Here is a 115,343-nt window from a genome sequence, read left to right on the forward strand (position 1 = left end):
TGACGATTTGATGTTCTGAAAACTTGCTCTTTTTCATAATATATAACAAACTAATTTAACACTTTTAATTTGTCTGAAAAACAGGTAAGTCTACCAAAATGGGAAGGCTTCAAAAATACTGTAGCCCTAGGGGAAATCTATTCAATCACTAAAAATATTAATTACTGATACAAGTGTCTTAATGTGCTTTCTACAAATTGACCGCTATTCATTATCTTCTCAAAATGAAGCATAAGATTTGATTACCTTTAATCTATGGAAACATCGATCATCGAACAAGCATTTGAGTAGATTTAATTTCAGATTGTCAAATTGACTAATAAATTTTCACACCTCTACACCCTACTTATCCGCCCGATGAACTACATTTGAGCTGATTTCTGGAAGTTTTGCGGATATAGATCCTTTAGATTTTTGTGGTTGATTGACGCTATGTTGATCAGGGTTTGTTTTAACCATTGGAATGGGTTTACCTCATGCTTTTTGCATATAGCGAAGAAATAGTATATCATTCCCGATCGCTGTGCTGCTTAATGGCTTCCGGCAAAGAGGTAGTTTTTCTGCCCAGTGCCACTGCTCTTATGGCATTTGTACTTCATATATAATTCATAGTGCCACACGATATATCACGCAGGATATTTCAATCAGACTGTCTGGGCACACTGCGGGCTTGCTTTTTGAAATAAGAAAGAATATAACCTTATCACTAACTATAGGCAACAAATTAAATTAGATCTCCAGTTTAGCGGACAGCAATGATTTTCTTAACTGACATTGATCTTAAAGTGACTTTCTTTATATTTTTGTGGTGAAAGTTGGTAGAATTTTTTAAAGACCCGACTAAAATAATTGAGTTCCCGGTAACCACAATGATAAGCGATTTCGGTGATGGGCATATCGCTTTCCAGCATAACTAAAGCTTTTCTTAGTCTATACTCGTTAAGCACTTCGCTGGCACTTTTATGGAGTATGGATTTAAGATTAAGGTGCAACGATGTGCGGCTAATACACATTTCAGCCGCAATCCCCTCAATAGATAGCCCTGGATCGGTGTAAAACTTCTCTAAAGTGGCGTTCAGCCTGATTAGAAAATCTTGGTTCTGATTATTGTTTGCTACATTGCTACTCACTAATGTCCCGAGCTCCACAATATGTTCTTTTAATTTAATTCGGGAATCTATCATATTGGAAACCAAAAATTCCAATTCCTTTAAATTGAACGGCTTGCCGATATACGCATCAGCTCCCACAACCAAGCCGTTGATTCGATAAATATCTTCATCAGTCTCAGACAAAAGAATAATTGGAATATGGTCAAACTTTGGATGTTGTTTTAATTTTAGGCACAATTCCAGACCATCAGTTTTAGGCATATTCACATCACTGATAATGACGTCAGGTGGCGTCTTGTTGATCTTGTCCCAAGCGGCGGCACCATCCGTTGCTTTTATAATACGATAAGTTTCCTGAAAATGTTCGGAAAGAAAATTCAGCAATTCTCTGTTGTCTTCGACGAGCAGCAATGTATATTTTTCAGAAGATATATTCACTCTGACAGGACTCGCTATTGGTATCTCTGAAACAGGGAGCTTAACTATTGCCTGATTGTTATTTCCTGTTTGCTGATCATCTATCGGGAGATGAACTGAAATCGTTGTTCCTTTCCCAGGCACACTGGAAGCATCAATCTTTCCATGAAGACTATTAACTAAACTAGCCACTAAAGCCATACCAATCCCTATGCCCTCAATGTCTTTATGTTCCGAAGATCTGTAGAAAGGATCAAAAATATGGTGTAAGTCAGTAGCAGACATTCCCGTCCCTGTGTCACTAACTGAAAAATCGATCGTCTTGTTATTATCCTGAATCGCCATCACCACTGCTATACTACCCTCATCCGTATGTTTTATAGCGTTGGACAGGATATTTGAAAGTATTTTTTCCAACTTATCTGCATCAAAGAAAACTTCTAAATGATCAACATTAGTCAAAAAAGTTATAGCTAAATTTTTACTCTGGGTTAAAATTTCGAATGAGTCGATGATTTGCTGAACAAATACAACCACATCCGCTCTACTAAAAGACACAGCGAAATTGTTGTCCTCGATTTTTCTGAATTCCGCTAGCTGATGAATAAGCCTGAATAACTTTGATGCGTTTCTTCTGATGCGCAACAAGTCAGATTGCTCGCTGTGATCGATCTCTTTTTCTGAGATGAACTTGTCAATGGACGCAAGAATAAGGGTTAAAGGTGTTTTGAACTCATGCGATATAAACGTGAAGAAATTAATCCGATATTGTGAAAGGGCCTCCGTTTTTTCCTTATCCATATGCGCGAGCCGAATTTCAGCCCGTTTTTGATGTAGAAAACGTACAAATCGAGTATATATCCAGATAATACCTACGAGCAAAAATGTATAAAAAATATAGGCAAGATTGCTTTTATAAAATGGAGGAGAAACCTTAATGCTAATTTTTGCCTCCATCTGCGAAAGTTCTCCCCCATCATCCAATGTCCTCACATGGAAAACATACTCACCCGGATCTAGATTCGTGTAGGTCGTACTGGTTTTGTTGCCTACATAGTTCCATTGATTTTCGAACCCTTCTAAATAATAGGCGTACTTTGTGCTTCCAGGCAGAACATAATCGATAGCGTGATAACTAATGGTGAATACATTTTGATTATATAATAAGTTTATCTCTTTAGCATAAACTATCTGTTCCTTTAAAACAGCACTGTTTTTATCAGGTTGTACGGTTTTATTAAGCAACTGAAAATCAGTAAAAACCAACGGCTGTATCGAGTTTCTTACGCGCGTTTTTAAAGGATCAAAATAGCTAAGACCATCGATGCTCCCGAAATAAAAAGTTCCGTCACTGGCCTTTAAAAAAGATTTAAAATTAAACTGATTGGAACTCAAGCCATGTTGCTTGTCGTAATTGATGATTTTGCCAGTTCTTGGGTCACATTTAGAGATGCCTAAATTGGTACTTAACCAGATCATACCCATTTTATCTTCCAAAATACCATATACGTTATTGTTTGCCAGTCCGTTTTCAGCAGTATAATGCTGAAATGCGTCTTTTTCGATGTTATAGACGCACGTACCACCATCTAAAGTTCCGAACCATAACTGCCTGTGTCGGTCCTCATACACACTCACTATCTGATTGCTTAATAATGGTGCATTCTTTCCTTGGTTTGTATAATGTTTGAAGGTTTTTGTTTTAGGGTTATACCTATAAATACCATGCTGTCGCGAGCAAAACCATAAATCACCGTTTTTATCCTCGATCAGATCATATATGAATTTATCGCTCAGAACTTTCGGTTCAAAAAGATTGAACCGATTTGTCTTGTAATCAAAACAATTTAATCCCTGCTGTGTACCAATCCATAGTATTCCCCGGCTATCACGATATACCGCATAAACTTGATTGTTTGACAACGAATGCGGATCCGATGGACTCTTTTTATAAATCGTAGTCGTTTTGTTCTTTATATTAAAACGATGCAATCCGCCTAAGAATGTACCTACCCAAATGTTTCCTTCACCATCATTATGGATGGTATGGACATTGTTGGAATTAAGAAAGAAAGGTTTAGACTCCTTGTTGATGTACTCGAACGATTCCGTTGCCGGATCATAAATCGAAATACCCCCATCTTCCGTAGCAATCCACACCCGATGTAAGTTATCCTCAATTAATTGGCTAACGGCTTTTCCTGATAAACCATTTTGGAGATCACTTGGAAGTATTTTCTTAAAACCACCTTCCTCTATCGTAGTATAGTTGATGCCTCCGAAATACGTGCCAAGCCATACTACTCCGTCTTTGCTGATAAAAGTAGAATAAATCGCTTGATCATTTAGCTTATTCGGCTCTCGATGAAATGATTGTTGATAATTGTACGTTAATCCGGTGAAGACATGGTGAACGTACAACCCATCTTCAGTACCAATGAACAATTGATCTTTCTGGTCACTGGTTATAGATCTTACCGTTCGATTCTCCATACTTTCATGGATAGCAAAGTTTAGTTTTGTAAGACGCTGATGACGATCGTCGTAACGATAGATACCGTATGAAGTGGCTAACCAAATGCGTCCTTTTGGATCCCGATGTATTTGATATATTATAAAATCATCTGCGGAAATTGGCGCAAAAACGCCCTTTCCAAATGAACGTTTTATCTGGCCATTATGATCGATAATAATTAATTTATTGTCCAATGCCAGCAGAAAACGATTGTCTGGAAGTACACACATGGCCCTTGCATGAACAGCGCCACTGATTCTTGACACTTGTTCCGAAATCCGAAACAAGCCACTATTTGTCCCTGCATAGATAACACCATTATCCTCTAACAAAAAGGTGATGTTCGGCATTCCGGGAAGTTCCAAAACGGTAAAGGAATCTTGGGTTTGATCATATACATAAAGCCCTTCTTTGGTGCCGACATATAACTGCGATCGAAAAAATTGCAAAGCATTTATATGATTGGTTGATTTGCCCAACTTGGACATGTTTATGTAATAACTTTTAATTTGATTACCATCAAACTGATTCAACCCCTCTCTTGTCCCAAACCACATAAACCCTGTATCGTCTTGCGCAATAGCAAATACGGCGTTATGGGAAAGTCCTTCTGCAGAAGTCAATTTCCGAAAATTCAGTCCTTGACCGAAAAGTAACATACAAAAAGAAGACAATAAGTAAGTGAAAATAGCTGATTTATTCATGTATAAACAATAATCCTAATAAATTAAACATTGCTGCTAATGCAGCGTCAGATATTGATTTAATTTTGACTACCAAATCTATAGATTTTATATTGGTAACAACAAATAATTTTCAAACCAAATAACAGTATGATTCGATCAATCACAACAGGGAATTTTATGGGCGGACTACTATTCCTTTATTTTCTACTTTTTCTACTCCCTCATAAACTCTTTGCCCAGACCGATATTAAAGGGCGAGTACTGGACGATAACGGAGAACCGATTTCCGGTGTAAGTATTTCGATTACAGGAACCGATATAGTAACTGCAACTAATGCTCAAGGTTTTTTTACGTTAAATTCTGTTCAGAAAGATGTCACTTTAAAATTTATATATATAGGTTATAAGACACAAGAATTGGCACTGAATGGTAAATCCGAATTAGAGATCATCATGGTTCCACAGCATGCTTCTCTAGATGAGGTTGTAGTCATAGGTTATGGTGCCGTCGCAAAAAGTGATCTAACAGGTTCCGTATCTTCTTTTAAAGCAGAAGATCTTACCAAGGGAGCGAATGTAAACGTACAACAAAGTTTAATAGGTAGAAGTCCCGGTGTGCAGATATACCAAAAAAGCGGCGAGCCCGGAGCTGCCATGAGTGTGCAAATAAGAGGAATTACCTCCATTACCGGAAACAATTCTCCGCTATATGTTATCGATGGTATGCCTGTGAATGATGCTGTTGCGATAGGCTCAGCTGGTGTAGCAGGAACGACTAACAACCCGAATAATCGCAACCCACTGAATGCACTGAATCCCGCAGACATTGCTTCTATTGAAATTTTGAAGGATGCATCGGCTACGGCTATTTATGGTTCACGTGGTGCGAACGGTGTCGTGCTGATTACCACAAAAAAAGGGAAAGAAGGAAAAACTATCGTCTCCTATGATGCAACTTTCGGGCAGCAGAATGTAGCTAAAACACAGCGTTATCTGTCTGCAGACGAATACAAATCCGCCATTAATGGAATAATTGAAGAGGGGAAATTGAACACGAGTGTATATCAACCGGTCGAAGCCTCAGCATATAATACCGATTGGCAAGATCTTTTGTTAACAAATGCACCGATTCAAAGTCATGATGTTTCATTTAGTGGTGGCGTTCAACAGACGAAGTATCATATTTCCCTTGGTTATTTTGATCAGGAAGGAGTCATGTTAAACTCTTCTACTACCCGTTATAATGCACGTATCAATATGGAAACGGGGGTGGCTTCAAAATATAACATTGGCATGGGTCTCTCTACGGCTTATATCAAAGACCATTACAACGCCAACGGAACAGGATTGAATGATAATGGTAGTGCACTTTATATGGCACAAAATTATGACCCCACCGCTCCACCCTATAATACGGATGAGACTTATTATCGCTCACCCTTGATGGCGCCCATGGATAACCCTTTGGCAATAATCAATGGCCAATATTCAGTAGGAGAAACCTATCGGACTTTTGGTAACATCTATGCGGAATATTTTATTCTTCCTTCGTTATCAGCACGGGGGAGGATCGGGACAGACATCAATATCTCCCAACGGAATTTTTGGATAGATCCCTCCACCATTACCGGGGCATCTTATAACGGATATGCGGATGCCCGTGATGGGAAGAGAACTTACTATCTATTGGAAGGTACATTGAATTATAACAAAACTTTCGGTAAGCACAAGCTATCAGCATTAATCGGATCTACCTACGAAAATTATACGTCTAGCTCGTTAATTGCCAACGCCCGGGATTTTGCATTGCCAGATCTCACGTACTACGGAATAGGATCAGGGAACGATGCTTTAAATGGTGTAAACTATGGAGCTCAGGAGAATAGATTGCTGTCTTACATAGGGCGGATAAACTATAGTTTCGCTGACAAATACCTATTCACCGGGTCCTTACGAGCGGATGGATCGGCACGATTCGGACCGGAGCAAAGATTTGGTTATTTCCCTTCAGGAGCTTTCGCTTGGAAGATCAAGCAAGAAGATTTTCTGAAAACACTAGATCAGATTGATGATCTGAAACTACGCGTAAGTTATGGGACAACCGGCAATCAGCCCAATAGCAATTATCTATATTTTTCTACCTATGCAGCCGGCAGATCCGCTGTATTTGATGGTGAGAAGGTAAGTACTATCGCGCCAACAAGAAGTTCAAATTCCTATCTACAATGGGAATCTGCTAATCAATTCGATATAGGTCTTGATTTTGTGATCTTAAATTCACGGATATCAGGAAGTATTGACTATTATAACCGCAAGACGACAAATCTCTTATATAACGTACCTCAACCATTAAGTTCAGGCTTTTCCAGTCGCACAGAGAATGTGGGAAGTATGCGTAATACCGGAATCGAGTTCAACCTTAACGGAGCTATCATAGATAACCGAGAGGTTAAATTGGATGCCAATTTTAATATCACGACGTTAAATAATAAAATTTTGAGCCTCGGTAGTGTGAGTCAATTCATCGGTTCTGGCCCTGGGAATATCGGAGAGTACAGTATACTTAAACCAGGTGAATCAATGGGTTCATTCTATGGATATATTGTAGACGGTGTTTGGCAAGAAGGAGATGATTTTTCTTTGGTGCAGGCCGGTGTACGACCTGGTGATCTAAAATATCGCGATCTCGACAATAATAACATAATTAATGCCAATGATCGGACTATTCTAGGAAGATCATTACCTGATTTTTATTACGGGTTCAATACCAATGTCCAGTATAGAAACCTAACACTATCTATCTTTATAGAAGGTTCTAAGGGCGCCAAAATGCTAAACAGCAGTTTAGTTGATTCCTATTATCCCGTTGATTTTCGCAGAAACAAATTAGCAGAACCCTATTTGAACAGATGGACGGCGGCCAATCCCAGTGAAAAATACCCTTCGTTTATTCCAGGTGACGTACAGGGCGCTCTAAATGTAACGAATAGAACTGTAGAGGATGCTTCCTATTTGCGTCTCCAATCCGTTCGTTTATCTTATAATGTTCCTTTACCGGAAAGCTTGTTTGTCCAAAGCGCGACCTTTTTCATTAATGGTCAGAACTTATATACGTTCACGAAATATTCCGGAGTAGATCCAGCTGTCAATGCTATTGGCGACGATATCCTAAGGGTAGATTATAATTCTTATCCGCTGACACGTACGTTCACAGCTGGTGTAAATGTTCAATTTTAATAGCAATGAAATATCAAAAAAGTATTCGAAATGAAAAAGATCTTTAATTATATCAACTTATTCATCGTTAGCGGATCCTTAATGGCATGTAGTGGCATTTTGGATGTAGTACCTAATTCTGAATTTTCTCCAGATAATGTGCTGACGACAGAAGAGGGCATAAAATCCCTCTTATTTTCGGCATATGCAGAACAGCAGACGCAGCAAAACTCTCGCTTTGTTATCAATGATTCCGAGGTGAGCACCGATATGGCTTTCAATTCAGCAGGGGCAGAGAATAGTCAACTTATACACCTCATAAACTTCACTTGGACGCCCACATTAAGTACTTTCCAAAGTGATATGTGGGGACCAAATTACCGTTCTATCCGTGATGCTAACGGCGTAATAGAAAATATTGAAGGAGTCAACACATCCGAAGAAACCAAGAATCTGCTATTAGCGGAGGCTAAAGTATTACGCGCACATGCCTATGCTAATTTGTACATTTTTTTTGGCCCTGTACCCCTTCGTCTTTCCACCGAACAGGTGGGTGATCTAGCACGTGCCACGGATGAAGAGATGAGAGATTTAATTGAATCCGAATTAGTCGAGGCTATTCCATATTTACCGGATCCCGGCGACGAAGAATCATTCGGTCGCTTCAACAAAGGAAATGCTACCGGTATTCTAGCTAAATTCTATCTAAATACAAAGCAATGGCAGAAAGCGGCAGACGCTGCTAAAACCGTAATCGACTTTGGTTATTACAGTACTACGCAATATAATTTTAAAGATTTATTCAAAGTTGAAAACGAAGGAAAAACAAATAGAGAAATGCTATTGGTGTTACCATGCCGGAATGAAGCCGATTATGGCAACTGGTTTATGGCCGGAGCATTGCCACCGGATTTCAAGAGCACTCCAGAGATACCGGAGTATGTTTATCAACCGACGATGTCCATTTTCGCTACGCAATACCGCCTGCGTACCGCATTTGTAAACAGCTTGTCACCGAATGACTTAAGACGTTCACTCATTTGTACAAGTTATATTAATAACAGTAATGTCACGGTTAACATTTTGGAGGCAGACAACGCCCGAAGTTTCAAATATTGGGATAATGCAATAATAGGGAATAACGGTGGCGCGGATGTCCCTGTTTTACGCTATGCTGATATTTTACTAACACGTGCTGAGGCGCTGAATGAACTATCCGGAACAACAGATGAAAGTTTTACCCTAATTAACCAAATCCGTAAAAGAGCGGGCCTCACCGACTTATCATCTGCAGATGTCGGGACAAAAGAACTGTTTCGCAATGCCCTATTTAAAGAACGAGGCTGGGAATTTATCTCAGAAGGAAAACGGCGTGAAGACCTGATAAGGCAAGGAACCTTTTTGTCTTCAGCAATTGAAAGGGGCATCTCGCCAAGCGTGGCAAACGCAGATAAGTTATTATTCCCCATTCCTCAGTCTGAAATCGATGCCAATAAGCTTTGTGAACAAAATCCCGGATATTAAGACTTGATCATGATGAACCAAATCGGATTAGGGAAGCTTATGCAACTTTTTATTGTGGTATTGTTTTCTTATAATTTTTCTTTAGCGCAAGACCACCGCTCCGGATTTAGCGACCCAACAGCTCCTGTAGGAGATTCTATCCTTACCGTCCCCGAAGTCGTCCAGCCAATACTGGATGTTTGGATGCGTGATACGTATGTTATGTTAGGGCCAGATGGAAATTACTATTTAACCGGTACCACGACAACTCCCGGACGGAAGTTCGCGAGGGAGGCGCACTGCTGGGATTACAACGATGGCTTATACCTATGGCGTTCGCCCGATCTAAAAACGTGGGAACCCATGGGTAGAATTTGGTCTTTTGACCAAGATGCTGCACGGTGGCAGAAAGAGGGAAAGACTATTAAAGAAGGAGCCAAGTCGATAAACGGCGATCCGCTCGATTCCATCTATCGGGCGGTGTGGGCTCCCGAATTACATTACATTAAAAGTAAAAAAAAGTGGCTTCTTGTCGCTTCCCTAAATGGAGAAAACCGTTCTTTCGTTTTAGAAAGCGTTTCGGGAAGTCCCCAAGGACCATATCGTAATATCAAAGGGAATCAAACTAAAGCTATTTTTAACAATATTGATCTTAGCATTTTCGAAGATAGCGAGGGCACAGTATATCTCCTTGGCCATAACCATTACATTGCACGCATGAAGGATGATTTGAGCGATATAGCGGAACCCTTTAAGCGCATTCAAGAGACACCGTATTTCGAAGAACCCTATATTGAAGGCGTATGGTTGACAAAATATCGCGGTAAGTACCAATTGTTGCAAACGGTGTGGTCTCTATCTGCGTCGAATCAAGCCTATACATATACGAGAGATGGAACATCAAATCAACGCGTATATAGTTACGATGTTGTAGTAGCCGAATCGGACAATATTTATGGCCCTTATGGGCCGCGCTATCCAGCTATTTTGGCCGGTGGTCATAATAACCTCTTTCAAGACAAACACCATAACTGGTGGTCTACGACATTCTTCAATCCACGTGGGGCTATGGCCGACAAGTTCCCGGTTACCTGTCGACCAGCACTTGTACCCGTGAAGTGGGAGCAAGGTCGGTTAAAACCAGATATAGAAGCTGCTAAAGAATTTTATTTATAATGAAGATGAAAAAGTTGATTACTGTTAGGATTATTTTATTTATATATATTACGTTTTTATTTGTCGACGTAACCTTGGCGCAATATAGTCCTACACCTAAATTTAAAGGGAAAATAGGAAAAACGATCGAAGAAACAGAAGAACGATACGCACAGGTTCATCCATTAGCACCCGAAAATGCACCCAATGTCGTATGGATACTCATTGACGATATTGGCTATGGTGCTACGACAGCTTTCGGGGGGCTTATTGAAACGCCCGCATTCGATCGGCTCGCCGACAATGGTCTACGATATACAAACTGGCATACGACGGCGTTCTGTGCACCTACTCGAGCGGCATTGCTTACTGGCCGTAATCCGCACTCCGTGCATTTTGGCTACTTTGCCAGTGAATCTTATGGTACACCAGGTTACGACGGTTACTTGCCTTTTGAAAAAGCGACCGTAGCGGAGATTTTGCGGGAGAACGGATACAGTACTTTTGCAGTAGGTAAATATCATGTCACATCCCCCTCTGACGTTACTGCAGCCGGTCCTTTTAACCGCTGGCCTACAGGCCGTGGATTTGATCATTATTATGGTTATAAACCCAGTGTTGGCGGTGCCCCACAATGGAATGCCGTTTTATATCGGGATACGCAATTGACACCTAAAGATCCTGAAGGACGTCATGTTACGGAGCTATTTGCCAATGAAGCCATACGTTATATAGACGAGTTGAAAAAAGTGGATCCGAGAAAACCATTTTTCCTTTACTTCGCTCCAGGTGGAACACATACTCCCCATCAAGTGGCGGTGGAATGGGTCGATAAGTATAAGGGGAAATTTGACAAAGGTTGGGACTGGTACCGCGAAACAGTTTTAGGGCGTCAGAAACAACTAGGACTTGTGCCGCAGAACGTAGAACTGCCACCTCAAAATCCAGATGTTCGCCCTTGGGATACTCTGTTGGATGACGAGAAGACAGTAGCAGCTCGCTTAATGGAGAATTATGCAGGGTTCGTATCGCATACCGATTATGAAATAGGACGTGTCATAGATTATCTCGAACAAACCGGCGAACTGGAAAATACGTTGATCGTTTTGATGATAGGAGACAATGGCACGATGGGGGCATCGCCAAGAGATAAACTTGTTAACTATACGGAGACGCTACCAGAAGTTCTCGCCCAACAATTGAAAAACCTCGATTCATTGGGTACTGCAAAATCATTTCCCAATTATCCAGGAGGGTGGGCCGCAGCAACCAATACGCCGTTCCGTTACTATAAAGAAAACCCCAGCTGGGAGGGAGGAACACATAATGCAATGGTCTTGTACTTTCCGAAGAGGATTCAGGGGAATGGCGAGGTGAGATCGCAATATTCGTACGTAACCGATATTATGCCCACCACACTCGAACTTACAAACGCTCAAGTTCCGAAGATCATTCATGGTTATCCCCAACACCCCATAGAAGGGATCAGTCTAGCATATTCTATTAATCATCCTGAAGCACCAGAACGTCATACGATTCAATATCACGAAACCACAGGCTCATATGCATTATATAAAGATGGTTGGAAAGTTGCCTTCCCCAATGGAATGAAAAGTCCGAACGGCGCGATCAGAGAACCCGACTCTAGTGGTGTATATTTATACAATATGAAGGAAGACTTTAACGAAATACATAATTTAGCAGATAAATACCCAAGAAAAGTGAAAGAACTTAAAAAAGCGTTTGAAAAAGAAGCATGGAAGTATAATGTCTACCCTCTCAAAAACAAGTGGAAAACGACGAATCCTTATACTATAAAGTATTATAAGGGCAATATGCCACGATTCTAGTGATCATTGAACGGCTATATAGAAAGAGCGACTATTTTAAATTAATTAAGCAGTTAAATCATGAATAAAACAAAATTATATCAAATTACCCTTATTATCCTGTGTAATACTATTTTCATTATACCTCCTTCCAGTGCGCAAATGAAGCAAGAAAAACCTAATGTTCTTTTCATCCTGATCGACGACTTGAAGCCCGCTATTCATGGTTTTGGGGATGTTACAGCCATTACACCGAATATCGATGCACTAATTAATCGAGGCGTACGGTTTGATCGGGCCTACAGTAATCAGGCCGTCTGCGTGGCATCGCGAAACAGCCTATTGCTAGGAAGTCGTCCAACCTCGACTGGACTCTACGATTTTGGCCGAGATATCCGGCAATATTATCCGGATGCGGTAACGCTTCCCGAAGCATTTAAAAACCAGGGATATTTCACACAGGCAATAGGCAAAGTATTCCATATAGGCCACAATACCTACAATGATCCCCAATCTTGGTCAGCACCTCACTTTCATGAGAAAATTATCGAGTATTTGACGATGGATAAGTCACAGTCCGAATTGACGATAGAAGAAGCTCTTTTTGAAAATCACTCTTGGGAGTATGCGTTGAAACAGATTAAAGGTATTCCTTGGGAATCACCCGATGTGCCAGATGAGGCCTACGGTGATGGTCGTGTAGCTAATAAAGCGGTTCAGGTATTAGATTCTTTGCAGGCTCAAAACCAGCCATTTTTCCTTGCTGTAGGTTTTGCACGTCCGCATCTCCCATTTTCCGTACCTAAGAAATATTGGCACTATTATGATGAAGCAAAGCTTCCCTTGCCCCTTACAGAGCAGTATCCTGAAGGAGCCCCGAAATTTGCGGTAAAACGGACCGGAGAGATTGAACAATATCAGAATATTCCCGACTATAAGGAGGGTGAACGTTATCCGGATTCACTGAAACGGAGGCTTATACACGGCTATTATGCCGGAGTTAGTTACGTAGACGCGCAGATCGGCAAAGTAATAGCGGAGTTAAGGCGGAGTGGGCTGGATAAAAACACGATCGTGGTACTATGGGGAGATCATGGTTATTTGTTAGGCGACATGGGGATGTGGACAAAACATGTGAACTACGAACTGGCAAACCGGGTGCCCCTTATTATTTCCGTGCCAAATGGTGCACTTTCGGGCTATGCGACGGCTTCTATAGTTGAAACGGTAGACATCTATCCCACATTGATCGAGCTGGCGGGACTAACTTTGCCAAAGGAAAACCCTTTGCTATTTGATGGAGAGAGCCTTGTACCACTCCTCACCCATAAAAAACACAAGATAGATTATGCTTACCACTGCTACCCGCGTGATGGCTGGATGGGGAGATCGATCCGCACTGATCAATACCGTCTCGTGGAATGGACAAATATCCAAAATAGGAATCTACCGGCTCAATACGAGTTTTATATATACGATAAGGATCTATTGGAACATAAAAATGAAGTGGATTTTAAGAATCCAGCATTTTTGGAGACTCTCGCTCTATTGAGACAGCAACCGGACTATCATGCACCTCTGCCGGCAAGCCCACAAAAAAAAATAATAATGGAATAATATATTTTTAAATAACTCTACATATTCTATGGTGTAGACTTATTTAAAAAATCCTACCATTGCAACCTCATTGTTTGAAAACGAAATCATCAGCCTGATAATCCTGTTCTATAATGGCAGTTAAGCAAGCTGAAGTCTTTTTAAGCGCATTATGCAAAACCATGTTTGCAGGATCTCTTCTCGGGTTTGTTAAAACGGCGCATGGAACTCCAGCCCCGCTGTGCCGTTGCTTTAATTTTATTCGTCAACACAGGGTGTTCGCGGGTGGACAGCGTGAAATTGGCTAATTTTATGGCTTCAAGCTCTACCTAATCATCAACAACAGCGGCGAGATCACGTCGTCTTAAATCACAAAGGGCAATGTGAACGAAAGGAACCTGAGGCACATGATGGATATGATATGACAAAAGACATCTTCAGCAAGCTATACAAAGAAAAGTGATATATCTCCAAGGCAATGGCCGATATCCTTTTGGGAAACGGTATACAGATGTTTACTAAACCAAGAAAGAACATGAAGGTGATCAACTTGAGTCAGGCCGACAGAATCATGCTCAGGAAGAGGACGATCATCGAATAATCAGATAATTAATTTAATTAGTGATGGATTAAAAATCTGCAAAAACTGATAGAAATTTGAATTTATGTGGAAGGTATTCTATGTTCACAAATGAGTTTGCTGCGATTTTCGCTTACCTTTCAAGATCGTAATATCTGGCATACGTGGGACAGTCGTAATCTCATTATAGAAATTATTTATTCTATATCCTCCGCTATGATGAGATTTCAAAAAATATTTATTCTTGACACTAACTTAATGCTTAGAAGATTCTAGACCTTGACTTTAGCGCGCAAAGACAATCCACATTTAAATTTGGAATCATAAAAACGGAATTTTCAAATTTCGACAAAGGCTATTCTTTATTTACGTTATATATTATGTCATTTGCATCTTATTCTTCAAATCAAGCATATCCTTACTAAGCTTTCCTTCGACTACCTTCGCATAAATCTGTGTAGTTCTAATGCTGGTATGCCCTAACATACTGCTAACTGATTCTATCGGAACGCCATTACTTAGTGTTATCGTAGTCGCAAATGTATGCCTAGCAAGATGGAAAGTCAAGTTCTTTTTAATCCCGCATATATCAGCAATCTCTTTTAGATAACCGTTCATACGTTGATTGGAAATCACTGGGAATAGACGCCGTTCATTGGAAGCTTTTGGGTGTGCTTGATATTTTTCGATTAGAGCTAAGGCATGTGGGAGAAGTGGAACCTTTACCACGGTATCGGTTTTTTGGCGTTGCGTGTTTAACCAATAACCGCCATCAATTCCCTTGATTACATTAGCCTCCGTGAGGTTCATCATATCAACATAGGCAAGACCAGTATAACAGCAAAATATGAACATATCCTTGACAGACTGCAAACGCTCAACATACAAGTCTTTGAGCTGTATTTTGTTTAGCTCTTCTTGCGTAAGATACCCCCGTTCTATTTTATCAAAGTGAAGTTTATACTTTGAAAATGGATCTTTATCGATCCAATCAAATCTCGCAGCCAAATTCACCATTTTACGCAATCGTTCCATATGCTTCATTACACCATTGTTAGCCATTTTTTTGTGATGATCGAGCGGTTCAAAGCGCTGTAAATAGCGTTCGAAATCGATAATGAATTTATAAGTTAGCTCGGAAAGTGCTATATCTCCGTTATAGCAGCTTTTGAGAAAGCTCTTAACATACCGCTGTGTTGTATAGTAGTTTTTCATTGTACCTTGGGCTAAATTGTCGGCACATTCGCTATTGTGGTATTCCATTAGGCTACACAGACTCATCAAACTGTCGTCCTTACCAGCAATGGAATTTTTGATAGCTTCAACTGAAACGACCTTACCTTTTTCAACCAAGGCATGATATGCTTCAGCTATCAATGTCCGCATACGATCAATCTGAATATTCAGCTTTACCACTTCTTCGCTCCTGCCCTTCGCTCGACCTTTTAAATCGCTCCACTGATCCGGAGATACTTTCCTCTTAAGGGATATCTCTGCACGTCGGCCATTGACTGATATCCTTGCATAAACTGATGCCAGTTTACTCTTCTGGCTTTTCGCACTTCGGATAATAAAGTGGATTCCGAAGGTGTTCACATTTTTAGTGTCCATATATATTCTGTTTTTAATGACAAAATCTATTGACGGTTCTTCGCAATGCAGAAAGCTAATCGTGGGAACAGAAAAAAGACAAAACTTCATAGCCTTAGTCCAAGCTTTGCATCGCGCGAGGTGAGTAAATTTCATACGCTAAAATTTACTCACCTAATTGCTCACATTTTTATTGATACTGTTTGCAGGATTCTACTTCGGAAAAAATAAAAAAACCCGCTTAATCGTGAGATTTGCGGGTTTTTGACCTTACTTATCGTAAGTGTTGTCGGGGTGGCAGGATTCGAACCTACGACCTCCACATCCCAAATGTGGCGCGATACCGGGCTACGCTACACCCCGAAAAGGTATCACCTTTGTTTTGTGTGGCACAAATATACGGCACTAAAAACATCTTTGCAAGACACAACAATAAATTTTAAGTAAACAATTGATAGCCTGTTATATATATTTAATAAGCACGCCCAATACTGCTCGAACAGACGATCTACACGCTGCTCTCTTTCCGCAGGGAGCATGCAGGATACGCTGCGCAATGAACTACATCTTGATTTCTATCATCCGCTACGTAGAATTTATTTTCATTTTTTTCTTGATCGCTATGGATTATACAGATTATCTTCTATATTTGTGATGTTATTTTTATTTAATCTAAATAATATAACACATTATCTCTTCTCAATATGTTGTCGCGAGCCCTCTACTCGTGACAACTTTTTTTTAGGCATAAAACAAATCCAGAAATAGCGCGTTATAATTTTACACTGGCATGAAGAAACATGCTTGGGTTTACGAGAGAGACTAGAATAAAAATTTTGACAGCACCTATTATTGGGAATACCCCTATTCGGAAATGCGAATTTCTTTCATCACGTTATCACAGTAACATATACATCAAGGAGGAGTTTCACAATCCCGGTATGTCTGCTAAAGACAGGCCGGCATATTACATGATACAAGATGCTATCAACCGGAATTGTATCTCGCCCGGCGGTACATTCGTTGAAGCAAGCAGCGGCAACACAGGTTTAGGCATTGCTATGTTTGCCAAACAATATGGCTACCGTTCCAAGATCTTTGTATCGAAAAGTTGTTCGCAAGAGAAGATTGCCATCCTGGAAGCAGCGGGAGCAGAAATCGAAATTTGTGATAACTCCAACGGACTGGGCGATTTTTATTCCACGCAATTTAAAGCACAATCTTACGCTGCGACACAGCCAAATGCATATTTCACCAATCAATATTATAATAGCCAAAACATTCGCGCACATTATAAAACGACGGGACCGGAAATCTGGAAACAAACTGATGGTCAGATCACCCACTTCTTGTGCGGTGTAGGGACAGGCGGAACGATTTCGGGTGTTGGTCGCTATCTAAAAGAACAGCGCCCAAACGTTAACATATGGGGCGTCGAACCAGCTGGGTCAATCTTGCAACATTACTTGGATGCGCGTAGCATTCCCGAGCAAATCGCACCATTTGAGTCGATCGAGGGCATAGGCCGGAATTTTGTTCCGGGCTCTTTTGACCCAACTCCTGTCGACCATATCTATCAAGTCACCCAAGAAGACACCAAAACTATGGCTAGGGCATACCGTACCGATACAGGCATACTATGTGGCTTCTCCAGTGCCGCCGTGCTCGCCTGTTTACAGCGATATGCCACAGGCATGCACCTGAAGCCCACCGATACCTTGGTGCTATTATTCCCAGATCATGGCAGTCGCTATATCAGTAAACTATATAGTGAAACCCCGAAAAGTGTGGCACACGCTTAATCTAAACCCTTCGTATGTATACTTTCGACGACATTGCAATTCCCATTTCTTGGCCAGACAAAACTGCCCGTGGCGATGAAAAATGGATGGCCTTACTCAAACGTATGGGTGTGGTAAAAAATTTGAATTTCCGTGTGGGCCATGCCGCCATTTTACTCATCGAGCGAAAAAGCGGTAAAATCGAGTATTTTGACTTCGGCCGATACATCGTTCCCCGTGGATATGGCCGTTCACGCTCCGCGCGCTTTGATCCTCGCCTGCGCATCCGGACAGAAGCAAAGTTTGATAGCGAAAACACCATGCAGAATCTTGACGCACTTCTTGCTGAGCTAGTCGCTAATGAAGAGGCGACACATGGCGGCGGTCGTACCCTTTTTTCCATCTGCCGAAATATTAGCTTCGCAAAAGGAGTGGAATATGCGGATCGACTCGTGGAAACAGGCCCTATTTTATATGGCGCTTTCGCTAAAAATAACAACAGCTGCTCACGCTTTGTGGCGCAGATACTGACCGCTGCGATGAGCAGTCAAGATCCACGTCGAAGAAAAATACTATACCCCGAATCTTTTAAAGCAAGCCCCACTAGTAATGTGGTCAACGCGGCCGAAGCGATGGAGGTGTTCTGCCATAGCCATGGAGAAACGACACTTCTTCCCATGGACCGAAAAGCATCCATGCGCTTTCAGTTTAATTTGTTGAAAGACAATTTCAGTAAAAGAGGTGCGCTATCATTAGGCTCGGATGATATTGCGGGCATGGTACAATATCGGGAGCGCCCCACGGAGGTTCCCGAGCATGCGCAGTGGCTGGGAGGCATCGGAGAGGGAGCTTGGTTTGCGCTGGAGCAAACGGACATACATACCTTTCTAATCCGGAAATACAAGGCCGATGGAACATTGGAATACTTTGTGAACGCAAAATGTGTTCAGAAATTTGACCCAAATAGTGCCTACGCCTTTACCTATCATTTTAGTTTTGAAAATCACAGTGTCGTGCAAAACGAACAATTTTTTCTATTCCGGTCGGTCCTAGAAAAAGAAGAAGAACTGCAACAACAACATAACAGACAAGCAATATCATAACAAACATGGAAGTAACTCTATTAAAAGCAAAAATTCACACCGTAAAAGTCACGGAGGCAAACGTTGCATACAACGGGTCAATCACGATCGATGCTGACTTATTGGACGCTGCCGGGATCAAGAAATATGAGCAGGTGTACATCAACAATGCCGTTAATGGCAGTCGCATTATGACCTATGTGCTACCCGGAAAGCGTGGAAGCGGTGAGGTGTGTATGAACGGCGGCGCCGCCCTACATGCGAAGGTGGGCGACACCGTGCATATCCTATCATTTATCAACCTATCACCCGAAGAGGCGGATGCATACCAACCTACCCTGGTATTTACCGAAGGCGAAAACCAGATCAAATCGGTGGAAAAATATTCGTATTAACTATAAAAGGTTGCATGGCATTGACCAATGTCGTGCAACCTTTATGTCTCCCATCATTTTTTTAGCGCATGCTGCGTGTATCTTTGTAAAAACGATAAAGGAAATGGATAAGCGCGATATACAGACACTGGAAGACATTAAGCTATTGGTCAACACTTTTTATAGTAAGGTACAAAACGACGAGCTTATCGGCCCTATTTTCAACGATGTTGTCCAAGACCGATGGGACGCACACCTGGAAAAGATGTACCGTTTCTGGCAGACTATTCTTTTGGACGAGCACAGCTACGGTGGGCGGCCTTTTCCGCCGCACGCACAATTACCTATTGAGAAAGTGCATTTCGACCGCTGGCTGAGCCTATTCCATGAAACGGTTAGCCAATTGTTCGATGGCCCAACCGCCACAGAGGCGATGTCCAGAGGTGAAAAAATGGCTGCACTTTTCCAGATTAAATTGGAGCACATCCGACAATCGCCATTCCGCCCTTTGCTCTAGCTTCTGTACCCGAGCGAAAATACGGGCATACGGCACTAACAGACCAAACATGTGCTAGCTCCCGCTGCTCATGATAACGGTGATAGCATAAATTTACTTGGCCATGCCGCTATTTTCCGATCTGATCCGACTGCTGGTCGACCAAATAGAGCAAAGATGCTAGCGCAGCGACGCCCGATTGTAATTCCCGACGATCTACTGCCTCAAAAACATCTTTCGCTGTGTGGTGGATATCGAAATAGCGATGCGGGTCTGGTCGAAAATTGAACATGACCGTATTGGGAAAATGTTCACCCCAAACACCGGAGTCTACGCCAGGACTGCCCTGCAAAAAACGGGACACCCAAAATTTCTGTTCAAAAAGTGGCTTCCAGTTTGCCTGAATCCAAGATACGGATGCCGCCGATGCTTTGATATCAAAACCCCGCGGAGCAAAGCCTCCAGCATCACTCTCTATGGCTGCTATGATCTTTTCTTGCTTTGCTTTGGCCATCTCTCCGTATTTCAACGATCCCTGCACGCCATTTTCTTCATTCATGTAAAACACCAACCGTATCGTATGCTTGGGTTTGTAGCCCAAGGACATTAATGTGCGTATTGCATCCAACGTTCCCATTGTCCCTGTGCCATTATCGTGTGCGCCCTCGCCCACATCCCAAGAATCAATGTGCCCACCAATCGTGATAATTTCATCAGGCTTTTCGCTGCCGCGCCATTCGGCAATCACGTTATGGCTTTTTACGATCCCTTTCCAGGCGGCACTATTTGTTAGGAAGACCTTTGTTTTAGGATCACCCTTCAACGCTGCGCTCAGCTTCTGCGCGCTTACTGCAGATATAGCGATAGCCGGAATACTGTCAATTCCTGCGACGTACCGCGTACCACCGGTATGCGGAAAGTCATCTGCTACCGATGAAGACAGCGAACGGAAAAGATAGGCCACTGCGCCGAGCTTTGCCGCCTCTGCCGGGCCACGACTGCGTTGGCTACTGTTTAATCCGTAAGCGACGCCCGTCTCCACGATGGATTCATCCCAAGGTTTATTGACAAAGACAATTTTCCCCCGCACTTCATCGCCGCGCTGCCGAAGTTCACTTAACAATTCCACCTCTACAACTTCCGCCGTCAAGCCCGATTTAGGTGTAGCCACCGAACCACCTAAGGCCAAAACCTGCAATTTTTCTTTTGAATCAACAATGTATGCCTCCTCTGTAAGGCCACGGTCCCAAAACGGCACATCCACGTCTTGAAGATAGACCTGATCAAACGCCATAGACTGCATTAAAGATTTTGACCAAGTGACGGCTTGCTCAGCTCTTTCTGAACCGGCAATACGGTTCCCAATTTGCTTCGTTAAATACCGTAAGTTTTCGTAGGCTTGCCCCTTTTCAAAAGATGTACTATATATCCTATCCAGCATAATCGAATCTTGTTGTGCATGCGCAAAGCTGAAATTACTGGCTAAGGTTAATAAGGCGACGATCGTTTTCTTCATCAATGTATGTTAATTTTTAGAATGCTAAACATAAGTATTATTTTTGAAAATGGCCAGAACGTTACCCAGACCCTCTAAAGAGGTGGATTTGCATGCACATGCTTTCTTAAAGCATACGGAGGATTATGATGCCGACGAACTGCTGGCGGCATCGGTGGATAGGCTGCGCGAAAGTCTGGACGCGGCTATTTACTGGGCATATCCCGAAATACGATTTATACATGGCAAGGGCAAAGGCGCACTACGGAGCGCCGTTTATGAAGAGCTTGCTCATTACAAAGACAGCGGTGCCATCACCCGATATTATCCTTCGTACCAAAACGAAGATGTTGTGGTGGTGCTTATTGGTGTGTAATCTTTATAGGTTTGCCTACGCTGGAGATTTTACTTTATTTTCACCCGATAAACTTCATAGGGGAAGGATGTTTTATCTTCTCCCCCATTCCACTGCGGAAGCCTGTTTACTTGCGCGCAGGAAAAATAAAGGTATCCATCGCTGCCTATCCCCAATGAATCAGGCCATATCAAACGACTATCCTGCACAATCGTCTCGATCTTTCCATCGGGCGACCAACGCTTAATGCTGTAGTCTAGGGATGATGTTAAGTAAATATTGCCACTTTCGTCGGCCAGCAAGCCATGCGTGATGCTGGTCGTCCCCATATCCTCCACCTTGGTCTCGAGTTCTCCCGCCGAAAGCGACGTATCAGCCAGATAACGTGTTTCTATCCGGTAAAGATGGATGTCATTGATGGGTTTAAAATAAAAATAGCGGTTATCTTTTGTCAGCGCAATACCGTTCACATTGGAACGGAAAGGATTTCCATCCTTATCACGCATTGCTCGCCCTTCATAGGCCAATACAATATCGGGCTTGGCTTTGGTAGCAGTCGCCCCGGATAAAACAAGCCGCGTCTTGCCCGACGATAAGTCCAAAATAACAATTCCGGCCTGCCCCGGATCAGATAAATAGGCTAACCCCTTATCATGATCGATACGGACATCATTAAGCCCTGACTTTGTTTTGTCTAAGTCTTCAAAATGATACTGCCGAACAACATGGTTACTGGCTAGATCTATTTGTACCAACTTAAACTGCCCTTCCTTCGCATCGCCTGCGGCTTTTCCAAATACGGAATTGCCCGATCCAGGTTTGGAATCCAAAACCCACAGCTGGTCTTTACTATCCACGTAGATGTCCTGCACATTAATAAAATGGTTGTCCGGATCCCCATTTTTTGCATTCCAGTCAGCACTGGGATAGGCCACGCGCTGCCCTTCGCTAATTTCTGTTAGTCCAAATACATAAGGCTCCCGACGGGGGAAGGATACAAAAACACGGTTCTTACTGGATACGCTAACCCCAATCGGTTGCGACTTCCCAAAAGAAGCCACCACTTCAAGACGGGGATCTTTTAAATCTTGTGCTTCCAACATCGTAGATAATCCTACTAAACTAAAAAATAATAGTATCTCTTTCATCTTCATCCTTTGTCTTTTAACCTGGTCAGACATTGCGTTCATGGGTGTCAATCGGGTTCCGGAATCAACAGGATAGGTATGCATTCCGAATGCGACCATTAGTCTAACGCACAACCCGAAAGTTCGGATTTTAACTTTATAAAAAAAAGGATGTTAATCTTCGTTGTTAACATCCTTTTCACTTTATTTCGCTGGGATAATCGTAATTTTTCTAAATTCTATCCCGGTATGATCACCTTGCAGGTAGATAGGTCCTGGTTCGCCCTCGTTGCTATCCAGCGCACCGCCGGTGATGCCTGGGATTTCCTGCTCGGAAATGATCGTTTTGCCATTGGCGACAATGGTTACTAAACGACCACGAAGCGTGATTTCATAGGTATTCCATTCACCTGGCCCCGCAGCAACCATGGCATTGGGAGATAAAAAGCCGTAAACGCCCCCAAAATACAAAGCACCAGGGTGCCGGTCTTTCGGTGAATCCTCAATTTGAACTTCATAACGCCCGCGCAAGTAAATTCCCGAGTTACCACCCTCGGCATAGCGGAACTCCGCAAGAAGTTTAAAATCTTCAAACTTTTCTTCCGTGATCAAATTAGCACCTGCCTTCTGGTTGATAAGAATGCCATCTTTCACGATCCATTGGTTGTCATCAGACGATGTTTTCCAACCTGCTAAATCCTTCCCGTTGAAAAGATCGATAGCAGTTCCCCACTGCGCGTCGCCCGTACGATTCAGATACGGTGCTTTCACACCGGTATAGGAAAATGTATTTCCTTTGTTTGTGGTCACCGAACCCTTCAATGTCTCACCACTGAGTTCACCTTGGATAGTGAAATCGCCCTCTCCACCTTCCCACTGTGGGGGGACGCTGAATGAGAATTTCCCATTTTCTAACCGTATGTGAGAGACCGGTCTACTGCTGCCACTGTCGCCGACATAATAGCCTACCAGTGTATTAAATCCCGACAGCTTGATCTCGATCCATGAAGGTACCTGTTTCCCATCTTTTTCTACCGTCAAATCCCAACGGCCAAGGAGGCCTTTGGCTTCCTCGGGGATGGTTTGCGAAGCTGGATTGTGCACCTCTTCTTCTTGTTTCTCACCTGTATTTGATGCGTTATCACAGGAAACGAAGGTAGCACTCACTAAACACAGCATCAGGCCATAGCCAACATATTTTTTCAACATATTCTTACGTGTTAAAGTTTAAAGAACTAATTTAAAAAAATAAATGGAAACCGAGCTGTTTTGCAGACGATCAGTCTACTCGGCTAGCCAATCTTCAGCACATTTAGAGCCGCAAACGCATAGACCAACTGGATCTCCATTACCGTTTACGCGGGAAAAGCACATCGCGGTTTCCATTGGAATGGCGTTTCTTTCCACCCTTTTTAGGGTGATGTTTAGGGCCATGGCGTTTTACATGGTGTACCTTTTTTGCGTGCCCAGGGGGACGATGTCTATGTGGATGTCCCGGCGCTGCACAGGAAAAGCAAACAAATGCCAGGATAACAATCAGGAATGTTCCAATAATTCTTCTCATAGCAAGTGTTTAAACAAATATTGCACCAATCTATCGCGCTGCAGATATGCATGTACCATTAAAGCAAATAATCGACGTCATTTTTCCGAAGCCATCGCAAAGTGACGATCGCGATCTCGACAATACCGAGTGATGTCCATCAGATTACCGTCGTGTGCTTATGGAATATCCGAATAAAATCAATATTTTTATCGATTTATAAACGGGGCAAACCATGAGTGAGGTTACTATTAAATCGATAGCAAAAGCGTTGAACTTATCGCCCGCGACAATATCGCGTGCATTGAACGACAGCCATGAAATAAAGCAGGCCACCAAAGATCGGGTGTTGGCCTATGCCAAAGCGCACAACTATCGCCCCAACCCTTTTGCTAAAAATCTAAAAACCGGTAAGACAAATCTTATTGGTGTGGTAATCCCATTTCTGTCCAGCCCTTTTTTCCTAGATTTTATTGAGGAACTGTATAAGGCCGTTATGCCCTTACACTACACGTTAATTCCGTTCCAAACCCAAAATCAGGAAACGCTAGAAAAGGAAGCCCTCCATTTCCTTACCCAGCAAAATGTTGCAGGCATCATCATTTCGCCCGCGCATGAAAACTCCAATGCAGCCTTTTTAGAACAAATACATAGCGACAACTGCCCTGTCATTCTATTTGACCGTATCCAACATGGATTGAAAACGCATAAAATTGGCATCCACAATAGCATGGAAACTTACAAAGCAACCGAAGACCTGATTAACAAGGGACGCAAAAAAATAGCCTTCTTATGTGGCAAGGATATCGGCAACACGAAAGACCGCATACGCGGCTACAAAAATGCATTGCTGAATAACAACATCCCGTTTCTACAAGACTATATCATTTATGCCGATTATCAAGATCCAAATCAAGATATTGATGAAGAATTAAGGGCAAAACTAGCTGGGCTACAAGACAAAGCTTTACTTCCAGATGCCATCGTCGGTGGAACCGATACGCTATCCATCAAAATACTAGGTATATTGGCCGATTTAAAACTTCGCATACCAGAGGATGTGGCCGTGATCGGGTTTACCAACACCAATCTCGCAGATTATCTGCAACCCGCCCTTTCGACCATACGGCAACCGACCCAGAAAATGGCTAACCTTGCCGTCGAACTACTGATGGATCTGATCGCCAAAGTGGGCAAACGCAATGGTATGGACTACCAAAACTTCCTTCTACCTTCCCAGACGTTTTATCGCAAATCGACCGAAATTTAAAGACGCATAATCTTTTGCCTAATACCTTGTGATCAGCTTGATGTTGTTACCATGTTCGTGCGCCCTGCTATCAGGATTTCGTTTCGAAATGAACCGCGATGACCGTTACAAACCGTGAAAGTCCCGACAAATGGAGCGGACTTTAGTTTCACCACTACACAACTGTCCTGCACTATCCTGTATCAACTTGATAGTCAATACGTAAACTCCAAAATTAAGCCCTAAACGCTCAAAATAAGCTATTTACGCATGCAAAACATACGCGCTATGAAATCGATTCCGGCAACGATTGCGTAGTTTTTTCCTTGAAAACACTAGGTTTCGATCATTCCTTTATCTTATTATTGTGCAGACGATAGGGCACAACTATTTCGAATAGGACGCGCAGCTATTGTCGTAACCAGAGTATATAAATCTAGTAACAAACAACATTTCAAAATCCGGAAAACGCACGCCGACCTAAGGGATAGGTCTCGCATGTTGCCATCCAAATTTTGGAGCTATAACCATTATCAAATCTAATATTTCACTTATGAAGGAAATTAACGCTTTACTTCTTTTGCTGCTATGTTGCCACCTCGCTTTTGCTCAGCAACGCACGATTACGGGGAAAGTTGAGGATAGCCAAAACCGTCCCGTGCATGATGTTACCGTGAAAGTTAAAGGAGCAGAGACGCAGACCAAGACCGACGAGAGTGGCAACTACCGCATTGTCGTTACGTCAACAAATGCTATCCTGATGTTTACTTCCGTAGGTTATGATCTGCAAGAGCAGCAGGTTCTGGGACGTAGCGTAGTCAACGTTACCCTGACCGATGGTAATTCGCAGTTGGACGAGGTTGTCGTTATCGGCTACGGCACTGTAAAACGAAAAGACCTTACCGGCGCGGTGTCATCTGTAGATGCCAAAACCATCTCGGCAGCCCCCGTATCTTCCGCATTGGAAGCCATACAAGGGCGAGTTCCGGGCCTCAACATTACTGCTACGGAAGGCTCGCCGGATGCGGAGCTGACGGTGCGCGTGCGCGGCGGCGGTTCTATCACACAAGATAACGCACCGCTGTATATCGTAGATGGATTTCCGGTAAGTTCCATAGCCGATGTAGCGCCACAGGACATCGAAACCATAGATATTCTTAAAGATGCGTCATCCACAGCGATCTACGGAGCCCGCGGCGCCAATGGTGTAATCCTTGTCACCACGAAAAGCGGAAAAACAGGAAAAACAAACATCAGCTTTAACGCTTTTAATTCGATTAAAAATATCGCGAATAAACTCGATGTATTATCGCCGATGGACTACGTAAAATGGCAATACGAGCAATCGTTGCTAGCCAATAAGCCCGAAAATTACACGCAATATTTTGGTAATTACCAAGACATGGATCTGTATGGAAATATCCCGGCGAATGACTGGCAAGATATCATATTCGGCCGCACCGGAAACACGTACAACCAAAACTTAAACATCAACGGTGGTAGCGAAAAAACGAAATACGCAGTGAGCCATAGTTTTATCGACGACAAAGCCATCATGCTGGATTCTGATTTCAAACGCCATAACATCAACCTGAAACTAAACCATAAACTCTATGACAAGCTGACGCTGGATCTAGGCTTTCGCTATTCGGACACGCGTGTAAACGGCGGTGGGATGAATGAACAAAATGAGAAATCATCAGCAGACTCGCGGTTGAAATATGCCATGCTTTATCCGCCATTTGCAGTCCCGGGATTAACAACCACTACCGAAACCGATGACGACTTCAATCTCTACAGTCCTATTGTGGCTATTGCTGACAACGACCAATACTTTCAGCGAAAAACCTACAACTTGAACGGTGCTGCCACCTACAAAATCATAGACAACCTGACCCTCCGATCGGATTTCGGCTATGAAGGCTTTCGCAATGATCAAGATCGCTTTTATGGCAATACAACCTATTATGTACGCAATGCGCCTACCAGTGGCAACCAAAATAAACCAGCACTGATACAAACCAATACAAATAGAAACAGCATCCGAAATTCCAATACGTTAAGTTATGATTTTGCCGATGTGATCGGTGCTGATCACAAACTGAACGCGATGGTCGGCCAAGAATTTATCATCACGACCAACAACATATTGGAAAACACCTTGCATGGCTTTCCTGAGACATTTGATTTCGAACGTGCACGGATGACAACCACGTTGGCAACACCATTCTCGATCAACAATTTCTTCGAACCAGATGATAAATTACTATCGTTTTTTGGCCGGGCCAACTACGATTACAAAGAGCGCTATCTACTGAGTGTTGCCTTCCGTGCGGATGGTTCTTCCAAGTTTGCCGCTGGCAACAACCGCTGGGGCTATTTCCCTTCCGTATCAGGAGCGTGGCGTGTGTCCGAAGAAAATTTCATGCAAAACACGAAAGCATGGCTTACCGACCTCAAGCTGCGCGCCAGTTATGGAGAAACTGGGAACAACCGCATTCCAAACGGACTTTTGGTGCAGCTGCTGAACAACTCGCCTACAGCTTGGGTCAACGGTAGCACGAACTATTGGGCGCCGTCCAAAACCATGGCCAATCCTGACTTGAAATGGGAAACCACCATCACGCGAAACCTAGGTTTGGATTTTACGCTGCTTGGCGGAAAACTGAATGGTACCATCGATGCCTATGTCAACAAAACCAAGGATCTTTTGCTGGCTTACAACGTAGCCGGATCGGGATACGACATCCAATATAGAAATATAGGAAGTACGCAAAACAAAGGTTTGGAGTTCTCCCTAAACTGGAATGTGGTAAGCAAGGAAAATTTTGATCTGACGTTTGCCGGCAACATAAGCTTTAACCGCAATAAAGTGTTAGACATAGGCGCTCTTGCCAACATCCCATCGGCATCGGGCTGGGCATCCACAGCAATCAATGCAGACTATATTGTCGAGGCAAATCACCCGCTAGGCCGCATGTATGGCTATGTCAATGATGGCCGCTACGAGGTATCAGATTTTGAGGGGTTCAATGCTGCTACAAACCGCTGGATCTTGAAAGAGGGCGTAGCGGATGCGTCGGATGTGGTAGGCAATGTTCGCCCCGGCTCGATGAAATTGAAGGACTTAGATGGCGATCTGAAACTGAGTGTTTCCGATAGAACATTTATTGGCGACGCCAACCCGCTCCACACCGGTGGATTTTCCATCAACTCTCGTATTTACAACTTCGACGTGGCGACATATTTCAACTGGAGTTATGGCAATGATGTGTACAACGCGAACAAGCTGGAGTACACGCAAACCAGTCAATATTTCTCGCGCAACATGATTGCGACGATGGTAGACGGTCAGCGATGGACCAACCTACGACCTGATGGAACCCTTAGCAACGATCCTGCTGAGTTGGAAGCGATGAATAGCAACACCAGCTTGTGGTCGCCCTATACGCGGCAGTTTGTCTTCAACGATTGGGCGGTTGAAGATGCGTCATTCCTTCGGCTAGCGACAGTAACCTTGGGCTACACGCTGCCTACCGCCATTTCGCAAAAATTAAGGATGAGAAGCCTGCGCGTATATGCATCCGGCTACAACCTCCTGCTGTTTACTAACTATACAGGCTTCGACCCGGAGGTATCTACCCGCCGGCAGACACCACTTACGCCAGGTGTGGATTATTCGGCTTATCCCAAGAGCAAATCATTCGTTTTTGGCTTAAATGTTAATTTTTAAAGACAACATGAAAGAGATGAAAAATTTAGTACATACAACCCTATTGCTCGCCGGTATACTGCTTGCCAGTAGTTGCAATGATTTTTTAGAAGCGCCCGCCAAGTCTTCCATGGAGGCCGAAGTGATCTTTTCTGATCCTACGCTAGCGGCAGGTGCCATTCCCGGCATCTTGCAATCCTTTGGAGAAACCAATTCCTATAGAGGTCGTTACCTCGTCTTCTACGGCACAAATACCGATGTAGAGGTCAACAGCTCCTTAAAAGCGATTGATGATGATAAAAGCCGATTAAGCAATTACAACACTACGCTTAATAACGGACAAATGAATACGGAGAACAATGCCTATGCTAAATTTTTCGAGGGTATTGAACGTGCTAATTTCGCTATTGTGTCGCTCCGCAGATATGGAAACATCGAAAACTCGCCCGAGATGGCACAGATATTAGGTGAAATTTTAACGCTTAGAGCGGTGCTGTACAGCGACCTGATCAAAGGATGGGGAGATGTTCCTGCGCGCTTCGAACCCATAACCAGCGCCACATTAACCCTGGAGCGTAGCGATAGAAACATTATTTACAAACAGCTGCTTGCCGACCTTGCTGAGGCCGCTGAACTACTCCCTTGGCCAAACCAAAGCGCAGCCACGAATTCTGTAGAGCGCGTGAGTAAAGCTTTCGCAAAGGGGCTTCGTGCACGCCTGGCACTGGCGGCAGGTGGCTACGCTTTACGGCAGGATGGCAACATCCGCCTAAGTGACGATCCAGATCTTTCCCGGGAGAAAATGTATAGCCTTGCAAAGCAAGAATGTCTAGATATTATCAATAGCAATACCCTGCGTCTGCTAGGTTTCGAGGAGACTTTCCGACGTTTTAATCAGGAAAATTTAGCGGCTGGTGGTGAATCCATGTGGGAAATACCTTTCGCGGAAGGGCGGGGCCGCGTGATATTTGACCTCGGTGTTCGCCACACGAAAACGAATAAATACACGGGGCAAAACCGGGGTGGCACCATAGGTCCAAACCCACTTATGCTATATGCCTTTGACAGGGATGATACACGACGTTTTGTTTCCGTGGTGCCCTACGAATGGGATCGCGCATCAGCCGATGCACCCGATGCAGGCGGCTTTCAGATCCCCTCATCGTTGGGCAGGCTGTTCTTCGGAAAATACCGCTATGAGTGGATGAGCCGACGGGTGACATCAACCAATGACGATGGCTTGAACTGGATGTATATGCGTTACGCTGATGTGATCCTTATGGCAGCGGAGACCATCAATGAGCTGGATGGTCCAACAGCAGCAGCGCCCTATCTTAAAATGATACTAGACAGGGCTTTTCCAAATAATCCGGCCAAAGTATCAACGCTTATCAGCGCCGCTACACCTTCGAAAGATGCGTTTTTCAATACAATTGTTGATCAACGAGCACTCGAATTTGTTGGCGAGATGTTGCGCAAGCAGGATCTTATCCGTTGGAACCTCTTAGACGTAAAACTATCGGAAGCCAAAACAAAACTGGAGCAACTGGAAAAACGGACCGGAATATACGCAAACCTGCCAAACAGAATATACTACAGAATGGCTGCTGATGGGGAGACGCTTGACATTTACGGCTTAAATTTTGGCGATACCGATGCACAAGGGGCTTCATTAGGCTATACCGCCAGTAAAACATGGACCATGGTTGCCAACAACGACCAAACAACATACTGGAATGCCTTGGTATATCCCGGAAAGACCGCCAATGCCCAGCCTTACTGGCCGATATGGCAGGTATTCTTAGACGCTTCAGAAGGAAAGCTGAATAACAAATTTTTGAACCTATAATATGAGCACCATGATCAATAGAAGAATATACTGGCTAATTGCACTGGCTATAAGTTACGGTTCAATAACCTCTTGTTCCAAGGATATGACGCAGGAAATTGCTGAGCTGAATCTCGACCGTGCCCTGTCTCCTACTGGAGTGCTTGCTCAAGTAGTAAACCGCACGTCGGTGCGTTTACAATGGAACAAGATGCACAATGCTGATCATTACGTTGTCGAGATATTTGACAACCCGTCATTCACTGGAGAAGCTGCCATGCGCTTGGACGATGTGCAATATACCCAACTTCCACTCACCGTTCCCGGCTTGAATGGCGAGACGGCTTATACTGTACGCATCCAGGCGATAGGCAGCACTGCTCCTTCGAAATGGAGCATGGCTACCTTCACGACAGATACGGAACAAATTCTGCAGACGATAGACCCAGACAAAGTGACGTCCTCTTCCGTGGTGCTGAATTGGCCTGCTACGGTGATGGCCACGAGCATCGTTATCACTCCCGGCAATATCGAAAGGCCTGTCAGCGCGGAAGAAGTGCGAGCCGGTGAGGCTTTGATAGCGGGTCTACAAAGTAACGTGACGTACACCGCTAGGCTTGTAAACGGCAACCGCACACGAGGAACGATCACCTTCACCACGCTATTGGGTGACAATGTCACGATGGTCGATCCAAGCCAAAACTTGGCCAGCATCATCGCTTCCGCCAAAGATGGCGATATACTTGCACTGCAACCGGGCACATATGCCATCGACAACGACTTGACCGTTGATAAAAGCATCACCATTCAAGGTCTTCGAACCGCTGATAGACCCATCTTACGAGGCGTCGCATTTAAGCTGAGTAAGAGCGTAGGCTTTACCTTGAAAGACCTCGTGCTAGACGGGACGGGTGGCAGCGGAAACCAAACCATCGTCTACACCGACGACGCTACCTATGAAGCATTCGTAATGGAAGGTTGTGACGTAAAAAATTATGTCAAAGGATTGTATCATATCAACAAAAAAACACGGATACGCTCCACGACCTTTAAAAACAATCTGATCCACGAGATTGAATGCAATGGCGGCGACTTGATCGACTACCGCACCGGCCTCTCTGACGTATTTATCTTTGAAGACAATACCGTTTACAATAGCGCCCTGGCACGCGATATATTCCGTATGGATGCAGGAGGTTCGACAGAATTTCCACAGGTTAAAAGTCTAATTACAATCACGAACAACACGTTCTATAACCTTGCGAATGGCAGTAAGCGATTACTCTATATCCGCCTAACAAATCATGAAATCTCATTCACGAAAAATATCATTGCAAATAGCCAATGCATCTACACCAATAATAACAGCCTGCAGGTGAAAGAATTTAGCCGCAACAACTACTTCAACACACCGAATATTACGGGTACCATGCCGGTAACGGAATCAGGCGCAACCACGTTAGATCCCCAATTTGCAGCCCCTGCATCCGGCAATTTCACGGTAAATAATTTAGACCTGAAGCTCAATGGAATAGGAGCTTCCAGATGGCGACAATAAACGCAATAGGCCGTATATATCACAACAATATATACGGCTATGGTAACACCGGTAGATGATGAACACATCGCATTTGTATCACAAACATACAATTCAGCCCCGCTAATGACACGAACAAAACAATCCCTTAAAAAGCCTGTAGCGGCAACGCGCAGTGCATTTACGATGTACAGCATCTGCCTAGCGGCATTTTTCTTAGCTCCTAGCCAAATCAGCTGTGCGAAACATACGACGAAACCTGTGCCCGCCCAGCGCGATACAACCGCGGAAAACATCGCCTTTCCCGGCGCTGAAGGTTACGGAAAAACCGCAACAGGCGGACGCGGCGGCAGGGTTATCAAAGTGACTAACCTGAAAGACGATGGTGCCGGAAGCTTACGACATGCCTTGATGCAAAAGGGGCCACGCATCGTGGTCTTCGAGGTTTCGGGTACTATCGATCTCCAGCGTCGCATCCAGATCAAAAATGGTGACCTGACCATCGCCGGTCAAACTGCTCCCGGCGACGGAATCTGTATCAAAAATTATGATGTGACGGTGGATGCCGACAACGTGGTTATTCGGTTCCTGCGTTTCAGGCTAGGGGATCTTACGCGGCAACAAACCGATGCCCTTTCAGGCCGCCACCAGCAGCATATCATGATCGACCATTGCTCGATGAGCTGGTCTATCGACGAGTGTGCCTCTTTCTACGCCAATAAAAACTTCACCATGCAATGGTGTATCATCTCGGAAAGCTTAAACCAATCTTTTCATGATAAAAATGACCACGGCTACGGCGCTATATGGGGCGGTCACCAGGCTACGTTTCACCATAACTTGCTAGCACACAACAACAGTCGAAACCCACGGTTTGATGGCGGTAACCGCCCTGGCACGGGGGGGCTGAGTCCGGTAGGTATTGATCAGGTAGATTTCCTGAACAACGTGATCTACAATTGGCATGGCAACAGCGTCTATGGTGGGGAAAATGGGGAGTACACGATGCGAAACAATTATTACAAACCCGGCCCCGCAACCCCAAAAAGCAACAACAGACGGATCATCCAGATTTACAAAGAGAAGAGCGCAACGTATGCTCCTGGCCATGGCACATTTTACATTCACGGAAACTACGTATTTGGAAATACGGCCGTTTCAGCCAACAACTGGCTGGGGGGTGTGGACTACGACACCGCGCTCGATCAAAACGCCGTACAGCGGAAGGACGCATTTCCATTTGAAAAGTTAAGCACGCAACACAGCGCCCAAGAAGCATTTGACGCCGTTTTGGCCAAAGCCGGCGCCAGCTACAGGCGCGATGTTGTAGACAGTCGCATAGTAAAAGAAGTACAAGATGGAACGGCCACTTTTAAAGGGTCGAAGACGCAGCTTCCCGGTATTATCGATTCGCAGGCTGACGTAGGGGGATGGCCCGCACTCGCACAACTGGAAGCCCCAAAAGATACCGATGGCGATGGTATGCCTGATGCATGGGAAATAGCCAACGGCTTGGATCCACATGTGTCCGATGCTAATGGCAACAAGCTGAGCAGGGTATATGATAATGTGGAGGTATACATCAACAGTTTGGTAAAAGACCTGTATTGATATCGCCGGAAGGATAACCGAATCAACTGAAGGCTGTACATCGCGGACAATAAAGTGGAAAGACAGGTCGAAACGCTTTATTTATTGAGAAATTCCCCTAAATCGCTTTCTGATGTATGTGATGAACGATTTTAAGCCGGCTAAAAATTGCGGGAGTTAGGCTTTTTTGTACCTTTACGATTCCTAAACCGACATCGATATGAAAAACAACTACAGCATCTGTATACCCGATTTGGGGTATATTTCTGGCGTAGCATACCATCTTACAGGGAGTACAGCTTCTATCCTGCCGCAGCTATGCTAATAGATAGAATCATCAAAAAATTTATGCATATCGACATCACGGAGGACGAGCTGCTGGAAGCGCGTAAAATTCTTCGTATCGAATATGGTAAGAGAAACAGCTTCTTTTTGAGAAAGGGCGAGCACAGCAGCCGCGTGGGTTTCCTTATCGAAGGCTTGCTATATGCCTACAGTATCGACAGCAATGGGGAGGAGCAGATTCACAACTTTTTCTATCCGTCGTTTCCGCACGATGTGCTGTTCAACTACGAAGCCCATATTCAGGTACAGTCCTCCCAGGTAGCTTACAAATTTTATCAGGATAGTACGATCGTTGTACTTGATACTGCCGGGCTTAAAAAGCTGTACGAAAAGTTCCCTCGGTTCTATTCATTAGAAATGCTGATCATGCAGCCTCAATTTTTGCAGGCCACTTATCAAAACAAACTGCTGCGGGCAGGTAAAGCACTCGAAAAGATCGCCATCTTAAAGCGGCAGTCACCCGAGATCTTTAAGCTGTTTCCCTCCGCCTACATCGCCTCCTATCTCGGAATTCACAGAAATACATTCAACAGAGCTATGCATAAACTATAGCAAAAATGCACCAAATGGTGCTTTTTTTTGACTAGGTTTGCAACTATTTTTGAACTGGTTACGTCACGTAGCCCTACTATGAAAATACGATCCATTTGCCCCTCTTGGCAAATAGTATCTGTGCAAATCATGTTGCGCTGAAGTTTATTATTGAGAACGAATTTATTAAGTGAAGTCTAGAATGACATTAGAGGATAATAGCAACAAGAAGATATGTATAGCATTTGCCGATGATTCCACGATCACGCAGTTACTCCTGAAGACGTTGATAGCCAAGGATCATCGCTTTAACCTGGTTTTGGATGCCGAACATGGCGAAATGTTGTTGGAAAAACTGAAAACAACGGAAACGCTTCCTACCGTTTGTATTTTAGACCTATACATGCAGCCCATGAACGGTATCGAGACAGCTTACGAAATTCAAAAACTTTACCCCGACATGCTGCTTTTTGGTTACTCAACAAGTACAGAACCGCACGATATAGAAAACATGCTTCAGGCGGGGGTGGTCAAGGTGTTCGACAAAAATGTCGTGAGCGTCCGCGAACTTCTGGCTGACATTTACCAGTACTTATCGCTTCCCAAATAACGGAAGGACACCACGTTTTTCGCTGCTTATACATGAAAGGCTTCATGCGAAAGGATGTAGCTTTGTCTACAGCGTTGAGGCGAGCAGCCGCAAGGGCCCAACGCTTCTTGCCGAGCAGCGCATGGAACGATGCAGCAAGCATGTGAAAAAAGATGCGCTAGGCCTTTCCGGGGAGAAATGTAGCTCTAGCAAGCATTTAAAACACCTCGCCTAATGACAGGTGTATGCCGCGGTGGTGCTTGCTTACCCCGTAATCGATGGCGATGTTGGTACCTGAGTTTTTATTGAATTTGAGCCGGAGGCCACCGCCAGCCCCCACGTTCCAATTCCAGAGGAATTTGCTTTGTGGACCGCTCACAGAGGTTAAATTGGTGAAGACCACAAACCCCAGAAAACCGTCTTGCGTAATATCTCGCCGATATTCCCCCTCTACATAATACATGGATCTGCCACGGTAGCGACTTAGTGGCATCCCCCGCCCTGAGCTATTGTATGGATCCCACCCTAAATTGGGCAATTCCAGATAGGGGACTTTAGCGCCAAATACGGTCCAGAAAAAATTGCGCACCGCGATCATATTCTGCCGATCTGGATTGTCTGTGAGACGATGGTAGCGCCGCATCTCCACAAATAGCGATTGCCAGGCGCTGCTACTGCCCATAAACTTCGGATTCACGCGAAACTGGAGGTTGGCATAGTTTCCATCCCAGGCATTGATAGAATTGGCACGCGTATCGTAAATCATGTTAATGCTGATACCCGAGGAAACGTAGGCATCATAAGGTGCGGTCCCGTAAGCATAGTCGGTAAACTCAGCCAACGATACAGCATCTTTGCTTTCTACCTGCATCCTGTAGTCTAAATCATAGCCAAGACCCATAAAGAAACCACCCTTGATGCGCTTCAATGCATGTTGATAAAAACGTAAATAGGTATAATCCAGCATAATCTTATTGTCTTGAGCATGCTGCCTACCCAATCCCCATGTTTCATGTGGATACCGTAATAAGCGGATATCGCCGTCTATTACCCAGGTATTTTCCTTCAGCCAGATATACGATCGAATCGGGATGCCAAAACGCAGGCCAAAGTTGGTGTAGGGTGTGAAATTCACGCGCGATATGTAGGTGGTTTTTCGATCGCCGAGGTAGAATCCTGCCGTCGTAGAAGTAATCAACGCATGCCCGCCGCCCGGCACATTGGTGGAGAAGGGTAGTATCGAAAAATAGATCTTTTGTCCATTGCTATCGATACCCGCCGGCGGCTTGATTTTAAACACCTGCTTAGCGATATCAATAAGATCGCGATGCTTACTCGTATCGACTACAAATTTGCTGACTTCAATTTCGTGAACAGGACGCTGCGCGTAGGCATGCAGCATACACATGTGCACGATTACAACCAGTGAACCGACAACCTTCAACCTTCCCAATCCGTGAAAATAGAGCATATTTACGCATGTAGCAGACGTACGAGATAAGCACAAATTGTACCATTTATGCGGCTATAAAACGAATCTTAAGCTAAAGCGGTGACTTACATCGTGCTAACATAAAACGATGTATTTAAAACAGATCAAATTTCATCCCCAACTGGTATTGTTCTATATCGGCATGCCAATTTCCGTGCACATCGGATGGCCTCTTTAACCCACGATAACGGAAGTAGAAACGGCTAAGTTCTACGCCAAGGCTATGTCCGAAACGCACATCGCTACGGAAAGCCGGTGCCCCGTTGTTCAACCGATATTTGTCATCGTTAATTAGGCTACTGAATTCGACGCCGCCTAGCAGGGCGAAGCTGGGTGTGATCTTTAATTTAAGCAGGACGGGCAAATTGAAGTAATGAAGTGATTTCGTGCCTTTTTGTATGCCTTCCGGATACATCGCTGTTCGATCGTTTGCGCGTATGCGTGTGATATTGAAAGACGGTTCTGCCTGTACAGCGAGCAGTTTCGTGATGTCAACCCGCAATGCCGCCCCAGCTTGGAAACCGATTTTTTGGGCGGATCTAAAGCCATCGCCATTTGCATTAGATAGATTGCCACCAAGTCTGATACCTAGACCAATTTGCGCCAGTAATGTCGGCGCATACAGAAGGCTAAATATTAGGATAAGGAGATGCCTGCACTGCTTCATACAGCCCCCGCTTTTTGTTTAGCAGCTATAAGGTGTTGCTCCTTTTCAAAAACCCAAGCATTTTGAGGAAAAAGGAAAATGAGCAAAAACAAGGTCGTTATCCCGGCTTCTAGGATCTCGGCATTTTTTCCTGAAGGTATAAAAAGGATCGATCCAAATAGTAGTAAACACGCTGCGATTTGATACAATTGTGCGATAGGAAGTCCAACTTTATCAACGAAGGACTTCACACCCGTTTTTTTGCTATACAGTAACGGTAATACCAATAGGTAAAAAGCAATTCCCCCGGTCAGTAATTGCGAGAAGACAATTTTGTTTATTTTTTTGTCCCCCACCACCATGTTGTGCAAATTCGTCTCCGCCTGCGAATTATGCTGTTTGAAAAATTCAGAGCTCTGCACATCAAAAACGCGCTGCCCCCAGCTAATTTCTTCTCCTGCTACAAAAAAAGAAAAAAGTGCGACCAGTAGCATAAGCACATTAAAATGCCAGGTTTTATATCGGCCGTGAGAAGCGACCTGGTATAACGCATAGATCGTCGCAAACAAAAGCGGAACCAATGTCCAGTTTTCTACAAAACCATCTTCTACCGCATACACCTCCTCAAACCACTGCACATTTATCCGTGAAATAACAACTCCTGTTACAACGATAGTAGAGGTGAAAACCAGTAAAAGGATTTCAAGCGGCGATAATTTTGTAGGTCGAAACATAGTGCATCAAAGATAGGCAACCTTCGTAAACTTAACTTTTGACTTTTGTAATATTTTGGTCAGTTGTTTTAATTTAGTATGGAGTAGTGGGTAGTGCGTAGTGCGAAATAAGTTTTGTAGGGTATGTTAGTTAGATTTTGGTATAGTATGCTATGGGCTAGCAAGACCTTCGCTGTATTACGAAACGTGCACGAAACCTAATTAACCACATGTCGCCTCGAAAGCTTTGCAACATGTAGGAATTTGCCATTGCACAAACCATTCCTGCAAAGGTTTCAAGCGACAGGGTTTTGAATACTTTTGCCCTACAAAAGTATTGCCTTGTCCTAGCAAAGGACGGATGGGTTAAGGCTGGGAAAGGATCTTTTTAAACCTTCACTATTACTCCGTAAACAAAATCTCCCAATGGTGCCCATCAAGATCAATAATCGTTACGGAATATCCCCACTCCTCAATAAGTGTCGTGACCTTTTGAGCGCCCGCGGCTTCAGCACGCACTACGACAGCATCCACTTCTTCTTTTGAATCTACATTATGACTCAGTATAAAACCTGCGGAAAATGCCTCCTGCGGCTCTTCGGGTAAAGCCTGTGGCAACCTATTTTCTACTTGCTGAAGCGTTAAAAAAAGCTCACCTTCTAACGGAAAGACACAAAGATCTTCACTCACATCAGAAGCCATAAAATCAAAAGCTTGTTCGTAAAAAGATTTTGAAGCAGCCATGTCTCTGACAGCAAGGGTAATAATATTTATTTTCGCTTTCATATCTAAATAATTTTTTCACGAGCTAGCTACGCTCGATTTGTCGTTTATCGTTAAATGGAAGCAGGATGTTGCTTTCCATCAATCTTTGTACGCAATGATGACACCTTATTTCCTATCGGTCTCCAATAGAAGGACGGCCTTAAGCGACAATGGTTTTCACCAGGGCAATTTAAATGAATCTTCCTAGGGCGATCTTCCGAATTTGCCGACATGTAATTATACTTTTCAAACGATCTCCGTTTTTTGAACCTTTAATCAGCATGAACGTTCTATCTAAGCGATAGACTTTAGCACAAACAGCCATGACGCTTTGGTAAGCGAAAACGAGGGTTGGACATGTGACGAAAAGCGTTCGAAATCACATAGAACATATTAATATGCAATTAACGCAGACTAAGCAATACGCCGATAATATTTTGGCTTGTATAGGTAACACACCGCTTGTGAAGCTAGATAAGCTCTTTCCAGATATGCCGATGACCATTTTCGGAAAGCTGGAAATGCTAAATCCGGGCGGAAGTATAAAAGATCGGTCAGCGCGGCATATCCTCGACTGTGCCATGGCGGCCGGGTTGGTAAACAAAAATAGTGTTATCATCGAATCCACCTCAGGTAATATGGGTATTGGTTTGGCACGCATTTGCCATTACCATGGCCTCAAACTTATTTTAGTTACCGATCCACATATCAATCCACTCGCTGAAAAGATTCTGAACACCTTTCACGCCCAGATCGTAAAAGTAGATAAGCATGATGGCAAAGGTGGGTATCTGAATTCGAGATTAGAAAAGGTTGCAGAGCTGCTGCGAGACACGCCGAATAGCTTTTGGCCAGATCAATATCATAATGCTGATAACCCTGCCGCCCATCGACAGACATTTTTGGAAATCGTGCAGAGCCTTGGCGCCGCGCCCGATTACCTGTTTGTGCCGACCAGCACCTGTGGTACATTACGGGGGTTTGCGGATGCCATAGCGGAGCAACATGCCATGACCAAAGTCATCGCTGTTGATGCAGAAGGCAGTTTAATCTTTCAAGATAAAGCGAAGCCACGCATGATTCCGGGTATGGGTGCGAGCCGTAAATCACATTTTCTTGTTCCCACACAAATTCATGATGTTGTCCATGTATCCGACGAAGAATGTATTGCTGGATGTAGGCATCTGCTGGATACGGAAAGCATACTGGCGGGAGGCTCATCAGGTGCTGTAGTTACGGCTATTAAAAAGTATAGGCCAAGCATGGAAGATGACGCTACTATTGTTGCCCTCATTCCCGATAATGGCGAGCGATACCTCGATAGCGTATATTCGGAGGAATGGATTCAAAAACATTTTCCTTCTTGTCTCTATTAATACGTATATGATTTGGAAGACAGCACATATTTTGGATGACGCAAAAACCGCACGAGATTATATCGCCAGCTATATAAAAGATCCGGCTGCCCTGCAAGAAGCTGCCTTCGTGCCGGAGGCAACAAACATCGTTCTTGTAGGTGGAGGGCCAAAAGGCATGTATGCATTGGAACGGCTATTAAACGAGCTTCCCTCGTCGCTGGAGCGCGAAGGCATGCATATCATATGGATCAATGAAAATGCCGATTTCGGAAGTGGAAACAACTATCAAGTTGATCAGCCGGACTACCTGCTGATCAACTACTGTATCGGAAACATCGACGCCTGGGACCGAGAATGTGTTAACACAAGCATACCGCAGCAGCTCGATTTACTGGATTGGATAAAAGCTTCCTGCGATAATGGCATGCAGGCACGACCCACAGACTATGCCTCGCGTGCATTGGTGGGATGCTATCTGCAATCTTCCTTGCAGCGCATATTGACCAGCATACCGGCGAACGTATCGGTTTCCTTATTACAGGCAAAAGTCGCTGACATCCACTATGAAACTGACTTTAGCCTACAACTTCAGGGCGAGGAGGTTCCGTTAAAAGCAGACTATCTGCTCTTAGCAACTGGCCATTGCTATGAAAACAACAATCTGCTGGGTGCCGGCGCAGTACCTGCTGAGCAGAGTGGCCATTATTTCAAAAGTGCTTACCCCGTGAAAAAGCTGGACAGCATCCCGGCGCAAACGCCTGTTGCTGTTGTCGGATTAGGGCTGACCTGTATTGACGTCGTATTGCATCTGACCGAGGGGCGCGGCGGACGATTTACGGCTGATGGCATCTATTTATCATCTGGCGATGAGCCGTTGCTATACGCCTTCAGCAGAAAAAATGTCCCGATACTAACCCGTGGGCCCATCTATGGTGAAGACCGTTATCAACTTCGTCCTGCCACAATAGCTCGCCTGCAGGAATTTAAGGCAATAAGCGGGGAACGCCGCATCGATTTTACCCGCGAATTGTATCCTGTGTTGCAAGATGAAGCGCAGTATGCCTATTACAGTACCTTGCTCAAGGAACGTAGCGAACAGCGCATAGCCGACTACATCGCCAAGCTTCCTTCGAACGAAATTTTCACATTGGATGAGCTGCTATTTCCTAATTCGCTGTCTGACCATGAGTCCATGCTGCAGTATTTGCGCGATACTATTGCGTATGCTGAGTGTGGGGAATTGCAAGCTCCGGTGCTGGCAGCATCGGCCGTATGGCGCGAGGCAACAAAATGGATCGGCGATCTATATCAACATGCAGGCTTTACAGGGGCCAGTCAAGAAGTATTTGACAAGCAGTTTTTCGGCGCATTTTGCCGCAGCAGTTTCGGGCCACCTATTGCCAATATGAAAAAGCTATTGGCCTTGGCGGAATTCGGAATCCTTCGCTTTCCAGCCACAGAAAATGCGACAATAGACTACAACAACGAGCAAGCCATATTCGAAGTAAAGGGCGACAACAGCAGCTTTACCAGTACTTACCTTGTAGACGCTCGAATAGGCCGCAGCAATCTCGAGCAGAAAAATGCTTCGCTTTATCGTGCGCTCTACGAAAGCGACCTGGTGAAAGCTTTCGATAACGAGGGTTACCATCCGGGATGCGTCGCTATGGATATACATGGCCGCGCAACGACCGCATCATGCGCACCACTGTTCTTCTACGGCACACCGACAGAGGGCGTCTTGCTAGACAACGACTCCCTATCTCGAAAACGAAACGACACCGCTTCATGCTGGTCTAAATTTGTGGTCAATACCCTTTTACGCTTACAAAAAAACAATACATATGAATTCTCCAGCGGCGGATAAACATCTCGCCTTAACCCCAATCATACATCCTTGGATAGAAAAGCTGTTGGCCGACAAAGATCTTTTGGCGGAAACCGTAAAACAACAAAATTCCCCGGTAAATATACAGAGCATTGCACCCTTCGCCGAAAATATAGCCGAATATAAACGTGTGTTCGAACAGTACCAGATAAAGCACAAAATCTTCTTCGCGCGCAAAGCCAACAAATGCTTGACATTTGCCAAAGCCGCCGCATCGGCAGGTGAAGGCGTGGATACAGCGAGTCATAAGGAACTACAACAATGCCTGGAAGCCGGCATTCCCGGCGATCAATTGATACTCACTGCAGCCATAAAAAACGTGCCGCTACTCGAGCTTGCCGTCGAAGAGCATGTGAACATCATTATCGACAACATGGATGAATACGAGTCCTTGGATGGTATCGTTCGAGCAAATGAAACTAAAGCTAGCATTAGCCTGCGTTTGGGTGGTTTTACGCTCGATGGCAACACGCTGCCCACCCGCTTTGGTTTCTCGCTTCAGGATGCGTACAAGCTGATCACCGAAGAGATTACGGCACATCCCTTTCTTCGTTTCACCGGACTGCATTTTCATTTAAACGGCTATGCTATTGATCAGCGTGCAGCAGCGATTTCACAATCTCTACAATTGATTGATGACCTCGCCGCCGCAGGAATACCTTGCCAGCATTTGGATATTGGCGGCGGATACTTGGTCAACTATTTGGCGCAGCAAGAAGAATGGCAGACGTTTCATCAGGAATTAAAACGGGCGGTGCTGGGACAACGAACCGCTATCACGTATCAAAATGATCCTCTGGGCATGGTGCGCATCGATGAAAAATTGTATGGAGAACCTACCGTTTACCCCTACTATAACGAGCTTCCGAAAGCCGCATTCCTCGAAAAAATCTTGAGCAGTGAAGCTCGGCCATACGGTCAGCCCATTCACGAGCTCATCAAAGCACGTAACATCGAGCTGCGCATCGAGCCAGGGCGCTCCTTACTGGACCAAGCCGGCATAACGGTTGCCCGCGTGGTATTTCGCAAAACAGATACCGAAGGAAATTTGCTGGTTGGGTTGGAAATGAACCGCACACAAATGAAAAGCTCCAGCGCAGATTTTCTATTGGATCCGATTCACATTACCCATCAATCTGCCGAACGGCAAGAGCCGATAAGCGGTTACCTCGTTGGCGGCTACTGCCTGGAGCAGGAATTTCTATTAAAACGCAAGATACAATTCGCCACCTATCCACAAATTGGCGATTTGATTGCATTCCCCAACACAGCGGGCTACATGATGCACTTTTTCGAGTCGCAAGCCCATCAGTTCGCACTCGCAAGCAATGTGTTTTGCACAGCAGATTTAGAAATAACGAAACAGGATGGCGATTAAGATGCGCCATCCTGTTTTGCATCATGCCGTTGTTTGTATTCATGCATATATTCGGCTAATGCTCGTTCCTCGGGTCTGTCGCTACCGGATAAACTGTCGATAATACGTTCTTTCTCCAGGGCTGATTTATTTTGACTCAATTTTTCTTGCCCTTGCAGCTCTGTCACTTCAATACGAAACGCTTCTAACCCTTTTACCATGCCTGATTTAAAAGATTCCGACAAGGTAGACCATTGCTCTTGATAAGCCGGTTCATAGCGTTGTATCATCGTCTCCAGACTTTCCATCTTTTTATCCGGATCGGTTACCAAGGACGCCTTGCCATACGCATGCACGGCAACATAATCCCAGGTTGGAACAGATTCCAGTTTATCATAATGTTGGGGAGAAATGTAGGCATGCGGACCTGTAAAAATAACCATGCACGGCTGTTCGTGCAGATGTGTTGATTGTTCATTTGCTTTCGCCATATGCGAGACCAGATAAAGCTTGTCAGCATCTTGCTCAATCACAAAAGGCAAGTGTGTCGCCATACAACGTCCGGAATGATGGGTGACCAAACAAGCAAAACTTTGCCTTTTCATCAGGGCAATCTTGGTCGATTCTTCAGCTATAGTAAATCTTTTCGGTATATACATTCTAGGAGCTCCTTTCGTAAAGACGAATATACTTTTTAAGTAGGACTTTTACACGGCGATTTAAAAGCGACATATCGATTTTGCATAGGCCAAACCTCTCGGCTCAAAAGCATCAATACGTTATGGGATTGGCCGAACAAGGATGAACGGACAAAAAACAAGCCACTCTTATCGCTAAAACGTTTTTTCCTCAAAAGAAACAGAAAGATAACATCGGTTTAACATATCCAATCGAACCGTCGCAAAATCCAATGAATTCTTGATCTAAACCTTATTTATCGGTAATACCTAATTCATGATGCGCGCATACTTTTGTGACGCACAGAAAAAGATACACACCTCGGTCTACATCTACAATGCACTGTGCCTGAACAGTAAAGCAAATATTATCCGTATCCACTATTATGGTTATCTTTCGTAAACAAATGAATCGGCATCAAAACAATGCCAAGCGAGCCACAGGTGCATCGTTGCTCTTGTACAGCCTGCTCTTAGGTACTCTTCCTTTAAGTACCGTTTTGCATAATCCTATTTATGCACAGCAACAGACTAACCGTGTTACCGGTCGTATCGTCGATACCGATGGTAAAGCACAGTCGAATGCAACCATCCGCGTCGTGCAGACCGGCTTCACCACGAGTACAGACGCAAACGGAAATTTTAGTGTGCATCTTCCGACAGGGAGCTACACTATTGCCGTTAGTCATATGGCGTTCGAAACCTTAAATCGGGAGATCAGTGTTAAAGACGGCGCAAACCCACTATTGAATCTTCAGCTCAGCAATAAATCCAGCGCATTGGAGGAAGTTGTTGTTACCGCACTAGGCATCACGCGCGCCGCAAAATCTGTAGGTTACTCGGTACAGCAAGTGGATGGCGATCTTATCAAAGAAGCCCATGAAACGAACTTGGTCAATACGCTAAGCGGCCGTGTGGCCGGAGTCAACGTCACCAATTCGTCGGGCGGTGTTGGAGCCTCTTCGAATATTCAGATTCGCGGGCAGAACTTTGTCAGCGGCTACAACTACAATAACTCACCTCTATTTGTTGTGGATGGTGTGCCCATCAGCAATAACAATGAGCAGTCTACGCGTGCCTTTACGGGGCGTCAGGATTTTAACAATCCGAATATGACCTCTGGAGAAGGCGAAGTGGATTATGGAAATGCGGCCGGCGAGATTGATCCAAACGATATTGAAAGTATCTCGGTATTAAAAGGTCCAAACGCGGCGGCGCTTTATGGTTCACGTGCATCAAATGGCGTTATTTTGATCACCACAAAATCCGGAAAAGGCAGTAAGGGTGTTGGGGTATCGTTCAACACACACGCCGATTTCGGGACGCCGTTAAAGTTGCCCGATTATCAGTATCAATATGGTCAAGGCCAGTATGGCATCTACGAATATGTCGATGGCATGGGTACTGATGCATCGAAATATGATGCCATTATGGAAAACTGGGGGCCTGCGCTCAACGGCCAACTGATTAAACAATGGGATTCGCCTATTGATCCAACAACGGGCGAGCGCATAGCCACCCCGTTTGTTGGCCACCGCAATCAACTTCGAGATTTTCTAGAGACGAGCAGAACCTTCACCAATAACCTCTCGGTAGCGGGAAGCAACGAGAAGTTGAACTATCGCTTCTCCTACACCAACCTTAATCAACGAGGAATGGTGCCCAATACCGACTTGAAACGAAACCAGATCGGCCTGAACACCGGTTACCAGATTATCCCCAAACTTCGACTCGATGTAGCGATGAACTGGGTAAACTCCGGCAGTAACAACAGAGCGAGCTATGGTGCAAAAAATGAGGACGCCATCATGCGCATCTTTCTTTTTATGCCCCGAAATCTGGACATCAATTCGTTGAAAGATCACTGGAAAGAAGGAACCAATAATACGCAGCAAAACTCGCCCATCTTCAACATGAATGGAACAGTTTGGAACAATCCGTATTTTGTGGCCAACGAAAACCTAAATGGTAACGACCGGGATCGCGTGTATGGCAATGTAAAAGCGACCTATGATATCCTTCCCAACTTAAAATTTATGGCACGCACGGGCCGCGACTATTATAATGACAAGCGCACGATGCGGCATGCGGTATCTTCCAGTCAGCATAAAAATGGCTACTACCAAGAAGATGATGTCTATTTCCTGGAAACAAACCATGATATGTTGCTGACCTACGACGAGCGTTTTGCGGACGCGTTCTCCGTCAATGCATCCGTCGGGGGCAACTTAATGACGCAAATTTCGAAACGCCTGGGCGCCATAGCACCTCGTCTGGCGATTCCAAATGTGTATAACCTCACCAACAACGCATCCTCTATCCTTGCCGGAAACGTCTACCAAGAGAAACGCATTAATTCTGTCTACGGAACGGCGCAACTCGGTTATAAGGACATGATTTATCTTGACTTGACAGGACGTAATGACTGGTCAAGCGCGTTACCAAAAGCAAACAACTCCTACTTTTATCCGTCGGCATCGCTGAGCGTGGTCGCCTCTGAATTGTTCGGTTGGACGGGCAGTCAGATCAATATGGTTAAACTTCGCGGAGCAACATCGTCTGTACGTCGTGATCTGGAACCTTATCGCACACGTACCAACTTCTTGGTATCGCAAGGTTTCGATGGCTTGACTGTAGCGACGCACAACAACAACTTCCCGAACGAAAACATCCGCCCGGAAAAGGTTGCTTCTTATGAATTTGGCTTTGACTCGCGCTTTTTCAATAACCGCTTAGGCCTAGACCTAACCTATTACAAAAGCCGGACAACGGATTTGATTATCCCGGTCACGCTAAACCCCTCTTCGGGTTACGACACCAAGTTGATGAACGTGGGTGAAATGACCAACCACGGTTTGGAAATGATGCTTAACGTGACGCCGATACAGACAGCAAACTTTTCATGGAATGTGTTTGTAAACTATTCCTTTAACAGAAACCGGGTGGTATCGTTATCCGAAGATCGCGGGATCACACGCATCCGTCAACTGGAACGTTGGGCATCGCTCGAGTTGCGTACCGAAAACACCAAAGGTGATGGTTCTTTTGGATCGTTATATGGCGACTATTTGATCTACAACGACAATGGGCAGTTAACACATAGAAATGGGCGACCACAGGAAGAGAATGGTGATTGGGGTTATCTGGGCAATGTAAATCCAGATTGGATAGGAAGTATTGCCAACGATTTCAGATACAAAAATTTGAGCTTAAGTTTCCTTTTCGCAGGTCAGAAAGGTGGTGTGGTTCATTCGCGCACTTACATCGATGGTATTAAAGCCGGAAGCCTACCCGAGTCGCTTGCCTTTCGTGATGCAAACGGAGCTGGAACCATTGTCGGTGAAGGTATAGATATAGACACGGGCCAACCCAATGCTGTTGCTGTTCCGGTCCGGGATTACTGGCGCTCTTACTATGATAATGACCGCATCGCCACGTTTGACGCTTCCTACATCAAGTTGAGAGAGCTAAAAATCGGATACGCGCTGCCGAAGAGCATGCTGGGCCGCACACCATTGAAAGGTGCGTCCGTATCCTTAATTGGTAGAAATCTGCTGTTATGGTCGGACGTGCCGCACATCGATCCGGAAGTTTCGGCGTATGATGGTCAATTTGTCGGTGTGGAAGCCATGTCGCTGCCATCAATGAGTACATACGGCATGTCCATCAGCGTCAATTTTTAATTTTAAGAAAGAAAACAGCCATGAGAAAATTTATTCTAAGCCTCGTTACTGCAGCCCTTGCTTTTCAAGCATGCAGTAATTTTGAAGAGATAAACATAGATCCAAACAATCCCCCTACAGTTCCACCGGAGTTATTGCTCCCGCCTATTATCAGTGGCGCGGTAAGTACCATGACGGCCAGCGGCACACGTGCCGGACAATATGTGCAACACCTAGCCTATCCGGGTGGCACTAGCGAAGGTGATGGCCGCTACAATTTAACGGGCGCATCTTGGCGCGAAGAATGGAATGGTGCCATGCGCCTTTTAAAAGACATCAACCAGCTTAAGAATATTGCGCAAAATGCCAATCAGCCGCAATATGAGGCTCTGGCACATATCAATAAAGTATATATCCTGTCTCTGATGACGGATGCTTTTGGCGATATTCCGTATGATCAAGCCGGAATGGGAAATATCGACGGTATGGAATTCCCTAAATTTCAATCGCAAGAAGAAGTGTATGGTTTGATGCTGGCCGATCTGGAAAAAGCAAACCAGCTATTGGCTAATCTCCCTGCAGGCGCGACCATCAGCCGTGATATCCTCTACAATGGAAACACCAGCGCTTGGCGCAAATTTGCCAACTCGCTGAAAGTACGGATATTGATGCGCCAATCTGCCAAAAAAAATGTAGCAACTGACTTGGCAGCCATCTTTAATAATGCATCGCAATATCCGGTATTTGAACGTGCAGAAGATGCTGCTACACTGGTTTATCACAACAATGGAAATAATTTTTACACCTGGTTTATCCAAAATCCGCCCGCAGATGGCAGTGGTGTAAACTTCGGAGACAATGCACGTATCAGCACAACGCTAGCTGGTCTGCTCAGCAATGCCACTGACCCACGCTTGCGGATCTATGCAGCACCAACCCGCAATTCTTTCCGGGCCGGTACCACAGCGGTCTATCGTGGACAGCCTGCCGGATTAAGTTCTGATGAACAAGCAGCTTACTACCGAACCAACAACCTGAACGATGGCGACTTCTCCGTCATCGGTCGCCGCATCCGTCAGGAAAGTCGCGCCTTTTTAATGACGTACGCGGAACTGCTACTATTAAAAGCAGAAGCTATCCATCGGGATATGGGCGTCAATGGCGATGTAACTGACGTTTACCAACGGGCAGTGAATGCTTCTTTTGATAAATGGAAGCAGGTAGGATCGCTGACGCAAACGCAAAGCCCATTTATCGATGAAGCGCAGAAAACAGCGTATTGGTCGATACCTGCAAATGCTTACAATGCGGAGCGGGGAATGACGCAGATTGCAGAGCAATACTTTATTGATAGCTTCTTGAACGGATTTGAAGGCTGGGCCGCGTGGCGCCGTACGCGCATCCCGCAGATTAAACCCGGACCATCCGTACTATCTCCGATTCCTGTACGTTATGTTTATTCGGACAACGAACAAAACAATCCTAGTTTAGTGGATTGGGTAAACGAAAATATGGGTGGGAAAATGCCTGACCACAATGTCAAGCTTTGGTTTCAACCCTAATCCGCAATTGTGAAATTTCATCGGCTCGACTCCGCTTGCTGCTGCGTCGAGCCATAATACTTTAACGACTTAACATATCTATTATGAACGCTTCATTTCGTGCATGTGGTTTGGGAATAGCCCTTCTCGCCGGCATGTCCGCAACCGCACAAATAACACCGGAGAGCTATCTAAAAAATGCACATTCCCACAATGATTACACGCGAAACAATCCTTTTACACAAGCCTACAGCTTAGGCTTTGGCTCTATTGAGGTCGATCTGTTTTTAAAAGACAACGAGCTTTATGTCGCGCACATGCCCAACGAGATCACGCCTGATCGAACCTTCGACAAGCTTTACCTGAAACCGCTGTTGGATGCATTTGAAAACAGTAAAGATGGCTACCTGTACCCCGAACAAGGACAATTGCAATTGCTTATCGACCCGAAGACCGATGGCACAGCCATATTGCAGTTGTTGACAAAGAAGCTAGCGCCATACCGCCAATACTTCGATAGCAAAAACAATCCAAAAGCTGTTAAGCTCGTCATCAGCGGCCAAAAACCTAAAGCGGAGCAGTTTGAAAATTTCGACAGCATCTTCTATTTCGATGGAGATCTTGGTGTCAACTACAGCCCGAAACAGCTGGAAAGAATCGGGCTTTTCAGTGCGCCGTGCACTGCTTTCACGAAATGGAACGGTTTAGGAAGACTTACCGATCAAGATTTGCAAAAAGTAGAGCAGGTGGTTGATTCTGTACATCGGCTCGGTAAAAAGATCCGCTTCTGGGCATCGCCTGATACGAAGACGACCTGGTATGAGTGGTTAAAACTGAATATCGATTATATCAACACGGATAAGCCGAGTGCGCTTGCGGATTTTTTGAAGAGCTATGCACAAGCCAGCTACCAAGAACAAAAGCCGTATCAAGTATATAAACCGACGAGTAAGAGTAAGCTTGGTCAAAAACCAAAAAATGTCATCCTGCTCATCAGTGATGGCGCTGGGTTATCACAATTATGGGCGGCAGCGTTGGCAAACCGCGGTCAGCTAAATGTACTACAAATGCCCTATACCGGTTATCTCTTTACCGGCTCTACGGACAATTATCATACAGACTCCGCAGCCGGCGGGAGTGCGCTCGCTACGGGTGTAAAAACAAAGAATCGCTATATCGGGGTGGATGCATTGGGTCGTCCCGTGACCAATATCCCAGACCAATTGGCCAGCAAAAATATCGTAAGCGGCATTGTGTCCAACGACCGGGTGACCGGTGCAACGCCGTCATCATTTTATACGCATGTTCGAGAGCGGGATATGTCGGACAGTATTGCCTACGACCTTTTAGACAGCAAGCTATGCTTAGTCGTCGGTGGTTTTCATCCGGCGTTTGCGAGAAACGACAGCACCTTATTAACAAAACTGGCAGACCAAGGTTTCGACATTCGTCGTGGCGTCAGCAGCCTAACAGACGATATAAACAAACGGTTGCTGGTATTTGCCGAAGATAAAGTGAGCCGCGTTTGGGATAAATTAAGCGCTGAACAGGAGAAGATTCAAACCGACTACCGCATGATTGAGGATGCGTTTGCACCGAGCGTAGCGTATTTAAAAAAGAAAGCGAATAAAAAAGGCTTCTTCCTGATGATGGAAGGTGCAAAGATCGACGGCGGTGGTCATGGAAATTCCATGCCCTTCAGCATTACAGAATACTTGAGCTTTGATAGGCTCGTTGGAGAGGCCATGGCGTTTGCGGATCAAGACGGAGAAACCTTGGTCATCGTAACCTCGGATCATGAAACCGGTGGCATGGTTATTTTGGATGCAAACCAGAAGACTGGCCATGTTTTAGGAAACTTCGCGACTACCGACCATACGGGTATTCCCGTACCGCTCGCTGCATATGGGCCAGGCGCTGAAAAATTTCAGGGCTTTGTAGACAACAGTGAAATTGCAACAAAAATATATGAATTGCTGGGGGTAAATTAAGCTCAACTATATATTTAATCTATCTACAAGGGCCGCCCGACAGCGGCCCTTGTATTTAAACAGACACGACCTTGCTTTGCAGTTCGTCCAGCAGTCCTTCTATCCGTTCCTTCCTATCGGCATCCAGCACATCTTCATTATGCTGAATCCAAAAACTTGAGATAACGGCTTGCAAACGATAGAGATCGACATGGATTTTTGCAATGAGCTGATTGGAGTACTTGCTCTTCCCCGGTTCACGCTGCGATTGCAACACCGCATCTGAAAACTTCGTGAGTGCTAAAAAAGCACGCTTCCGCGCGAGTCTAATCTCAAAACGTTCGCCCTTAACGCCGGATGAAACGTAATTATTTACCTCGTCAAAATATTCCCTATGCGCTTCCAACGCCTGACCTGCCAAAGGAGAAACATTGGTTTGATGCCGAACCGGAACTAAGTACCAGCCTAACAAGGCTAACCCGCAGCCTAAGAAGGTAAACAGCACTCTATTTAACAGCACATTGGTCCAGGTATCTTCATGAAGATGCAAGGCCACAATAACCATAGCCGTGATAAAAAATACACTGACCATGTAGTAGCGCTTATTAAATAGTAAAAATGAAAATAACAACAGGCTAATCAGAAAAAGCAACATATAGGTATTCGGAAACACGAAGATTAGCGTCAAGCCCAGAACAACACCGCCGAGAGTTCCCAAAAGGCGCTGTCTATTACGTTGTTGTGTCAACAAATAGCTTGGACGTGCTACGACGATAATGGTAATCAATATCCAATAGGTATATTTCATATCGGATAATAATGCGCCCAGTGCACCTCCTAAGACAAACAAAACCGTCATCCGAATAGAAAACATGAACAACGGCGAATACGATCGGACATGGTCCAGCATATCCCGAATACCTGAGGCGAGGGGTGGCAAAAAGCCACTAAGATCCACACTTTGCGCATGGAAGTTTTCCATCAGCTCGTCTCCTTTGCGATTACGCAGCTGGTGTACAGAACGCAGAAAGGTGCGTGCATTCGCAATTGCACCATTTAACATCAGCGCCACCTCACCGCCATGCTGCAGCGTCAAACGTTCGAGATCACGGAGCAAGGCCGTCATATTTTCTTCCAATAGCAAAAATTCCGGACGATCGTGTGCATTTTTCAGGGAGGCCACTTCCATACCATCGGCTACCAGCAACACCAGCGCACGAACCTGGGCAAGGGCCCCAATGGGCTGCAGCTTCTCCCGGATCGATTCATAATCATGATCCAGTGCAGTCGCCATCCCATAAAGATCCATCAGCACATAGGCGCGCAACCACAATGCGTATCCACGCTTGCGGTCTTTCCGCAAGTGCCTGCGTTCGCGAAGTAAAAGATGTCTGACCGTTTCTTGCTGATCAGCTAATTTAATGCTGATCGCCGCTGCCCGATGATACAATCCCTCTAGGGGTACATCGGCATCATAACAATGTGCCTTTATACGTAAAAGAGTCGCCGTATTCCGGTAACCGTTCGCTATAGCTTTACGCAATTCCCATAACGGATCAATCGTGCTGTGCAAAATGTTGATGAGGTAGAAAAACGCCGTTCCCCCGCCTACACATAGCGCAAACTGCGGCACATGGACGGGCTTTAGTCCCATCACAAAAGCAATCAAAAACAGCGTCGTGGTACCGATCATACCGATGCGCGGCCCGAGCGCACTAAACATCGTAAATACAGCCGCTAGTAAGGCGATGAGCGGAATGAGAAACCCTGTATATGGCAAACTATAGCCAATCAATAGCGTCGTTGATACGGCGCAAATAATTCCCCAAGCTGCGCCTTGCAATTTTTCCTTTCTATAGCCCGGAAAGTCGGTCAGCGACGCATTCAGCGTTCCCAACACAAAGGGGATGGCATAGTCTAAACCTGCAAACCAGGCAATGCCGATTGCCGGGATCATGGAGGTCAAGGTGTTGCGCAGGGCTTCCACACCATATTCGGCAAGCAGACCCTTTACAATAAATAAGGCTTTGGGAAATTTACTCTTCAACTACGTTCTGTTATGTGCAGACCGGCGTGTGTGATCTGGTCAACATCAACCAAATTCACCTATCCGATCATCCGTGCGCAAATCTACAAACTTTTTTGCAGGCCACGATCAAGGTAGTGTCAGGCTTTGTAACGCGAGTTAGTGGGTATGTAGATATTAGTATGTAGACAATAGTATGTAGCATTTTAGAAATGCTAACTTTTGACTTTTCACTTTTTAATTTTTGCTTTCAAATGTACTTCCCATTATTGACCAACATGTCGCATCGAAAGCTTTGCAATATGCAGCAATTTGCCACAGCACTTACCATCCCTGCAAAGGTTTCAAGCGACGGGGTTTTGAATACTTTTGCCCTACAAAAGTATTGCCCTGTCCTGGCAAGGACGGAAAGGTTGTGCGAGGGCCCTTTTAGTAGTGCGTAGTGGATATTGCGTATGTAGATAATAGTAGATAGATATTAGTATGTAGATGTTAGTATGTAGATTTTAGAAATGCTAACTTTTGAATTTTTACTTTTTACTTTTAAATTTTGACTTTTAAATTTTCACCTACCCTCATTAACAGCATATGTCGCCTCATTTTTGTTGAGCATGTACAAATAAGCCCTTGCACTACCCAATAAGGATTCAACAAAAATTCAGCGACGATTTTTTTGCTTCCTTTTTTTAGAAAAAAAAGGAAGGCCCTGTCCTGGCAAGGACGGAAAGGTTGTGGGAGGGACTTCCAGTAGTGCGTAGTGGATATTGCGTATGTAGATAATAGTAGATAGATATTAGTATGTAGATGTTAGTATGTAGATTTTAGAAATGCTAACTTTTGAATTTTTACTTTTTACTTTTAAATTTTGACTTTTAAATTTTCACCTACCCCCATTAACAGCATATGTCGCCTCATTTTTGTTGAGCATGCACAAATAAGCCCTTGCACTACCCAATAAGGATTCAACAAAAATTCAGCGACGATTTTTTTGCTTCCTTTTTTTAGAAAAAAAAGGAAGGCCCTGTCCTGGCAAGGACGGAAAGGTTGTGGGAGGGCCCTTTTAGTAGTGCGTAGTGGGTATTGCGTAGTGCGTATGTAGATAATAGTAGATAGATATTAGTATGTAGATAATAGTAGATAGATATTAGTATGTAGACAATAGTATGTAGAGTTTAGAAATGCTAACTTTTAAATTTTGAATTTTAAATTTTCACTTTTAAATTTTACAAAACATAATAAAACTCCGGATCTGGCCCAGCTGGCTTCTCTACATTCTCGCCCATCTGCTGACGCAAAACAAACTCGATATTCTGACTGATGTTTGTCATAGGCGTATCCATAGGTCCATTCTCAAAAGGATCCTGCATTAATATAGCCGTGCGCTCAATGATAATAAATATGGTAGGGATACCTGCGGTGAGTACTGCTTTGATAAAGGCATAGTTGTCGTCCAAACTAAATGGCAAAAGCAGGGTAAACAGATAGATCAAGAAGTGCAGCAGTGCGCTATAGGAAGCGGGGAATACGGTGTTTTTAATGCGCTCACATCGACCCATGGAATCGCATAACTTTGTAAGGGTAGTGTCCAGCTGCACCTGCCTGAATTCGGTAAGCTTTCCTTCTTGCGATAGGCGCTTCAACTGCAGCCCGTGTTTTAAAAGCACGGCATTAGGTACATTAAAATCTTTAATGCCCTGTGCGTCGATATATTTACGCACTGTCGCAGAAAAAGGAACCCCACGCAAGGATTCGCTAAGGGCATAGTTCCAGATCACTTGCCGTTCCATAAACATTCGGATTTCTTCCTCTTCCCCATCCGGAAGAAACTCGTGAAGTTGCCTGATCAGGGTACGGGAGTCGTTCACGATGGCCCCCCACACGATACGTGCTTCCCACCAGCGGTCGTAAGCTTGCCCTGTTCGAAAAGCCAAAAGCAACGATATGGCCGTACCCACAATGGCGACCAACGCCAGCGGAATAACGAGGGATGCGAAATACCGCTGCGTGGCTATCAGCCCCACCGCAATACTGAACGCGGTAATAGCAAACAAATCATTTCTTATCGTTTTAACAAAATCAAATATGGAGATCTTTCCTTTTAGCAACATAACGTTATATTTTGTCTGTATGAGGTGTGCCCGAATGCTGAAATGCATGGTCAACGTTATAAAAATAAAAAAAACGGAAAAATGTTTTTAGAACCGTTTGTTTTTCGCAGAAAACAAGTTTAAAAAATCGTTGTTTAATAGATGAGAAGAGTTTTAATGTAAATATACCCCAATGAATAAACTGAAAATGAGCATCATGGTTGGTCTAGGTATCGCCGTGCTTGTAGGCTGTTTTCCCAAGGCTAGCGAAGTGATTCGCAATCTGCCGGTAGAAAACAAAGAACAAATTTTATCCAAATACAACGCGGAGCAAATTGCGGAAGGAAAGGTTCTTTTTACCAACAACTGCGCAAAATGCCACAAACTGAAAGAACCCGAAAGCCGGACGCCGGAGCAATGGAACAAAACACTTAAACGTATGATTCCAAAAGCGAAGCTTAACGATCGCGATGGTCAATTGGTTCGTGCCTATCTGATTGTGAATGCTAAGCAGGGTTAAGTTACTATCCTTATGCTTTAACATTTTTACACAATCCCTTTGCGCTAACGCAAAGAATAGCCTATTTTTGACTATCAAAGGAATGATCAGGAATATCGCCATATTATTTGCTGCCGTGTATTTACTGGCTACTACACAATTCATTGAGTTGCTGAAATTGCCTATTCTCATTGAACATTACGCCGCATACCAAGGCGATCTTCTTGATTTTGTAGTGCACCATTATGGTGGTCATGAAAAGGATGCGGATTGGGACACCGATATGAAGCTTCCGTTCATGAAAGGCTCGCCCGTGATGATGACACTAGCAAATGTGCCTGATAACATTTCGATTGAGTTGCCCGATGTTTCCGTTCTGCCCTTTGAACGAAAAACGCCTTACTACCAGCTCGGTCACTACGATAATTACCTCTCTTCTATTTTTCAACCACCCCGTTTTTGTTAATTGACTTAAGATAGCAAACCATAGCTGCTCCCTTGTATAAATGGGTAGAGCCATGCTATGTCTTTTCATCATTTGACAAAACACCTATCATGCTTAATAACATTATTGAGTTTTCCGTTCGGAACAAACTCATTATTGTCCTGTTTACATTAGGACTCATTCTTTTTGGCCTTTATGAGCTAAAAAAACTACCTATCGATGCCCAACCGGACATCACCAACAACCAAGTGCAGGTAATTACGGTAGCACCATCCTATCGTGCGCTCGATATCGAACGCCTCGTCACCTTTCCGATCGAGCAGGCAACCAGCAATATCAGTGGTATCGCGGAAACACGTAGCTTTTCGCGATTTGGACTGTCGCTGGTGACCATTGTTTTTGATGATGCTACTGACGTGTATTGGGCGCGTCAGCAGGTAACCGAGCGCCTGCAATCCGTAAAAGAGCAAATCCCGCCAGGCATCGGTGTACCCGAGTTGGGGCCTGTTTCCACCGGGCTGGGCGAAATTTTTCAATATGTAGTCCGAGCCAAAGAAGGTTATGAACACCGCTATAATGAAATGCAGCTACGCACCATACAAGATTGGGTGGTGCGCCGGCAATTGCTGGGCACACCCGGCGTAGCGGAAGTGAGCAGCTTCGGCGGAAAGCTAAAACAATATGAAATAGCGATCAACCCCAAAAAGCTGCAATCGTTCAATATCAGCATCAATACTGTATTCGGTGCGCTCGAGCAGAACAACCAAAACACGGGTGGCGCCTATATTGAGCAGCAGGAATCGACACTATTCATTCGCAGTGAGGGCCTTGTAGGCTCCATTCCCGATATCGAATCAATTCCCGTGGCTGAAACGCAGTTTGGCGCGCCCGTGCTGCTGAAAGATGTGGCGGATATTCGGGAAGGATTTGCCACACGATATGGCGCAATGACCTTCAAGGATAAAGGAGAAGTGGCCGGAGCCATCATTCTGATGCTGAAGGGCGAAAACGCCAACGAAGTCGTCCAGCAAATTAAATTACGACTGGCAGAAATAGAAAAAACCCTGCCCGAGGGCGTGGTGATCGAACCCTTTATAGACCGCGCGAAAATGGTGAACAATACCATTGGCACCGTGAAAACCAACCTGACAGAAGGTGCCCTGATCGTTGTTTTTATCTTGGTGCTTTTTCTCGGAAATTTTAGGGCCGGATTTTTAGTGGCGTCGGTTATCCCGCTATCCATGTTATTTGCTGTTATCATGATGAACCTGTTCGGTGTTGGCGGCAATTTGATGAGCCTGGGGGCGCTGGATTTTGGGTTGATTGTGGATGGCGCCGTGATTATCGTCGAAGCGGTTTTGCACCAACTTGCCCATAGACGTAGTTTCGGAGTGCAGAACCAGCTTGCAAAAAAAGAGATGGATAAGGAAGTAAGCAGCGCGGCAAGCAAAATGGTCAACAGTGCGGTGTTTGGGCAGATCATCATCCTGATTGTCTATCTGCCTATCTTCTCTTTGGAGGGCATCGAAGGCAAAATGTTTAAGCCGATGGCACAGACCGTTGCTTTTGCCTTGATCGGCGCATTCATCCTTTCACTCACCTATATTCCGATGATGAGCGCTGTGTTACTGAGCCGCAAAAAGAAAACGAAGCCTAATTTTGCAGATCGAGCCATGGCAATAGTCGAGTCACGGCATCGAAGCTTGCTTATCCAAGCACTTAAGTTCCGTACTCCAATTATTATCGTGGTCCTAGCTTTGTTTGCTGGAGCTGTTTTTACCCTATCGCGTATGGGCGGCGAGTTTATTCCTTCGCTCGAAGAAGGCGACTTTGCGGTAGAGATGCGTATTCTGCAGGGAAGCAACATCGAGAAAACGAAGGAAGTAACAACCAAGGCGGCAAATATTCTGCTGACGACTTTTCCGGAGGTGGAAAATATTGTTACGAAGATCGGTAGCGCAGAGATCCCGACGGAGCCGATGCCGATGGATGCTGGCGACATGATCATTGTGTTAAAGCCAAAAAGCCAGTGGGTGTCCGCGAGGGGTTTTCCAGAGCTTTCGGCAAAGATGAGCAAAGCGCTGCACGCTATCCCAGGCTTGACCACGGGATTTCAATTTCCGGTACAAATGCGCTTTAACGAACTGATGACCGGCGCACGACAGGATGTGGTTTGCAAAATATATGGCGAGGATCTTGATAGTCTTGCTTTTTATGCCGATCGGTTGGCGGCGATTATTAACCGGGTGCCGGGCGCGCAAGATTTATATGTGGAGCCGGTCGTGGGCGTGCCTCAGGTCGCCATCACTTTTGATCGGGCAGAGTTGGCACAGCACCATGTCACGATTGCGGAGGCCAATAAAATCATCAACATGGCCTTTGCGGGGCAAAGTGCTGGGCTGGTGTATGAGGGTGAGCGAAGGTTTGACTTGGTGGTCCGGTTGAAGGAAGAGCAGAAACGTAGTATGGGCGATATCCGCAACCTGCTGATCGCTACGGCATCTGGCGTACAGATTCCGTTGCATGAACTCGCTCATATCGAATTGAAAAGCAGCCCCAACCAGATACAACGGGAAGATACGAAGCGGCGTATCATCGTCGGTTTTAATGTTCGCGGCAGAGATGTGCAAAGCATCGTTGAAGAATTGCAGCAAAAAGTGGGGCAACAACTGAACTTACCAAAAACGTATACCATTGCCTATGGGGGTGCGTTTGAGAACCTGAACCAGGCAAAGGCAAGATTGGGCATAGCCGTTCCTGTATCCCTGGTGTTGATATTTTTGCTTTTATTCTTTGCATTCGGATCGGTGAAACATAGCCTCCTGATTTACACCGCCATTCCGCTGTCGGCCATTGGCGGCGTATATCTTCTAGCTCTCCGCAGTATGCCTTTCAGCATCAGTGCCGGCGTCGGTTTTATCGCGTTGTTTGGTGTTGCCGTTTTAAATGGTATTGTATTGATTTCTGAATTTAACAGGTTGAAAGCACATGGCTTATCGAACACGACACGTATCGTAGTTACCGGCACAAAAACACGTCTGCGGCCCGTGTTGATGACTGCGTTTGTCGCTTCGCTGGGGTTTCTGCCCATGGCCCTCAGCAATGGATCGGGAGCCGAAGTGCAGCGACCATTAGCGACCGTTGTGATTGGTGGACTGATGCTGGCCACCTTTTTAACCTTGTTCGTACTTCCAATTCTCTACGTGCTGTTTGAGCACTTCAAGAAACCAAAACTCACATGGACGAAAAAAGCAGGTAGTTTCCTTGTGCTGTGCACGTTGGGGGTATCCAATTTGCAAGCGCAAGAGTTGATCGGGCTGGAAAAAGCTATTGCGATTGCGCAAAAGCAAAATCTTGCCATACGCAACAGCGAGCTAAATAGTGAGATTCAAAGACGCTTGATAGCCAGCTATGCCGATATCCCTAAAACGGAAATTTCAGGTGGTTACGGACAGATCAATACCATGCAAAACGACAACTTGCTCGGTATTTCCCAGCGCTTTAGCTTTCCTACCGTTTATGCGCGTCGTAAGCGTGTGCTGGACCAACAATGGCTTACCGCAACGTCTGAACAGCGGTTGACCGCGGCACAGGTACAACGTGAAGTGACAACCATTTTCTACGATTTACTTTTGCTGCAGGAGAAGCAAAGGTTACTCCGCTATACAGATAGCTTGTACAGCGAATTTCTAGCTAAAGCTACGTTACGCCTCGCTGCTGGAGAAGCTAATGTGCTGGAACAATCCACGGCGAAAGTGCAGCGCGAACAAATTGCTACACAGCTGGATGAATTGGAAAAGCAGGTGGAGGTTTTGCGGTTGCAGTTTGCACTTCTTCTCCAAAGTAGCGCGCCCTACTCGCCACGCGCGGCATCGCTCACGGCAGACGTGCCGCTGGTGTTGGATTCGCTGCAGCGGCAACATCCCGAACTGGAGATGCTCCAGCAGCAGGTCAACACCGCAGAAGCAAACCATAAACTGGAGCAAAGCAAATTTCTGCCCGACATCCTGCTCGCTTACACCAACCAAAGTATGCGAGATCTGAACAACCGACGTTTTAATTCCGTACAGATCGGTATGGGTGTACCCATCTTCACAAAATCCCAACGCGCGGTGACTCAAGCGGCCAAAGCACAAGTTGATTTAGACAAAGCCAAGCTGCTGAAGCGGGAGACAGAACAGCTTACGGAGGTTGCACAACTCCGCGTCGGGTACATTCGGCAGAAGGAAATTGTTGATAGCTATCAACAAAAGCAATTGCCCGCCGCGGCACAGATTTTACAAACCGCCAGAAATCAACTCCGCGCAGGTGAGATAAATTTCTTAGACTGGGTAATTCTCACGAACCAAGCGGTCGCCATTCAATCGCAATATATTGATGCGCTCGACATCCTCAACCAATACAGCATTTCCTTACAGTATCTATTTTCTAAATAAAATTGCCATGCATAAACACAGCTATATTTTCATCACGTTCCTATCGATAATCGGCTTACTGGTCTCTTCATGCCAACAACAGACCGCGCAATCGGATGAACCACAGCAAACGGCGACGCCGAAAGACAGTACCGAGCAGCTTGTGCTGCTGTTGTCGCCTGATCAAATGAAAACAATTGACCTCGACACCACATCGCTGAAACAGACAACGATACGAAAGAACATGCTGCTCATGGGAAAAGTGTCGGTCAGCCCGACTCATCTCACCTCGCTTTCCAGCGTAGTAGGTGGACATATCAAGACCTTGCACATTATACCGGGACAGCGATTCAGTAAGGGCCAGGTATTGGCGACGATTGCTGATATGCAGGTCATACAGTTGCAGCAGGACTACCTGACGGCCAAGGCCGACTGGACCTCCGTCAAAGAAAACTTTGAACGGCAACAAACACTTAACGCGCAGCAGGCAACCAGCGATAAAAACCTGCAACTGGCCCGTGCAGAGTTTCAAAAATTAAATGCAACGGTGCATGCGTTGGAACAGAAATTACGCCTGCTTCATATTGATCCCACTACGCTGCAAGCCGATAACATCCGACAAACCATTCAGATCTATGCTCCTTTCTCGGGCACGGTCAATAAAGTGTTCGTCAATACCGGCCAATATGTGACGCCGACGGATATTATTTGCGAGCTTATTGATCCCCGCGGCTTTATACTCCAGCTCAATACCTTCGAGAAAAATTTACCTGGACTCCAAAACGGTCAAAAAATAGCGGCCTACACCAACGATAACCCAAAAGCCAAAAGTACGGCAACCATCATCAACCGGGTCTCGAGCCTTGACGACGACGGCGCTGGTATTATCTATGCCACGCTTGATCAACCTAACCCCACCTGGGTAACGGGCACCTATGTCAACGCCGATGTTGCCGTCAACAATTACATCGTAAACAGCCTGCCACAACGCAGTGTTGTTTCATTCGAAAACAAGCAATATGTGTTTGTGAAAACGGGTGAATCCTCTTTCCAGTTGCATGCCGTGGACATAGGCGAAAGCAGCGATGGTCGAGTAGAGATACGGAACCCAGCGCAATTAGCCGACATGCCCATTGTCCAGAAAGGTGCTTATGACCTGTTAATGGCGATGAAAAACAAACCTGAAGAATAAAGGTGAGCTTATCCTCTGCTTAAGCTTTTGGCGGAGGATAGGCTGTTCTGGTGTTTACGTCTTACCGACCAACGTATGCAAATAACCTTTGATATCTTAAGCATCAATTACTCAGAAAAACCCTACACATCATTTAAGGAATCAATACCTTGATCTTTTAATTTTTCTAAAGCGGCTTTCATGGCCATCACTTGGTCAGGGGGATGGCCTTTCCAAATGGTTACTTCGCCAACAACGCAAAAAGGCGCTGTAGAGCGGCAGGATTTTGTGGGGTTGCCCGGAAATTTCTTATCCGTAAGGTCCGGATCATCTTCAATATTTCCAAGAGGCTCGACTAAGTATATGCGTTCTCGGCCGTCGCCAAAAGCAAGCTCTGCTCCCCAGATTGCTGCATCCAGCGTAGCCGATAAGAAGATGTATTTTGCCTGTTTCCGGCGACCGTAATTGGAATGAAAGCCAGCTTCAATAAGATCTCCTATACGCAGATCAGCCTTCGTACCGTGAAAATAGGTTTGTGCAAAAGCCGTTGCCCCTTTTTCTGTCTGTTGCAGTTCCGTTCGCTGTTCTTCCATTTCAAAAGTAGTATATGGATAGATTAAGACGACGCGTCTTGCCCGAAGGTCAACAAATTGTTATCCGGATCGAGCAACGAAAACTCTTGCTGGCCCCAAGGTTTTGTTTCTAAATGTCCATTCGGATGAATAGGAATGTTATGCTCTAAAAGCCATTGGTAAAAATCGTCGATATGCTGTGTCCGCAAGTAGATCTGTCCATAGTTTTGCGTTGGATCGAGTTCCGCGAAGGCAAAGAAGTGGATTTCAATATGGTCCTTTTTGATTAACAAATAATCGCCGTAGTCTGCGATTTCGCTGAACCCCAATTGCTGCAGGTAAAAGGCTTTTGTAGCAGTTTTATCGCGCATGGGTAGTTTAGGAATAATAGCTGTCAGCATATCTTTTTGCGTTGGTGAATACAATTGCATTTTGCTAGACCAATTTACGAAAAAAATGAATAGGATGACATTAGTTTTAGAGATCTCAACGAAATGCTCCCATGATTGCTGAGCCCAACGATTGCCCCCGAACACACGCCGATGTCGTTCTACATTGAATAGTCTATATGCAGAGAAAATCCCGTTACTCGGATAATACTCTTTGAAATGAGGGATGCATGCGATCTAAAACATACACCGTATGCGTTTTATCGGGTGCCTAATGTATAAACTCGATCGGCGGTTAACCGAAAGATTGCCGGAATTCCAACGGGCTTTGTTTGGTCTTGATCTTAAAGAGCTTGCTGAAACTCTGCGAATGCTCAAAACCTAATTCGTATGCAATTTCAGAAACTGACAACTCGGTTGTAGACAACTTTTCCTTTGCTTTTTCAATAAGTTTTTCGTGAATGTGTTGCTGTGTGGTTTGCCCTGTTAATTGCTTCAATAACGTTCCCAAATATTTGCTGGAAATATGCAATGTTTCTGCTATGAATTGCACCGTGGGCAACCCCTTCGACAGTAAATCTTCCTTCTCGAAGTAGTCGTCCAAGACGCTTTCCAAACGTTCTAGCACTTTGTGGTTTGTTATTTTTCGGGTGATGAATTGCCGCTCATAAAAGCGTTGCGCATAGGTGAACATCAATTCCAATTGGGCAATAATAACGTCTTGACTAAATTTATCGATATGCGCATGATATTCAGCCTTTATATTTTCAACAATGCTATTTATGAGCATCTCTTCTTTATCAGAGAGAAAAAGTGCTTCATTGGTGGCGTAACCAAAGTATTCGTATTGTTTAATCTTCTTTGCCAAGGCTGTATTCCACAAAAAATCAGGATGAATAAACAGCATCCAACCTTCCAGATTGGGGGGCAATCCTCCCTCCTCGCCGCGCAAGATTTGCCCCGGAGACATAAATGCCATTAACCCTTCATCGAAATCATATTTTTGCTGTCCATAAAGTAAGTTATTGCAACCACGTTTCAATGACACGGTGTAGAAGTCGAAAATCACAGCGTTGATATCCGAATGGTTTTTGAATGTTGAGACATCCACCATACTAATAAGGGGGTGATGTGGCTTTTCAAGGCCTGCTATGCGATGGCCCTCGGTTATCGTTTTTACCCGATATGGAGTTTGCGCTTTCATTTTGAAAAAATAAAGGGATACTTTAATCCAATTAACAGTAGTGGTAAAGCTAAAAATGGGATTTCCAACAACGCCATTTTATAATCGCCTGCTTTCAAGGATAATGCCATAATCAGTACGATGGTAATCGCATGAAGAAGATTGGCGATAAAAAAGGTTTGCGGAAAAAATAAAAGCAAACCTATAATGATAGAAAATACGCCGAAATAGGGCATTACCGTTTTGCTGACGCCAAGATTGGACATCATTCTTAACTGATCTGCATTGGCAGGCTGGAAAGCATCCCAACCGTGTTTGATACTTAAAAATGCAGATACCAACAAGAGCATTATGCTTACAATTTTCATATGTATAGTATTTGTCGTTTAGTTTACAGATGTAATGACTAGATTATCTCCGACGAGTTCGCTACGCCCGGTTATTTTCACGCCTTTTTATGTTCGGTGATCATAGACATTTCATACCTCTATGTATAGCTTGGTTACTGAACCCTTTTAAATCTCATGGTTTTTCCCAATAGCGAGATACCCAGATAACCGCGAAAATGAAGCTCGTCTTCTGTTTTTAGTTTGGCTTGCAAGCTATAGGTATCACCATCAGTAGGATTATACAGTTTACCACCCTTATATTCTCCATTGTCGTATTTTAGGTTTGTGATATTGACAATCCCTTGCCTTGAACGACTTTGCAAAGCCTTACTCGGGTTGTTAAAATCTAGTTTTGGAGTTTTACCATCCGCCTCAAACATATTGGAAGCCCACAGCAATTTACCAAAATATTTCCCGTCAGACTTAAAAATATTAAATTTCAGTTTCACCTCAGCATCCATGCTTTCCCAATTTCCAACAATTTTATCAGCCGGTTGCTGCGCAAAACTTGCGAGCGAAACGAATAGCAACAAGGTGATATAGACGATCTTTCTCATTGTGTATTGCGTTTTAATTTTTTAATTGCTTTGAATTCGCCATGTCCGAAGTTCAATAAAACATTCGGCATAAGCCTGCTGGCAAATTTGATAACGCGGATCATAAACGGTTTCAGCTCTTTCTTATCTTTTAACATCCCGCTGATCGCTATTTTAACCATGTCATCCGCATTCATCATCATGCTCTCGTTGGGTTGCTTTACCCAATCTTCCTGCAATTTGGTTTTTACACCCGGAGGAATCATTTCAAAAACCTTAACCGAAGTATCTTGCAACTGTAAGCGCAAAGACTGGGTGTAAGCTCGTACACCTGCTTTTGTAGCGCTATATATAGGTGCTGCCGAATAGCTCATAAAAGCAATCCCTGACGACACATTGACAATACCGGCAGACTTTTTGGTAAGAAGATGGGGCAGAAATTGATGCACCATTTGAATCGTTCCTGATAGATTAGTAGCCACTTCCCGGTTTATGTTTTCCAGATCCAACGTTTGATACTGTAGATCGATCAAGCGCATCATACCCGCATTGTTAATGACGATGTTTACATCTGGGAATTGCGTTGTCACATCATGAAATAATTGTTTGATGTCTTCCGGATTGCTCACATCACTTTGAAATGTATGCACATTGGGGAACTTTTTTTTAGTTTCATCCAGCGCCTCTATCTTACGCCCTGTGGCGATAACGGTTGCTCCGATCTGTGTTAACTGCTTGACAAACGCTAAACCTAGTCCACTTGTCCCTCCTGTAATAAGGATTGTACTATTTTTTAAATCCATGTTTATGCTTTTTTGATACAACAAAGTTCCCACGAATGTAGGATAAGGATGTATCCAAAAGTCGGATCGTTGTAGTAAAAAGGAATAACTATCGGTTAGTCACTGTAATCACGCTATATTTAAATTCAATTTTTTTAGAATTTTTACAAAGGATTTTATAGCTTTGTCGCAACTAGATTATCATACTATACTACCAAAAAGATGAAACCATTTGCTTTTTTGATCGTACTTTTTTTTGTTATAGGTTGTAAAAAAGGGAGTAATTTGCCGGACGAGGACGCTGGCAAAATAGCAGCAAACGCCTTTTCTTACATCAATCCTCAAGGTACGCCATTTGCAGATTCCATTATTGTATTACCGCCTTCTGGCTACCTCGTCAATAGCAACAATCCACATCAAGTTTTTTCGGGTTCAACATTCGTCAGCAAGCCGTATTGGGAGACCGTATCAGGGAATAAGCTCTATCCGGACAGCGATATTTTTGTGCAATGGAAAGTCAAAGATCTAGCCAGTGAAAAGGTAGTGAAAACAGATACCACGACCGATATACAATTGGATCTCTTTGAAATAGGCAAATATAAGTTAACACAATACCTCTATGCCAATGCAGAAAATAGAAGAAGTGCTATACTCGCCTTGGATTCGGCATCAAAGATCATCGAGGTTGTCAACTCGAGGGAAATAGATTCCATCATGATCGACACCTTGGGTTTTGCCAGTCCATATCTGCATGCAGGATTGGATCCCAATGCGCCTGTTGATGTTTTTGTTTCCATTTATAAAGATCGAGCTGACCTGGAGAATCAACAACCTCCGCTATTCCAATCGGCAAGTTTAAAAGGCATTGCATTCGGAGCAAAGCATTTGAAATTTGAGATTCCGGACCTTAGTTTTAGTCCCAGCTTTATCCGCCGAAGGGATATTAACGAAGGTATTTTATTGCAACTCAATGTGCAACAAGGGGGAAAAACGTACACGCTTTTGGATAACGAACATGGCTACATTGTCCAAACCTTACAGACCGGTTATTTATCAAACGACAACAGTAGTTTACTGGAAGAATTACGTCTAAGATTTCAGTCTACAAGCTTGAGGATTAATACATCATTTACGTTTAAGAACTAGTTGCAAATTACGCTTTGTAAAGAGCTTAAATAAGAAAGTAAATCGTCGCGTAGAAGACTAGCGCTTTCAATCAGTCACCGTTCGCATTCGAGGAAACTACCGCTCAACTCCTGCTGCATTGCTTCCAAAAAAGAAACGAATAATTACGTGTTATGGGAAAAACTTACTTGACAGCGGTAGCCTCTAACTCCACGTTCATTGTTTCATTCAATCCGACTACTTCTAGTAACGTGAGCGATTGCTTCATTTCATGCTTACGGGCGAAATCTTTGAGTAGATCAATACAGGTGGACATAAACTCTTTCGATGAGGTGGAATAGATCGTGAGTCGTACGATATCTTTACAGGCATATCCAGCTTGATTGATCACCGTCTCTAGATTGTTGATTGCCAATTTAAATTGCGTATGCATATCGGCATTACTGGAGGTGCCATCGGGGTTTACGGCGGCTTGGCCCGAAACATACAATGTGCTTTTCACCTCTTTAACCTCAACGGCTTGCACATAGCCAAGCTCATTCTGCCATTCCCAAGGGTTGATTACTGTTTTTACCATAACGTGCTTTTTAAAAGAAGAACAACGGAGTATCACGTTCGTTTCTTGTACACTCACTTTACATCTTTCACACATCGGAAGCCGACATGATTTGTCGTGCTGCTTATTTCCCCTTTACCTCTTGCTCCAGCCTTATAGCGTTCGCAATACTGATCACTACAGAGAAAAGATCCGCCACGCTGGACGCGCTTCACGGCATCGGGCTCTTGGGGATCATATGATAAAGAGGGGCCTTTTGGATTGTTGGTTTGCGCCACATCATAGCTTGGCTGATAGAAATCAGCACACCACTCCCACACATTGCCAGACAGGTCATAAAGCCCGTAGGCATTGGCCGGAAATGATTTTACAGGTGCTGTCGTCTCGTATCCATCTTCCTTACTATTGCCTTCCGGAAATTTCCCTTGAAAAATATTAGCCTGCCAGACACCGTTGTGTTTCAAATCGCTTCCCCAGTAAAACTCCGCGCTGGTATGTTCTCCGCCTTTAGCAGCATATTCCCATTCAGCTTCGGTAGGTAGGCGTTTGCCCGCCCATTGTGCATAGGCTGCTGCGTCTTCGTATGCCACATGCACCACCGGATGATTTTCTCGTCCTACGATGGTACTTTGGGGGCCTTCCGGATGTTGCCAGGAAGCACCTGCAACGTACTGCCACCAAGCAGTGTGATCTTGTAGCCCCCCTACCGGGTTGACGGCCTGAAAAACTGCTGATCCTGGAACAAGAATAGCTGGGTCTACCCCCGGAAAGTCATTCGGATCTAACGGCCGTTCCGCTACGGTGACGTAGCCCGTCTCCTGTACAAAGCGCGCAAATTGCGCGTTCGTAACCTCATGTTCGTCTATCCAGTATGGAGACAGTTCGACACGATGAACCGCAGCGGCATCGTTAAAACGGCTACTTCCCATTTCGAACGTCCCGCCCTCCAACAAAATCATTTTCGCCGGGTCTTTTTCAATAACTGACGTGGGTTGGCTTGCCGCCTGTTTTGATAAAAGGGATCCCCGCGACACCGCGCCTTCCACGCAACAAGAGGGTAACTCCTGTGTGTATGCCAGACCGCATAGTGCGGGGATCACTAATCCAAGTAGACTAGCTTTCCATATAATTGTGTTGTTAGTGTTCATGCTTTGCTGACCATATTTCTTTGACTGTAGGGATGCCTGTTTTTGTCCAGATAGGTCTACCCGCTCGATACAAGATCGTTGTCGGAATTGTTTTGATTGCATATTCTTTGATAATATCTGGATTGACATCAATCTCTACTTTGACCACGCGGATCGCTGGATCATGCTGTTGTAAAGAATCCAAAACCGGTATCACTTTTTTGCAGGGCGGGCAATAGTTAGATCCAAAATTCACGACAACATAGTCGTTGGAGAGCAGCTTGGCACGAAAGGCATCCAAGGATATTCTTTTCGTGTTTGTGTCTGCTACAACCAACGGATAGCCAGATCCCACCCAAGCCGATATGCCGGGAGACAATACATAGAGTGTTTTAAAAGACAACTCGTTCAAACGCTGCGCAAGCCTTTGCGACCGACCGGTCTGAATGGAGTAAATAAACACTGGACTGCTTTTGTCGAGCTGACCAATCTTTTGCTCAAAATCTGCCGCTTGCTGATCGATTTGGATCGCATGTGGCAGGTGAGCTTGATCATACTCTTCTATCGATCGAGCATCGAGCACCTGCGGCGCGCTTTGCGATTGCAGGTGTTTAAAAAAGTCTGTTGCTGTAATTCGGAAATCATTGCCTTGGCCAAATCCGATCTTGGCAACAAGGCTCCATAGTAATACGAGGATCGTTGTTTTCATAGCATTAAAAACCAAAGCCAGGGGTTGTAATTTCTTGTACTTTACTCTTCCTAAAAAGTTGCATATTTGCCGGTTCTTTATCTTCCAGCTGTGCAAAGTCTACCACGCCATTTTGTTTCGCCCACTTGAAGTATGCTTGCGAAAGTTGGGATACAACCGCATGGTTTTGGCGAGCAACATCCGTCGTTTCCGTCGGGTCTTTTTCAAGATCATAAAGCTCCCAGCTGTAGGATGGCCAGGTAGATACCAGTTTCCACTTGCCGATGCGCGCAGCTCGATTACCGGCTCGCTCCCAGAAGAGTCCTTCAGGACGATCTACCGCTTGCGCTGCGCCGGTAAGCACAGGCAACAGGCTTTTGCCCGGAAGCGCATGCGGTGTTACCCCCTGGTACTTCTTCGGATACTTTGCTCTAGCCAACTCGTATAGCGTGGGCGCAAGATCGATAATGTGTCCCGTCCCCTGTACGATCGTATTGGGTTTAATCTTTTCCGGAAACCAAGCGATAAACGGTGTGTTTATACCGCCCTCGTGCAGGTAGTCTTTATAAGCCTTAAAAGGTGTGTTAGAGGCATACGACCAGTTTTTGCTTTGCGACTCGTACGATCCTACGGTTCCAACAGGCCCCGAATTCGCGCGTGCGCCTCCGTGCCACTTTACCAGATCTTCTGCTGGAGCGCCATTGTCCGAAAGGAAAATAATAAGCGTGTTCTCTAGCTGTCCATTTTCCTTTAGCTTTTGTAGAAGAGAGCCTACACTTTGATCGAGACGATCGACCATGGCCGCGAAAATTTCCATCTTTTTTGCCCAAGACTGCCGGCTGTCATAGGATAGTCTATCCCAGTCGTAGAGGTCTTGATCGGGAACCGAAAGTACGGCATCTTGCGTTAGAAGGCCCAGCTGCTTTTGCTTTTGGAAACGCTCTTGCCGAATGGCAAACCATCCCTTATCGTATTTTCCTTTGTATTTAGCGATATCTTCCGGCAGGGCGACCAGCGGCCAGTGTGGCGCCGTGTGGGCTAAGTACAAGAAGAAAGGCTTCTTTTCACCCTTGATTTCATCCAAAAATTGCTCTGCGTGCGCGTTGATGACGTTGGTCGAGTAATAGTCGGAAAGCGGATAGCCTTCTGCATCGGTCTCTACCTGACCAAATCCTGGTGCGCCAGAGTTGGCCCCGCTTTCATTCTTCGGAAAAACTTTATCGAAGCCCCGCTGCCAAGGATAGCTCTGGTCTTTACCCGAGACATGCCATTTGCCCGAAGTCAGCGTGATGTAGCCATTGGCTTTGAGCACCTCCGCAAACGTCAATGATTCTGCATTAATGTAGCCTTGGTAGGCGGGCAGCCCTAAGTCGTTTGAAAAGTAACCTACACCGGCTTTATGTTGGTACTGCCCCGTGATGACCGATGCCCGGGTTGGTGCACAGATGGAATTATTGTAAAATTGTTGAAATCGAATGCCTTCTTTCGCTAAACGATCAAGATTCGGTGTAGCGATTTCGGAGCCATAGGCTCCGAGATCCGAATAGCCTAGGTCATCAGCCAAGATAACCACAATATTTGGGCGCTCTTGTTTCTGGGCGTAAACGGCCATGCTAAGACTGCATATGCCCAATAGTGTTATAAAAGTCTTTTTCATCATTGGAGTTATTTAGATGCGTTTGCGTACTAACGAAGTGAGTTTCTTTGTGGGCGTATACGTTCGTAATTGACGACGCCTGTTTCCCGTGCCCATCCTTCGTAGAGCGCCTCCAGTTCCTGCACTACTTCTGGAAATTGGCTCGCAACATTATTGTTCTCCGCGCGATCTTCGTCAATATTATACAGTTCGATTTTATTGCCCGTTCGGTACAGCGAGACGAGTTTCCATTTCCCGTAGCGTACAGCCCTGTTACCAGCCCGTTCCCAAAACAGGGGCTTTCCTCTGTCTGCTTGATTACTGTTCGTTGTTAGCACCTCGCGCAAGCTTACGCCAGCTAGTGGATTTGTTTGTATATCATGAAGTACTGAGGGGTATTTAGCCTGTGCAAAGTCGTAAAGTGTCGGCGCGATATCAATGATATGGCCGGTACCTTTTTTGATGCTATTAGCCTTCACTTCTTTTGGGTACCATACGATAAACGGAGCGCCGATACCTCCTTCGTATGGATTATCTTTATAGCTACGAAGTGGCGAGTTGCCCGTTTGCGACCAGTTGCTGTTCTGCACCTCGTAAGAGCCTGCTCGTCCCACAGTTTCCGTGTTGCGCTGGGTGTATATTCGGGCACGATCGCCCCCCTGCGCCCCATTGTCAGACAGGAAAATAATAACGGTATTGTCATCCTTTTTTAGCGATTGTAGTGCTCTGCGCAGTTTGCCAATGCTTTGGTCGACGTGGTCTATCATGCCGGCGAATACTTGTTGCCGCCTTTGCCAATACTGCTGCTCGTCGTAAGTAAGCTTGTTCCAAGGTTGTACCACGGTGTCACGACTCGCAATCTGCTGGCCTGCCGGAAACACGCCTTTAGCGATGGCTTGGCGATGCCTATCCGCACGAAGGCTATCCCATCCCTGCTTGTAAACACCGCTGTACTTTTGGATATCTTCCTCTGGCGCCTGTAGCGGCCAATGGGGTGCATTAAATGCGAGATACAGGAAGAAGGGTTTGTTTTCCTTGTCTTGTTCTTGAAGAAATGTGATGGCCTGATCGGTGATTTCGTCGGTCAGGTACCGCCCTTTAGGCAGATAGAATGGCTCGTTATTCCTTAGCAACGGAACCGTAGGGTTATCGTCGTCATTGATCTCGTAGAAGTTTACGGCACCGCCGATAAAGCCGAAAGAGCGTTCAAAGCCACGCTGTGCCGGCCACTGATCCCGATCGTCACCCACATGCCATTTCCCGGATAAGATTGTTGAATAGCCCGCATTCTTAAGAACCTCAGCAAGTGTTAACGACTCTTTATTGAGAAACCCTTGGTAAGCCGGCAAGCCGAGGTTAACATTAAAATAACCGATGCCGGCTTTGTGCGCATATTGGCCGGTGAGCAGGGAAGCGCGCGTTGGCGCACAGATGGAATTGTTGTAAAACTCTTGAAAACGCGTCCCCTCCGCAGCCAGCTGTGTGAGATTAGGAGTTCTGACGTCAAGCCCCCCGAACGGTTCGATATCCGAAAAACCCAGATCATCCACCAATACAAGGATGATATTTGGTCGTTTATCCTGTGCCAGCGTTAGCATACACGCTAACCATAGTGCAATAAAACTTAGTGTCTGTTTCATACGTGTTACATCTTAATAGTTTATCCAGTCCGGATGCTGTTTGAGGTTAGGGTTCAGATTTAGTTCACGCTGCGGTGTCGGGAAGTGCAGGTGCCTTGCCGCCGCCAGCATTTTCTTGGCTGCATGGAGCTTCGCTATGTAGTAGTCTGCTCCTCTGCGCACGAGGTCGAACCACCGTTGATATTCATACACGAACTCTTTGCGCCTTTCTTCGAAAACCAATTCGCGAAATGCATCCTTACCGCTGCCTCCGGCATATAGCGTAGCACCCGAACGGTCTCTCACCCTATTTAATGCTTCGATAGCCGCCGCGGTTGGTGAGGAGGCCAATTCATTCTCTGCCTCAGCATAGATTAATAGCACCTCCGCATATCGAATTATGGAAAGGTTCTTGGAAGACTGACTCTGGTTTCCAACCACGCTTTCATCATAATATTTATTGAATTGCGGTTTGCTCAACGCATAGTATTGCCCATTTACCGGCGATACTTTACCTGTAGTGAACGTTACCGGCAACCTTGTATCCTGCGCTTCATAAGCTTGATAAAGTAAACCTTCCGCGTGCAGGGCATCAGAATAATCGCCATTGATACCCGGAATGTCTGCCGGCGCTGAGCGACCGGCCAGACTGTTGCCTTGGTATCCGCTGTTGCCTTGAAATTGCGCAGAAAAAATATGCTCCTTTCCATTCTTTTTATCCACGGCAAATACATCAACAAATGATTCGAACAGATCGTATCCCTCCTGATCAATAACCTCTTTTGCTTTGTTGCGTGCGAGCTCCCATTTCTGTTGTGTTAGGTATACTTTCGAGAGCAAACTTTTCGCGGCCCCACGCGAGGCACGACCACGATCGCTTTCGCCATATTCCAAATAGTTGGGCAGGTTTTCCGCCTCGATCAAGTCATTTTCAATATGGGTGTATACCTCCTGTTCTGTAGCTTTGGAAACATACAGCTGCTCGCCGCTTAATGACGATACCGGCTCTGTCACCAAGGGCACATCGCCAAACCAACGAACCAGATTAAAGTAATGCAGTGCCCTTAAGAATCTTGCCTCGTTGATGAGGCGTGACTTGATAGCCGGACTGATTTGCCCGTCAGTCATGGCGTCTATGTTTTTGATATTTAGATTGGATGCGTTGATGGCATCATAGCTCTGTTTCCAAAGTTGTTCCATACGATCGTTTGACTCGTCGTGCGTCAAACCACTGATCGCACGCACATGGGCATTACGCGCCCGCGGGCCAGCTTCGTAATCATCCGTTGCCATCTCCACCCCGATCTGGAAAAGCCCGTTGTAAATAGATTGTCCGCTTTCGTAAAGTTTGCGGTACGTACCGGTTACTGCCGACAGAGCCTGGCCCTCATTGAGGTAAAATTGCTCCGATACCAACAGCGCATCCGGATTTTCCTCTAGTTTAGAGCAGGCCAGTAGTGTGCTTAGCGTAAGAAGCCCGATTAAAATTTTGATTTTCATAAATAGTAGCCCTCCTGATTAAAATGTGATTGATGCCCCGACCGAAAATGATTTTGAGGCGGGATATATGCCTTGATCGACTCCGATCTGCACGTTGTTACCTGAAGTAACCTCTGGATCAAAACCGCTATATCCCGTCCACGTGAGCAGATTCTGCCCCACAGCATAAAGCCTCACGTTGGACAATAGGTTCTTGGTCCATTTTTTAGGCAGCGTGTAGCCAAACTGAAGTGACTTAAGGCGTACAAAAGACCCGTCTTCGACGAACTGATCGGAAAATATGGGCGCAGGATCCAGTTTTGCTCGCGGATAGTCTGCTGAAGGATTACTTGCGGTCCAACGCTGTAGCGCATCGATGGATGCATTTTGTTGACCGGTAAACATCTCCAAAGCTTGTCTATTCATGTTTAGAATTTGGTTGCCAACAGAACCCTGTATAAGGAAACTCAGATCAATCCCCTTGTAGTTAAACGTGTTGGTAATGCCGAAGAAGTAATCGGGCTGCGCGTCACCAATAATCGTTCTATCGTTGGCCGTGGTAAACTTGCCATCCCCATCAATATCTTTATACAAACGGTCACCAGCTTTTGGCGTCGCGTTGCCCGTGTAAGCGCCCTTCGTCGCCTCCTCCCCCAGCTGCAGAATACCGTCGGTCACCGTACCATAGAAGGTACCCAGTGGTTTGCCCACTTGGATGATGTAGTTACCCGTGATGTAGGCGTCACCATTCCCGATAGATAGAACCTTATTGCGATTAAAAGACACATTTAGGTCTGTCGACCAAGAAAACTCACCTTCTATATTCCGGCTGCGAAGATTAAATTCCACGCCTTTGTTCTCCACAGAGCCGTAGTTTTGCAGCGAACTCGCATACCCCGATGTCCAGGGAATTTCAACATTTAGGAGCAGATCCGTTGTCTTTTTGTAATACCAATCAAAAGTGAACTGGAATCTATTACGAAAAAACGAAAAGTCTATACCCGCGTCATATTGGTAAGTAGTTTCCCAGCCAAGGTTTTCATTTGGAATACGTTGCGAAGCAAAGCCGGTGGCAATATTCCCTCCAATCAGGTAGTTTAGTGCATACAGCGTGGAGAGCGACTGATATTCTCCGATCTCTAAATTTCCCGTTGTACCAAAGCTGGTGCGCAGTTTAAGATCATCAAGAAACGGCAGGGCTTGCTTGACGAAGGCTTCCTCGCTAGCCCGCCAGGAAAAAGCAAGGGAGGGAAAGTTGCCCCACTTATTGTTTGTTCCAAATCGAGAGCTTCCATCGCGACGGATGCTCGCAGAAGCATAATATCTATTTTTGAAATTGTAATTAACCCTGCTTAAAAACGAGTGAAGCACCCAAGCGTAGGCGCCCGATTGCGGCCGCAGTAATGTCGATCCACTTTGGAGACTATTGTACAGCAATTCGTCGGTGACAAAGTTTTCGGCACCAGCACCAAATATCGCATTACGTGCTTCCTGTTGTGTAAAGCCAAGCAAGACGTTTAGGTTGTGATTATTAAACGATTTGTTGTAAGTCAGGGTATTTTCGTTGAGCCATGAATAATAGTCCAGGTTGCCCAGGTTGGCACGGCCATTATTCACGGAGCCTTCGTATATGTAAGACGGCAGATAGAATTTGTCGTTGCGCGTATTGAGGTCTACGCCCAGCAAGACTTTTAGCTGCAAACCGTCCAGGATATCGTATTGTGCAAAGCCGGTTCCCAACGTTCGTAGTCCGACCTGCTCATTTGTGGTCTCCAATAACGTGGCAATGGGGTTTGCAAATATATTTTCGAACGGATTGCGAAGTGTATAGCTACCATCAGCATCGTAAACCGTAGCTGTAGGCGGCATAATCAATAAAGAATTAACAATCCCGGAGGGTGCGATTTGCGCCTGCGTCCGGTTTATGGAAAGATTGGCTCCTATGGTCAGCCGCTCATAGGGTCTTGCGTCAATGTTGCTCCGAAAACCCAGCCGCTTGAAATCTGTGTTCACGATGACGCCCTCTTGATCAAAATAATTGGCTCCCAAAAAATATTTGATCCGGTCGCCACCGCCCGTTAGCGATAGCTGATGATTACGTATAGGGGCAGTTCTGAAGGCTTCATTCTGCCAATTGGTGCCGTCGCCAAGGGCGTCGATGTCGCTCTGCGACAGGTACTGATACTGCCCGCGGGATGGGTTGGCATCAAATAACACTTCATTCCGCAGTATGGCAAAGTCTTTCGCGCCCAGCACATCGATGGTTTTAAGCACACTTTGTGAACCGATGCTACCATCATATGTCAGTTTAGCGCCGCCCGCGCTGCCTTTTTTTGTCGTAACCAGCACCACACCGTTCGCCCCGCGCGAGCCATAGATAGCAGTTGCCGAGGCGTCTTTTAGCACTTCCATGCTCTCAATATCTGCCGGATTGATACTAGCCAAAGGATTGACCGTGGCTCCCGATCCTACACCTGTATTTTCAGTTTGGTTGTATACCGGGAAGCCGTCGATGACATATAAAGGTTCGTTTCCTCCCTGAATGGAGGCGCCGCCACGTATTCTTATACTGACACCTCCGCCGGGCTGCCCAGATGTGTGTAACCTGCACGCCCGACACACCACCTTTTAGTACTTGGTCCAGCGAGGACACATTTTGCTTCAACAGTTCGCTGGGAAGGGAAGCTACAGACCCCGTGAGATCTTTTCGTTTGATAGCGCCATAGCCAACCACAACAACTTCATCAAGTCCCGAAATCTTCGGATCAAGCGCAATGACGGTTGGTGAGATGGAGATAACAAGTTTTTTTTGTTCATAGCCCAAGTAGGAAACCGTTACAGCAAAAGGCAATTTTTGTCCGGTAACAAACTGGAACTGGCCCTCGGCATCTGTCTTCACGCTATGCGTCACAGCTTCAAGCTGGACAGTAGCGCCTTCGATGGGTTCTTTTGTGTTGGCATCTATGACTTTACCAACCAGTGAAGCATTGATTATGGGAGAGGTTTGCTGCCCCTGTGCAGCGACTGTGCTCAGCAATGACAATAGGAATAGCACGAAGTATCCCCAAACTCCATTTATTTTCATATTTTTGGATGTTTAATAGTGAGTTTTAAAACAAGAGTCCAACGCCAATTGAGACTTGTTTCATTATTAGTCAAATGGGGGGAGTGCAAACTCCCCCTTTTTATTTGTAGAGGGATAGTCTACCTACACATTCGCATTCGGAAGGGGAGCCCGAGATTCCAGTGGAAAGAAAATGTAAGTAGTTTGTCAGTGAGGGTAATGCTGCTGTCCATAAAATGTTAGTCATATCTAGTTTTCAAAAAAAATCTTTTGACGAGCCAAATATAAAACTAAATTTTAAATAAACTACTAAATCTATAGATATTATTATTTTTATGCTTTTTTGAATCCATCACGGGTAAGCCATCGGCCTCTTCAGCTTTGCGACCTCGTGTTAATTAAAATTTTCCCGAAACTGCAGCGGGGTGGTTTTGGTCTTTTGTTTAAACAGCTTATTAAAGCTTTGCGTGTGCTCAAAGCCTAGTTCGTAAGCAATTTCGCTCATTGATAAGTCGGTCGTAGAAAGTTTCTCCTTCGCTTTTTCCACCATCTTCAAGTGTATGTACTGTCGCGCATTTTGCCCAATCAGTGATCGCAACATATCGCTCAAATATCCAGGTGAAATGTTCAATTGTGCTGCTAGAAACTGTACTGTTGGAACACCCTGCTGCAAGGGCTTCCCACTGTTGAAATAATTATCAAGAATAGCTTCTGTTCTTTCGAGGATATCCTTATTTACCCCTTTTCGCGTAATGAATTGACGCTTATAAAAGCGGTTGACGTAACTTAACAACAAATCGATCTGGGCAACGATCACTTCTTGGCTAAACTCGTCTACACGGCTGTTTAATTCCCGCTCCATGATGTTATAAAGCGATTGGATAATTTCCTTTTCCTGTCCCGAAAGGTGCAACGCCTCATTCACTGAATAGCCGAAATAACCATACTGCTTGATCTTTCGTGCTAAGGGATGGCCCATCAAAAAATCAGGATGAATAAGCAAGATATAGGCATGGGTTTCACTGTTGTAATCGGTACTTCCCACCAGCTGGTTCGGAGCTAGAAATAGCATACTTCCCTCATTAAAATCGTAATAGTCGCGACCGTATTTCAGCCGACCCTTATTTTTGGTAATAAAAGTTATTTTATAGAAGTTCAGCACGTCGTAGATCGGTGCCATGGCCGTATTAAAAGGGTTGCTATCATCGAAATGAACCAAGCTTATCAGCGGATGTTGCGGCTTAGGCAGACCAAATGCCTGATGGGTTTCCGATATAGATATAAACCGAACGAGTTTATCTTCGCTATTTTTCATTGTTTAAATGTAAACAAAAAACCTGCGGCACGTGTGGTCCGCAGGTTTTTCTCCGTGTATCAATTACCAAGGAAGATCGTAGCCCGCTCCAGCCGTATTCTCCGGCCCGGTAAAGCTACCTGTCGGCATATCTTCTGCCAAAGCCACACGGATCGGTTCACGCGAGCCCTCTTCCACAGTATCAGTTCCCTGAAAGTTATTAAGCGCTGTGGCCGTGAATCCCGGGCTTACCAGATGAACTTTGACGTTGGTATTTTCCAGTTCATTCGCCAGGGAAAGGAAAACGCCGTTAAGCGCAGTTTTCGAAGCGCCATAAACCGCATCAAATGCTGCGCGATAAGGGTTTTGTGGGTTAGCATTCAACGTTAAGGATCCTAATGCACTGGAAACCGTGACGATACGTGCACTGGTTGATTGATGTAGCAAAGGTAAACAAGCCTGCGTCAGCGCCAGCGTGCCAAAGACGTTCGTGTCCCAAACGGCACGCATCTCGTCGATGGGCGCCACACTCGCACGCTGTGCACCTAATACCTCTTCCATTGTCCGGCCAGCCTTGCCTACATGCGAAATGGCTGCATTATTGACCAACAAGCTGAGGTAACCATATTCTGCTTCGATTAATTTTACCACCGCCTGGATAGAATTTTCATCTGTAATATCAAGCTGAACGGCTTTTGTTTCGCCGCCCATTTCCATCGCAGCGGCCTTTCCTTTCTCCAGACTTCGGGATCCGACATACACAACATAGCCATTGTCTGCCAATGCTTTTGCTATTTGAAATCCTACGCCTGTATTGGCACCAGAAACCAGTGCTACTTTTTTTTCTTTTGTCTCCATCATGATATTCTTTTAAATTTTGATAGACCAAAATTCCGCAATACCGATGGCAGACGTGTAGCCAAATCAAGTTTGTTTGTAGCCAAATTGAGGGTCGGCGAAAATGCAGGGCTCTCCATTAATCGCTGCTGGCATAAGCATTTCTTACCCCGAAATTGTTCAAATTCTCTATAATTCATGAAAAGTTTTCTATAACGATAACAATACTTTATCTTGCAGCCTTTAATTCATAAAGAGACCCATTATTAATTAACTTTACCATTTTTAACATGCGATTTTGTATTTATCCTCTTTTGCTCTTGTTGACTTTTACGAGCGCGAAAGCACAAAACTGTGATTGTACCCAGAACCTGCAATCCATGATTTCCATATTTGAGAAAAACGATGCCGGCTTTCAACATATTATAGATTTAAAGGGGGAGGAAGCCTATATGGCGCATACAAAATCCTATTTGGCTAAAGTGTTAGAAATCTCGGATTATGATGCGTGCCAGGTCGCTCTTGAAGGCTGGCTAAGATTCTTTAGAACTGGCCATCACCGACTCACGAAAACCGATAGTACGCTAAAAAAGCAGGTGTCGGCAGCGATATGGCCTAAGCAATTTGTTGAAGGCGATAACTTGACGCGCATTCTGGCAGACCATGTTGATTCAGAAAACCCAGAAGGAGTCTTGGGCACCTGGAAAAACAAAGACCACCGCATGCTGGTGGTTGAAAAAGATGGTCGATACATTGGAGTCGTTGTCAACGACTCGCTGAGCTGGAAAAAAGGTCAAATAGTGTTTACATCGGATAAGCTTTCAAAAAGCGGAACGGTGTATCGATCTTCCTTCCGCCCAGTTGGCTTAAGTAGATTGGAATTGTTGGATAAGGATATTCTTAGAATCAATGATGATACGTATCGCCGGGAAGGCATCACGCGGCAAATGCGAAAGCATGATGAAGCGTTTTATAGACTGAAAAACTCAGCAGATACCTATGCGGAGCAAAGGGATGACAGCACGGTTTATTTACGAATACCGAGTTTTACGTTTAATAAGAAAGCAATAGACAGCGTACTCAGAGCATTTGATGTAGCCATCCGGTCTACACCGAATCTCCTCATCGATCTTCGCGATTGCCAAGGTGGTCAGGATAACAATTTTTCTAATCTGATGCCTTACCTAGTCAGCGGTGTTACCCGAATCGTCACGGCCGAATTGTTATCCACAAAACTGAACAATCAAATGTGGGACGAGATCGTAAAAAATCCTGATCTTAGTGAAGCGGAAAAAAGCGCCTATAAAAAAATACAGGCCCTATTAAACAATAACTTGGGTAGCTTTGTAAATATATTCGGCAAAGACGTGATCCTAAGCAAGCCGGATAGCATCCTGCACTATCCGAAAAACGTAGGGATCATCATTCATGAAAACAACTTCAGTACAACCGAACAATTTATCCTTGCTGCTGCCCAAAGCCGAAAAGTGAAATTGTTTGGAAGAAAGACCGGTGGTGCGCTGGACGTTTCCAATATGGTAGAAACTCCGTTATCCACCGGTGATTTTGTCTTTGAATATTGCATATCAAGATCGTTGCGCATACCCGAGATGTCCGTAGATGACAAGGGAATCCACCCAGATTTCTATTTGGATAAATCTATAGGGGAAAACAATTGGGTGGATTTTGTAGCTTCCACTTTAAATAGTTGGCTTTAAAAAGCCAAGCTTCTGTCAGCGCTCCCAAAAATTATTGACAAAAACAACGGGAGCATAGCTCCCGTTGTTTTTACAAACCTGCCAACGTTTCTTTGATCGTATCGGCCAACGGCGTGGTTGGGCGTCCCAATAATTTGGAGAGTGCCTTTCCGTCGTCAAATAAGTCGCCTTTAGCAGCGCTAACATCCCATCCTGCGATCGCCTGTGCAAATGTTTCAGGCACACCGAAGGTTTTGAGCACATCAACGTATTCCTGTTCCGGAAGGTCTGCATATGGAATATCCTTATCCTGTTGCTTCGTAAGCTCCGCAGCCAAGTCTGCCAAGGTGTATGAACTATCGCCTGCTAATTCGTAAATCTTACCTTCTTGATTCGGGCTCGTCAGCACGATAGCCGCTGCTTCCGCAAAATCCAAGCGAGAAGCGGAAGAAATTTGTCCATTTCCCGCGCTACCGATAAATGCGCCAGCAGCCAAAGATCCCGAAATAGAGCCGGTATAGTTCTCGGTATACCATCCATTTCGTAAAATGGTATAAGCGATACCCGAATTTTTCAAGGCTTCTTCGGTTGCAAGATGTTCCGGGGCTAAACTTAGCGTAGAACGATCTGCATGGAGCAAGCTGGTGTATACAATATGTTTGACGCCAGCTTCTTTCGCTGCAGCGATAACATGTGCATGTTGTTCCTTGCGCTTGCCAATTTCATTTCCAGAGATCAGCAACAGCTTGTCCACACCGGCAAGCGCCGTAGCCAACCCAGCAGAGGCGTTGTAATCGAAGGCCCTTGCCTCTACGCCGAGGTCAGCCGCCTTTTCTGTATCCCTAACCAAAGCAACGATATCCGCTGCGGATGTTCTTTCTTTTAATTTTTCAATAACTAAGCGGCCTAGCTGACCGGTAGCTCCTGTAATCGCTGTTTTCATGTTTTTATCAATTATGTATTGTGAAAATATATTTTATTATGTAATAAGTTTTGTTACAATTTGTGCTAAAAAAATTTTATCCGAATTGCTGTGAAAAATCTCGCAAGGTCTTTGTTCCCAAAAACTTCTTAAGCAATGCATCGGTTTCAGTAAATAGATCGTCAAGCTTCGTGTTGATCTGCTTGCCAACAGGACACAATGGATTGGTATGTTGGTTTTTTCGTCCTAATACCTCCGTATGGCATACTGCGTCGTATACCGCATCCAGCGCAATATCCTGACTCGGCTTCGCCAGCATGGAGCCTCCCTCCTTCCCCTTTCGACTGATTACTAACCCAGCCTCTTGAAGCACGCTGAGCTCTCTCCTCACTACGACGGAATTTACGTTAATACTTCCAGCAATCCACTCGGAAGTTAACCAAACCTCCGGGTGCTGATCTAGCAGTGTCAAAATATGAATAGCCGTGGCAAAGCGTGTGTTGTTCATTTCGATACAAAGATACGCAGTATTTTTAATGTAACAACTTTTATTACATTAAAAACTCCTGAACTACGTTTTTAGACGCTGAGTTGACAAATGCCCAATACGTTGTTCTCACAAATATCCATGGCGCCAAGCCCTTATCCGGATTAAACATAGAACGGTAGTTTAGATTGCCTAAAATTGAAAATCTAAGGCGCCGTAATTCTTAAACTTTTATTGGGCGGATGCTCCTTTATTTTTTTTCAACATTAAATATATGGACACAATAAAGGTTATAAGATAAAGAATACCCAACCCCGTCTTCCGAAATGCGAAGTTTTGGAAGTCAAACTCTCTTAACAAGGCCAAGCCAATAGGAAATGCAATGCACGCAAATAGTAAGTTGAAACCGAATTTATTTTTCATAATGTATTAGATTGATACGTTGGCAAACGCTGCAGCGGATTTTATTCTCTTTATGAAAATAAAGGAAAAAAGAAGTCAATTGTAACTTTATATAATAGTACCCCTAAAGCCAAAAATAGGCCATCTCTTACAGTCTTCATATTATTCATAATTTGCCCAAATATATTAAAGTAACTTGGCAATGAAAATAGGCTGACAACGTTTTTGAGTGGTTATTGCAAACCAACGTATAATCAATAACCAGTTACTTCTGGGCTGCGCTTGTTCAGTAATCAATTTGTTCCTATGGGGTGACAGACAAAATTCTTCTGGCACCTGTAGGGATGCTAATCTATTGTATTTAACCTGTAGCCACTAATTCAAATAGGTAGTTAATAGGTCTCGTAAGTTTTCGACAGATACAGAATATGTGATAATGTTTCCTACCTCATCAAATACAAATATATCTCCTCCAGAATTTTGCATTTTGTACTTTCTCCAAATACGATGTTTATCATTCAATTCCACAAGGTTACTCCAAGGGTAACCGTCGCTATTCGCGGCGAGAATCGCATCCTTCAACGAACGTTCTCTAGCAACACCGATAACCGATAGGCCCTTTTCACGAAAATCATTATACAGAGTAATTAACTCAATTCCTTTTTTTCTACAAGGTAGACACCAAGATCCCCAAAAGTGAACTATAGTTATTTTTCCGTTCATGAATTGGGAAAGGAAGTGCTTTTCTCCTGCAAAATCTACTGCCTCAAAATCAATAAACCTTTCTCCTTTCACTATTTCCCTACTAGCATTTAGGGAGGTTTCCATATTTTTATATAAATAATTATTAGATAAGACTAGATATTGCTTGCCAAATATTGCTTTAAGTATCGAAAATTTGATATTCACGGGTGTTCTATGCCCACCATCAATCAGATTAAAAAGATTGGAAAGTTCGAGTAAACCTATGAGATCACGCCTATTTTGAACGTCCTCATACATGTAGGTTAAATAACCAGAATACATCTCCTCGTAGGCCTGCTCCAGACTGTCTAAATATTTTCTCCTATTTAGTGAAAGCCTGTCATTATATGCAGAATCAGCCCCACTACGCTTAGACAAACTATCAACTAATATTTCTGCTGCTCGTATTGAATCTTCTAACTTCCAAAAAGGGAATTTTTCATCGACGACATGGTTGTATCTGTCCAGTTCTTCGTTAAAAGGAGTACCTGCTAGCTTATTTTTGCGATGGAAATGTATAGGGTAAAGCTCCATCAACAACACACCCGGTTCTGCAAGAAAGGAAATAGGCTTAGAAATACCATTCTCGAACTCGTCTGAGAATACTAATTCATACCATTCAACGTCCTGTGTTTCAATTTCAAATGAGAAAGACCCATTAGTTATCTCAACGGATTGTATCGGAAATCTTTCGTCTTCACCTGATCTGATGAGTATCAAATTGGTACTATACGGTCTATCCTTCACGGTTCCGATAACCTTACAAACATTAGCTAATGCGGGGTTTGCATTACTATGCATTGGAAGAATAAAGAGTACCATTGCCACAACAATTGACGATAGTAATTTCATTGAGTCATGATTCGGCATAAGGCTCACCTAGGGTTGTAAAACAAATTGTTAGTTAGTCTAAACTACAAAAAACGATTAATATTTTACCTACCTAAAACACAAAAAGCCCGACTTTCGTCGAGCTTTTTATGTCGGGGTGGGAGGAAGACTCCATACCCCCACAAATATATAAATCAATTGGTTGAAAAGCCGCTCACCTTTCTGCTCACATATATTTTGTTCGGAGATTGACGTTAAGATAAGGGTTTAAACTAACAAAAGAAAGCAATCGGCTACAGCTTTATTGGCTGGCGAAAGAAAAGAAAGCCGTGTATGACACATCAACCACTCTCTGTAAACAGCTAAAGCGAGTACGGCGCAGGGCAAAGAGCAGTGGGGGTTTCGCAAGCCAGAAATGAGCGAAGGGGAAAATGAATTATTTCTTGTATAGACTTTTTTAATCGCTGTCGTGGTTATACAGATGTTGTAACCTTTCTTCTCTAAGCCTTTTCGGAGTTCGGTGTCCAGGGTCCAAATTTTGTAATGTTTGTATCGGTTCAACGCTACGAAAAAAACATCATCAAAGTCTATATCTATTACAATATCATAGGCTTCGAGATAGTATTTTTTGGGAATGTCTTTGGTTTCTATTATGGTGATGGCTTCCTTAAAAGCTCTTATTTCAGCCTTTAGCTGTCTACGGTTGAGTGGGGAGAGTTCTTCTATCTTAGCCAAATGTCTGTCTACTTCTTCAAACAAATAACTCGGTGCAAAAAACTGCAATTTGCTTTTTGCCCTGCTACCATACCATTAGGGGTTATCAATGCACTGAAAATGATATTACTATCCGTAATAACAATCATGCATCAATTAAATCTTTAAACATCCGCTTGGTCATGTTTCTATTAGCCTTTTTCGATAGTTCCAATATAGCTTTATTGATTTCCTTTCTCGATTTCGCAGGCTTTTTTTGCTCCGTTTTCTTTTTGGGATTCTTCTCCTCCGTATTCATAACATGATCATTTACACAAAGATACTTAATATTGCTATACAAATATACATCAAATCATGTATAGAGGAAACTCCTGTACGACGCAACAATTCATCGTAAACAGCCAAAGCGGAAAGAGCAAAGGCTAAGAGCGGTGGGATCTGGCAAGCCTCAAAATTGGATACAACACAAGCTAAACCGATGACCATCGCGATCGGTTGGTCATGTCCAAAGATTGAGCAGGTCAGCTATCGGTGTGAAGCATCACGATTTGGAACAGCTTTTTGTCCTTGGGAATGGCCACACCTTTTTTTGCATCTTTCGGTTCTTTCCTGATGAACTAATTGCGGGACGTATTGATCGGGATATCCTTCCCGTCATAACTAAAGTACCGACATACCATCTTATAGAAGGGACTTTGGTGATCGCTCCTTAGAAGTTTACGACCGCTTGGAAGTTCCAGATCACCGAGCTGCTGCAACAGGTCGACAAAGGTTGAAAGATGGTCATTGTAAAATAGTTCGGATTATTGGTCACTAAATCCGGTGTACTTTCGCTCGGAACCCGTGGTGTACTTTTTTCGGAATATTCATCTGGTATCCCTAAACAAAAATAGCATCGAGGTAATAGTAGACTTACCTGTTTTTGGAAGGCTTCATAATCACTTACAAAAACTAGAAACTTTAATCCCAAATATCAAGACTAAGCTCCGATATTTATATAAAATGTGTGTCATTATTATTCGGTTGTTTCGGTATCAATGCCACTAACGAACAAAGGCTTGACGAGGGCGGGGTTTCGTAGCTCAAAATTTTAATCTCTTAGTAATAGTTCAATAAAAGGGCAAAATTCCACTTTACACTTCAGCCCACCTGACGCAAAACCCGTGTTAGCGGTATGGCGTTCTATTTCTATCGTCATTTTCAAATTGTGGGGAAATGAAAAAGCATTACCTCTATTTGAATCTTTTTATTTCTGTCATCAGGTAAAGTGAATTCATAGTTGATGGAATGTTCGTATGTGTCTTTAAGGTGTCTGCTGAAATTTGAGTGTTTAGTGATTTCTGTTTTAATTGTTATAACTATACTTGTCATTTCCTTTTGGTCAACAAAGAATATCAAAGCTGTCTTAGAGTCACGATGTGTTAAGTAGCCCAAAAGTTGGTCTAAGGCCTCTGTTAATTTTTTCTGACCCTTCCAAAATTTGCATTCGGCAACAAATAAATTTGTTCCGTCTTTAGCATATTTTAGAAGAATGTCTGTTTTCCCTTTTTTATTGAAAGCTTCACCAATACCTGTGGTTGAATCATATCTTGTTTCAAGAAACAATAAAAAAACATCTCTCAAATCTTCTTCGTGTTTGTCTTTGTATATTGATGGCTTACGTTCAATTGCCTTTCCTACATTGTATAAAACCTCTCTAATGTCAGTATAAACTTCCTCTTGAAGAATGGGAATTTTCTCTTTCGCTACCGTTTTACTTGTTTCCGTCGCAGGTGTTGGAATAGTTTTTTTTACAATAGTAGGTGGAACCAAATATTCTGTGGATTTCGGATTTACTTTCAATCCTATTTTTTCCATAAAGTCGAATTTCTTAGAAACAATAGCTTTTCTACTTTCTAATGACTGCTTAATTAGTCCCTCAAGTCCAGTATTCCAAGGTTGGATTTCTCGATGAATTGTTGGAAGATTAGAGCTTAGAGTTCCAACTATTTTATTCACTTCGGAAAAATATGTGTTTTCGTCAAGCTGTTCGAGAACAATAGTTGCCGTTACACTTGTTTTATTAATAGTAGCACCCTTGTCTAGATATACGATAGTAGAAGTAGATGGGTGACAGTAAAACAAATCACTATTGCCTTCAAAGGGAATCGTGACAAAAATTTCAAACACTTTTTGTTTGTAAGTCTCGCCCCAATGATTTTGCCTTTGTCTTGTAGTTTCTTTTGGTTCAGAAGGTTTAGGCTCAGCGATAATAATTGGTTGTATTGAATATTCATCCTTTAGTCTTTCCACTAAGGAATTTATATCAGTAGATTCAGTAATTTCTGTTTTGTCAATACGCTCCATAAGTCCTTTTCTATAATCACTTATAAAGTTGTTCAAGAAATATTTATTAAAAAGGTTTCCCATCATAATTTGGTGTCTTTTTCGCTTACCGCTAACGGGCCGCGTATTGGCGATGGGCGGGTATTTTAGCACTCAACTCTAATCGAAAAACAAAAGTTGAATTTTGCACTTCTGTTGAAACGAAGCCGTTCAACCTGCCTATTGCCAATACGATGTTATACGGTCGCTTTTTGAAAATCAATTATTTGCTTTTTTAGTTCGTCCGAAATGTTTGTCCATAAAGTTTGGTCTGTCAGCACAAGTTTGTAATTACATTCAATTTCTGCAACACCTGTAATGTGTCTAAACCAATCAAATTTTTCCATTTTCTTGGTTTTGGTGAATAAAGAAAAGGTCCGTTGTTGTCCCAATGAACATCTGTCGCAGTTCTATAAATCAATGTAAAACGCTCTTTGTTCGGCTTAATAAAAAGTCGCTCTTTGTCGTCAATTCCAATTTCTAAAATCTTGTCTGTTGTCATAAGTCGTCCTTGAATTTGTCGTTATATGCTTTTACGTAATGTGGAAATTCCTCCTCAAAGCATTCATAAGCTACGTCTTCTATGGTGATTTCAAATTCTCTCCGTCCATTCTACTTATTTGGTTTCCTAACCCTTTATTTCAATTCCGTTTTCGTTTATAATTTTTAAGTTCTCTATTGTTCGGGTTGAAATTAATTTGTCTTCAGGGTAATCGTCTGCTAACTCTATATTGTTGTCTTTCAAGTTCAGTCGTTCCTATAAGTTCGTCGTCAAGAAATATCTCGTATCGCTTTGTTGTCATCGTTGGACGTTTCGTTAAAGTGTCGCATAACGGTTTCGGGCTTTGCGTTCGGGCGGGTTTCGGAGTACAAAGCTTCAATTTATTTCTAAAGTTTATTAGAAGGATATAGCTCGAAGTTTGCAAGTCAGCCCGCCTAACGCAAAACTGCTGTTAGGTGATGACGTTTTTGTCTTTAGTATGTTCTTTGTCCTTATCAAGGTTGTTCAGTTTTATTTTTCCTTTCATCATATTCTTCCTTGAAAAGTGTAGGAGCTACCAACTCCAGTAATGGTGACAGTTTCCACAAACCCTGCTTGTGGAAATATTTATCAATATACATTGAAAATGGGACAAGTTTTGACATTCTCATTTGTTTATATTCTTCAAGATACTGCTCATATTCAGCTTGAGACTTGAAGTTTCGCTTTTTCTGCTTCTCTACTTTTTTGTTTTCGTGATAAAGGTTTAACATTTCATGCAAAGAAATTTGGTTAGAAAGTCCGACTTGATTGTAAATAAGTGAGTCAATATTTACTACTGACAATGGTTTAACATGATGAATAAACAAACCTTCTTCATCCAACTCTAATAAGGCATCCTGAAACCAATAGTCGATCAGTTCATTAAATCCCGGTGTGTCGTATTGATGGTCGTGAGTAAGCAACACAGGATAAATGAAAACATCCTTGTAATAGTAGTCAATATCAGCGGAAAATTCATTTTTTAAAATTCTGCGGATACTGTTAATCAATTGCAAAACTGCTTTTGGTTTAATCTTTCCGTAAGGTAATTCCTCAAAATCCAATACTCTTCCAAACTCTTCCTCGTATATATTGAAGTCGAATGACATTTTTCTATCGACTGATATCAGGAAATCTTTTGATTCAATGAGCAGAATGTTTTTACCTTTTCTTACATAATAATCAGGAGCTGCATCAATTTTCATATGGGCTAGTTCCTTACCCGAGAAACGAAGGCATTTATCAGGGTAAATACTCTCCATTACTTGATAGCAAAGAATCTTTTCAGAGAACTCATCACCATAAAAGCTTTTGATTTCCTTAATTCGGCTTGCCGCAGGCAACGTCCTATTTACATCTCTCAAAATGAAATAAACACCTTTGAAAATCTTTTCTACGACAAAAAGATTGAAAATAATTCTGTAAACACCATCCTTCACTTTATAGAATGGTTTGGATCTAATTGTTAAAAAGTCATTTGGGTCAAGCTCATCTTGTTCTTGAACCATAAGTTTCTCAATGAATGAACAGCTTTGTTCAAACTTCTCTCCGGACTCAACAACAATGTCTGTGTATGTTTCACTTTCGCTTTTAATGGCAGATGTAGTTAATGGCAAGAGACTTTTTAAATATTCTTGCCATGTTGAACAATTGAAATAAGCTAAAAATGCCAACAACAGAGGCTGTGTTTTTTTATGCGATTCAAGAAACTGAAATAGGTAGATTGCCTTTATCATTTGCGTTGCCCAAATCTGATTGATGTCATAGTTCGATTTATCCGAGACAGGATATTGCATACAAAACATCATCATTGGAATTTTCAATTCCTCATCGCTTTCACTTGCAGATGGAAAGGCAATACTTTGTTTTTCGGTAAATTCAGAATTTAATACCAAGTATGCCTTAAACAAGTTAATTTCTAACTCGGCTTGTGTTTGCGTTTCTGGCTCTTCGGGTTTTGAAAAGAAGTACTCAAACAATTTTAAACTTGCATAAGTGTTTATTATTCCAATGAGAACGCCTTTCTTTTCAAACTCTTTTATACGGTTGTATATTTGGTTTGCAAGCCCGTTATTTTCTGCACGGAAGAACATTCCAAGAAATTCTCTTTTGTTATCAAACGTTGATTTGTGATTCTTAAATCCTAAAAAGAAAACTGCTGCATTTAGAATCATTTCTCTGCTGCTTCCTGCCAAATATTGTTCAATAGTCAATCTTTCCTCGTCAGGAAAGGCAACTTCAAACTCTAAGATTTGTCCCATCCTAACTGTGTTGGCAATATGTAATTTGTCTGGTATCAAAATGGATTATCTTTTTGTTATGCCGGTCGCTGTTTGTTACACAGTTGTATTTTACGCTTAAACCTAACGGTTTGCAGATTTGCGATGGTCGGGCTTTTCAGCACAAATGTTCATTCGGAGGACAAAACATTTGGCTACCACAAAACTATCTGCGGAGAACGTCACCCCGCCTATTGCAAATGTGCTGTTAGGCACAGTAATTCTATTCTTCTCCATATTTTCTTTCGCACTCTTTACACATATCAGCCGAGTCCACATTTATAAACTCATCTCCACAAGATTGACATTCTTCTTTCCGATGGTCTATTAGTTTAAGTGAAAATTCACCTAAATGGTCATGGTCATCACTTGTGTCAACTAAGAAAATTAAACCACATCCTCCTTCACATTCCTTTGGTTTATCAAATTCCGTCTCTGGTAAAGGATTAATTGAATCGCACTTTGGACATCTAATATGTAGGCTATTGCACCATTCGCAATTTCCACTAACTACCTTGTCATATTTACTATTTTCATTTTCTGTGTCATATTCGTTTTCTAATTCGAGTTCACTCCAAAAATGTACAATATTGCCCATCCCTTCTCTATTTCCTGAACATTCGTCACAGGCAGTGTAATCAGGTTCATAATCGTCTTCAAAGAAGTCAATAGTAAAATAGAAAGATTCCAAAATTTCACCCCCTTCCAATGTAAGGCTATCGTAATTATGCACACCTACAGGATATTCCCAAACTTCAAAGTTTGCTGTTATTTGATTACCACAGTCACAATCAAAAACCTCAGTTGCTTCATAATGATTTTCTGGCCCCATACTTCTCTCACTACTTTCAATGCAATCAAAATCTAAATTGAATTCCGATTTATGGTAGCTATGTATTTTACCGCAACTGTCACACTTAAATCGGAGATAATCTCCTTTAATGTCTTTTGTGTTCAAAAACTGAGTAATATTTTGAATAGTTTGTGGCGAAAATTTTGCTTCGAGATATTTGTTGGCTTTAAATAAAAATTGCGGAAGATTATACATCCAAAATTCTACGTTTGAATGGTCTTTTATTTCCTTAATCAATTCTTCTCTCGGTGCAAGTATTCGGTCTTCTGTAGCAGATTTATCTAAATAGCACCAATCGTCATCTTTCTTAATGTCATTAGTGATGAAAATTACAGGCATTTTTTTCTCTTTCGAGAATTCTAAAATTTGTTTCCAAATAATTAGATCACCAAAAATCTGTGTTCCCTTTTTCTCCCTTTGTTGTAAATCTCCATATCCGGGAGGTATTTTAAATTCATAACGATGCTTCCCTTCTTCAGTAATCGAGATTACTTCATCGTATGTGAATTCTCTGCCAACATTAAAAGAATTTTCAAGAGCTTCCAAAATGTCATCGTTTGATTTCATCTCCAAAATTTCTTTTTCAGTTGTTGAAATTCGTTTTAAAATATTTTCTTCAAATGACTTTACTTCTTTTTCAAATTTTTCAATTTCCGTTTTAATCTTCTCAATTTCAGTTTGTTCAATGTGAGGATGTTTGTCATCCTTAATAGTTTCTCTTGAAATTTCATCAACTCTTTTCTTAATTTCTTTTGCTAAAGAATTTCTAATTGCATTAATTTTTTCCTTTAGAGGTTCATATTTTTCCTTTACAGGTTTAGGGATTACGCCCTTTCTGTTTTTCAAGAATTCGTATTCGACGTGAAATGGAAGCCATAGTCTATCAACAAGGTTGGTGAAAATCTCTTCGTATATTTTCTCTCTAGTCTTCTTTGGCAAAAAATAAAAATCCAACAACGCAGAAGAGTCGAAAACAAAAACAGCCGTTTCCCAAAGTCTTTGCTCTTTTTCTTCGTCAATTATATATGGTTTGATGTTGTCTTTGTTCATCGGTTATGTATTACTATTATTGTGCGTAACGGTTTCGGGCTTTGCGTTCGAGCGGTTTTCGGACACAAAGTATCAATTTATTACTAAAGTTCAATAGAAGCACAAAACTTCAATTTTGCACTTTAGCACGCCTACCACAAAACCGGGGTTAGCGGAAGGCTTTTTTATAATTCTCTTAATGCTTTTATTATGTCTTCAGTTGAGTGAATTGATGTGTTTAATGCCATTTTATCTGCCAATGTCGGACTAAACTTAAGCACTTCGTCTTTTGAAATTTTGTGCCAAATTGGAAGTATTACTTTGTGTCCATTAATTTCTCTTGCTACCATTCCATTGAGTTCATATTCTGTCCAGTTTTTCTTAACGAAAGAGGGTGAGATAATTACGATACCAAATCTAGAGTTTGCTAATCCCGCATCTATTTTCTTTCTTAAACTGTCTCCGATTTTCAATTCGAACTCATCGTACCAAACTTCAAATCCGTCAACTCTTAAAGCATCAGCCAAACTTCTAACAATTTCATCTTTGTCTTCCGAAGCGTGTGAAATAAAAAAGTCATATTGCTTTGCCCTTTCTGATGAATCACCCTCAATTAGAGAAATTTTAGAAGAATAGTTTTGATTGATTAAGTAGTCTAACTGTGATTTTTGTTCATCAATTGAACGCTGTAAATCCCTTTGAAAGTCAAGTTGTTTTTGATTTTGTTTTTTTAATTCACTCTCTTCTGCTTTTCTCAAATCTTGCTTCTTCTTTCCTAAGTCAACTGATTTAGTAGCAATACTTTTTTGATAATCTGCTATCTTTTTTTTAGAATTAAAAATATCATTTTGATAACCTTGAATTTGCCTTTGTTTACTTTGTAAAGAAAATAAAGAAGTACGTTTATTAATAGACTTATTTACTGAATCAATCTGCTTGTTTTTATCATTTTCTTTTTTACTTTCGGTAGCTATTTTTTTGTGAAAATCTGCGATTTCCTTTTCTAATTTATTTATCTGATTCTGGTAATAATTTGGATTCATTGTTATGTGAGTCTTTCTGATAACCTTTCCGCTAACAATTCATTTTCACAAAACTAATATACGAAAATATTCACTAATCCATCTCTATAGATGAATTACGTATCACAAACAACAAATGCAATGATACTGAATGAAAAAATTAAACTTGATTACTTATACTCTAAAAGACATTTAAACAAACTGCCAAATTTCTTTTCCAAAGAAGAGATCAGATTACTATTAGATAACACGGAAAACAATAAACATAAGGCCATATTAGAAACTATATATAGCTGCGGACTTCGCCTTAGTGAGTTACTAAACCTCAAAATAAAAGATATCCGATCATCTGATAAGATTATACGTATAAACCAAAGCAAAGGAAACAAAGACCGAATTGTTTCTTTGCCTAATAAGTTGCTAGATATTTTACGCGAATATTATCTATTTATAAATCTAGGGACTATCTTTTTGAAGGAGAAAGTAGAAATCGATATAATGAAAGAAGTGTTCAGCTTATTTAAAAAAATCATTATCAATGGCTAAGATCAAATCCGAAGTTACAGTCCATACGTTACTACATTCGTATGCTACACATTTAATTCAGTCCGGTATTGATATACTAATTGTTCAAGAATTACTAGGTCATGAGAATATCAAGAATACCATGATCTACACACATATCACAGGTATTGATAAGAAGAAGACACCAGATCCACTAAATTTGTTAATAATGCAAAGAAACACTATATGAGACTACTCTAAACTAGACTTACCTATCTTAATATCAAGTTGAAAAACAAGTGATTTTTGTCCAAAATGTGCCCAAAAACACAAAAAGCCACTGATTATCAACGGCTTTTGCCGGGGTAGCAGGATTGCTTCAGCCGCACAAGTCCCGCACCCAACCCTGAAGCTCCTGCGGATCGAACCCAGGTTCGCATCAGCCAACCCCTAAAACAAAAAAAGCCCGACTTTCGTCGAGCTTTTTTTGTCGGGGTGGCAGGATTCGAACCTACGACCTCCACATCCCAAATGTGGCGCGATACCGGGCTACGCTACACCCCGAAAAGGTATCACCTTTGTTTTGTGTGGCACAAATATACGGCATTAATCAATTCTGTCAAGCACTTTTTTCAGCATAAGTGCTAATAGGCTCATTGATTGAGAGATATTCTTTAAGCCCAAAAACAATCGCCACCAGAAATGATGATAAAAAAAGTAAAAAAACAGCAGCATCCTTATAAATATTTACTACCTTTGCACGCACTTGTAAAAGAGTGGTCAGATTATTTGAAAAGTATTTTTTTATATTAAAAAAAAGCTGTAATATTGCAGTCCGATTTTTACAGGATATAAATCGTTAATAATTACTCGAAATCATGGATTTAGTAAAATTTGTAGAAGAACAAGCGGTAGTAAGAAATGAGAATCCCGCTTTCAAAGCCGGAGATACCATCAGCGTTCATTATAAAATTCGCGAAGGAAATAAAGAGCGTGTTCAGGTGTACCAAGGTGTAGTTATCCAATTAAACAGCGAAGGTGCTAACGCTACTTTTACTGTTCGTAAGATGTCTAACGGTATTGGTGTTGAACGTATTTTCCCTGTAAACTCGCCAAACATTCAAAAAATTGAAGTAAACAGCTACGGTAAAGTGCGTCGTGCAAAATTATTCTACTTGCGTGGCCTTACTGGTAAAGCTGCTCGTATCAAAACGAGACGCGTATAATTTCCGCTTACTTCTTCACAGACATATAAAAAAGCTTCCATCATGCAGATGGAAGCTTTTTTATGTAATACCTTCCTGCTTGCGGCCGCCAAACGGCACGACGTCTTTGAGTGAACACCAGCTCCCCCCACTCCCCAACCAAAAGCTTTACAAAATTTGTGTTACAATATGCTTTCGTAAGTACAATTACGTATTTTCAGCTTTTAAAATCATGAGATACGTACCCTTCTTATTTATTAGCTACTTCGCCCTATCAATGCCTACAGCTCAAGCTCAACGGCAAAATCAGGTAGTACAGATGCAGACCACGCCCTTAGTTTATGCCGCCACAAGAACCAACACCGCCATCGAGATAGACGGCCAGGCAAACGAAGCCGCCTGGTCCAAAGCAGCGTGGACCTCCGCTTTTACAGATATAGAGGGCGAGTTCAAACCAGCGCCGAAACTCCCGACGAAAGCAAAAATGCTATGGGACGACGATTACCTCTACATCTACGCAAAGCTGGAAGAACCTCATATATGGGGAGATATCACCGAGCACGATGCCATCATCTATCATAACAACGATTTTGAAGTCTTTATCAAACCATTTGAAGAACAATCCTTCTATTACGAAATAGAAGTAAATGCGCTAAACACCATCATGGACCTGATGATGCCCAAAGCTTACCGGCTGGGGGGCGACGCCCTTATGCACTGGGATGTGAAAGGATTGAAAAGCGCCGTCCATATCAAGGGAACGCTCAATAATGCCGATGACGAAGATCGCTATTGGGCTATTGAAATGGCAATCCCGTTCCGTTCTCTACATACCTATGCCGGTAAGGCCACCCCAAAATTAGATAGCTTCTGGCGCATCAACTTTTCCCGCGTGCAATGGCAACACGAAATCATCAATGGTACCTATACCAGAAAAAAATCGGGCAATAAGCTCGTCCCTGAGGACAACTGGGTTTGGTCGCCAATAGGCGTAGTGAACATGCACCACCCAGAACGCTGGGGGTACCTCAAATTTGTGGACACCGCACAAGCTGATGCAAAGCCACCAAAGACAGACAAGGCCGAGCGGCTTGCCTGGAACATTTTCTATCTTCAGCAGGCCTACCAGCGTGAAAACCGCTCCTATGCCCGCAGCGTAGAGGCATTGCCAAAGTATAAGGAACTTCTTCAAGGCGCAATTGGAAATCTTACCTGTTCGATCTTGGTGAACAACGCTAAATCCTTTTACAAGCTGACAGTAACCGATACTGCCAATAAATTCAGCATCACATTAGACAATCACGGAAATTACCACACACACTATGAATAGCAGAAGAAACTTTTTAAAGGCGGCTGGCGTTGGTTTGGCTGCACTACAACTGGGCAATACCACCGCACAGGCCACGCCCTCTGTTACCGAGCAACCTCTTTTGTTCGATTTCTGGCTCTGGGCACGCCCAAATGACAAAGAAACCGAAACGCAACTGAAGAAGCGGTACCAGAGCTATCGGGAAGCCGGTGTTCGCGGCATTTTCTTCGAGAACTATAGCAAGCGTCATTTTCAAATGGCAAAAGAACATGGACTGGAAACCCATCGTTGGATGTGGACAATGAATCGTGGAGAGAAAGAGTTGCTCGAAAAGCATCCGGAATATTACGCGGTAAGCCGATCGGGCAAGTCTTGCGCAACCAACCCTCCTTACGTTGGTTATTACCGCTTTCTTTGCCCATCCCACCCGGATGTACCGAAATACCTGGAAGAAAAGGCCCGCGAACAATTGAGCAAGGAAGACGTCGATGGACTGCATTTGGATTACATCCGCTATCCGGATGTCGTATTACCGATCAACCTCTGGCAAAATTACAACTTGGATCAATCTAAGGAGTTGGCCGACTACGACTTTTGCTATAGCAAATTTAGCAAAGCAGCGTTTTTGGAAGAGACTGGTATTGATATTGATAAAGTCGAACGCCCCGAGCAAAGCCTTTCTTGGCGATCTTTCCGATATGGACAGATCACGAAGGTGGTAAACCGCATATGTGCAGCAGCACAGGAGTATAAAAAACCGGTCACGGCAGCCGTATTCCCTACACCCGACCTTGCTCGCCGTATCGTGCGCCAAGACTGGCCAAGCTGGAACCTATCGGGTATCTTTCCCATGATTTATCACGGCTTTTACAAAGAGCCGATCCATTGGATAGGCACGGCAGTAGATGAAGGTGTGAAAAGCCTGCATGGCAAATTTCCACTATATGCAGGCCTCTACCTGCCCGATTTTAAAAACTTGGACGAATTGAAATCCGGCATACAGCTGGCGAAAGACAATGGTGCAGCCGGCGTTTCACTCTTTGGCGAATCAGATTTTGATGCAGCAACCATCCAGTTGTTGCGCTCACTAAAATAAATCACAAAGCCGTTTGCATCATATCTCCCAACGACTTGCAAACGGCTTTCCTTGACCCTGAAACTTTTTCTTACCGCCTATAAGGGCTGACAAACAATATTTTTAATTTCGGTTAGTCTGTAAAAAACTGTACCTTTGTATCCCGTACATAAAGCAGATTTAGAGCCATTTTTTCGGTTCGAAATAGTTGAAATTCCATTATTGCTATGAGTAAATATATCTTCGTTACGGGCGGCGTAACCTCGTCGTTGGGAAAAGGCATTGTTGCTGCATCGCTTGCCAAACTTCTTCAAGCACGCGGTTTTAAAGTGACCATCCAAAAGTTTGACCCCTACATCAACATCGACCCAGGAACATTAAATCCGTATGAACATGGTGAATGTTACGTGACTGAAGACGGAGCGGAAACCGATTTGGATCTTGGGCATTACGAGCGCTTTTTAAATGTAGCAACTTCTCAGGCAAACAACGTAACAACAGGACGTATCTACCAACATGTGATCGAGCAGGAAAGAGCCGGTGCCTATTTGGGCAAAACGGTGCAAGTAGTTCCGCACATCACCGATGAAATTAAACGTCGCATGCAACTACTCGGCCAAACCGGCGAGTACGACATCGTCATCACGGAGCTGGGCGGTACTGTGGGCGACATTGAATCGTTACCTTTTATTGAGGCGGTGAGACAGCTTCGTTGGGAATTGGGCAATAGCGATTCTTTGGTCATTCACCTTACACTGGTGCCCTACCTTGCGGCAGCTGGTGAGCTAAAGACAAAACCTACACAGCACTCGGTGAAGACACTGCTCGAGTATGGTATCCAGCCCGATATTCTGGTCTGTCGTACCGAACATAAACTCACGCAAGACATTCGCAAAAAACTAGCGCAATTTTGTAATGTAAACATCAATGCCGTCGTGGAATCCATTGATGCGCCTACTATTTATGATGTTCCATTGAACATGTTGCGTGAGCAATTGGACAAAACTGCCCTGACAAAACTTAAACTTTCTACAAAGCAAGAGCCCGATCTGGAAAGCTGGAAAGCATTTTTGGGAAAACTTAAAAACCCAACAAATGAAGTACAGATAGGTTTAGTCGGTAAATACGTTGAACTTCCAGATGCATACAAATCTATCACAGAAGCGTTTATACATGCCGGAGCGATAAACGAAACGAAGGTAAAAGTAAAATATATCGCTGCAGAAAGTATCCATGAAGAAAATGTTCAAGATAAGCTCAAAGATTTACATGGTGTGCTGGTGGCACCCGGTTTCGGAGAGCGCGGGCTGGAAGGAAAACTTGCAGCCATCCGCTATGTGCGTGAAAACAAGATTCCTTTCTTCGGCATCTGCCTAGGCATGCAGTGCTCTGTCATCGAATTTGGCAGAAACGTACTGGGGCTTAAAGGAGCGAACAGCTTCGAGATGGACGAGAAAACGGCTCATCCGGTGATTAACCTCATGGAAGAGCAAAAGACCATTAAGAATATGGGCGGCACCATGCGCCTTGGCGCTTACGATTGCGAAATAAAAAAAGGATCAAAGGCTTATGCTGCGTACGGTAAGGCAAAAATATCCGAACGTCACAGACACCGTTATGAATTTAACAACGCCTATCTCAAACAATATGAAGAGGCAGGTATGGTCGCTTCTGGGGTAAACCCTAAAACGGGATTGGTAGAAATTGTAGAACTGAAAAACCATCCGTTTTTTGTGGCGGGACAATTTCACCCAGAATTAAAGTCGACCGTAGCAAATCCTCACCCACTTTTTGTTAGCTTTGTAGCCGCTTCTTTAGCCAATAAAAAAGGCTAAAAAGAGGCGATTGTGAAATTGAAAATTAAAATAGTAGAAATGGATAGAAATACCCTAATTGGATTAGTGCTGATTTTTGGAATTCTGGCAGGTTCATTTTATTTGATGAAACCATCTGAGCAAGAATTGAAACAGGAACAAAGGCTCCAAGATTCAATTAAACGAGCAAAAGACGGGTTAACGCCGTTGGCTGATACCAGCAAAGTGATTACAGCAACCGCTGTTGATTCTTCAGCCGTATTGGGAAAGCCGTTTGGCACCGCACGGTTGGGCGAAGAGCAGATTATCACCTTGGAAAATGAAAAAATCATAGCCAAAATAAGCTCAAAAGGCGGACAGGTGAAATCTGTTCAGCTTAAAGACGAGGTGAATTACGATGGCACTCCGCTGATGGTACTGGATGAAAATCACAATGCATTTGGGTTTGCATTCAAGGCAAATGGTGAAAACATCAATACCAGTGAACTTAACTTTACGCCCCAAGGCAACAGCGCGACAGTAGGTGGAGAAAACGCCCAATCCGTCAGCTTTCGTCTGAACTACAGTCCCACACAGTATTTGGAATACACCTATTCCATCAAAGGTAATGATTACAGCCTGGGACTAGATGTAAAAGCGGTGGGCATCCAAAATCTGATGGATGTGAAAACGCGCACCATTGCGTTGAACTGGGAGAGTTCATTGCTGCAAAAAGAGCTTAACGGCAAATCCGAGCGTGAAAAATCGACGATCTTCTTTAAAGAAGTTGCGGGCGGTGTAGACCACCTTTCCGAAACCAGCGACGATACAGAAAAGCCGGAAAACAAAATCAACTGGATCGCATTTAAGCAGCACTTCTTTTCCGCAGTCTTAACGTCCAACCAGCCGTTGAACAATACCGAACTGGCCGTAAGCGCGGATGCGGCACCGCATATCGTCAAACACTACAAAGCATCAGCCGACCTGGAGTTTGCCGCTCAAAAAGACAATCAGTACTCCTTTAACTTTTTCTTCGGCCCTAACAAGTACAAAGTATTAAAGGCACAAGGCAATGATTTCCAACAAATCATTAACATGGGTTGGGGGCCAATGGGCTGGATCAATAAGTTTATTACTGTCCCTATCTTCGATTTCTTGGATGGTTTTGCCATGAGCTACGGTATCATCATTTTGATTCTCACCATTTTTCTCAAAGGCGTATTGTTTCCACTGACTTACAAATCATACCAGTCGATGGCTAAGATGCGTGTCTTGAAACCACAGTTGGATGAAATTAAAGAAAAAGTTGGCGAAGATAACCCTATGCTGCTACAGCAAGAACAAATGAAATTGTATAAGCAGGCGGGCGTTAATCCGTTGGGAGGCTGTCTACCGTTGGTTTTGCAAATGCCATTCACCCTAGCCTTTTTCTTTTTCTTCCCGAATCTTTTCGAACTGCGTGGAGAGAGCTTCCTGTGGATAAAAGACTTATCAACGTATGATGCCCCGATTACCTTCCCAGCGATATTCGGTATCAATCACATATCATTAATGTGTGTGTTGATGACCTTAACTACGCTATTGACTACATGGTACAATAACGCCACATCAGGCGCGGCTAATAATCAGATGAAATACATCGGCTATATCATGCCATTGATCTTCTTCTTCGTCTTGAATAACTTCCCTGCCGGATTGAACTATTATTACTTCCTTGCTGCGGTATTCACATTCTTAACACAGGTTATTATCCGTCAGTTCTTGGATGATGACAAGATCTTGGCTAAGATTGAATCGAATAAGAAAAACCCGAAAGTGCAGAAAAAATCGTCTTTCCAACAAAAGATGGAAGAGATGATGCGCCAGCAACAGGCGACGCAACAAAAGAAAAAATAAGGTCACCTTATGACGGTACTATAAAACGAAAAGCTCGGAAATTTCCGAGCTTTTCTGTTCATAAGGCATTCCGTTAGTATCTCCTGAAATTATTTCGCTGGCTTTTCAAATCCGTCTTTAGTTGCTCTCTTTGCCATCTCGTCTACACGCTTTTGTGTGTCAGGATGCGAAGAAAACAATTTCTTGGTTAGTCCGCCACCTGATGCACCACCGGACATTTCGACCAAACGCTCGAAGGCCATGGACATATACCAAGGATTTACGTTGTTATCTTTCAAAAATTTGTATCCGTAATCATCAGCGGTACTCTCTTGCTTCCTCGAAAAACTCATGTTAGCAACCTGCTCGCCAAGCTCGCCCAATTGCGAGTCAGACAACGCCGCAGCTGTCCCGCCTTGCGAGGAAACGCCCTCTTTCAATGCCGACGTCATTAAAGCAGATTTAAAGGCGTCTCGCGAATCCGTATTTTTAACATGACCAATCTCATGACCGATCACACCCAAAACCTCGTTATCGCTCATCGCCTCCATGAGCCCCGCGCAAACGCGAACACTGCCATCAGCACAAGCAAAGGCATTCACATCACGCACCAGATACACCTTATAGTTTAAATTTAAACCATCATAATTTTGCAAATTCGAGGTCAGTTTTTTAAGGCGAATAGCGAATGCATCATCTTCCGGAGCAACGGGATTATTCTCGTCCATCCACTGTACATACTCTTTCGTGTATGCTATAACATCCTCATTGGAAAGTGTGACTGCCTTCACCGCCTTCGTCGCCGCTCCAACCGTTTTAGTATTAATTCTGATCTGCCCAAAGGTAACCGTACAGAGCATCATCGCAGAAGCGCTCAATAAAATGTGTTTAGTAATCATATGTAGTCGTTTTAGTTTAATACACTAGGGTCTAACCGCCCCGGCCTTTTTAACAAAGATAATACCAAGAACAATGACTTAACCGTCTTGCCGATTTGACCCGCTGCCAAGGATTATACGAAGGCACTGAAGCCAGTTATGCTCCGCCCTACGATCAATGAATTAATTTCCTTGGTTCCCTCGTAAGAATAAATCGCTTCGGCATCTGCAAGAAAACGCGCTACATTATATTCAAGCAATATACCATTACCACCCATCACCTCTCGGGCTCTAGAAACGATGTCACGTGTGCGAAGGGTGCAAAATACTTTTGCCAATGATGCATGCTCATCCTTCAGCTTACCCTCATCCTGTAATTCGGAAAGACGAAAGACCAGTGTTTGCATAGCGGTTAGATTCGACAACATCTCGACGAGGTGGTTTTGTATCAACTGGAAGGATGCAATAGGTTTGCCGAATTGTTTGCGTTGCAGGGTATACTCCAACGCATTTTCATAAGCGCCGCGAGCACAGCCGACGGCCATCCAAGCTACACCAGCCCGCGTCATTTGCAACACTTTTGCTGTATCTTTAAAGCTATTGGCCAGTGGAAGGCGATCCGATTCTGGAACGACACAATCCGTCAAGGTGATAAGACCGTTCTGCACAATGCGCAAGGCCATCTTTCCTTTAATTTTATCCACCATAAAGCCAGGATTTTCTTTACGGACAATAAAACCTTTTACTTGGTTGTCATCAAGATCTCGGGCCCATATAATAGTGATGTCGGAAAATGTGGAATTTCCGATCCATTTTTTCTGTCCATTAAGTACCCACCCCTTTTCGGTCTTTCGACAGGTGGTGGTTAGCCCTCCAGCGGTTGCAGATCCCACTTCCGGCTCGGTGAGCCCGAAAGCGCCTATCTTCTCCAGCTTTTGCATTTTCGGAAGCCACTCTTGTTTCTGTTCCTCGGATCCACACAAATAAATAGAGCCCATAGCCAAGCCACTTTGAACACCTAAAAACGTGGCAATGGAGGGATCGATCCTTCCAAACTCTGCGGCGATGATACCGTCCATCAGCGATGAACCGCCCGCGCAGCCATAACCATCATATACATAACCGCAAACATTCAATGCAGCCAACTTCGGTATGATTTCAAAAGGAAATTCATCATGTAACCAATATTTATTGACAATAGGCTTTATCTCCGTTTCCAAAAATTCCCGCACGCGAAGCTGTAATGCCCGATCTTCTGGCGAAAGCTTGGCTTCTACGGAATAAAAATCGGCGTCAATGGGCGGCGCTTCCCGCTTTTTACCGGAGCTGGTCAGCATTTTCATCAGGCCCTTTAATTGATTATCTTCCATCTTGGACACCGCTTTCATAACTGCTGGTAAATCAACCTTCTGCGATAGCTTCTCGATCTGTTCCAAATCAACCGTTCGCAACAATTGAATGATATTTTTAAGCTTCTTAATCATGCTTTAACAAGGTATTGATATATAGTTGTAACATTTTTTTTATAAAAATTGTTTTTTATTGTTGCAATTCAGCAAAACAGTCTTATATTTGCCCCGGCTTTAAGCAAATAAAAACATGCTAAAAAGGTGAAAATCAAACTGTTCAACTTTTTTTCGTTTTTTTTCTCAAAGTGGGGTTACCTTTTTAGGTTACCGGTATAAAAGGATAAATAAACAAATTTGTTTCAATTAAAATAGAAGATTAAAAGATGAAAAATTTATTCAAATTCGGATTTTTAGGTTTAGCTTTAACTATCGCTTTCGCTTCATGTGGTGGTGCAGAAACTAAATCTGAGCAAGCTGCTGATTCATTAGCTACTGAAGTAGAAAACTCTACTGACTCTGTTGCTGATTCTTTGAACAACGTTGCTGATTCAGTAAAAACTACTGGTGATTCAATCGCTGATTCTTTGAAAAACGTTCAGTAATCCGAAACGTATTCAGAAAATACCAAGGCCCACAACATGTTGTGGGCCTTTACTTTTTATAGGCATACAGTATCTTGCTTCTCCCCTAGTTTTTGTATTTTTGCCCCGTAGCCATCAGCATAATAGACATGGTCGACACACAGCGGCATGGTTGCCCAGAATTTACAATTTTAATTATTATCGCATATGAGTTTATCAGCCTTAACAGCCGTAAGTCCTATTGACGGTCGTTACCATAACGCAACCCACGAACTTTCTGACCATTTCTCGGAATTTGCATTGATCAAATACCGTGTATTGGTGGAAATTGAGTACTTCATAGCGCTTTGCCAGTCCGGAATCCCGCAGCTGGCCCACTTCGACGGATCATTAAATGACCGCCTTCGCGACTTGTATAGAAATTTCTCTTTGGAAAATGCGCAATGGATAAAGGATCAAGAGAAAGTGACGAATCATGACGTAAAGGCCGTAGAGTACTTTATCAAGCACGAGTTTGAGAAGCTTGGCTTGCACGATTCCCTAGAATTTATACACTTCGGCTTAACATCGCAAGATATCAACAACACCGCCATTCCTTATTCTTGGAAAGAAGCGATCAATAACGTGTATCTGCCGACAGTCAATGAACTTTTAAACGAACTGAAATCGCTGGCAGAGCAATGGGCTGAAGTGCCTATGCTAGCGAGAACGCACGGCCAACCCGCATCACCGACACGGTTGGGTAAAGAACTGCGTGTATTTCTTGAGCGGATTGAAAAACAAATCTCTTCGTTAACGCAAATTCCGTATTCCGCAAAGTTTGGCGGTGCGACAGGTAACTTCAATGCACACCACGTGGCCTATGGCGAAACAGATTGGGTAGCTTTTGGAAATAAATTTGTCAATGAGACCCTTGGTCTATCCAGGTCGCAAACTACTACCCAAATAGAGCATTACGATAATTTCGCGGCGAGCTGCGATGCTTTTAAGCGTATAAACAATATCTTGATTGACCTATGCCGCGACATCTGGACCTATATCTCGATGGAATACTTTAAACAGAAGATCACTGCAGGCCAAATTGGCTCCTCCGCCATGCCGCATAAAGTAAATCCGATCGACTTTGAAAACGCCGAGGGAAACCTGGGTTTGGCAAATGCCCTGTTTGAACATTTAGCGGCCAAACTGCCAATCTCCCGCTTGCAGCGTGATCTTACGGATTCTACGGTATTGCGTAACATTGGTGTTCCTATGGCCCACACCCTCATCGCTATGAAGTCTACCTTACGCGGATTAAAGAAATTGATTTTGAATGAGTCTGTGCTACAGGCTGATTTGGAAAACAATTGGGCAGTTGTCGCGGAAGCGATCCAAACAGTATTGCGTCGCGAAGGCTATCCAAAGCCCTACGAAGCGTTGAAAGATCTGACGCGAACGAATACGCACGTAACGCAAGAAACCATTGCCTTGTTTGTCGATAACTTGAACGTATCTGAAGAGGTCAAGAAGGAGATAAAAGCAATATCGCCAAGCAACTACACTGGCGTAGGGCAGTAAGAGCTTTGACTTGAAAATGACGGGCGTAATTTACTTTTTGATGTATCTTTGTAGAATAATATTGAAAATATGGCAACGATTAACGTATATACAGAATCTACCCCCAATCCTTCAACGATGAAGTTTTTGGTAAACAAGCTGCTGATCAATGGCAGTTTGGATTACCCAAACCGGGAGAAAGCGCAAGAATCAGATTTCGCAAGAGAGCTTTTTAAGTTCAACTTTGTTGATGGCGTGTTTTTCGCGAGCAATTTCGTGACGATTACCAAAACGGAAGGTGTGGAATGGTCTGACATCGAAGCGTTACTAAAAGACTTCGTCAAAGGAGCGGTAGAATCTGAGCTTGCTGTGAAACCAATCGAGCATACAGAAGATGTAGATTTCGAAGGTACGGAGGTCGAAGTAAAGATACAGCAAGTGTTGCATGATTATGTACGTCCTGCCGTTGAGCAAGATGGGGGAGCGATAGCTTACAAAGCCTTTGAAAATGGTATTGTGACGGTCGAGTTACGCGGATCATGTAGCGGGTGCCCCTCCTCCACGGTTACCTTAAAAGCTGGTATTGAAGGCCTGCTGAAACGCATGGTTCCGGAAGTCGAAGAAGTCGTCGCGGAAGCGATGTAATATATTCCAGTGGATTAAAAAAAAAAAAGCTGCATCAAAAATTTGATGCAGCTTTTTTTGTGGAATTGAGTAGTGTGTATTGCGTAAAGTTGAGGTATTTTATAGTGTATCGCTTCACACCAATATTAAACGAAATGTCGCATTTGAAGGGGTATTGCGTAGTGTGTATTGCGTAATGCGGATTGAAAATACGACGCCATGAAGCGATCGTCCTTGCGAGCCGGAGGTACGACGGCGCGGCAATCTAATGCGAATAGAGATCGTAGGAGATAGTAATTAGTATGTAGTACTTTTTATGTAGATAAGCTTTAATAGATAGGTGATTGCAGGGATTATTATTAAACGAAATGTCGCATTTGAAGGGGTATTGCGTAGTGTGTATTGCGTAATGCGGATTGAAAATACGACGCCATGAAGTGATCGTCCTTGCGAGCCGGAGGTACGACGGCGCGGCAATCTAATGCGAATAGAGATCGTAGGAGATAGTAATTAGTATGTAGTACTTAGTATGTAGATAAGCTTTAATAGATAAGTGATTGCAGGGATCATTATTAAACGAAATGTCGCCTTATTTCTGTTGCGTATGTAGTCATTTGCCTTTGCACTGACCCTCAAGGATGCAACAGAAATTCAGCGACGATTTTTTTGCTTCCTTTTTTAGAAAAAAAAGGAAGGCCCTGTCCTGGCAAGGACGGAGAGGGTGTGGGCTGGGAAATTTTAACTTTTCATTTTTGAATTTTCATTTTTGACTTCTCACTTTTGAATTTTGACTTTTTAATTTTGACTTTTTAATTCTCACTTTTGACTTTTTACATCCCACAAGCGCAAACTAACCCGAATTAACTATGCTTTTTGCCCGCTACTCCATTAAAAATCATTAACTTTACCCGCAAAATAAATCGAAATATCATATTTTAAAATGAGTGCAGATATCAACAATCTTGAACAGATCGCTTCACAGGTAAGACGCGACATCGTTCGTATGGTGCATGCTTGTCAATCTGGTCACCCAGGAGGCTCGCTCGGTTGTACAGACTACTTCGTAGCGCTTTACTTCCATGCTATGAAACATGACCCAAGCTTTAACATGAATGGTGTAAACGAAGATCTATTCTTCCTGTCCAACGGTCACATTTCACCAGTTTTCTACAGTACATTAGCCCGCGCTGGTTATTTTCCGGTAAGCGAACTAAGCACATTCAGAAAAATTGATTCCCGCCTTCAAGGACATCCAACGACACACGAGCATCTACCTGGCATCCGCATTGCCTCAGGGTCATTAGGGCAGGGATTGTCCGTTGCCATTGGTGCTGCGCAAGCCAAGAAACTGAACAAAGACGATAGTTTGATCTATGTGCTTATGGGTGATGGTGAATTGCAGGAAGGTCAAGTTTGGGAAGCGGCGATGTACGCACCACACAACAAGATCGACAACCTGATCGCCGCTGTGGATTATAACGGCGCGCAGATTGATGGATCAACAGAACAAGTATTATCGCTTGGAAACCTTCGCGCGAAATGGGAAGCTTTTGGCTGGGATGTGTTGGAAGTTGAAAAAGGAAACGACATGGCATCGGTTATACAAGGGATAGATGAAGCAAAAAGCCGTACTGGAAAAGGAAAGCCTGTTGTTATTTTGCTGCATACTGAAATGGGTAATGGCGTTGATTACATGATGGGATCTCATAAATGGCATGGTGTAGCACCAAATGATGAACAGCTTGAACTAGCGCTCAATCAATTGCCAAGAACAATCGGAGATTATTAATCAGATAAAAGATGCTGCATACCGGCTGGAGGCATGCGTTTAAGCAAACCATGCTCGCACCGCTTCGATATGCGCTACAATGCTAAAACATAATGAAAAAATATACATACACAGAATCAAAAGATACACGTTCAGGTTTCGGCGCCGGACTATTGGAAGCCGGAAAGCAAAACGAGAATGTGGTCGCTTTATGTGCTGACCTTATCGGGTCGCTAAAAATGAATGACTTCATCAAAGAGTTTCCAGAGCGTTTTTTCCAAATCGGTATCGCAGAGGCAAACATGATGGGTATTGCAGCCGGCCTAACAATTGGTGGAAAAATTCCATTTACCGGTACCTTTGCGAATTTCTCGACAGGTCGTGTATACGATCAGATTCGTCAGTCTATCGCCTACTCGGATAAGAACGTAAAAATTTGTGCATCCCATGCCGGCCTTACCTTGGGCGAAGATGGTGCTACCCACCAAATATTGGAAGACATCGGTTTGATGAAAATGCTTCCCGGTATGACTGTTATCAATCCCTGTGATTTTAACCAAACAAAAGCCGCAACAATTGCAATCGCCAATTATGAAGGCCCTGTTTACCTACGCTTTGGTCGCCCCGTAGTACCTAATTTTACACCTGCAGACCAGACTTTCGAAGTCGGCAAAGCGGTGATGCTTAACGAAGGTACGGATGTAACCATTATCGCTACAGGCCATTTGGTTTGGGAAGCTATCCAAGCTGGTGAAGAATTGGAAAAACTAGGAATCCATGCGGAAATCATCAATATCCACACGATCAAACCATTGGACGAAGAAGCTGTTCTTAAATCAGTGACCAAAACAGGATGCGTGGTAACCGCTGAAGAGCACAACCGTTTAGGAGGTTTAGGGGATAGCGTGGCACAATTATTGGCAACTAAAAAACCGAGTCCTCAAGAATTTGTTGCCGTGAACGACAGCTTCGGAGAGTCTGGAACCCCAGCGCAACTTATGGAAAAATATGGCTTAAATGCTAAATCTATTGTGGCAGCAGCTCGTAAGGTAATAGCTAGGAAATAATATTTTTAACAATAAATGGAAGACGCCCTAATCATATCAAAATTTGCTGATGAACGCACACGCGAGGAGGCGTTTGGCTATTTACTAAAAAAATACCAACAAAAAATATACTGGCACGTTCGCCGCATGGTCATCGATCATGATGATGCAGACGATGTGGTGCAAGATGTATTTATTAAAGTATGGCGTAACCTGGAAAAATTTAGGGAGGATTCACAGCTCTACACCTGGTTGTACCGCATTGCTACAAATGAATGCATCACCTTTCTAAATAAGAAAAAACAAAAGCAGAACCTGTCGTTGGATGACGACAGTTCTGCTTATTTAGCCGATACGCTTGCTGATGGCAGTTATTTCAATGGCGACAAAGCACAGATGAAACTGCAACAGGCCCTGCTCACGCTGCCAGAAAAACAACGGTTGGTGTTTAACATGAAATACTTCGAAGACCTGAAGTACGACGAGATATCAGAAATTCTAGGAACAAGTGTCGGAGCACTAAAAGCATCCTACCACTTAGCTGTAAAAAAGATAGAGAACTTTTTTTCTTCGAATGATTAAACCTTCGGGTGGATGCGAACTCTAAGAATAGACTATGAAGGAAAATAACACATATCATGATGGAATGGAAGGCTTAAATCTACCGGAATCTTTACGTGTAAATCCTTTTTCAGTTCCTACAAGCTACTTTGACGAGCTGTCATCCAAGATTAGCGCGCAAATAGGGCTAGAAGGAAAAGTGCCTCCGGAAATACAGCCATTTTTCGTACCAGATGACTACTTCCCTAACCTGACCGATAACATTACCGCCCAGGTAAGATTCGCGAATCCTGAGGAAGAAGCTGACACCTGGACAACACCCACCGGTTATTTTGAGACGCTTCAAGAGCGCATCCAGTCACGCATAAAGGTCGAATCAGCCGATCGGGAAAAGGACGATTTCAACGTCCCTACGGGCTATTTTGAATCATTGACGGATCGTGTGCAAACAAAAATCTTCGAAGAAAATTTGCGTCAAGCCGTGTCAACAGACGGGTATTCAACACCTCCTTTGTATTTCGAAAAACTTACCGCAACGCTTACGGCTAACATTAAGGATACATCGGTAGACCTTCGTGTAGAAGATAAGCCTGTGCGTCGGTTAAACCCACAACGATGGATTCAATATGCCGCAGCGGCTTGTGTGGCCGCCGTGCTGGGAACCGCATCGTACAATGCAGTCATGGATCACGACCAGGTTAATGCTACGGAAACACATCTTGCCTCCATTTCGGAAGACGAGATTATCAACTACCTGTCATCGTCCAACAATAGTGACGACTTAGTCTATATCATGGAGTATATATCTCAACCTATTGAGACGATCGAATCAGAAGGTGTGTGTAGCAAGATTAAAGAAAACGATATCGAAGACTACTTAAATTACATGTTATAATGTTAGGTTTCAGACATTTATTATTCACCCTAAGTATCTTGATTTTCGGCGTGTTATGCACGAACGCACAGCCCCGAGACTCAAAACGTTTTGAAGCGATCGAAAACGAAAAGATAGCTTATATCACGAAGGAGTTAAATCTTTCCCAGGCGGAAGCCCAGCGTTTTTTCCCGATATACAATCAGTACAACAAGGAGATGTGGACATTGAAATCCGAAAAGACAAGCGTTTCTTCTAGCGCGCCACGTGGCGCCAGTTCGCTCAACGGATCGGGAAAGCGCGATGTACTGTCTTACGATGCCAAAGAACTGGAAGTAAAGAGAGAATATCGAAAAAGATTTTCCGAGGTCATAGGAAGTTCCAGAGCCTTAGAATTTTTCGAAATTGAGCAAAACTTTAGGGAGTTACTTTACAAAGAACTCCAACGACGGAATAAATAGAGAAGCTAAGATTTAGCTTCTTTTTTATGTATAGTCCCCTGCCTATTCGAGTATCCCACTCTTCCCGGGATAGAAACTTAACTTTCTAAAAAGATTATGGTTATTTTTGTTCCTTTCGACATACACAATGATTAGTAATAGAGAACTTTTCCTGCAAAACACGGCGCAAACGTCCAACTCCCCCCGATTGGTGGAGGTGGAGCGAGCGGAAGGCATTTATTTATACGGCCCACAAGGCGAGCGTTATATGGATCTGGTATCAGGATTCAATGTGAGTAATATCGGCCATCGCCATCCAAAAGTCTTAGCCGCCATACAGGACCAGCTCAATAAATACCTGCACGTGACGGTATATGGCGAGTTTGTGCAAGCTCCTCAGGTGCTGTTTGCGACGGAATTGCTACAGGTTCTTCCGGCAAGCTTTGCATCAGTTTACTTCACCAACAGCGGAGCCGAAGCCGTAGAGGGCTCCATGAAAATCGCAAAAAAATTTACGGGCCGCCAACAGATTTTGGCTGCTGAACAAGCATACCACGGCAGTACACAAGGAGCGCTAAGCCTTATTGGCAACGATGCTTATCGCCAAGCCTACGCGCCATTGCTGCCAGAAATAGACTTTATACGCTTTAACGACAGCGGCTCCCTGGAGAAGATAACGACGGAAACCGCAGCTGTTATTATCGAAACGGTGCAGGGAGAGGCCGGTGTACGCGTGCCCGATAAATCATTTATGCAAGCCCTGCGCACAAAATGCGATGAAACAGGGGCGCTATTGATTTTTGATGAAATACAGACCGGCTTCGGCAGAACCGGTAAGATGTTTGCGTTCGAGCATTTTGATATCGAGCCCGACATCCTGATGTTAGCAAAAGGTATTGGCGGTGGCATGCCGCTTGGTGCCTTCGTAGCCCGCAAAGACATCATGGATGTTATCAAAGATAATCCCATGCTCGGGCATATCACGACGTTTGGCGGGCACCCCGTCAGCTGCGCCGCAGCGCGCGCTTCGCTTCAGGTTATTCAAGAGGAAGGGCTGCTTGATACCGTATCGAGCAAAGCAACACTATTCCGCGAATTACTACAAACACCTAAGGTTAAAGAGATTAGGGGCTTAGGACTTATGATGTGCCTGCAATTGCAAACATTTGATCAGGTATATGCGGTAAGCAACTATTGTGCTAGCCAAGGCCTCATGATCGACTGGTATCTACATTGCGAAACGGCATTACGTCTTGCCCCTCCCCTGACCATCACAGCAGAAGAAATCGAAGAGGCATGCAAAATTATTCGTGCAGGCATTGAAAAATTCTGTTAAAAAAGCTAATTTTAGAAGACATATAATACCTGTAAACCTATGGAATCAAGAAGAAAATTTCTAGCCAAAAGCTTATTGTCACTTGGGGCGGTGACCATTGGAGCCAATAGCCTGCGCGCTGAGGATGCTGCTGATCAAAAACCTGCTGGTAAAATCAGTATACAACAAAATGATGTTATATTATTTCAGGGCGATTCCATCACCGATGCTGGGCGCAACAAAGATAATTTAAAGCCGAATGAAACCAATGCATTTGGCTCAGGCTATGCCATGATTGCCGGAGGTACGTTACTCAATAAGTTTGCGGATAAGAATATCAACGTTTACAACCGTGGTATCAGTGGCAATCGCGTTCCGGATCTTATCAACCGCTGGGATAAAGACGCGCTAGCTTTGCAACCCACCATATTAAGCATATTGATTGGCGTAAACGATTTTTGGAGAACGAAAGATAGTGGCTCAAAAAATACGCCCGCACAATATAAAGAACAGTACCAACAATTGCTCGAAAGCACATTGAAATCCTTACCCAACGTGAAGCTGATCATTGGCGAACCTTTTGGTGTAAAAGGCGTCAAACATGTTAAGGATGATTGGTATCCTGATTTTCTTGGTTACCAGCAAGTTGCTCGGGAGATTGCGAAAGAGTTTAATGCGATATACCTGCCCTACCAAAGCGTATTTGATAAAGCAGCGAGTCGCGGTAGCGGCAGCTACTGGACAACAGATGGTGTACATACCACGCTAGCTGGAGCGAACCTGATGGCGCAAGCTTGGATCGACTTGATCAAGTAAAGTCTCGGGAAGTATGGCGTTGCCCCAGTTTTGAAAGCTGGGGCAACGCCACAACCTGCTGCTCGCTAATAACGCACACCCTGCGCTAAGAGCCAATAAACGAGCGAGAGTCGCTCATGCAATAATCATCTCTCTATATGAAGATAGGCTGGATAACCCTCATCGTATTCTTTTGCTGTTGCTCACATCCCTCCGATCTGCCATCAGTATCTTTTTATTATTGGAAGACCAACTTGCAACTGGGGACATCAGAGGAGAATACGCTTCGACAGAATCATACTGGCCGGCTGTACGTTCGTTATTTCGATGTAGGCCTACAAAACGGGGAGCCATTCCCGATCAGTGCCATATTATTTAAAACCATCCCTAAACAGGATATAGTACCCGTCGTTTATATTAAAAATGAGGTTGTATTGAGCAAAAACGTAGATATGGCGGCGTTGGCGAAACGTATCGTTGCGTACCTCGAACAAATCAATGTCCATTATGGAATACATAGCAAAGAGCTCCAATTGGATTGCGATTGGAGCTTAGGAAGTAAAGCTAAGTTCTTTGAACTTGTGCATGCCTTGAAGCAGCAACGTCCTTGGCGCTTATCCTGTACGATCCGTTTGCACCAAGTAAAATATTTCGAAAAAACTGGTGTTCCGGATGTAGACTACGGCGTGCTCATGTATTACAATATGGGCCAGATATCCGCCAACCAAACCAATTCCATCTATGATAGACAGACCGCAGCCACCTACATCAAAAGCTTGAGCAAATATCCATTGCCGTTAAACATTGCGCTACCCATCTTTTCATGGGGCGTCCATCTACGGCAGGGGAAAGTGATCAATCTGCTACGGAAGATCGACGAAACGGATCTACGTAACCATCCACATCTGCAACAATCAGGGAATGGGATATTTAAAATACGGCGTGAAGGTATTTATTTTGGTCAACTATTTGCTGCTGGAGATGAGATTAAACTAGAAAATGTAGCGCCCGAGGATTTGCTGGAAATGGCAAATGACCTCAGCCGTTACCTTAGAGAACAGCCGGATGAACTTATTTTTTACGATTTAGATTCTACAAATATTGACCACTATGACAAGGAAATTTTTCAGCAAACTGCTCATCGCTTTCGGTAGTCTGTTGGCGCTGGCTACCAGCGTTTACGTTTATGGCTGTGCCGATGGTTGGTGGGGCTATTCCTATGTATCATCGTTCACGCCAGAAGCATTTACCGACGCATCATACAAACCTTTCTTTTATGCTCCGGAAGAAAAGTTTTACGACTACGCCCAACTGGAATATATAGAACGGTACAACGAAGACATTGTGGCCGATTGGCAAAAATACCTAACGGGGAAACTCGATAAAAAGGAGGTTGCCTTCTACCTGCTCAATGATTCCGCTAAAAGCGAAATAGAAAGCATGTATAGCCAATTAAATAGTTCGACACAAGACCGTAAGTGGCTGTCGGATGAAAGAGGAAAAAACTTCCTAACTTTTCTATACTTCGCAAAAGCTGTCGAAGCATCCTCTACGAACACGTTTTCCTCTTGGGATTATAACGATCGGATTGTCGTACAAACCGAAGCTGGGTTGCTGGATGAGGTCGAAGCCTTTTATCACACCATAAAAAATAACGACTCGTTTTTTAAAAATAGAATGTGGTTTCAGGTGCTTAAAGCAAAATTTTACGGCCCTGAACGCGCATCAGTGATTCCATTCTTTGAAACTACAGCGACCAGCCAGCCCAAAAATAGCTTGTACTATCGCGCCTTGGGCTACGTAGCTGGCGCATATTACCAACAAGAAAAATATGAGCAGTCCAACGCGCTCTTTGCGCTGCTCTTCAATGATGCTCCCGATAAAAGGCATGAAGCCCTTTACAATTTCCGACCGTTCTCCACGGATTCGCTGGAACTAACCCTGCAGCAAGCCGAAAAGAAGGAGGTAAAGACCAGTATTTGGGCCATGAATGGCTACTACCACGATGCCGCTACAGCAATGTCGAAAATCTATGCGCTCCAACCCAACAGCCCACATTTCGATTTTTTATTGACCCGTTGGGTGAATGAACAAGAATCGACGGTGAATGATTATTATAACGCGCAA

The 115,343-nt window shown here is 43.8% G+C and carries 90 protein-coding genes, 2 tRNA genes and 3 pseudogenes (1 of these 95 running past the window's edge); 49 read left to right on the top strand and 46 right to left on the bottom strand.

The window, feature by feature from the left end:
• Window positions 1-362: 362 nt before the first annotated feature.
• Window positions 363-589: pseudogene (locus B0I21_RS15465) on the bottom strand (IS66 family transposase); the annotation flags it as partial.
• Between the two features lie 175 nt (window positions 590-764).
• Entirely contained in the window at window positions 765-4,748 is a 3,984-nt protein-coding gene (locus B0I21_RS15470; RefSeq protein ID WP_133641394.1) for a hybrid sensor histidine kinase/response regulator transcription factor, read from the bottom strand.
• A 129-nt stretch (window positions 4,749-4,877) separates the two neighbouring features.
• Between B0I21_RS15470 and B0I21_RS15475 the strand changes: the two genes are divergently transcribed.
• The 6 genes and pseudogenes from B0I21_RS15475 to B0I21_RS20660 form a co-directional block, all read left to right on the top strand.
• Window positions 4,878-7,967 carry a SusC/RagA family TonB-linked outer membrane protein gene (locus B0I21_RS15475; protein WP_133641395.1) on the top strand — a complete coding sequence of 1,030 codons (3,090 nt, stop codon included), beginning with the start codon at window positions 4,878-4,880 and terminating at the stop codon, window positions 7,965-7,967.
• Window positions 7,968-7,997: 30 nt separating this feature from the next.
• Window positions 7,998-9,470 carry a RagB/SusD family nutrient uptake outer membrane protein gene (locus tag B0I21_RS15480; RefSeq protein WP_133641396.1) on the top strand — a complete coding sequence of 491 codons (1,473 nt, stop codon included), beginning with the start codon at window positions 7,998-8,000 and terminating at the stop codon, window positions 9,468-9,470.
• A gap of 9 nt (window positions 9,471-9,479) precedes the next feature.
• A complete protein-coding gene (locus tag B0I21_RS15485; protein WP_243836165.1) occupies window positions 9,480-10,625 on the top strand; it encodes a family 43 glycosylhydrolase in 1,146 nt (381 codons plus the stop codon).
• Between the two features lie 5 nt (window positions 10,626-10,630).
• Entirely contained in the window at window positions 10,631-12,454 is a 1,824-nt protein-coding gene (locus tag B0I21_RS15490; RefSeq protein ID WP_166637875.1) for an arylsulfatase, read from the top strand.
• A 60-nt stretch (window positions 12,455-12,514) separates the two neighbouring features.
• A complete protein-coding gene (locus tag B0I21_RS15495) occupies window positions 12,515-14,050 on the top strand; it encodes a sulfatase (RefSeq protein WP_133641398.1) in 1,536 nt (511 codons plus the stop codon).
• A 64-nt stretch (window positions 14,051-14,114) separates the two neighbouring features.
• Window positions 14,115-14,627 (top strand): annotated as a pseudogene (locus B0I21_RS20660) (transposase); the annotation flags it as partial.
• Window positions 14,628-14,987: 360 nt separating this feature from the next.
• Here B0I21_RS20660 and B0I21_RS15505 read toward each other — a convergent pair.
• Complete coding sequence (locus B0I21_RS15505) at window positions 14,988-16,220, bottom strand: site-specific integrase (RefSeq protein WP_133641400.1); 1,233 nt, start codon at window positions 16,218-16,220, stop codon at window positions 14,988-14,990.
• A 268-nt stretch (window positions 16,221-16,488) separates the two neighbouring features.
• Window positions 16,489-16,562: transfer RNA gene (locus B0I21_RS15510), tRNA-Pro, on the bottom strand.
• 437 nt (window positions 16,563-16,999) lie between these two features.
• Here B0I21_RS15510 and B0I21_RS15515 point away from each other — a divergent pair.
• The 4 genes from B0I21_RS15515 to B0I21_RS15530 all read left to right on the top strand — a co-directional run bounded on the left by B0I21_RS15515 (window position 17,000) and on the right by B0I21_RS15530 (window position 19,953).
• Entirely contained in the window at window positions 17,000-18,001 is a 1,002-nt protein-coding gene (locus B0I21_RS15515; protein WP_133641401.1) for a PLP-dependent cysteine synthase family protein, read from the top strand.
• Window positions 18,002-18,015: 14 nt separating this feature from the next.
• A complete protein-coding gene (locus B0I21_RS15520; protein ID WP_133641402.1) occupies window positions 18,016-19,083 on the top strand; it encodes a DUF6695 family protein in 1,068 nt (355 codons plus the stop codon).
• 5 nt (window positions 19,084-19,088) lie between these two features.
• Window positions 19,089-19,457: an aspartate 1-decarboxylase gene (panD, locus tag B0I21_RS15525; protein ID WP_133641403.1), complete on the top strand. Its 369-nt coding sequence runs from the start codon at window positions 19,089-19,091 to the stop codon at window positions 19,455-19,457.
• Window positions 19,458-19,560: 103 nt separating this feature from the next.
• Complete coding sequence (locus B0I21_RS15530; RefSeq protein ID WP_133641404.1) at window positions 19,561-19,953, top strand: group III truncated hemoglobin; 393 nt, start codon at window positions 19,561-19,563, stop codon at window positions 19,951-19,953.
• 109 nt (window positions 19,954-20,062) lie between these two features.
• Here B0I21_RS15530 and B0I21_RS15535 read toward each other — a convergent pair whose 3' ends face one another.
• Window positions 20,063-21,448, bottom strand: coding sequence for a M20/M25/M40 family metallo-hydrolase (locus B0I21_RS15535; RefSeq protein ID WP_133641405.1), 1,386 nt, complete (start codon window positions 21,446-21,448; stop codon window positions 20,063-20,065).
• 49 nt (window positions 21,449-21,497) lie between these two features.
• Between B0I21_RS15535 and B0I21_RS15540 the strand changes: the two genes are divergently transcribed.
• Complete coding sequence (locus B0I21_RS15540) at window positions 21,498-21,803, top strand: Smr/MutS family protein (RefSeq protein WP_133641406.1); 306 nt, start codon at window positions 21,498-21,500, stop codon at window positions 21,801-21,803.
• Between the two features lie 29 nt (window positions 21,804-21,832).
• Here B0I21_RS15540 and B0I21_RS15545 read toward each other — a convergent pair whose 3' ends face one another.
• The 3 genes from B0I21_RS15545 to B0I21_RS15555 form a co-directional block, all read right to left on the bottom strand.
• The gene (locus B0I21_RS15545; RefSeq protein WP_243836166.1) at window positions 21,833-22,930 is read right to left on the bottom strand and encodes a major royal jelly family protein; all 1,098 of its coding nucleotides are present in this window, start codon (window positions 22,928-22,930) and stop codon (window positions 21,833-21,835) included.
• A 183-nt stretch (window positions 22,931-23,113) separates the two neighbouring features.
• Window positions 23,114-24,118 (bottom strand): 3-keto-disaccharide hydrolase, encoded by a 1,005-nt coding sequence (locus B0I21_RS15550; RefSeq protein ID WP_133641408.1) that lies wholly within the window; start codon window positions 24,116-24,118, stop codon window positions 23,114-23,116.
• 139 nt (window positions 24,119-24,257) lie between these two features.
• Window positions 24,258-24,473, bottom strand: a complete 216-nt coding sequence (locus tag B0I21_RS15555) for a hypothetical protein (protein WP_133641409.1) — start codon at window positions 24,471-24,473, stop codon at window positions 24,258-24,260.
• A gap of 214 nt (window positions 24,474-24,687) precedes the next feature.
• Between B0I21_RS15555 and B0I21_RS15560 the strand changes: the two genes are divergently transcribed.
• The 7 genes from B0I21_RS15560 (at window position 24,688) to B0I21_RS15590 (ending at window position 35,854) form a co-directional block, all read left to right on the top strand.
• Window positions 24,688-25,722: a LacI family DNA-binding transcriptional regulator gene (locus tag B0I21_RS15560; RefSeq protein ID WP_133641410.1), complete on the top strand. Its 1,035-nt coding sequence runs from the start codon at window positions 24,688-24,690 to the stop codon at window positions 25,720-25,722.
• A gap of 532 nt (window positions 25,723-26,254) precedes the next feature.
• Entirely contained in the window at window positions 26,255-29,434 is a 3,180-nt protein-coding gene (locus tag B0I21_RS15565; protein ID WP_133641411.1) for a SusC/RagA family TonB-linked outer membrane protein, read from the top strand.
• Window positions 29,435-29,450: 16 nt separating this feature from the next.
• Complete coding sequence (locus tag B0I21_RS15570; RefSeq protein WP_133641412.1) at window positions 29,451-31,262, top strand: RagB/SusD family nutrient uptake outer membrane protein; 1,812 nt, start codon at window positions 29,451-29,453, stop codon at window positions 31,260-31,262.
• A gap of 10 nt (window positions 31,263-31,272) precedes the next feature.
• Window positions 31,273-32,799 carry a DUF4957 domain-containing protein gene (locus B0I21_RS15575; protein WP_166637877.1) on the top strand — a complete coding sequence of 509 codons (1,527 nt, stop codon included), beginning with the start codon at window positions 31,273-31,275 and terminating at the stop codon, window positions 32,797-32,799.
• Between the two features lie 39 nt (window positions 32,800-32,838).
• A complete protein-coding gene (locus tag B0I21_RS15580; RefSeq protein WP_243836167.1) occupies window positions 32,839-34,389 on the top strand; it encodes a pectate lyase in 1,551 nt (516 codons plus the stop codon).
• Window positions 34,390-34,686: 297 nt separating this feature from the next.
• On the top strand, window positions 34,687-35,265 hold the full coding sequence (locus B0I21_RS15585) for a Crp/Fnr family transcriptional regulator (protein WP_133641414.1): 579 nt from the start codon (window positions 34,687-34,689) through the stop codon (window positions 35,263-35,265).
• Window positions 35,266-35,446: 181 nt separating this feature from the next.
• Entirely contained in the window at window positions 35,447-35,854 is a 408-nt protein-coding gene (locus B0I21_RS15590) for a response regulator (RefSeq protein WP_133641415.1), read from the top strand.
• 196 nt (window positions 35,855-36,050) lie between these two features.
• Here B0I21_RS15590 and B0I21_RS15595 read toward each other — a convergent pair whose 3' ends face one another.
• From B0I21_RS15595 to B0I21_RS15610, 4 genes are all read right to left on the bottom strand, one after another.
• Complete coding sequence (locus B0I21_RS15595; protein WP_133641416.1) at window positions 36,051-37,304, bottom strand: BamA/TamA family outer membrane protein; 1,254 nt, start codon at window positions 37,302-37,304, stop codon at window positions 36,051-36,053.
• A 115-nt stretch (window positions 37,305-37,419) separates the two neighbouring features.
• The gene (locus tag B0I21_RS15600; RefSeq protein WP_133641417.1) at window positions 37,420-37,992 is read right to left on the bottom strand and encodes an outer membrane beta-barrel protein; all 573 of its coding nucleotides are present in this window, start codon (window positions 37,990-37,992) and stop codon (window positions 37,420-37,422) included.
• Window positions 37,989-38,705 carry a hypothetical protein gene (locus B0I21_RS15605; RefSeq protein ID WP_133641418.1) on the bottom strand — a complete coding sequence of 239 codons (717 nt, stop codon included), beginning with the start codon at window positions 38,703-38,705 and terminating at the stop codon, window positions 37,989-37,991. The genes B0I21_RS15600 and B0I21_RS15605 overlap by 4 nt, the downstream gene beginning before the upstream one ends.
• A gap of 381 nt (window positions 38,706-39,086) precedes the next feature.
• A complete protein-coding gene (locus B0I21_RS15610; RefSeq protein ID WP_133641419.1) occupies window positions 39,087-39,470 on the bottom strand; it encodes a VOC family protein in 384 nt (127 codons plus the stop codon).
• Window positions 39,471-39,847: 377 nt separating this feature from the next.
• On the opposite strand from B0I21_RS15610, the gene sbnA reads away from it, so the two are divergent.
• Genes sbnA through B0I21_RS15625 form a run of 3 tightly spaced genes read left to right on the top strand, consistent with a single transcriptional unit; the run spans window position 39,848 to window position 44,073 of the window.
• Complete coding sequence (gene sbnA / locus B0I21_RS15615; protein WP_133641420.1) at window positions 39,848-40,825, top strand: 2,3-diaminopropionate biosynthesis protein SbnA; 978 nt, start codon at window positions 39,848-39,850, stop codon at window positions 40,823-40,825.
• A 7-nt stretch (window positions 40,826-40,832) separates the two neighbouring features.
• On the top strand, window positions 40,833-42,674 hold the full coding sequence (locus tag B0I21_RS15620) for an FAD/NAD(P)-binding protein (protein WP_166637878.1): 1,842 nt from the start codon (window positions 40,833-40,835) through the stop codon (window positions 42,672-42,674).
• Window positions 42,652-44,073: a Y4yA family PLP-dependent enzyme gene (locus B0I21_RS15625; RefSeq protein WP_133641422.1), complete on the top strand. Its 1,422-nt coding sequence runs from the start codon at window positions 42,652-42,654 to the stop codon at window positions 44,071-44,073. The genes B0I21_RS15620 and B0I21_RS15625 overlap by 23 nt, the downstream gene beginning before the upstream one ends.
• On the opposite strand, the gene B0I21_RS15630 is transcribed toward B0I21_RS15625, so the two are convergent.
• Complete coding sequence (locus tag B0I21_RS15630) at window positions 44,070-44,711, bottom strand: FMN-binding negative transcriptional regulator (protein ID WP_133641423.1); 642 nt, start codon at window positions 44,709-44,711, stop codon at window positions 44,070-44,072. The two genes, B0I21_RS15625 and B0I21_RS15630, sit on opposite strands and share 4 nt — an antisense overlap.
• Window positions 44,712-45,136: 425 nt before the next feature.
• Here B0I21_RS15630 and B0I21_RS15635 point away from each other — a divergent pair, with 425 nt between their 5' ends.
• The 3 genes from B0I21_RS15635 to B0I21_RS15645 all read left to right on the top strand — a co-directional run bounded on the left by B0I21_RS15635 (window position 45,137) and on the right by B0I21_RS15645 (window position 51,923).
• Window positions 45,137-48,412 (top strand): SusC/RagA family TonB-linked outer membrane protein, encoded by a 3,276-nt coding sequence (locus tag B0I21_RS15635; RefSeq protein ID WP_133641424.1) that lies wholly within the window; start codon window positions 45,137-45,139, stop codon window positions 48,410-48,412.
• A gap of 20 nt (window positions 48,413-48,432) precedes the next feature.
• Entirely contained in the window at window positions 48,433-49,953 is a 1,521-nt protein-coding gene (locus B0I21_RS15640; RefSeq protein WP_133641425.1) for a SusD/RagB family nutrient-binding outer membrane lipoprotein, read from the top strand.
• An 83-nt stretch (window positions 49,954-50,036) separates the two neighbouring features.
• The gene (locus B0I21_RS15645; RefSeq protein ID WP_133641426.1) at window positions 50,037-51,923 is read left to right on the top strand and encodes an alkaline phosphatase; all 1,887 of its coding nucleotides are present in this window, start codon (window positions 50,037-50,039) and stop codon (window positions 51,921-51,923) included.
• A gap of 55 nt (window positions 51,924-51,978) precedes the next feature.
• On the opposite strand, the gene B0I21_RS15650 is transcribed toward B0I21_RS15645, so the two are convergent.
• Window positions 51,979-53,949 carry an FUSC family protein gene (locus B0I21_RS15650; protein ID WP_133641427.1) on the bottom strand — a complete coding sequence of 657 codons (1,971 nt, stop codon included), beginning with the start codon at window positions 53,947-53,949 and terminating at the stop codon, window positions 51,979-51,981.
• Window positions 53,950-55,151: 1,202 nt separating this feature from the next.
• Complete coding sequence (locus B0I21_RS15655; protein WP_243836169.1) at window positions 55,152-56,084, bottom strand: bestrophin family protein; 933 nt, start codon at window positions 56,082-56,084, stop codon at window positions 55,152-55,154.
• A gap of 124 nt (window positions 56,085-56,208) precedes the next feature.
• On the opposite strand from B0I21_RS15655, the gene B0I21_RS15660 reads away from it, so the two are divergent.
• The 4 genes from B0I21_RS15660 (at window position 56,209) to B0I21_RS15675 (ending at window position 62,566) form a co-directional block, all read left to right on the top strand.
• Window positions 56,209-56,535 carry a c-type cytochrome gene (locus B0I21_RS15660; RefSeq protein WP_133641429.1) on the top strand — a complete coding sequence of 109 codons (327 nt, stop codon included), beginning with the start codon at window positions 56,209-56,211 and terminating at the stop codon, window positions 56,533-56,535.
• 82 nt (window positions 56,536-56,617) lie between these two features.
• A complete protein-coding gene (locus B0I21_RS15665; RefSeq protein ID WP_133641430.1) occupies window positions 56,618-56,980 on the top strand; it encodes a hypothetical protein in 363 nt (120 codons plus the stop codon).
• Window positions 56,981-57,069: 89 nt separating this feature from the next.
• The gene (locus B0I21_RS15670; RefSeq protein ID WP_133641431.1) at window positions 57,070-61,395 is read left to right on the top strand and encodes a CusA/CzcA family heavy metal efflux RND transporter; all 4,326 of its coding nucleotides are present in this window, start codon (window positions 57,070-57,072) and stop codon (window positions 61,393-61,395) included.
• A 7-nt stretch (window positions 61,396-61,402) separates the two neighbouring features.
• Entirely contained in the window at window positions 61,403-62,566 is a 1,164-nt protein-coding gene (locus B0I21_RS15675) for an efflux RND transporter periplasmic adaptor subunit (RefSeq protein WP_166637879.1), read from the top strand.
• Between the two features lie 122 nt (window positions 62,567-62,688).
• Here B0I21_RS15675 and arr read toward each other — a convergent pair whose 3' ends face one another.
• From arr to B0I21_RS15705, 6 genes are all read right to left on the bottom strand, one after another.
• Window positions 62,689-63,138 (bottom strand): NAD(+)--rifampin ADP-ribosyltransferase, encoded by a 450-nt coding sequence (gene arr, locus B0I21_RS15680; protein WP_133641433.1) that lies wholly within the window; start codon window positions 63,136-63,138, stop codon window positions 62,689-62,691.
• A 23-nt stretch (window positions 63,139-63,161) separates the two neighbouring features.
• Entirely contained in the window at window positions 63,162-63,518 is a 357-nt protein-coding gene (locus tag B0I21_RS15685; RefSeq protein WP_133641577.1) for a bleomycin resistance protein, read from the bottom strand.
• A gap of 283 nt (window positions 63,519-63,801) precedes the next feature.
• On the bottom strand, window positions 63,802-64,710 hold the full coding sequence (locus B0I21_RS15690; protein ID WP_133641434.1) for a helix-turn-helix domain-containing protein: 909 nt from the start codon (window positions 64,708-64,710) through the stop codon (window positions 63,802-63,804).
• Complete coding sequence (locus tag B0I21_RS15695; RefSeq protein WP_243836170.1) at window positions 64,707-65,057, bottom strand: hypothetical protein; 351 nt, start codon at window positions 65,055-65,057, stop codon at window positions 64,707-64,709. Before B0I21_RS15695 ends, B0I21_RS15690 begins: the two co-directional genes overlap by 4 nt.
• Window positions 65,058-65,191: 134 nt before the next feature.
• Entirely contained in the window at window positions 65,192-65,635 is a 444-nt protein-coding gene (locus tag B0I21_RS15700; protein ID WP_133641436.1) for a DUF2147 domain-containing protein, read from the bottom strand.
• Window positions 65,632-66,417 carry an SDR family oxidoreductase gene (locus B0I21_RS15705; protein WP_133641437.1) on the bottom strand — a complete coding sequence of 262 codons (786 nt, stop codon included), beginning with the start codon at window positions 66,415-66,417 and terminating at the stop codon, window positions 65,632-65,634. The genes B0I21_RS15700 and B0I21_RS15705 overlap by 4 nt, the downstream gene beginning before the upstream one ends.
• Window positions 66,418-66,618: 201 nt before the next feature.
• Between B0I21_RS15705 and B0I21_RS15710 the strand changes: the two genes are divergently transcribed.
• Window positions 66,619-67,542 carry a hypothetical protein gene (locus B0I21_RS15710; protein ID WP_133641438.1) on the top strand — a complete coding sequence of 308 codons (924 nt, stop codon included), beginning with the start codon at window positions 66,619-66,621 and terminating at the stop codon, window positions 67,540-67,542.
• A gap of 163 nt (window positions 67,543-67,705) precedes the next feature.
• Here the strand turns inward: B0I21_RS15710 and B0I21_RS15715 are convergent, their stop codons facing one another.
• The 10 genes from B0I21_RS15715 to B0I21_RS15760 form a co-directional block, all read right to left on the bottom strand.
• Window positions 67,706-68,098 carry a RidA family protein gene (locus B0I21_RS15715; RefSeq protein WP_133641439.1) on the bottom strand — a complete coding sequence of 131 codons (393 nt, stop codon included), beginning with the start codon at window positions 68,096-68,098 and terminating at the stop codon, window positions 67,706-67,708.
• Between the two features lie 53 nt (window positions 68,099-68,151).
• Window positions 68,152-69,225, bottom strand: coding sequence for a formylglycine-generating enzyme family protein (locus B0I21_RS15720; protein ID WP_133641440.1), 1,074 nt, complete (start codon window positions 69,223-69,225; stop codon window positions 68,152-68,154).
• A complete protein-coding gene (locus B0I21_RS15725) occupies window positions 69,215-69,913 on the bottom strand; it encodes a thioredoxin domain-containing protein (protein WP_133641441.1) in 699 nt (232 codons plus the stop codon). Before B0I21_RS15725 ends, B0I21_RS15720 begins: the two co-directional genes overlap by 11 nt.
• Before the next feature lie 4 nt (window positions 69,914-69,917).
• Window positions 69,918-71,549 carry an arylsulfatase gene (locus B0I21_RS15730; RefSeq protein ID WP_133641578.1) on the bottom strand — a complete coding sequence of 544 codons (1,632 nt, stop codon included), beginning with the start codon at window positions 71,547-71,549 and terminating at the stop codon, window positions 69,918-69,920.
• 29 nt (window positions 71,550-71,578) lie between these two features.
• The gene (locus B0I21_RS15735; RefSeq protein ID WP_133641442.1) at window positions 71,579-73,168 is read right to left on the bottom strand and encodes an arylsulfatase; all 1,590 of its coding nucleotides are present in this window, start codon (window positions 73,166-73,168) and stop codon (window positions 71,579-71,581) included.
• Between the two features lie 12 nt (window positions 73,169-73,180).
• Window positions 73,181-74,647 (bottom strand): RagB/SusD family nutrient uptake outer membrane protein, encoded by a 1,467-nt coding sequence (locus tag B0I21_RS15740; RefSeq protein WP_133641443.1) that lies wholly within the window; start codon window positions 74,645-74,647, stop codon window positions 73,181-73,183.
• Between the two features lie 18 nt (window positions 74,648-74,665).
• The gene (locus B0I21_RS15745; protein ID WP_243836181.1) at window positions 74,666-77,194 is read right to left on the bottom strand and encodes a SusC/RagA family TonB-linked outer membrane protein; all 2,529 of its coding nucleotides are present in this window, start codon (window positions 77,192-77,194) and stop codon (window positions 74,666-74,668) included.
• Window positions 77,109-77,711 carry a carboxypeptidase-like regulatory domain-containing protein gene (locus B0I21_RS20415; RefSeq protein ID WP_133641445.1) on the bottom strand — a complete coding sequence of 201 codons (603 nt, stop codon included), beginning with the start codon at window positions 77,709-77,711 and terminating at the stop codon, window positions 77,109-77,111. Before B0I21_RS20415 ends, B0I21_RS15745 begins: the two co-directional genes overlap by 86 nt.
• Before the next feature lie 373 nt (window positions 77,712-78,084).
• Window positions 78,085-79,005, bottom strand: coding sequence for a helix-turn-helix domain-containing protein (locus tag B0I21_RS15755; protein WP_133641446.1), 921 nt, complete (start codon window positions 79,003-79,005; stop codon window positions 78,085-78,087).
• 63 nt (window positions 79,006-79,068) lie between these two features.
• Complete coding sequence (locus B0I21_RS15760) at window positions 79,069-79,845, bottom strand: SDR family NAD(P)-dependent oxidoreductase (RefSeq protein ID WP_208292366.1); 777 nt, start codon at window positions 79,843-79,845, stop codon at window positions 79,069-79,071.
• A 356-nt stretch (window positions 79,846-80,201) separates the two neighbouring features.
• Here B0I21_RS15760 and B0I21_RS15765 point away from each other — a divergent pair, with 356 nt between their 5' ends.
• Window positions 80,202-81,539: a S41 family peptidase gene (locus B0I21_RS15765; protein WP_166637881.1), complete on the top strand. Its 1,338-nt coding sequence runs from the start codon at window positions 80,202-80,204 to the stop codon at window positions 81,537-81,539.
• A 70-nt stretch (window positions 81,540-81,609) separates the two neighbouring features.
• Here B0I21_RS15765 and B0I21_RS15770 read toward each other — a convergent pair whose 3' ends face one another.
• The 12 genes and pseudogenes from B0I21_RS15770 to B0I21_RS15820 form a co-directional block, all read right to left on the bottom strand.
• Window positions 81,610-82,461 carry an SDR family oxidoreductase gene (locus B0I21_RS15770; protein ID WP_133641448.1) on the bottom strand — a complete coding sequence of 284 codons (852 nt, stop codon included), beginning with the start codon at window positions 82,459-82,461 and terminating at the stop codon, window positions 81,610-81,612.
• A 76-nt stretch (window positions 82,462-82,537) separates the two neighbouring features.
• Complete coding sequence (locus B0I21_RS15775; RefSeq protein ID WP_133641449.1) at window positions 82,538-82,948, bottom strand: Rrf2 family transcriptional regulator; 411 nt, start codon at window positions 82,946-82,948, stop codon at window positions 82,538-82,540.
• A 210-nt stretch (window positions 82,949-83,158) separates the two neighbouring features.
• Window positions 83,159-83,350: a hypothetical protein gene (locus B0I21_RS20320; protein WP_133641450.1), complete on the bottom strand. Its 192-nt coding sequence runs from the start codon at window positions 83,348-83,350 to the stop codon at window positions 83,159-83,161.
• A 354-nt stretch (window positions 83,351-83,704) separates the two neighbouring features.
• Window positions 83,705-84,925: a TlpA disulfide reductase family protein gene (locus tag B0I21_RS15790; RefSeq protein ID WP_166637882.1), complete on the bottom strand. Its 1,221-nt coding sequence runs from the start codon at window positions 84,923-84,925 to the stop codon at window positions 83,705-83,707.
• A gap of 246 nt (window positions 84,926-85,171) precedes the next feature.
• The gene (locus B0I21_RS15795) at window positions 85,172-85,687 is read right to left on the bottom strand and encodes a PIN domain-containing protein (protein ID WP_262708494.1); all 516 of its coding nucleotides are present in this window, start codon (window positions 85,685-85,687) and stop codon (window positions 85,172-85,174) included.
• Between the two features lie 76 nt (window positions 85,688-85,763).
• Window positions 85,764-85,916, bottom strand: a complete 153-nt coding sequence (locus tag B0I21_RS20205) for a hypothetical protein (RefSeq protein WP_166637883.1) — start codon at window positions 85,914-85,916, stop codon at window positions 85,764-85,766.
• Window positions 85,917-86,818: 902 nt separating this feature from the next.
• Window positions 86,819-88,030, bottom strand: coding sequence for a hypothetical protein (locus B0I21_RS15800; protein ID WP_133641452.1), 1,212 nt, complete (start codon window positions 88,028-88,030; stop codon window positions 86,819-86,821).
• Window positions 88,031-88,179: 149 nt separating this feature from the next.
• Window positions 88,180-88,329: a hypothetical protein gene (locus tag B0I21_RS20325; protein ID WP_208292372.1), complete on the bottom strand. Its 150-nt coding sequence runs from the start codon at window positions 88,327-88,329 to the stop codon at window positions 88,180-88,182.
• A 44-nt stretch (window positions 88,330-88,373) separates the two neighbouring features.
• Window positions 88,374-88,484, bottom strand: a pseudogene (locus B0I21_RS20600) (hypothetical protein); the annotation flags it as partial.
• Window positions 88,485-88,978: 494 nt separating this feature from the next.
• A complete protein-coding gene (locus B0I21_RS15810) occupies window positions 88,979-90,766 on the bottom strand; it encodes a hypothetical protein (RefSeq protein WP_133641454.1) in 1,788 nt (595 codons plus the stop codon).
• 241 nt (window positions 90,767-91,007) lie between these two features.
• Entirely contained in the window at window positions 91,008-92,687 is a 1,680-nt protein-coding gene (locus tag B0I21_RS15815; protein ID WP_133641455.1) for a PIN-like domain-containing protein, read from the bottom strand.
• Between the two features lie 164 nt (window positions 92,688-92,851).
• Complete coding sequence (locus B0I21_RS15820; protein WP_133641456.1) at window positions 92,852-93,709, bottom strand: TIR domain-containing protein; 858 nt, start codon at window positions 93,707-93,709, stop codon at window positions 92,852-92,854.
• A gap of 120 nt (window positions 93,710-93,829) precedes the next feature.
• On the opposite strand from B0I21_RS15820, the gene B0I21_RS20420 reads away from it, so the two are divergent.
• Window positions 93,830-94,234, top strand: coding sequence for a tyrosine-type recombinase/integrase (locus B0I21_RS20420; RefSeq protein ID WP_243836172.1), 405 nt, complete (start codon window positions 93,830-93,832; stop codon window positions 94,232-94,234).
• Entirely contained in the window at window positions 94,227-94,442 is a 216-nt protein-coding gene (locus B0I21_RS20480; RefSeq protein ID WP_262708495.1) for a tyrosine-type recombinase/integrase, read from the top strand. Before B0I21_RS20420 ends, B0I21_RS20480 begins: the two co-directional genes overlap by 8 nt.
• Window positions 94,443-94,682: 240 nt before the next feature.
• Here B0I21_RS20480 and B0I21_RS15830 read toward each other — a convergent pair.
• Window positions 94,683-94,756 (bottom strand) — tRNA-Pro (locus B0I21_RS15830).
• A 314-nt stretch (window positions 94,757-95,070) separates the two neighbouring features.
• Between B0I21_RS15830 and rplS the strand changes: the two genes are divergently transcribed.
• The 5 genes from rplS (at window position 95,071) to yidC (ending at window position 101,470) form a co-directional block, all read left to right on the top strand.
• Complete coding sequence (gene rplS / locus B0I21_RS15835) at window positions 95,071-95,418, top strand: 50S ribosomal protein L19 (protein WP_133641457.1); 348 nt, start codon at window positions 95,071-95,073, stop codon at window positions 95,416-95,418.
• A 211-nt stretch (window positions 95,419-95,629) separates the two neighbouring features.
• Window positions 95,630-96,727: a carbohydrate-binding family 9-like protein gene (locus tag B0I21_RS15840; RefSeq protein WP_133641458.1), complete on the top strand. Its 1,098-nt coding sequence runs from the start codon at window positions 95,630-95,632 to the stop codon at window positions 96,725-96,727.
• Window positions 96,720-97,802 (top strand): family 10 glycosylhydrolase, encoded by a 1,083-nt coding sequence (locus B0I21_RS15845; protein WP_133641459.1) that lies wholly within the window; start codon window positions 96,720-96,722, stop codon window positions 97,800-97,802. The genes B0I21_RS15840 and B0I21_RS15845 overlap by 8 nt, the downstream gene beginning before the upstream one ends.
• Before the next feature lie 206 nt (window positions 97,803-98,008).
• Entirely contained in the window at window positions 98,009-99,616 is a 1,608-nt protein-coding gene (locus B0I21_RS15850; RefSeq protein ID WP_133641460.1) for a CTP synthase, read from the top strand.
• Window positions 99,617-99,655: 39 nt separating this feature from the next.
• Window positions 99,656-101,470 carry a membrane protein insertase YidC gene (gene yidC / locus B0I21_RS15855; RefSeq protein ID WP_133641461.1) on the top strand — a complete coding sequence of 605 codons (1,815 nt, stop codon included), beginning with the start codon at window positions 99,656-99,658 and terminating at the stop codon, window positions 101,468-101,470.
• Between the two features lie 89 nt (window positions 101,471-101,559).
• On the opposite strand, the gene B0I21_RS15860 is transcribed toward yidC, so the two are convergent.
• Entirely contained in the window at window positions 101,560-102,348 is a 789-nt protein-coding gene (locus B0I21_RS15860) for a M48 family metallopeptidase (protein ID WP_133641462.1), read from the bottom strand.
• Between the two features lie 113 nt (window positions 102,349-102,461).
• Window positions 102,462-103,811: an acyl-CoA dehydrogenase family protein gene (locus B0I21_RS15865; protein ID WP_133641463.1), complete on the bottom strand. Its 1,350-nt coding sequence runs from the start codon at window positions 103,809-103,811 to the stop codon at window positions 102,462-102,464.
• A gap of 248 nt (window positions 103,812-104,059) precedes the next feature.
• Here B0I21_RS15865 and B0I21_RS15870 point away from each other — a divergent pair, with 248 nt between their 5' ends.
• The 12 genes from B0I21_RS15870 to B0I21_RS15925 form a co-directional block, all read left to right on the top strand.
• A complete protein-coding gene (locus B0I21_RS15870) occupies window positions 104,060-104,278 on the top strand; it encodes a hypothetical protein (RefSeq protein WP_133641464.1) in 219 nt (72 codons plus the stop codon).
• A gap of 186 nt (window positions 104,279-104,464) precedes the next feature.
• The gene (purB, locus tag B0I21_RS15875; protein WP_133641465.1) at window positions 104,465-105,814 is read left to right on the top strand and encodes an adenylosuccinate lyase; all 1,350 of its coding nucleotides are present in this window, start codon (window positions 104,465-104,467) and stop codon (window positions 105,812-105,814) included.
• 69 nt (window positions 105,815-105,883) lie between these two features.
• Window positions 105,884-106,438, top strand: a complete 555-nt coding sequence (locus B0I21_RS15880) for a NifU family protein (RefSeq protein ID WP_133641466.1) — start codon at window positions 105,884-105,886, stop codon at window positions 106,436-106,438.
• Between the two features lie 919 nt (window positions 106,439-107,357).
• Window positions 107,358-108,206, top strand: a complete 849-nt coding sequence (locus B0I21_RS15885; RefSeq protein WP_133641467.1) for a transketolase — start codon at window positions 107,358-107,360, stop codon at window positions 108,204-108,206.
• A 92-nt stretch (window positions 108,207-108,298) separates the two neighbouring features.
• Complete coding sequence (locus B0I21_RS15890; RefSeq protein WP_133641468.1) at window positions 108,299-109,252, top strand: transketolase family protein; 954 nt, start codon at window positions 108,299-108,301, stop codon at window positions 109,250-109,252.
• A gap of 15 nt (window positions 109,253-109,267) precedes the next feature.
• Window positions 109,268-109,813 (top strand): RNA polymerase sigma factor, encoded by a 546-nt coding sequence (locus B0I21_RS15895; RefSeq protein ID WP_133641469.1) that lies wholly within the window; start codon window positions 109,268-109,270, stop codon window positions 109,811-109,813.
• Window positions 109,814-109,847: 34 nt separating this feature from the next.
• Window positions 109,848-110,687, top strand: coding sequence for a hypothetical protein (locus tag B0I21_RS15900; protein ID WP_133641470.1), 840 nt, complete (start codon window positions 109,848-109,850; stop codon window positions 110,685-110,687).
• On the top strand, window positions 110,687-111,127 hold the full coding sequence (locus B0I21_RS15905; RefSeq protein WP_133641471.1) for a hypothetical protein: 441 nt from the start codon (window positions 110,687-110,689) through the stop codon (window positions 111,125-111,127). The genes B0I21_RS15900 and B0I21_RS15905 overlap by 1 nt, the downstream gene beginning before the upstream one ends.
• Before the next feature lie 127 nt (window positions 111,128-111,254).
• The gene (locus B0I21_RS15910; protein ID WP_133641472.1) at window positions 111,255-112,442 is read left to right on the top strand and encodes an aspartate aminotransferase family protein; all 1,188 of its coding nucleotides are present in this window, start codon (window positions 111,255-111,257) and stop codon (window positions 112,440-112,442) included.
• 39 nt (window positions 112,443-112,481) lie between these two features.
• Window positions 112,482-113,237, top strand: coding sequence for an SGNH/GDSL hydrolase family protein (locus B0I21_RS15915; RefSeq protein ID WP_133641473.1), 756 nt, complete (start codon window positions 112,482-112,484; stop codon window positions 113,235-113,237).
• Between the two features lie 137 nt (window positions 113,238-113,374).
• Window positions 113,375-114,370 carry a hypothetical protein gene (locus B0I21_RS15920; RefSeq protein ID WP_133641474.1) on the top strand — a complete coding sequence of 332 codons (996 nt, stop codon included), beginning with the start codon at window positions 113,375-113,377 and terminating at the stop codon, window positions 114,368-114,370.
• Window positions 114,327-115,343, top strand: partial view of a hypothetical protein gene (locus tag B0I21_RS15925; protein ID WP_133641475.1) — the start only. It continues 1,281 nt past the right edge of the window; only the first 1,017 of its 2,298 coding nucleotides appear in the window; its start codon is at window positions 114,327-114,329; its stop codon lies off the right edge, out of view. Before B0I21_RS15920 ends, B0I21_RS15925 begins: the two co-directional genes overlap by 44 nt.

The sequence above is a fragment of the Sphingobacterium paludis genome (assembly GCF_004364125.1).
Taxonomy (GTDB): domain Bacteria; phylum Bacteroidota; class Bacteroidia; order Sphingobacteriales; family Sphingobacteriaceae; genus Sphingobacterium; species Sphingobacterium paludis.

Coding starts and splice junctions, on each gene's coding strand:
- B0I21_RS15470 (WP_133641394.1), bottom strand. CDS start 4,748: ATGAATAAATCAGCTATTTTCACTTACTTATTGTCTTCTTTTTGTATG.
- B0I21_RS15475 (WP_133641395.1), top strand. CDS start 4,878: ATGATTCGATCAATCACAACAGGGAATTTTATGGGCGGACTACTATTC.
- B0I21_RS15480 (WP_133641396.1), top strand. CDS start 7,998: ATGAAAAAGATCTTTAATTATATCAACTTATTCATCGTTAGCGGATCC.
- B0I21_RS15485 (WP_243836165.1), top strand. CDS start 9,480: ATGATGAACCAAATCGGATTAGGGAAGCTTATGCAACTTTTTATTGTG.
- B0I21_RS15490 (WP_166637875.1), top strand. CDS start 10,631: ATGAAAAAGTTGATTACTGTTAGGATTATTTTATTTATATATATTACG.
- B0I21_RS15495 (WP_133641398.1), top strand. CDS start 12,515: ATGAATAAAACAAAATTATATCAAATTACCCTTATTATCCTGTGTAAT.
- B0I21_RS15505 (WP_133641400.1), bottom strand. CDS start 16,220: ATGGACACTAAAAATGTGAACACCTTCGGAATCCACTTTATTATCCGA.
- B0I21_RS15515 (WP_133641401.1), top strand. CDS start 17,000: ATGCTTGGGTTTACGAGAGAGACTAGAATAAAAATTTTGACAGCACCT.
- B0I21_RS15520 (WP_133641402.1), top strand. CDS start 18,016: ATGTATACTTTCGACGACATTGCAATTCCCATTTCTTGGCCAGACAAA.
- panD (WP_133641403.1), top strand. CDS start 19,089: ATGGAAGTAACTCTATTAAAAGCAAAAATTCACACCGTAAAAGTCACG.
- B0I21_RS15530 (WP_133641404.1), top strand. CDS start 19,561: ATGGATAAGCGCGATATACAGACACTGGAAGACATTAAGCTATTGGTC.
- B0I21_RS15535 (WP_133641405.1), bottom strand. CDS start 21,448: ATGAAGAAAACGATCGTCGCCTTATTAACCTTAGCCAGTAATTTCAGC.
- B0I21_RS15540 (WP_133641406.1), top strand. CDS start 21,498: ATGGCCAGAACGTTACCCAGACCCTCTAAAGAGGTGGATTTGCATGCA.
- B0I21_RS15545 (WP_243836166.1), bottom strand. CDS start 22,930: ATGAAAGAGATACTATTATTTTTTAGTTTAGTAGGATTATCTACGATG.
- B0I21_RS15550 (WP_133641408.1), bottom strand. CDS start 24,118: ATGTTGAAAAAATATGTTGGCTATGGCCTGATGCTGTGTTTAGTGAGT.
- B0I21_RS15555 (WP_133641409.1), bottom strand. CDS start 24,473: ATGAGAAGAATTATTGGAACATTCCTGATTGTTATCCTGGCATTTGTT.
- B0I21_RS15560 (WP_133641410.1), top strand. CDS start 24,688: ATGAGTGAGGTTACTATTAAATCGATAGCAAAAGCGTTGAACTTATCG.
- B0I21_RS15565 (WP_133641411.1), top strand. CDS start 26,255: ATGAAGGAAATTAACGCTTTACTTCTTTTGCTGCTATGTTGCCACCTC.
- B0I21_RS15570 (WP_133641412.1), top strand. CDS start 29,451: ATGAAAAATTTAGTACATACAACCCTATTGCTCGCCGGTATACTGCTT.
- B0I21_RS15575 (WP_166637877.1), top strand. CDS start 31,273: ATGATCAATAGAAGAATATACTGGCTAATTGCACTGGCTATAAGTTAC.
- B0I21_RS15580 (WP_243836167.1), top strand. CDS start 32,839: ATGGTAACACCGGTAGATGATGAACACATCGCATTTGTATCACAAACA.
- B0I21_RS15585 (WP_133641414.1), top strand. CDS start 34,687: ATGCTAATAGATAGAATCATCAAAAAATTTATGCATATCGACATCACG.
- B0I21_RS15590 (WP_133641415.1), top strand. CDS start 35,447: ATGACATTAGAGGATAATAGCAACAAGAAGATATGTATAGCATTTGCC.
- B0I21_RS15595 (WP_133641416.1), bottom strand. CDS start 37,304: ATGCTCTATTTTCACGGATTGGGAAGGTTGAAGGTTGTCGGTTCACTG.
- B0I21_RS15600 (WP_133641417.1), bottom strand. CDS start 37,992: ATGAAGCAGTGCAGGCATCTCCTTATCCTAATATTTAGCCTTCTGTAT.
- B0I21_RS15605 (WP_133641418.1), bottom strand. CDS start 38,705: ATGTTTCGACCTACAAAATTATCGCCGCTTGAAATCCTTTTACTGGTT.
- B0I21_RS15610 (WP_133641419.1), bottom strand. CDS start 39,470: ATGAAAGCGAAAATAAATATTATTACCCTTGCTGTCAGAGACATGGCT.
- sbnA (WP_133641420.1), top strand. CDS start 39,848: ATGCAATTAACGCAGACTAAGCAATACGCCGATAATATTTTGGCTTGT.
- B0I21_RS15620 (WP_166637878.1), top strand. CDS start 40,833: ATGATTTGGAAGACAGCACATATTTTGGATGACGCAAAAACCGCACGA.
- B0I21_RS15625 (WP_133641422.1), top strand. CDS start 42,652: ATGAATTCTCCAGCGGCGGATAAACATCTCGCCTTAACCCCAATCATA.
- B0I21_RS15630 (WP_133641423.1), bottom strand. CDS start 44,711: ATGTATATACCGAAAAGATTTACTATAGCTGAAGAATCGACCAAGATT.
- B0I21_RS15635 (WP_133641424.1), top strand. CDS start 45,137: ATGAATCGGCATCAAAACAATGCCAAGCGAGCCACAGGTGCATCGTTG.
- B0I21_RS15640 (WP_133641425.1), top strand. CDS start 48,433: ATGAGAAAATTTATTCTAAGCCTCGTTACTGCAGCCCTTGCTTTTCAA.
- B0I21_RS15645 (WP_133641426.1), top strand. CDS start 50,037: ATGAACGCTTCATTTCGTGCATGTGGTTTGGGAATAGCCCTTCTCGCC.
- B0I21_RS15655 (WP_243836169.1), bottom strand. CDS start 56,084: ATGCATTTCAGCATTCGGGCACACCTCATACAGACAAAATATAACGTT.
- B0I21_RS15660 (WP_133641429.1), top strand. CDS start 56,209: ATGAATAAACTGAAAATGAGCATCATGGTTGGTCTAGGTATCGCCGTG.
- B0I21_RS15665 (WP_133641430.1), top strand. CDS start 56,618: ATGATCAGGAATATCGCCATATTATTTGCTGCCGTGTATTTACTGGCT.
- B0I21_RS15670 (WP_133641431.1), top strand. CDS start 57,070: ATGCTTAATAACATTATTGAGTTTTCCGTTCGGAACAAACTCATTATT.
- B0I21_RS15675 (WP_166637879.1), top strand. CDS start 61,403: ATGCATAAACACAGCTATATTTTCATCACGTTCCTATCGATAATCGGC.
- arr (WP_133641433.1), bottom strand. CDS start 63,138: ATGGAAGAACAGCGAACGGAACTGCAACAGACAGAAAAAGGGGCAACG.
- B0I21_RS15685 (WP_133641577.1), bottom strand. CDS start 63,518: ATGCTGACAGCTATTATTCCTAAACTACCCATGCGCGATAAAACTGCT.
- B0I21_RS15690 (WP_133641434.1), bottom strand. CDS start 64,710: ATGAAAGCGCAAACTCCATATCGGGTAAAAACGATAACCGAGGGCCAT.
- B0I21_RS15695 (WP_243836170.1), bottom strand. CDS start 65,057: ATGAAAATTGTAAGCATAATGCTCTTGTTGGTATCTGCATTTTTAAGT.
- B0I21_RS15700 (WP_133641436.1), bottom strand. CDS start 65,635: ATGAGAAAGATCGTCTATATCACCTTGTTGCTATTCGTTTCGCTCGCA.
- B0I21_RS15705 (WP_133641437.1), bottom strand. CDS start 66,417: ATGGATTTAAAAAATAGTACAATCCTTATTACAGGAGGGACAAGTGGA.
- B0I21_RS15710 (WP_133641438.1), top strand. CDS start 66,619: ATGAAACCATTTGCTTTTTTGATCGTACTTTTTTTTGTTATAGGTTGT.
- B0I21_RS15715 (WP_133641439.1), bottom strand. CDS start 68,098: ATGGTAAAAACAGTAATCAACCCTTGGGAATGGCAGAATGAGCTTGGC.
- B0I21_RS15720 (WP_133641440.1), bottom strand. CDS start 69,225: ATGAACACTAACAACACAATTATATGGAAAGCTAGTCTACTTGGATTA.
- B0I21_RS15725 (WP_133641441.1), bottom strand. CDS start 69,913: ATGAAAACAACGATCCTCGTATTACTATGGAGCCTTGTTGCCAAGATC.
- B0I21_RS15730 (WP_133641578.1), bottom strand. CDS start 71,549: ATGAAAAAGACTTTTATAACACTATTGGGCATATGCAGTCTTAGCATG.
- B0I21_RS15735 (WP_133641442.1), bottom strand. CDS start 73,168: ATGAAACAGACACTAAGTTTTATTGCACTATGGTTAGCGTGTATGCTA.
- B0I21_RS15740 (WP_133641443.1), bottom strand. CDS start 74,647: ATGAAAATCAAAATTTTAATCGGGCTTCTTACGCTAAGCACACTACTG.
- B0I21_RS20415 (WP_133641445.1), bottom strand. CDS start 77,711: ATGAAAATAAATGGAGTTTGGGGATACTTCGTGCTATTCCTATTGTCA.
- B0I21_RS15755 (WP_133641446.1), bottom strand. CDS start 79,005: ATGAAAAATAGCGAAGATAAACTCGTTCGGTTTATATCTATATCGGAA.
- B0I21_RS15760 (WP_208292366.1), bottom strand. CDS start 79,845: ATGATGGAGACAAAAGAAAAAAAAGTAGCACTGGTTTCTGGTGCCAAT.
- B0I21_RS15765 (WP_166637881.1), top strand. CDS start 80,202: ATGATTTCCATATTTGAGAAAAACGATGCCGGCTTTCAACATATTATA.
- B0I21_RS15770 (WP_133641448.1), bottom strand. CDS start 82,461: ATGAAAACAGCGATTACAGGAGCTACCGGTCAGCTAGGCCGCTTAGTT.
- B0I21_RS15775 (WP_133641449.1), bottom strand. CDS start 82,948: ATGAACAACACACGCTTTGCCACGGCTATTCATATTTTGACACTGCTA.
- B0I21_RS20320 (WP_133641450.1), bottom strand. CDS start 83,350: ATGAAAAATAAATTCGGTTTCAACTTACTATTTGCGTGCATTGCATTT.
- B0I21_RS15790 (WP_166637882.1), bottom strand. CDS start 84,925: ATGAAATTACTATCGTCAATTGTTGTGGCAATGGTACTCTTTATTCTT.
- B0I21_RS20205 (WP_166637883.1), bottom strand. CDS start 85,916: ATGAATACGGAGGAGAAGAATCCCAAAAAGAAAACGGAGCAAAAAAAG.
- B0I21_RS15800 (WP_133641452.1), bottom strand. CDS start 88,030: ATGATGGGAAACCTTTTTAATAAATATTTCTTGAACAACTTTATAAGT.
- B0I21_RS20325 (WP_208292372.1), bottom strand. CDS start 88,329: ATGGAAAAATTTGATTGGTTTAGACACATTACAGGTGTTGCAGAAATT.
- B0I21_RS15810 (WP_133641454.1), bottom strand. CDS start 90,766: ATGGGACAAATCTTAGAGTTTGAAGTTGCCTTTCCTGACGAGGAAAGA.
- B0I21_RS15815 (WP_133641455.1), bottom strand. CDS start 92,687: ATGAACAAAGACAACATCAAACCATATATAATTGACGAAGAAAAAGAG.
- B0I21_RS15820 (WP_133641456.1), bottom strand. CDS start 93,709: ATGAATCCAAATTATTACCAGAATCAGATAAATAAATTAGAAAAGGAA.
- B0I21_RS20420 (WP_243836172.1), top strand. CDS start 93,830: ATGATACTGAATGAAAAAATTAAACTTGATTACTTATACTCTAAAAGA.
- B0I21_RS20480 (WP_262708495.1), top strand. CDS start 94,227: ATGGCTAAGATCAAATCCGAAGTTACAGTCCATACGTTACTACATTCG.
- rplS (WP_133641457.1), top strand. CDS start 95,071: ATGGATTTAGTAAAATTTGTAGAAGAACAAGCGGTAGTAAGAAATGAG.
- B0I21_RS15840 (WP_133641458.1), top strand. CDS start 95,630: ATGAGATACGTACCCTTCTTATTTATTAGCTACTTCGCCCTATCAATG.
- B0I21_RS15845 (WP_133641459.1), top strand. CDS start 96,720: ATGAATAGCAGAAGAAACTTTTTAAAGGCGGCTGGCGTTGGTTTGGCT.
- B0I21_RS15850 (WP_133641460.1), top strand. CDS start 98,009: ATGAGTAAATATATCTTCGTTACGGGCGGCGTAACCTCGTCGTTGGGA.
- yidC (WP_133641461.1), top strand. CDS start 99,656: ATGGATAGAAATACCCTAATTGGATTAGTGCTGATTTTTGGAATTCTG.
- B0I21_RS15860 (WP_133641462.1), bottom strand. CDS start 102,348: ATGATTACTAAACACATTTTATTGAGCGCTTCTGCGATGATGCTCTGT.
- B0I21_RS15865 (WP_133641463.1), bottom strand. CDS start 103,811: ATGATTAAGAAGCTTAAAAATATCATTCAATTGTTGCGAACGGTTGAT.
- B0I21_RS15870 (WP_133641464.1), top strand. CDS start 104,060: ATGAAAAATTTATTCAAATTCGGATTTTTAGGTTTAGCTTTAACTATC.
- purB (WP_133641465.1), top strand. CDS start 104,465: ATGAGTTTATCAGCCTTAACAGCCGTAAGTCCTATTGACGGTCGTTAC.
- B0I21_RS15880 (WP_133641466.1), top strand. CDS start 105,884: ATGGCAACGATTAACGTATATACAGAATCTACCCCCAATCCTTCAACG.
- B0I21_RS15885 (WP_133641467.1), top strand. CDS start 107,358: ATGAGTGCAGATATCAACAATCTTGAACAGATCGCTTCACAGGTAAGA.
- B0I21_RS15890 (WP_133641468.1), top strand. CDS start 108,299: ATGAAAAAATATACATACACAGAATCAAAAGATACACGTTCAGGTTTC.
- B0I21_RS15895 (WP_133641469.1), top strand. CDS start 109,268: ATGGAAGACGCCCTAATCATATCAAAATTTGCTGATGAACGCACACGC.
- B0I21_RS15900 (WP_133641470.1), top strand. CDS start 109,848: ATGAAGGAAAATAACACATATCATGATGGAATGGAAGGCTTAAATCTA.
- B0I21_RS15905 (WP_133641471.1), top strand. CDS start 110,687: ATGTTAGGTTTCAGACATTTATTATTCACCCTAAGTATCTTGATTTTC.
- B0I21_RS15910 (WP_133641472.1), top strand. CDS start 111,255: ATGATTAGTAATAGAGAACTTTTCCTGCAAAACACGGCGCAAACGTCC.
- B0I21_RS15915 (WP_133641473.1), top strand. CDS start 112,482: ATGGAATCAAGAAGAAAATTTCTAGCCAAAAGCTTATTGTCACTTGGG.
- B0I21_RS15920 (WP_133641474.1), top strand. CDS start 113,375: ATGAAGATAGGCTGGATAACCCTCATCGTATTCTTTTGCTGTTGCTCA.